Origin of the sequence: Kitasatospora sp. NBC_01560, assembly GCF_045208415.1 — a bacterium.
Taxonomy (GTDB): Bacteria; Actinomycetota; Actinomycetes; order Streptomycetales; family Streptomycetaceae; genus Kitasatospora.
Genome location: NZ_CP109364.1, coordinates 2,292,870 through 2,405,289, shown reverse-complemented (window position 1 = coordinate 2,405,289; position 112,420 = coordinate 2,292,870). Strand labels below are relative to the sequence as shown.

Here is a 112,420-nt window from a genome sequence, read left to right as displayed (position 1 = left end):
GGCCGGAGATGGCCTCGACCAGGCTCTCCCGGGCGGGGCCGGTGTCCGGCAGCGGGTCGGCCTGTCCGTAGGTGTGGCCGGTGAGCAGGTCGACGCTGCCGTCGGGCCGGCCGTCGTGGCGGACGGGGAGGTAGAGCGGGCGCAGGGTGTCCGGGCCCAGGCCGAAGGCGTCGTGGCAGGCGGCGAGGATGTCGTCGAAGCTGCTGCGGGCGATGTCGAGCTTGGCGACGGCGACGGCGCGCGGGATGCCCTCGGCGGCGCACGCGCGCCAGAGTGCGCGGGTGGGGAGGGTGACCGGGTCGGTGGCGGAGACGACGAAGACGGCGGCGTCGGCGGCGTGCAGCGCGGCCCGGAGGTCGGCGGTGAAGTCGGGGTGGCCCGGCGGGTCGAGCAGGTTGATCTTGACGCCGTTCCATTCGAGGGGCAGCAGCGAGAGCTGGACGGAGCGCTGCTGGTGCTGCTCGATCTCCTCGTGGTCGGAGACGGTGTTGCCGTCGGTGACCCGGCCGGGGCGCCCGATGGCGCCGGCGGCGAGGGCGAGGGATTCGGCGAGGGTGGTCTTGCCCACGCCGCTGCAGCCGATGAGGACGACGTTGCGCAGGTGGCCCGGGCCGGTGACGGCGGGCGCCTGGCCGGCTCGTGCGGTGCTGCGGTCGGGCATCGGGGTCTCCTCCCGTAGCGCCGAGGCTGTCGGGAAAAGTCTAGGGGCGGAGTTCGGAAGGGCGCGTGTCGTGGCGGTGGGCGGTGACCGTGCGTATGCGTCCGCGTGCCGGTGGTGCCGGGCGGGCGGGCCGTGGGGGCCGGCGGGCGGTGCGGTGCGTCCGAGCGTGTCGTCGGCGTGGCTACGATGGGTGCGCCGGATGGGCTGATCCAGCCGGTCGTCTGCCGCGCACTCCGCGGCAGGCGGGTACCAGGGAGATCGGAGCGGTCGGGAAGGCCATGCTCAACAAATACGCGCGTGCCTTCTTCACACGTGTCCTGACCCCGTTTGCCGCGTTCCTGATCCGGCTGGGCGTGAGCCCGGACGCCGTGACGCTGATCGGTACCGCCGGTTCGGTGGCGGGCGCGCTGGTGTTCTTCCCGCGCGGGGAGTTCTTCTGGGGCACCATCACGATCACGCTGTTCATCTTCTCGGACCTGGTGGACGGGAACATGGCCCGGCAGCTGGGCCGGACGAGCAAGTGGGGGGCCTTCCTGGACTCCACGCTGGACCGGGTGGCCGACGCGGCGATCTTCGGCGGTCTGGCCATGTGGTACGCGGGCCAGGGGGACAACAACCTGCTCTGCGCGGTGGCGATCGTCTGCCTGGCGAGCGGTCTGGTGGTGTCGTACACCAAGGCGCGGGCGGAGAGCCAGGGTCTGCCCTGCGACGTGTCCGGGCTGGTGGAGCGGGCCGAGCGGCTGGTGATCAGCCTGGTCGCGGCCGGGGTGGCCGGTCTGCACACGTTCGGCGTGCCGTACGTGGAGTGGCTGCTGCCGGTGGCCCTGTGGCTGGTGGCGGCGGGCAGTCTGGTGACGGTGGTCCAGCGGATGGTGACGGTCCGCCGGGAGGCGTTCGAGGCCGACCGACTGGCGGCCGGAAGCTGAAGGGGGCGGGCCTGCGGTGAAGGACCGACTGGTGTACTCGGCGTACGCGCTGGGCTGGGCGGCGTTGAAGCACCTGCCCGAGCCGGCCGCGCGCGGCCTGTTCGACGGGATCGCCGACTTCGCGTGGCGCAAGCGCGGCAAGCGGGTGCTGCAACTGGAGGCCAACCTCCGGCGGGTCCGCCCGGAGCTGGACGAGGCCGGCCTGCGGGAGCTGTCGCGGGCCGGGATGCGCTCGTACCTGCGGTACTGGATGGAGTCGTTCCGGCTGTCGGTGTGGAGCCGGGAGCGGGTGGCCCGGGACTGCCGGGTGGAGGGCTTCGAGCACCTGCGGGAGGCGATGGAGTCCGGGCGCGGCGCGGTGATAACGCTGCCGCACTCGGGCAACTGGGACCTCGCGGGCGCCTGGGTGGCGCTGGAGGGCTACCCGTTCACGACGGTCGCCGAGCGGTTGAAGCCGGAGCGGCTGTTCGACCGGTTCGTGGCGTTCCGGGAGAGCCTGGGCATGGAGGTGCTCGCGCTGACCGGCAGCAGTTCCAGTGTGGTCGCCACGCTGGCCCAGCGGCTCCGCGCGGGCCGGCTGGTCTGCCTGGTGGGCGACCGCGACCTCTCGGAGGCGGGGATCGAGGTCACCTTCTTCGGTGAGGCGACCCGGATGCCGGCCGGCCCCGCGGCGCTCTGCCAGCGGACCGGGGCGGCACTGCTGCCGGTCACGATGTGGTACGACGGCCCGGTGCTGCGGGCCCGGATCCACCCGGAGGTGCTCGTCCCGGCGGAGGGGGAGCGCAAGGAGAAGACCGGGGTGATGGTGCAGGCGATGGCGGACGTCTGGGAGCGGGGGATCCGCGAGCACCCCGAGGACTGGCACATGCTGCAGCGGTTCTGGCTGGCCGATCTGCCGGTCCGTGAACCGGCGGAACCGGCGGCGGCCGCGGCCTCCGCCGCCCGCCCCGACGCGGAGCGCGCCGGCGAGCCCGCCACCGAGGCCTCCGGGCCCTGACCCGCCCCTGCGTGAGGCCCGTTCCAGAGAAGACATGAGGAACCCGTGAAGATCGGCATCGTCTGCCCGTACGACTGGGACGTCCCCGGCGGGGTGCAGTTCCACATCCGGGACCTGGCCGAGCACCTGATCGGCCTCGGCCACGAGGTGTCGGTGCTGGCGCCCGCGGAGGACGACGAGGCGCTGCCGCCGTACGTGGTCTCGGCCGGGCGGGCGGTGGCCGTCCCGTACAACGGGTCGGTCGCGCGGCTGAGCTTCGGCATCCTGTCCGCGGCCCGGGTGCGCAGGTGGCTGAACGACGGCCGCTTCGACATCCTGCACGTCCACGAGCCGGCCTCGCCGAGCCTGTCGATGCTGGCCGCCTGGTCGGCCTCCGGGCCGATGGTCGGCACCTTCCACACCTCCAACCCGCGGTCGCGGGCGATGATCGCGGCCTCGCCGATCCTCCAGCCGGGGCTGGAGAAGATGCGCGCCCGGATCGCGGTGAGCGAGTACGCCCGGCGCACCCTGGTCGAGCACCTTGGCGGGGACGCGGTGGTGATCCCCAACGGGGTGGACGTCGGCTTCTTCGCCGAGGCCGAGCCGGATCCGCGCTGGACCGGCTCGGCGGCCTCGGGCGGGCCCGGCACGATCGGCTTCATCGGCCGGATCAACGAGCCGCGCAAGGGCCTGCCGACGCTGCTGGCGGCGCTGCCGCGGATCCTGGCCGAGCGGCCGGGCGTGCGGCTGCTGGTGGCCGGCAAGGGCGACGAGGAGGAGGCGGTCGCCGGGCTGGCGCCGGACGTCCGCCGGCAGGTGGAGTTCCTCGGCATGGTCAGCGACCGGGAGAAGGCCCGGCTGCTGCGCAGTGTCGACCTCTACGTGGCGCCCAACACCGGCGGCGAGAGCTTCGGGATCATCCTGGTCGAGGCGATGTCGGCGGGTGCGCCGGTGCTGGCCAGCGACCTGGACGCGTTCAAGCAGGTGCTGGACGGCGGTGACGCGGGCGAGCTGTTCCCGGTCGAGGACGCGGACGCGCTGGCCCGGACGGCGCTGCGCCTGCTGGGCGACCCGGACCGGCTGGAGGAGCTGCGCAAGGCGGCCTCCCGGCACGTCCGGCGGTTCGACTGGTCGACGGTCGGCGCGGACATCCTGGCGGTGTACGAGACGGTGACGGCGGGCGCCGTCGCGGTGGTCGGGGAGGACGAGCGGGGCGGCCGGCGCGGGCGGTTCGGCCTGGCCCGGGACTGACGGCCCGTCCCGGCGTCAGCCGTCCGGCGCCACCGGCCGTCCCCCGGATGCCGCGGGCTCCCCGCGGCGGGGGAAGCATCGGGCCGCCCGCGCGGTTGGGGGCTGTCGGACCGTACCGATCACCGACCCCTGGAGGCACCGGATGCCGCAGATCTCCGTCGACTACTCGCCCGAGCTGGCCGGCGCGTTCGACCGCCGTGAGCTGGGCCTGGCCATCAACCGGCTCACCGTGGAGACGATCAACGCCACCCCGGAGGCCTGCAAGACGGTCTTCCGCGAGGTGCAGGACTTCGTGGTGGGCGCCAGTGCCGGCCCGGACGTCCAGGTGTACGTGGAGTTCCAGATCTTCCCGGGGCGCACACCGGAGGCGAAGGCGGCGCTGAGCGACGCCGTGCAGGCGCTGCTGGCCGAGCGGGTGGTGCCGGCCCCCGGCACCCGGCTGTTCACGGCGGTGACCGTCACTGACGTCGACCGGGACAGCTACCGCAGCGCGACCATCGGCGGCTGAACCGCGGGCACCCGGTAGCGTAGCGCCCCGTGACTACCTGGATCTGGGCCGGCGTGGCCGTGGTGCTGTTCGGCATGTACCTGAGTTGGACGGCCGGCCGGCTGGACCGGTTGCACGCCCGGATCGACGCCGCCCGTGCGGCGCTGGACGCGCAGTTGGTCCGCCGGGCGTCGGTGGCCGTCGAGCTGGCCACCTCCTCGCTGCTCGACCCGGCGGCCTCCCTCCTGCTGCTGGACGCGGCGCACGCCGCCCGGCAGGCCGACGACGAGCAGCGCGAGGTGGCCGAGAGCCAGCTCAGCATGGCGCTGCGGGCGGTGCTGGCCGAGCCGGAGCAGGTCGCCGTGCTGGTGGCCGAGCCGGGCGGCGAGGAGGCGGTGAAGGACCTCACGGCGGCGGTGCGCCGGGTGCCGATGGCCCGGCGCTTCCACAACGACGCGGTGCGGGCGGCCCGGGCGGTCAGGGAGCACCGGCTGGTCCGTTACTTCCGGCTGGCGGGCAAGGCGCCGTTCCCGATGGCGTTCGAGATGGACGACGCGCCCCCGCCTGCGCTGACTCCCGAGGGCGCCCCCGCGTAGGCCCGGCGGGGGCCGTCCGGGCCGTCGGATCGGTCCGTCCGGATCCGGCCTGTTTGTCGTATCCCGTCCGGCCGCCTGGACTTGGTGGCGCATGGATCGGCCGTTTCTTCCGCCTACCATAGGGCGATAGCACTGGTTCATCTTCGAGTGAGGTCTCACGTGTCCACCACCCCCATCACCGCAGACCAGCCGCAGATCGGTACCGCCCGGGTCAAGCGCGGCATGGCCGAGCAGCTCAAGGGCGGTGTGATCATGGATGTGGTCAACGCCGAGCAGGCGAAGATCGCCGAGGACGCCGGCGCTGTGGCCGTCATGGCCCTGGAGCGGGTTCCGGCCGACATCCGCAAGGACGGCGGCGTCGCTCGCATGTCGGACCCGAACATGATCGAGGAGATCATCGCCGCGGTCTCGATCCCGGTCATGGCCAAGTCCCGGATCGGTCACTTCGTCGAGGCCCAGGTCCTGCAGTCGCTCGGCGTCGACTACATCGACGAGTCCGAGGTGCTGACCCCGGCCGACGAGGTCAACCACTCGGACAAGTTCGCCTTCACCACCCCGTTCGTCTGTGGTGCCACCAACCTGGGCGAGGCCCTGCGCCGCATCGCCGAGGGCGCGGCCATGATCCGCTCCAAGGGTGAGGCCGGCACCGGCAACGTGGTCGAGGCCGTCCGCCACCTGCGCCAGATCAAGAACGAGATCGCCAAGCTGCGCGGCTTCGACAACAACGAGCTGTACGCCGCCGCCAAGGAGCTTCGCGCCCCCTACGAGCTGGTCAAGGAGGTCGCCGAGCTCGGCAAGCTGCCGGTCGTGCTGTTCTCCGCCGGTGGTGTGGCCACCCCGGCCGACGCCGCGCTGATGCGCCAGCTGGGTGCCGAGGGCGTCTTCGTCGGCTCCGGCATCTTCAAGTCGGGCGACCCGGCCAAGCGTGCCGCCGCGATCGTCAAGGCCACCACCTTCTTCGACGACCCGAAGATCATCGCGGACGCGTCCCGCAACCTGGGCGAGGCCATGGTCGGCATCAACTGCGACACCCTGCCCGAGGCCGAGCGTTACGCCAACCGCGGCTGGTAGTCCCTGTCCGGCGGCCCGCTGCACGGTGTGATCATCGGCGCAGCGGGCCGCCGTGCGTCGTCCGTACGAGAGTCTGAAGAGGTAGTAAGAGTGTCCACTCCAGTCATCGGCGTCCTCGCCCTGCAGGGCGACGTCCGTGAGCACCTGGTCGCGCTGGCCGAGGCCGACGCGCTGGCCCGCCCGGTGCGCCGTGCCGAGGAGCTGGCGGAGATCGACGCCCTGGTGATCCCCGGCGGGGAGTCCACCACGATGTCCAAGCTGGCGCTGCTGTTCGGTGTGATGGACCCGCTGCGCGAGCGGGTCGCCGCCGGGATGCCGGTGTACGGGACCTGCGCGGGAATGATCATGCTGGCGGACAAGATCCTGGACGGCCGTGAGGACCAGGAGACGGTCGGCGGCATCGACATGACCGTGCGCCGCAACGCCTTCGGCCGCCAGAACGAGTCCTTCGAGTCGGGCATCGCCTTCGAGGGCCTCGGGGACGAGCCGGTGCACGGCGTGTTCATCCGCGCCCCCTGGGTCGAGGCCGTGGGCGCGGGCGTCCGGGTGCTGGCCGAGCTGCCCGCCGCCGACGGACCGGAGAGCCGGATCGTCGCCGTCCGCCAGGGCAACCTGCTGGCGACGTCGTTCCACCCCGAGCTGACCGGCGACCACCGGGTGCACGGTTACTTCGTCCGCATGGTCGAGGAGCACCTGGCCACGGCCGGTCGCTGACGTCGCCCGGCCGGCGCGAAGCGGCTCATCGCCGCCGCACGCTGACCGTGTGCGCTCCACCGGTGACGGCACCGGTAAGATCCCATCTGTTCATTTCCCTTTGGCGACGTAAAGGAGCTGGCGATGTCCGGCCACTCTAAGTGGGCTACCACCAAGCACAAGAAGGCCGTGATCGACGCCAAGCGCGGCAAGCTCTTCGCCAAGATGATCAAGAACATCGAGGTGGCGGCGCGCACCGGCGGACCCGACCCGGCCGGCAACCCGACGCTCTACGACGCCATCCAGAAGGCGAAGAAGAGCTCGGTCCCGATCGACAACATCAACCGCGCCGTCAAGCGCGGTGGCGGTCTGGAGGCCGGCGGCGCCGACTACCAGACCATCATGTACGAGGGCTACGGCCCGAACGGCGTCGCGGTCCTGATCGAGTGCCTCACCGACAACCGCAACCGCGCGGCCTCCGACGTGCGCGTCGCGATGACCCGCAACGGCGGCTCGATGGCCGACCCGGGCTCGGTCTCGTACCTGTTCACCCGCAAGGGCGTCGTGATCGTCCCCAAGGCCGACGGCGTGGACGAGGACAAGCTGTTCGAGGTCGTCCTCGACCAGGAGCCCGAGGAGATCAACGACCTCGGCGAGTCCTTCGAGATCGTCTCCGAGGCCTCCAGGATGGTCGCCGTCCGCACCGCGCTGGTGGACGCCGGTGTCGACTACGACTCGGCCGAGGCGAACTTCCTCCCGAGCATGCAGGTCGAGCTGGACGTCGACGGCGCCCGCAAGATCCTGAAGCTGATCGACGCCCTGGAGGACAGCGACGACGTGCAGAACGTCTTCGCCAACTTCGACATCAGCGACGAGGTCGGGGCGCAGCTCGACTCCGAGTGATCGTCGTCACTCCCCGGCCCGGTGGTCCCGCGACCGCCGGGCCGGTGTCGTCCGGGGCGTTGTCCGACCCGGGCGGTAGCCTTCGCTGGTCGCCCGCCAGGGGCCGAGGGCGCGCCGGCGGCGAGCGGCGGATCAACGAGAGGCGGGGCGTGACGTGCGGGTACTGGGTGTGGACCCGGGGCTGACCAGGTGCGGGATCGGCGTGGTGGACGGGGCGCCCGGCCGGCCGCTGCGGATGGCCGGCGTGGGCGTGGTGCGGACCCCCGCCGAGGCGGACATCGGGCCGCGGCTGCTCCTGGTCGAGCAGGGGATGGAGGCCTGGCTCGACGAGTACCGGCCGGACCTGGTCGCCGTCGAGCGGGTCTTCGCCCAGCACAATGTGCGGACCGTGATGGGGACGGCCCAGGCCAGCGCGGTCGCGATGCTCTGCGCGACCCGGCGCGGCATCCCCGTCACCCTGCACACCCCCAGCGAGGTCAAGGCCGCCGTCACCGGATCCGGCCGGGCCGACAAGGCCCAGGTCACCGCCATGGTGCAGCGGCTGCTGCGGCTGGACGCCCCGCCCAAGCCGGCCGACGCCGCCGACGCGCTGGCGCTGGCCATCTGCCACATCTGGCGCGGCGGGGCGAACGACCGGATCGCCGCCGCCCTGGCCAAGGCTCCCGCGCGAGCCCCGTACCCCGCCCGAGCCCCCCGAGGAGCAGCCCGATGATCGCCTTCGTCCAGGGCCCGGTGGCCGCCGTCGCCGCCGGCACCGTCGTGATCGAGGTCGGCGGGGTCGGGATGGCCGTCCAGTGCACGCCGAACACCGCGGCCGGCCTGCGGCTCGGCGAGCCGGCCCGGCTCGCCACCTCGCTGGTGGTCCGCGAGGACTCGCTGACGCTGTACGGCTTCGCGGACGACGACGAGCGGGCCGTCTTCGAGATCCTCCAGGCCGCGCCCGGTGTCGGACCGCGCCTGGCCCAGGCCATGCTCGGCGTGCACAGCCCCGACGAGCTGCGGGCCGCCGTCGCCGCGGGGAACGAGAAGGCGCTGATCGCCGTCCCCGGTATCGGCAAGGCCAAGGCGGCCAAGCTGCTCCTGGAGTACAAGGACAAGCTGGGCGCCCCGCACGGCAGTGTTCCGGCGCAGAAGCCCGTCGCCGCCGGGCCGGCGCCGTGGGGCGAGCAGCTGCACGCCGCGCTGGTCGGTCTCGGTTACGCGCCGCGCGAGGCGGACGAGGCGGTCACCGCCGTGACGCCGGAGGCCGAGGCGCAGACCACGACGGACGTCGGCGCGCTGCTCCGGGCGGCCCTGCGGACCCTGAACCGGGCCCGCTGAGCGTCACCCCGCCGATCTGACCACCTGTCACCCTGTCGACATTGGAGCCGGTACCACGTGAGCGAGCGAAGCGAGGAGGGGGCATGAGCCCGTACGACGCCGATCCGGGCGACCGGCTGGTGACGGCCGCCGCCGACGGCGAGGACCAGGCGGTCGAGGCGGCACTGCGCCCCAAGCAGCTGGACGAGTTCATCGGCCAGGAGCGGGTCCGCGAGCAGCTGTCGCTGGTGCTCCAGGCGGCCCGCCGGCGCGGCACCGCACCGGACCACGTCCTGCTCAGCGGCCCGCCCGGGCTCGGCAAGACCACCCTCTCCATGATCATCGCGGCCGAGCTGGGCGCCCCGATCCGGATCACCTCCGGCCCGGCCATCCAGCACGCGGGGGACCTCGCGGCGATCCTCTCCTCGCTCGCCGAGGGCGAGGTGCTCTTCCTCGACGAGATCCACCGGATGTCCCGGCCCGCCGAGGAGATGCTCTACATGGCGATGGAGGACTTCCGGGTCGACGTGATCGTCGGCAAGGGCCCGGGTGCGACCGCCATCCCGCTGGAGCTGCCGCCGTTCACCCTGGTCGGCGCGACCACCCGGGCCGGGCTGCTGCCGCCGCCGCTGCGCGACCGCTTCGGCTTCACCGGGCACATGGAGTTCTACGCGCCCGCCGAGCTCCAGCGCGTGGTGCACCGCTCGGCCGCGCTGCTGGACGTCGAGATCGACCCGGCCGGCGCCGCCGAGATCGCCGGCCGCTCCCGGGGTACGCCGCGCATCGCCAACCGGCTGCTGCGCCGCGTCCGGGACTTCGCGCAGGTCCGGCACGACGGTGTGATCACCCCCGCGATCGCCGCCCGGGCGCTGGAGGTCTACGAGGTGGACGCCCGCGGTCTCGACCGGCTGGACCGCGCGGTGCTGGACGCGCTGCTGCGGCTGTTCGGCGGCGGTCCGGTCGGCCTGTCGACCCTCGCGGTCGCGGTGGGGGAGGAGGCCGAGACGGTCGAGGAGGTGGCAGAGCCCTTCCTGGTCCGCGAGGGCCTGCTCGCCCGCACCCCGCGCGGCCGGATCGCCACCGCCGCCGCCTGGCAGCACCTCGGCCTCGTCCCACCGGTCCAGACCACTCGGGGCATGGTGCCGCCCCGACCGGAGCTTTTCCCGGCCGACGAGGGCTGAACGGGTGACACCGGGACGATCGGGGCGTACCCGGGCGGAGGCGGCCCGGCAGGGAGAAGCCGGGGGAGAAGTCCGGGGAAACTGTGCAGGCCGAGGCTCGCCACTTTTGGCGGCTGGATGCGATGCTTGGCGTTGTCCGATCAGTTCGGGGTCGCCTAGACTCCGCCGGACCGCCCCTCTCACCTGACGGGGCCGACCAATACCACACAGGCCGCCGGCCGGCGGCCCGTAAAGGACCCTGGCTGTATGAGCTTCATCATCCTTCTCCTCCCCGTCGTTGCGATCGTGCTGATGTTCCGGTCGCAGAAGAAGCGCCAGCAGCAGATGCAGCACATGCAGACGGCGCTGGAGCCCGGGGCCGGCGTGCGCACCATCGGCGGCCTGTACGCCCAGGTGAAGGCGGTCAACGACGAGACCGTCGAGCTGGAGATCGCGCCGGGCGTGGTCACCCACTTCACCAAGAGCGCGATCGCGGCCGTCCTGGACCCGGCGGAGTACGACGCGATCATCAACGGCCGCCCGGCCGAGGACGAGCTCGCCGAGGCGGACGACGCCGAGGCCGAGCCGGTCGACGAGAAGCCGTTGACGCTGACCAAGGACAGCGCCGACAAGGACGACGTCGAGGGCGGGGCTCCCGCGAGCAAGTAGTACGGTCGGGCACCAGCCCGGTCGCGCGGCCGCAGTGCCGCGAGCCCACAGGATCTCAGGGCCGCAGATCCGCCACGTCCCCCGTCCAGCCACGAGCCGGACGGGGGTCCGGTAGGGGAGGTGGCATGGACAGGGAGAAACGAGCAAGGTGGCAACACCCAAGTCGCGCCCGCGCGACGGTTACCCAGGGCGGGCGCTGGCCCTCATCCTGGTGGTCACCGTCGGACTGGTCGCCCTCATGTTCGGGACGGGCCACACCAAGCCCCGCCTCGGGATCGACCTCGCCGGCGGCACCAGCATCACGCTGAGCGCGAAGTCGACCGACCCCAAGGCGATCAACAAGTCCAACATGGACATCGCCACCGGGATCATCCAGCAGCGGGTCAACGGGATGGGTGTCTCCGAAGCGGAGGTCCAGACCCAGGGCGACCGCAACATCATCGTGAACATCCCCAAGGGCGGTGACAAGCAGAACGCGGCCGACCAGGTCGGCACCACCGCGCAGCTGTACTTCCGCCCCGTCCTCGCCCTCGCCCCGAGCGGCGTCTCCGCCGAGGCCCCGAGCACCGCCCCCTCGGCGAGCGGCACCGCCGCCCCGAGCGCGAGCCCCTCGGCGGGCGGCACGGCTGCCGCGCCCGGTGCGACCGGTACCCCGAGCGCCAGTGCCACCAAGCAGGGCCGCGCGGTCGGCGAGGCCCTCGCGGCCGACGCCACCCCGTCCGCGAGCGCCACCGGAAGTGCGAGCGCCGCCCCGAGCGCCGCCGCCACCGGTTCGGCCGCCGCCACGCCGCCGGCCGCCACGCCGCCGGCCGTGCCGGACGCCAGCACCGCGATGACCACGGGCACCGTGCCGCCGGAGCTGGCGACCGCGTTCGCCGGCCTGGACTGCTCCAAGCCCGAGCAGCGCAAGAACTACCAGCAGGCCGAGGGCCAGCCCTCCGTCGCCTGCACCCAGAAGGACGAGAACGGCCTGTACTACAAGCTGGCCCTCGGCCCGGTCGCGGTGAAGGGTGCCGACGTCACCAAGGCGCAGGCCACCATCGACACCCAGCAGGGTGGCGGCTGGCAGGTCTCGCTCCAGTTCAACGGCAGGGGCACCGACGCCTTCACCGACATCACGGGCAAGCTGGCCACCCAGCCCACGCCGAGCAACCAGTTCGCGATCGTGCTGGACGGCAAGGTCGTCTCGCACCCGTACGTGCGCGGAGCCATCCCCGGCGGCGCGGCCGTCATCTCGGGCGGCTTCACCCAGGCCCAGGCGCAGGACCTCTCCAACGTGCTGAGCTTCGGCGCCCTGCCGCTGGAGTTCACCACCGACGACGTGACCACCGTCTCGCCGCAGCTCGGCGGCGACCAGCTGCAGGCCGGCCTGATCGCCGGCGTCATCGGCATGCTGCTGGTGGTCCTGTACTCGCTGGTCTACTACCGCGGCCTCGGCCTGGTCTCGATCGCCGGTCTGATCGTCTCGGCGGTCCTGACCTACTCGATCATGAGCCTGCTCGGCGCCGGCATCGGCTTCGCGCTGAACCTGCCGGCCATCTGCGGCGCGATCGTGGCGATCGGTATCACCGCGGACTCCTTCATCGTGTACTTCGAGCGCATCCGCGACGAGGTCCGCGAGGGCGCCCTGCTGCGTCCGGCGGTCCAGCGGGCCTGGCCGCGCGCACGGCGCACCATCCTGGTGTCCGACTTCGTCTCCTTCCTCTGTGCCGCGGTGCTCTACCTGGTCTCGGTCGGCAAGGTGCAGGGCTTCGCGTTCACGCTGGGCCTGACCACCGCGCTCGACGTCGTGGTGATCTTCCTCTTCACCAAGCCGCTGATCACCCTGCTGGCCCGCCGGAAGTTCTTCTCCGACGGCCACCCGTGGTCCGGCCTGGACCCGAAGCGCCTGGGCGCCCGCCCGCCGCTGCGCAGCACCCGCCGCCGCACCCCCTCGTCCACCGCCGTGAAGGGGGCCTGACACCGTGTCACGCTTCTCCAATCTGGGCCACCGGCTCTACCAGGGCGAGGTCAGCTTCGACTTCGTCGGGCGCCGCAAGCTCTGGTACAGCATCTCCGGTGTGATCGTCCTGGTCGCCGCGATCGGCCTGGCCATGGGCCTGCACCTGGGCATCGAGTTCAAGGGCGGGTCGGTCTACACCGTCTCCAAGCCCGGGCTGTCGGTCTCGCAGGCGCAGGAGGCGGCCGACAAGATCGTCCACTCGCACCCGCTGGTGCAGACGACGGACAAGGGCGAGATCCGGATCCAGGTCTCGTCCGAGGAGAAGGTCACCTCCTCGGAGTTCACGGACAAGCTGTCGAAGGAGATCGGCGTCCCGATCGCCGACATCAACACCCAGGTGATCGGCCCCAGCTGGGGTGAGCAGATCTCCAGCAAGGCCCTCACCGGTCTGATCATCTTCATGGTCCTGGTGACGGTCTACCTGGCGATCGCCTTCGAGTGGCGGATGGCGGTGGCCGCCCTGGTCGCCCTCATCCACGACCTCCTGATCACCATCGGGGTCTACGCCCTGGTGGGCTTCGAGGTCACCCCCGGTACGGTGATCGGCTTCCTGACCATCCTCGGGTACTCGCTCTACGACACGGTCGTCGTCTTCGACACCGTGAAGGAGAACGCCAAGGGGCTCACCAAGCAGAACCGGATCACCTACAGCGAGGCGGCCAACGCGGGCCTCAACCAGACCCTGGTCCGCTCGCTCAACACCACGGTGGTCGCCCTGCTCCCGGTGGCGGCGCTGCTGTTCATCGGTGGCGGCATCCTCGGTGCCGGCACGCTGAACGACATCTCGCTCGCGCTGTTCATCGGCCTCGCCGCCGGTGCCTACTCCTCGATCTGCGTCGCCACCCCGCTGCTCGCGCAGCTCAAGGAGGAGCAGCCGGAGATGAAGGCGCTGGCCAAGCGGGTCGCCCAGCGGCGTGCCGCGGACGCCAAGGCCGCGGCCGAGGCCGGCCACGAGGGTGCTCCGGAGGGCGAGGAGTTCGCCGACGCGGACCTCCCGGCGGGTATGGTCGGTCAGCGCGGCAAGGCGGCCGGCACTCGTGCCAAGGGCCGTCCGTCCACCAAGCGCTGAACCCCGACCGACCGTAAGGATCCCCCGTGACCACCGCCGACACTCCGCTGGCCGAGCTGCTGAACAGCCGGATCAGGGACGTCCCGGACTACCCGAAGCCGGGCGTGCTGTTCAAGGACATCGCGCCGCTGCTCGCCGACGCCGAGGCCTTCGCGGCCCTCACCCGGGCGCTGGCGGAGCGGGCGACGGCCCTCGGGGCGACCAAGGTGGTGGGCCTGGAGGCGCGCGGCTTCGTGCTGGCGGCCCCGGCGGCCTTCGCGGCCGGGCTCGGCTTCGTGCCGATCCGCAAGCAGGGCAAGCTGCCCGGCGAGGTGTTCCGGCGCTCGTACGAGCTGGAGTACGGCCAGGCGACGCTGGAGGTGCAGTGCGACGCCTTCGCCCCCGGTGAGCGGGTGCTGGTGGTGGACGACGTGCTGGCCACCGGTGGCACCATCGGTGCCTCGCTGGACCTCGTGAAGGAGGCCGGCGCCGAGCTGGTGGGCGTCGTGGTGCTGATGGAGCTGGGCTTCCTGGACGGCCGCGAGCGGCTCTCCGGGCATCTGGGTGACGCGCCCCTGGAGACGCTGGTCACGGTCTGATCCCCGCGGGGAAGCACGGACGGAGGGCGGCGGCCGGATCATCGGCCGCCGCCCTCCGCGTGCCCGCGGAGCGTGTCCGGGCCCGGGCGGCTGAACACCGGAGCGCCCGGCTCGGTACCATGAAGGTTCATCCCCTCCCGGTTGTCCGTGACGACGCCGGCCGTACGAGGGGCCGGCCCGGTGCCCCGAGGAGTGTCCTTGCCCGACGAGGTTGTGCCCACGGCCGCAGCGGCCGCCCCCGAAGACCGTCCCACGCCCTCGGGGGCCACCCCGGCACGCCCGGCGCCGACCTCCTCGCGCCCGGTGGCTCCCGCGAGCCGCCCGTCCTCCTCCGGCGGCATGCGCGCCCGCCTGGCCAGGCTCGGCGGCCAGCGCTCCAGCGTGCTCAACCCGGTGCTGGAGCCGCTGTTCCGCTCCATCCGGGCCAACGACCCCAAGGCCGACCCGGTGCTGCTGCGCGACATCGAGCGGGCCTACGCCGTCGCCGAGAAGTGGCACCGCGGGCAGAAGCGCAAGAGCGGCGACCCGTACATCACCCACCCGCTCGCGGTGGCGACGATCCTGGCCGAGCTCGGCATGGACGCCGCGACGCTGATGGCCGGGCTGCTGCACGACACCGTCGAGGACACCGACTACGGCCTGGAGACCCTGCGCAAGGACTTCGGCGACTCGGTGGCCCTGCTGGTGGACGGCGTCACCAAGCTGGACCGGGTCAAGTTCGGCGAGGCCGCGCAGGCCGAGACGGTCCGCAAGATGGTCGTCGCGATGGCCAAGGACCCGCGGGTCCTGGTGATCAAGCTGGCCGACCGCCTGCACAACATGCGCACCATGCGCTACCTCAAGCGGGAGAAGCAGGAGAAGAAGGCCCGCGAGACGCTGGAGATCTACGCCCCGCTGGCGCACCGGCTGGGCATGAACACCATCAAGTGGGAGCTGGAGGACCTCGCCTTCGCGATCCTCTACCCCAAGATGTACGACGAGATCGTCCGGCTGGTCGCCGAGCGCGCCCCCAAGCGGGACGAGTACCTGGCGACCGTCATCGACCAGGTCCAGGGCGACCTGCGCGGCGCCCGGATCACCGCCTCCGTCACCGGCCGGCCGAAGCACTACTACTCGGTCTACCAGAAGATGATCGTCCGCGGCCGGGACTTCGCCGAGATCTACGACCTGGTGGGCATCCGGGTCCTGGTCGACACCGTCCGCGACTGCTACGCGGCGCTGGGCACCATCCACGCGCGGTGGAACCCGGTGCCGGGGCGGTTCAAGGACTACATCGCGATGCCCAAGTTCAACATGTACCAGTCGCTGCACACCACGGTGATCGGCCCCGGTGGCAAGCCGGTCGAACTGCAGATCCGCACCTTCGACATGCACCGCCGGGCCGAGTACGGCATCGCCGCGCACTGGAAGTACAAGCAGCGCGCGGTGGCCGGCGCCTCCAAGGTCCGCACCGACACGCCGACCCAGACCCGCAAGGACGACAAGGCCGGCGCGGTCAACGAGATGGCCTGGCTGCGGCAGCTGCTGGACTGGCAGAAGGAGACCGAGGACCCGAGCGAGTTCCTGGAGTCGCTGCGCTTCGACCTCTCCAACAACGAGGTCTTCGTCTTCACGCCCAAGGGCGACGTGATAGCGCTGCCGGCCGGCGCCACCCCGGTGGACTTCGCCTTCGCCGTCCACACCGAGGTCGGGTACCGCTGCATAGGAGCCCGGGTCAACGGACGGCTGGTGCCGCTGGAGTCGACCCTGGAGAACGGCGACAGCGTCGAGGTCTTCACCTCCAAGGCGGAGAACGCCGGCCCCTCCCGGGACTGGCTGGGCTTCGTCAAGTCCCCGCGCGCCCGCAACAAGATCCGCGCCTGGTTCTCCAAGGAGCGCCGCGAGGAGGCGATCGAGCACGGCAAGGACGCCATCGCCCGGGCGATGCGCAAGCAGGGCCTGCCGATCCAGCGGATCCTGACCGGCGACTCGCTGGTCACGCTGGCCCACGAGATGCGCTACCCCGACATCTCCTCGCTGTACGCGGCGATCGGCGAGGGCCACGTCGCCGCGCAGAACATCGTGCAGAAGCTGGTGCAGGCGCTCGGCGGCGAGGAGGGTGCCACCGAGGACCTCGCCGAGACGGCCACCCCGACCCACGACAACCGCCGGGCGGTGCGCCGCCGGGCCAAGGGTGACCCCGGGGTCATCGTCAAGGGCGTGGACGACGTCTGGGTCAAGCTCTCGCGCTGCTGCACCCCGGTGCCCGGCGACCCGATCGTCGGCTTCGTCACCCGTGGCAACGGCGTGTCGGTGCACCGCGCCGACTGCGTCAACGTGGAGGCGCTCAGCCAGCAACCCGAGCGGATGATCGACGTCGAGTGGGCGGCCACCCAGTCGTCCGTCTTCCTGGTGGCCATCCAGGTGGAGGCGCTGGACCGCTCGAGGCTGCTCTCGGACGTCACGAGGGTCCTCTCCGACCAGCACGTCAACATCCTGTCGGCGGCGGTGCAGACCTCCCGCGACCGGGTGGCGATGAGCCGCTTCACCTTCGAGATGGGTGACCCGAAGCACCTCGGGCACGTGCTCAAGGCGGTCCGCGGAGTCGAGGGCGTCTACGACGTCTACCGGGTCACCTCGGCCCGCAAGTAGCGGCCGGCCGGGTACGACGAGGAGCGGGTACGAGGAAGGGCCCCGGGTTCGCCCGGGGCCCTTCCTCGTGTCCTGCGGCGGGGAATCAGCCGCTGAACTCGTCCTGGCTGCGGTGCGCCTGCTCCAGCAGGGTCTGCACGCCCGCGAGCTCGGACTCCAGCTTGGCGACGCGGCTCGCGTTGCCGGCGGCGCGCGCCTTGTCCAGGTCGGTCCGGATCTTGTCGGCCTTGGCCTCGAAGAGGCCGACCATGCCGGCGGCCCGGGCCTTGGCCTCAGGGTTGGAGCGCTTCCACTCGGAGTCCTCGGCCTCGCGGATCGCCCGCTCGACCGTGTTCAGCCGGCCGTCCAGCTTCGGCCGGGCGTCGCGCGGCACGTGCCCGATCGCCTCCCAGCGCTCGTTGATCTCGCGCAGCGCGGCCTTGGCGGCCTTCAGGTCGGTGATCGGCAGGATCGCCTCGGCCTCGGTCGCCAGCACCTCCTTGAGCTTCTGGTTCTCGACCTGCTCGGCGTCCCGCTCGCTGAACACCGCGGAGCGGGCCTGGAAGAAGACGTCCTGCGCGCCGCGGAACCGCGCCCACAGCTCGTCCTCGATGTCCCGCTGGGCGCGCCCGGCGGCCTTCCAGCGGCCCATCAGGTCGCGGTAGCGGGCCGCGGTCTCGCCCCACTCGGTGGACGAGGAGAGCGCCTCCGCCTCGCCGACCAGCTGCTCCTTGACGGCGCGGGCCTGGTCGCGCTCGGCGTCCAGGGTCGCGAAGTGCGCCTTGCGGTGCTTGGAGAAGACCGAGCGGGCGTGCGAGAAGCGGTGCCACAGCTCGTCGTCGCTCTTGCGGTCCAGCCGGGGCAGGCCCTTCCAGGTGTCCACCAGCGCGCGCAGCCGGTCGCCGGCCTCCCGCCACTGGGTCGACTCGGCCAGCCGCTCGGCCTCGGAGACCAGCGCCTCCTTGGACGCCCGGGTCTCGTCCTGGGCCTTGGCGCGGGCCGCCTTGCGCTCCTCGCGGCGGCTCTCGATCTCACCGGTGAGCGTGTCCAGCCGCTTGGCCAGCGCGGCCAGGTCGCCGACCGCGTGCCCCTCGGCCACCTGGGCGCGCAGGTGCTCCAGCGCGGCCTGGGCGTCCTTGGCGGCCAGATCGGTGGTGCGCACCCGCTTCTCCAGCAGGCCGATCTCCACCTCGATGCCCTGGTACTTGCGCTCGAAGTAGGCGAGGGCCTCCTCGGGCGAGCCGGCCTGCCAGGAACCCACGACGCGTTCGCCGTCGGCCGTCCTGACGTAGACCGTGCCCTGCTCGTCGACACGGCCCCACGGGTCGCTGCTCATAGCGCGTCCTCCACATGACGTCGCGCCCGCGCCGGGGCGGTACGCGTCCGTCGTCCACAGTTGATGTGCGGCGGACCGATGGGTCCGCCGTCCCCGTCCGCCGAGCTTTCCTGCCGAGGGTGACGGCCAGGCGGATCCGGGCACCCTACACAACGCCAACATAGGCGACCAGGCCCGGTGCTGTCCGCATCCGGGCCGGGCGATTTCGGTCCGGGGCCGCTCCGGGGCGCCGCCAGGGCGTCCGCGGCGCGGCCCCGGTGCTGGTCAACCCTTGACGGTCGTAGCCGAGTTGATGGTGACGTCGGCCATCGGGTGGCCGTCCGGGCCGCCCTCCAGGGTGCCCGCGGCGGCGATCTTCTGGAGCACGTCCAGACCGCCGGTGATCTTCCCGAACGGGATGTAGTCCGGGGAGAGCTTGGTGTCCTTGTAGACCAGGAAGAACTGGCTGCCGTTGGTGCCCGGGCCCGAGTTGGCCATCGCCACGGTGCCGGCCGGGTAGGTGGCGCCGGTCAGGTTCTCGTCGGCGAACTTGTAGCCGGGGCCGCCGGTGCCGCCCGGGTTGGTGGCGCTGGCGGTCGGGTCCCCGCACTGCAGGACGAAGATGCCGTCCGTGGTCAGCCGGTGGCACTTGGTGTGGTCGAAGAACTGCTCGCCGGAGAGGAAGGCGAAGGAGTTCACCGCGTGCGGAGCCTTGGCCGCGTCCAGGGCGAGCGTCACCTTGCCGCAGTTGGTGTCCAGCGTCGTGGTGTAGCCCGCGGTGGCGGTGATGCTCATCGCCGGCTCGGCCGGCCACTGCTTGCCGTTCGGCGCGCCCGCGGCCGGCTCGCCGCAGCCCTCGACCGGCTTGCGGGTCGGGGTGGTGGGCTCGTCGGTGGCGGTCGGCGCGGCCTGGGCGGTGTTCCGGGAGTCCTTCTTGTCGGACGAGTCGAATGCGCCCGTCCCCACCAGCGCACCGCCGCCCGCCAGCACCACCACGGCGAGCGAGGCGCCGAGGATGGTGTTGCGGCGCCGGCGTGCGGCGTGGGCCTCGGCCCGGCGCTGCGCCTGGCGCTCGTACTTCTCGCGGGCGAGCTGCCGCCGCCGCTGTTCGCTGGTGACCACGGCCGTGTCTCCTACATATGTGCTGGACTCGTGTACGGATGCTGAAGCGGATCATCGCACCCATCGGCGGCCAAGTGTAGGTACCTGGGCTGTAAGAACGCGGTGAACCTGTCAGAACGAAGTGGACCTGTCACCCCGATCTGGTTCGCAACCGGACCCGGAGCGCCGGTAGGCTGCGCTTACACCACGTCGTACGACCGCAACACCGCGGCCGCCACCGCCCACCGAATCACGAAGGACGCGCGTGTTCATCGCCGGATTCCCCGCTGGAGCCTGGGGCACCAACTGCTACCTGGTCGCGCCGGCGGCGGGCGAGGAGTGCGTCATCGTCGACCCCGGCCACCAGGCCGCCGACGGCGTCGACGAGCTGATCCGTGAGCACCGGCTGAAGCCCGTCGCGGTCGTGCTCACCCACGGCCACATCGACCACATCGCCTCGGTCGTCCCGGTCTGCGGCGCCAAGGGCGTGCCCGCCTGGATCCACCCCGAGGACCGCTACATGATGGCGGACCCGGAGAAGGCGCTCGGCCGCTCGCTCGGCACCCAGCTGATGGGCGAGCTCACCGTCGGCGAGCCCGACGACGTGCGCGAACTCACCGACGGCAGCGTGCTGGAGCTGGCCGGCCTGAAGCTCACCGTCGACCACGCCCCCGGCCATACCAAGGGGTCGGTGACGTTCCGGACGCCCGGTGCCGAAGATCTCCCTCCGGTGCTCTTCTCGGGCGACCTGCTCTTCGCCGGCTCCATCGGGCGTACGGACCTCCCGGGCGGGGACAGCGCGGCGATCATGCGGTCGCTGGCCCGGGTGTGCCTGCCCCTCGACGACGCGACCGTGGTCCTCTCCGGCCACGGCGGACAGACCACCATCGGCCGTGAGCGCGCCGCCAACCCCTACCTCCGCGAGGCAGCGGCGGGCGCCGGCTCCGCCGGGAGCACAGCCTTCCCGCGACGAGGAATGTGACGGAAGAGAAGTTGAGCACCTTCACCGCCCCCAAGGGCACCTACGACCTGCTGCCCCCCAGCTCCGCGACCTTCCTGGCGATCCGCGAGGCGATCTCCGCACCCGCCCGCCGGGCCGGCTACGGCTACGTCGAGACCCCGGTCTTCGAGGACGTGAAGCTCTTCTCCCGCGGTGTCGGCGAGTCCACCGACATCGTCACCAAGGAGATGTACAACCTCACCACCAAGGGCGGTGACGAGCTCGCGCTGCGCCCCGAGGGCACCGCCTCGGTGCTGCGCGCCACGCTCCAGGCCAATCTGCACAAGCAGGGCAACCTGCCGGTCAAGCTCTGGTACTCCGGCTCCTACTACCGCTACGAGCGGGCGCAGAAGGGCCGCTACCGCCAGTTCTCCCAGGTCGGCGCCGAGGCGATCGGCGCCGAGGACCCGGCCCTGGACGCCGAGCTGATCATCCTGGCCGACGACGCCTTCCGCTCGCTGGGCCTGAGCGACTACACGCTGCTGCTCAACAGCCTCGGCGACAAGCAGTGCCGCCCGGTCTACCGCGCCGCCCTGATCGAGTTCCTGGCCGGCCTGGACCTCGACGAGGACACCCGCCGCCGTGCCGGGATCAACCCGCTGCGCGTCCTGGACGACAAGCGCGAGTCGGTGCAGGCCCAGCTCGGCGGCGCCCCGATGCTGCGCGACTACCTCTGCGAGGACTGCAAGGCCTACGACGAGAAGGTGCGCGAACTGCTCACCGCCAACGGCGTGGCCTTCACCGACGACCCGAAGCTGGTCCGCGGCCTGGACTACTACACCCGCACCACCTTCGAGTTCGTGCACAACGGCCTCGGCGCCCAGTCCGCGATCGGCGGCGGCGGCCGCTACGACGGCCTCTCCGAGATGATCGGCGGCCCCGCGCTGCCGTCCGTCGGCTGGGCCCTCGGCGTGGACCGCACCTTCCTGGCGCTGGAGGCCGAGGGCGTCGCCCTCGACCTGCCCGCCGCCACCTCCGTCTACGCCGTCGCGCTCGGCGAGGAGGCCAAGAACGTGCTGTTCGCCAAGGTCGTCGAGCTGCGCCGGGCCGGCGTCGCCACCGACCTCGCCTTCGGCGTCAAGAGCATCAAGAACGCCATGAAGTCCGCCGACCGGTCCGGAGCGCGCTTCGCCCTCGTCGCCGGCGACCGGGACCTCGCCGAAGGCGTCGTCCAGCTCAAGGACCTGACCACCGGCGAGCAGAAGCCCGTCGCCCTCGACGCGCTCGTCACCACCCTGAAGGAGAAGCAGCTGTGATCCGCACGCACGACGCGGGCACGCTCCGCCCGGAGCACGCAGGCACCACCGTCACCCTGGCCGGCTGGGTCGCCCGCCGCCGCGACCACGGCGGCGTGGCCTTCATCGACCTGCGCGACGCCTCGGGCACCGTGCAGATCGTGGTCCGCGACCTCGACTCCGTGCACGGCCTGCGCGCCGAGTACTGCGTCAAGGTGGTCGGCGACGTCCGCGTGCGGCCCGAGGGCAACGAGAACCCGGACATCCCGACCGGCGCCGTCGAGGTCGTGGTCAGCGAGATCGAGGTCCTCTCCGAGGCCGCGCCGCTGCCCTTCCCGGTCGCCGAGTACGAGCCCGGCACGGTCAACGAGGAGGTCCGGCTGCGCTACCGCTACCTGGACCTCCGCCGCGAGGGCCCGGCCAAGGGCCTGCGCCTGCGCTCCAAGGTGAACAACATCATCCGCCGGGTGATGGAGGAGAACGACTACCTCGACATCGAGACGCCGTACCTCACCCGCTCCACCCCCGAGGGCGCCCGCGACTTCCTCGTCCCGGTCCGCCTCCAGCCCGGCCACTGGTACGCCCTGCCGCAGTCGCCCCAGCTGTTCAAGCAGCTGCTGATGGTGGCCGGCATGGAGCGCTACTACCAGATCGCGCGCTGCTTCCGCGACGAGGACTTCCGCGCCGACCGCCAGCCGGAGTTCACCCAGCTCGACATCGAGGCCTCGTTCGTCGACCAGGAGGACATCCTGGCCCTCGGCGAGAAGATCGTCGGCTCGATCTGGCGCGACGTGCACGGGTACGAGATCCCGAACCCGCTGCCGCGGATGAGCTACGCGGACGCCATGGGCCGCTACGGCTCGGACAAGCCGGACGTCCGCTTCGGCCAGGAACTCACCGACCTCACCGAGTACTTCAAGGGCACCGCGTTCCGCGTGTTCCAGGCCCCGTACGTCGGTGCCGTGGTCATGCCGGGCGGCGCCTCGCAGCCGCGCAAGCAGCTCGACGCCTGGCAGGACTGGGCCAAGGCGCGCGGCGCCAAGGGCCTGGCCTACGTCCTGATCGACGCCGAGACCGGTGAGCTGCGCGGCCCCGTCGCCAAGAACCTCTCCGAGGAGCACCTGGCCGGCCTGGCCGCCGCCGCCGGCGCCAAGAACGGCGACGCCGTCTTCTTCGCCGCCGGCAAGGAGCGACCCTCGCAGGAGCTGCTCGGCGCCGCCCGCCTGGAGATCGGCCGTCGCTGCGAGCTCATCGACGAGTCGCAGTGGGCCTTCCTCTGGGTCGTCGACTTCCCGATGTTCGAGCCGATCGAGGACGACAAGGGCGCGTTCCAGGGCTGGCACGCGGTGCACCACCCGTTCACCGCGCCGACCGCCGAGTCCCTGGCGACCTTCGACACCGACCCGGGCGCGGCGCTCTCCAACGCGTACGACCTGGTGCTCAACGGCTCGGAGCTGGGCGGCGGTTCGATCCGTATCCACCAGCGGGACGTGCAGAAGCGGGCGTTCGACGCGATCGGCCTCTCCGAGGAGGAGGCGGCCTCGCAGTTCGGCTTCCTGCTGGACGCCTTCAACTACGGCCCGCCGCCGCACGGCGGCGTCGCCTTCGGCCTCGACCGGATCGTCACGCTGCTCGGTGGGTACGACACCATCCGGGACGTCATCGCGTTCCCGAAGACGTCCACCGGCGGCGACCCGCTGACCGGCGCGCCCACGCCGATCACCCCGGTGCAGCGCCGCGAGGCGGGCGTCGACGCCCAGCCGAAGGTCCGCGAGGACGCCAACTCCGAGGCTAAGTCCGAGGGCCGGCCCAAGGCCTGACGTTCCATCGGCTAACCTTTCACGGCCCCGGACGGCGCACCTGCCGTCCGGGGCCGGTCCACAACGGTGTGCGACAGAGAGAGGCTCCCCCCATGACAGTCAGCACCAGAGTCGAGTGTCCGGACGACGCACCCGCCACCAGACGCGTCCACATGGCCGCCTTCCCCGGTCCCGACGAGGCCGACCTGGTGGACGCGCTGCGCCGCGACCCCGCCTGGGTGCCCGGGCTCTCGGTGGTGGCGGTGGACGAGTCCGGCCTGGTGGTCGGGCACGCGCTGCTCAGCCGGCTGCGGGTCGGCGAGGGCCGGGGGCTGGCACTCGCGCCGGTCGCGGTCGCGCCCGAGTGGCAGCGCAAGGGGGTCGGCGAGCTGGTCGTCCGCGCGGCGCTGCTCGCCGCCGAGGAGGCCGGCGAGAAGCTCGTCGTCGTCCTCGGGGACCCGGACTACTACGGCCGCTTCGGCTTCGTCCCGGCGCAACGCCATGACGTCACCGGCCCGTTCGAGGTGCCGGAGGCGTACTTCCAGACGCTCGCCCTGACCGCGTACGACGGCGGCCCGCGCGGGCTCTGCCGCTACCCCGAGCCGTTCGCCGACGCCTGAGCCGGCCGGAGACCGTTCCTACGGGCGGGCCTCCCGCCCGGCCGGAAAGCCGACCGTCGCCCGGCAGCTGCGGACGAACGCGGCCATCGCCGGCGTCAGCTCCCGCTCCTTCGGCCAGTACAGCCCGACCTGGCTCGGGCTCAGCCCCCGGACCGGCCGGTAGGCGACGTCCTCCCGTGCCGCCAGCCTGCTCATCGTCATCGGGGCGAAGCCGACGCCCTGGCCGCACACCACCGCGGCCAGCCACTCGTCGGTGTTGTGCGCCACCGCGCCGATCCGCACCGGCCGCCCGCCCCGCTCCGGCACCGCCAGCCAGTAGTCGCGCCAGTGCCCCGCCTCGTGCGGTATCGCCACGAAGGGCTCGTCCAGCAGCTCGCAGAGGTCGATCACCGTACGCCCGGCCAGCCGGTGCCCGGACGGCAGTGCCGCGCAGCGCGGCTCCTCGCCCAGCACCGCGACGTTGTACTGCTCGGACATCCACGGCGGCGCGTGCCAGAGCGTGAGGTCGATCTCGCCGGTGGCCAGGCCCGAGGTCGGGTCGAACCAGTTGTTCTGCCGCAGCTCCACCTGCCAGCCGGGCATCCGCCGGGTGAAGTCCGCCACCGTGCGGTGGGTCATCACGTTGATCGTGCCGCCCTCGAAGCCCACCCGCAGCGTCGAACCCTGCTCGGCGGCCGCCGCCCGGGTGGCGCGCAGCGCGTCCTCCCAGCCGGCCAGCACCGGGCCGGCGTACGCGGCCAGCGCGCGGCCGGCCAGGGTGGGCGCCATGCCCCGGCGCGAGCGCTCGAAGAGTTCCACCCCGAGCAGCGCCTCCAGCTGGCGGATCTGCTTGGTCAGCGTCGGCTGGGAGACGAACAGCCGGGCCGCGGCGGCGGTCAGCTGGCCCTCCTCGCAGACGGCGGCGAAGCTGCGCAGCAGTCGGGTGTCCACATCCATGCCCCAAGGTTATGGAACGGGATATTGGACCGGCCGGGCAGGTCTGCGACAAGGTTGATCACTCGGCCTCCGGGCCGGCCGACGGGGGAGTCCGGCAGCGGCGGTTCAGGGGGCCGCCGCTGCCCGGCCGAGGGCCACGACCTGCGGGGGCGGCGCGCAGCGCCTACGGTGAGGGGTCATCAGCACTCTCGGACGGAGGCACCAGGTGGCAGCCCAGGCCAAGCGTGAGCAGGCCCGCCCGCCGGACCGGCTGGCGAGGAAGCCGTACGAGCGGGAGCTGCTGCGGCTCCAGAACGAACTGGTGAAACTCCAGGAGTGGGTGCGCGCCGAGGGCACCCGGCTGGTGGTCGTCTTCGAGGGGCGCGACGCGGCCGGCAAGGGCGGCGCGATCAAGCGGGTGACGGAGTATCTGAACCCGCGCATCGCCCGCGTCGCGGCCCTGCCCACCCCGACCGAGCGCCAGCGCACCCAGTGGTACTTCCAGCGTTACGTCGAGCAGTTGCCGGCCGCCGGGGAGATCGTGCTGTTCGACCGCAGCTGGTACAACCGGGCCGGCGTCGAGCGGGTGATGGGCTTCTGCACCGACGAGGAGTACTGGCAGTTCCTGCACCAGTGCCCGATGTTCGAGCGGATGCTCACCGAGGCGGGCATCCTGCTGCGCAAGTACTGGTTCTCGGTCAGCGACACCGAGCAGCAACGGCGCTTCCGGGACCGGCTGGAGGACCCGATGAAGCGCTGGAAGCTCTCGCCGATGGACATTGAGTCGATCACCCGCTGGGAGGACTACTCACGGGCCAAGGACGAGATGTTCGTCCACACCGACATCCCGGACTCGCCGTGGAACGTGGTGGAGAGCGACGACAAGCGCCGGGCCCGGATCAACATGATCGCGCACCTGCTCGACGGCCTGCCCTACCACGAGGTGGCGCCGCCCCGGATCGAGCTGCCGGCCCGGCCGGCGTCGCGCGGTTACCGGCGGCCGCCGCGCGACCTGCAGAAGTACGTGCCGGACCACGCGGCCGGGATCGGGTAGCCGGTCCTCCGAACGGCTCCGCGGCGTTGCCCCGGCCCGGGCCGGGGCGTCCGATGGACGTGCTCGGCCAGGCCACCGGCGCCGCGCGCCGGGACGACGTCAGGAGGATCCGCCCATGTTCGTCCGCACCGGCTACTTCACCGGGGACCCGGCCCTGATCGGCGGGGCACTGGAGGCGCTCGACACCGAAGCCGTCCCGCTGCTCTCCGCCCAGCCCGGCTACCGGGGCTTCGGGCTCTTCGCCAACCGCGAGCTCGGCGTCGTCCTGATGGGCTCCTGGTGGGCGACCGCGCAGGCCGAGAGCGACAGTGCCGGGCGGCTGCGGGCGCGCCGCGACGAGCTGCTGGCGCCGTTCGCCGGCACCGCGGCCGTCGAGGTGACGGAGGCGGCGGTGCTCTCCCCGCCCGTCCCGGCCGGGCCGGGCGCCGGGTTCCGGCTGGCCCGCTTCGACTTCGATCCCGCGCAGGGCGACCGGCTCGCCGGGGCCTTCCGTGAGCACGCGCTGCCCGCCCTTCAGCGGGTCGACGGGTTCGTGAGCGCCGCCATGCTGCTCAACCGCGCGGTGGGCCACGGCTCGGTCGGGGTGGTCTTCGCCGACCGGGCGGCGCTGGCCGCCTCGCGCGGCCCGCAGGCCGAGGCCCGGGCGCGGAGCGCGGCCGCGTCCGGCGCGGTCATCCGCTCGCTGGAGGAGTTCGACGTGATCCGGCTGAACCGGGCGGCGCAGCCCTGAGCCGGCCGGGCGGGGCTGTCGGCGGGCTCGCATAGGCTTCCGGTGTGGACGAACCGGACCTCTTCACCGCCGCCGCCGAGGAACGCCAGGCCAAGGAGCCCGGCCGGGCCCCGCTGGCCGTGCGGATGCGCCCGCGCACCCTGGACGAGGTGGCCGGGCAGCGGCAGCTGCTGAAGCCGGGCTCGCCGCTGCGGCGCCTGGTCGGCGGCTCGCACGGGCCGGCGGCGACCAGCTCGGTGATCCTCTGGGGCCCGCCCGGCACCGGCAAGACCACCCTGGCCCATGTGATCAGCCAGGCCGTCGAGGGCCGCTTCGTCGAGCTTTCGGCGATCACCGCGGGCGTCAAGGAGGTCCGCGCGGTCATCGACGGCGCCCGCCGGGCGGTCGGCATGAGCGGCCGGGAGACGGTGCTCTTCCTGGACGAGATCCACCGCTTCTCCAAGGCCCAGCAGGACTCGCTGCTGCCGGCGGTGGAGAACCGCTGGGTCACCCTGATCGCGGCCACCACCGAGAACCCGTACTTCTCGGTGATCTCCCCGCTGCTCTCCCGGTCCCTGCTGCTCACCCTGGAGTCGCTGACCGACGAGGACGTCCGCGCCCTGCTGCGCCGCGCGGTGGCCGACGAGCGCGGCCTGGAGGGCGTGCTGGAGCTGTCGGCGGAGGCCGAGGAGCACCTCGTCCGGCTGGCCGGCGGGGACGCCCGGCGGGCGCTGACCACGCTGGAGGCGGCGGCCGGGGCGGCGCTGGAGAAGGACGAGGCGGTCATCACGCTGGCCACCACCGAGACGGCGGTGAACCAGGCGGCCGTCCGCTACGACAAGGACGGCGACCAGCACTACGACGTGGCCAGTGCGCTGATCAAGTCGATCCGCGGCAGCGACGTCGACGCGACCCTGCACTACCTGGCGCGGATGATCGAGGCGGGGGAGGACCCGCGCTTCATCGCCCGGCGGCTGATGATCTCCGCCAGCGAGGACGTCGGCCTGGCCGACCCGACGGCGCTGCAGACGGCCGTGGCCGCGGCCCAGGCGGTGGCGCTGATCGGCTTCCCCGAGGCGCGGATCATCCTCTCCCAGGCGGCCATCGCGCTGGCCCTCGCGCCCAAGTCCAACGCCGCCTACCTGGCGATCGACGCGGCCCTGGCGGACGTCCGGCAGGGGCTGGCGGGTGCGGTGCCGCCGCACCTGCGGGACGCGCACTACGGCGGCGCGGGCAAGCTCGGGCACGGCCAGGGCTACCAGTACCCGCACGACCTCCCGGAGGGCATCGCGGCCCAGCAGTACGCGCCGGACGCGGTGCACGGCAAGGCGTACTACCGGCCGACCCGGCGCGGCGGGGAGGCCCGGTACGCGGACACCGTGGAGTGGACCAGGAGCCGGCTCCGGGGCGAGTGACGGCCGTTGCGGCCCGGTGCGGGGCGGGAGCGGGCGGGAGCGGGCGAACCGCAGCGTATACTCGTGCGGAGTGCCATGTCCCGGGACGGCGGCAGGGGAGACCCCGCCGACCGGCCGCACCAGCGGGACACCGGCCGCGGGCCCCTCTCGGGGGAGCCCTGAGGAGCGTCGCGCACCGTTTCGGTGTCGCGTGCAGCCCACCAACCCCGGTTCGGTGGGCCACTCGTGTGCAAGCACATCCGTGCCCGGCCTCGGAGAGCGGCTGATCGTACTGCCCGTGGGCGGTGCGGTTTTTCTCCGGACCGCGACGAGCGACCTCCGTCAACACCTGGTGAAGCCGTATTCGTAAGCAAGGAAGGTTTGGTTCATGGCGAACCAGAAGCGTCCCAAGGTCAAGATCGCGCGTGCGCTCGGCGTGCCGCTGACCCCGAAGTCCGTCAAGTACTTCGAGGCCCGCCCGTACCCGCCCGGCCAGCACGGCCGTGGCCGCAAGCAGAACTCGGACTACAAGGTCCGTCTGCTCGAGAAGCAGCGTCTGCGCGCCCAGTACGACCTGAGCGAGAAGCAGATGGCCCGCGCGTTCGACCGCGCGAAGAAGGCCGAGGGCAAGACCGGTGAGGCGCTCGTCGCCGAGCTGGAGACCCGTCTGGACTCCCTGGTGCTGCGTTCGGGCATTGCCCGCACCATCTACCAGGCCCGCCAGATGGTCGTCCACGGTCACATCGAGGTCAACGGCGGCAAGGTCAACAAGCCGTCGTACCAGATGAAGCCGGGCTTCGTGGTGACTGTGCGCGAGCGCAGCAAGGAGAAGGTCCCGTTCCAGGTCGCCCGTGAGGGTGGCTACGCGGGTGAGGGCCAGACCCCGAAGTACCTCGAGGTCAACCTGAAGGCCCTGGCCTTCCGCCTGGACCGCGCGCCGCAGCGCAAGGAGGTCCCGGTGATCTGCGACGAGCAGCTCGTCGTCGAGTACTACTCGCGCTGACCCGCGAGCGGTACGCCTGCCGTACCCAGCGAGCCCCCGCCGCCCTTCCGGGCAGCGGGGGCTCGCCCCTTTTCCGGCCGCTTCCGCGCCGCTCGCGCGGGGCCGGCCCGGCGGCCCGGGTGCCGGCTCAGAGGTCCTCGCCGGTCATCGCGGCGGCCAGCCGCAAGTGCGGGCGGGCCTCGTCGGCGCGGCCCAGGCGCTCCAGGGTCCGGCCCAGCATCAGCCGGGCGTAGTCCTCGGCGGGCGCGGCGTCCAGGATCCGGCGCAGCTCCACCTCGGCCCGGGAGAGCTGGGCGGAGTGGTAGTAGCTGCGGGCCAGCAGCAGCCGGACCGACAGGTTGGCCGGCTCCTCGGCGAGGACGCCCTCCAGCATGCGGGCGGCGTCGGAGTAGGCCTTGGACTCGAAGTAGAACGTCGCGAGGCGGTACTCGTCGGCTGCGGTGTGGATGGCCACGGCTGCTCCTTCCGGTTCGCTCGGCGGCGGGGCGGTGCCGCGGTGCCGAGTGGTGCTGCCCCCTCCAGCAATGGACAAGATTCAACTATTCCTGACGGGTGCCGGCTGCGGCGCCGGCGGCACCGAGCGGGGCCCGGGCAGCGGGCCGGGGCCGTCCGCCCGGCCGTCGCCGCCGAGGGCGCGCCGGACGGCGGCCGTGAGGTCCAGCCGGGCACCGCAGTCGAACCAGTCGGTGAACTCCTGCGCGGTCAGCCCGGTCCGCGCCCGCTCCTCGCAGGCCAGGTGCGGCCCGTTGAAGCTGCGCGAGCCGAAGAACGGCTTGCCCACCGTCTGCCAGATCCGGTGCGCGGCGCCCTGCAGCACCCGGGCCTCGCGCAGGTCGCCCGGCTCGCCCGGGCCGGCCGGCTCGGTCTCCAGCAGCGCCAGCAGGTCGATCGCCAGCACGATGCCGAGCAGGTCGTGGAAGAGGTGGTTCAGCCGGACGCTCTCCCGCGCGTGCGCCCGGGCCAGCCGGAAGTCGCCGTCCAGCCAGTGCGAGTACGCCAGCGCGTACAGCCCGTACGCGTACGCCCACTGCTCGCCGTGCTCCTCGCAGACCTCGCGGACCTCGCCGAGCCAGCGCTCGCCGCCCTCCTGGTCGCCCTGGAACAGGTGGGCGATGCCCAGCTCGAACATCGCCATCAGGACGTTGCTGTTGAGTTCGCCGATCGTCCGGTAGTGCCAGAGCGCCTCGTCGAACAGCTCGGCGGCGCGGGCCGGTTCGTCGCCGATCAGGGCTGCGCAGCCCTGGCGGTGGACGGCGTAGGCGAGCGCGCGGTCGTCGCCGGTGTCCAGTGCCTGGCGGCGGCACTCCTCCAGCGCGGGGCGGGCGGCGACCAGGTCGCCCTGGAGGGTGGCCATGTAGCCGGTGACCCAGAGCGCCTTGGCCCGGGCCTCGGTCGGCTGCGGGGCGAGGGCGAGCGCGCGGTCCAGCCAGTGCCGGCCCTCGCCGAGGTGCCCGCAGCCCACCCAGTAGAACCAGAGGGTGCCGGCCAGCCGCAGGGCCAGCTGCTCCTCGCCCGGCTCGGCCAGGCAGAACTCCAGGGCCGCCCGGAGGTTGGAGTGGGCCAGCCCGGTCCGCTCGGCGGTCTCGAACTGCCGGGGGCCGAACCACTCGACCTCGCCCCAGGTGGCCACACCCAGGTACCAGTCGCGGTGGCGGCGCAGCAGCCGCTGCTCCTCCCCGGCCGCGCGCAGCCAGTGCAGGCCGTACTCGCGCAACGTGTCGAGGAGCCGGAAGCGGACGCCCGGGGCGCTCTCACCGGCGGCCCGGCGGCCCGGCGGTTCCTCCGCGCGCAGCACCACCGACTTGCCGACCAGCTCGGCGAGCAGGTCGAGCAGCTCGTCCGGTTCGAGGCCGTCCCCGGCGCAGACGTACTCGGCGGCCTCCAGGTCGAAGGTGCCGGCGAAGACCGAGAGGCGGGCCCAGAGCAATCGTTCCTGCGCCGTGCAGAGCTCGTGACTCCAGCCGATCGTCGTGCGCAGGGTCTGATGGCGCGGCAGCGCCGTCCGGTCCCCTCCGGTGAGCAGCCGGAAGCGGTCGTCCAGCCGGGCGGTGATCTGCTCCACCGACAGCGCCCGCAGCCGCCCGGCCGCCAGCTCCACCGCCAGCGGGATGCCGTCCAGCCGGCGGCAGAGCTGCCCGATCCCGTCGGCTGTCGCCGCCGTCACCTCGAAGGACGGCAGTACCGCCCGGGCCCGGTCGGCGAAGAGCCGCACCGCATCCGGCAGCACGTCCGCGAGGGCGGGGCCGGCCGGGCCCACCGGCAGCGGGGCCAGGGTGAACAGGTGCTCCCCGCCGGCCCGCAGCGACGCCCGGCTGGTGGCCAGCACCCGCAGGCCCGGCGCGGCCCGCAGCAGCGCGCCGGCCAGCTCCGCGCAGGCCTCGACCAGGTGCTCGCAGCCGTCCAGCACGATCAGCAGCCGGCGGTCGGCGAGCTCCTCGGTCAGCACGTCCAGCGGCGCGCGGGCCGTGCCGTCGGTCAGCCGCAACGCCTCCAGCACGGCATGGCCGAGCAGCAGCGGATCCTGCACCGGGGCCAGCTCCACCAGCCAGGTGCCGTCCGGGAAGGCACCGGCCGCCCGGGCGGCCGCGCGCAGGGCCAGCCGGCTCTTGCCCACCCCGCCCGGCCCGGTCACCGTCACCAGCCGGGCCGAGGCCAGCAGCGCGGCCAGGGCGGCCAGCTCCTCCTGCCGCCCGACGAAGCTGGTCACCTCCGCGGGCAGCCGGCCGGGCGCCCGCGCGGTCCGTTCCGCCGCCCCCCGCGGCTCTGCTGTCGAGTCGCCGGCCAAGCGCTGCTCCCCGCTCCGGGCCCGGACCCTCGCGGCCCGGGCGTGGCCTGGGCCGCCCCGCCGACGGCCCGCCCGGTGGAACGAGGTGACCGGCCGGTGGGTTACGCGCGCGGATCGCACACCCGACCGATCCGCGCCGCGGACGGCGGCACGCCCCGGCGGGACAATCCCGGTCCGGAAACCGGCCATGGTCGCGATAGGGTTCCCTCCGGGGCAGGCCCGTAGAGGAACAGCAAGGCGAGGGAGCACGCAAGGTGTCCGTGGGAGAGCTGGCCGGGCTGCTCGTCGCCGTGTTCTGGGCGGTCCTGGTCACCCTGCTCGCCGTCGTGCTGGTCCGGCTCTCGCGGGTGCTCAAGGAAGCCACCGTCCTGGTCACCGCCGTCACCGAACAGGCCGTGCCGCTGCTGGTCGACGCCGGCGCCGCCGTGCGCAGCGCCAACGAGCAGCTGGAGCGGGTGGACGAGATCACCGCCAACGTGCAGGACGCCGCGGCCAACGCCAACGCACTGTCCTCCACCGTCGCCGCCACCCTCGGCGGGCCGCTGGTCAAGGTCGCGGCCTTCAGCTACGGCGTCCGCAAGGCCGTCGCCAAGCAGAACGGCACCCTGGCCCTGCCCACCCAGCCCGGCGAGCGCGAGGAGCTGGCCCGGCTGATCCGGGCCGAGGTGCGCGCGGCGACCGCCGCGAAGAGCGGTCTGCTGGCGCGGATCCGGCGTTCGGTGAGGGGCTGACGGCATGGTGCGACGCATCTTCTGGATGGCGGTCGGCGCCGGCGCCACCGTCTGGGCCATGAACAAGGCCAACGAGGCCGTCCACCGGCTCACCCCGGACAGCCTCTCCGGCACCGCCACGCGTGGTGCCCTGCAGCTGGGTGACGCCGCCAAGCGGTTCGCGCAGGACGTGAAGGCCGGCATGGCCGAGCGCGAGGAGCAGTTGCGCGAGGACCTCGGACTGGACGGCACCGCCGTCGTCGAGCCCCGCCGAAGCGCCCGCCCGTCGCGCGCCGCCACCCTTCCGGGGAGGCGCTCCGCGCTGCCCCTCCCGGGCGAGCCGCAGTACCGAGCTATCTCGGCGGCGCCCGGGAGCCCGGCCGCCGCCCTGCCTCCGTCCAGCAGCGCCCGCACCACCCCAGCCATCGAAAAGACGCCCCGCCGCGCACTGCCGCAGCCGGGCGGTACCCCGAACCGGAAGGACCACTAATGGAGTCGGCAGAGATCCGCCGCCGCTGGCTGCGCTTCTTCGAGGAGCGCGGCCACACCGTCGTTCCGTCGGCGTCCCTGGTCGCCGACGACCCCACCCTGCTGCTCGTCAACGCCGGCATGGTGCCTTTCAAGCCGTACTTCCTGGGCGAGGTCAAGCCGCAGTTCTCGCGCGCCACCAGCGTCCAGAAGTGCGTGCGCACCCTGGACATCGAGGAGGTCGGGAAGACCACCCGGCACGGCTCCTTCTTCCAGATGTGCGGCAACTTCTCCTTCGGTGACTACTTCAAGGAAGGAGCCATCAAGTTCGCGTGGGAGCTGCTCACCACGCCCGTCGCGGACGGCGGCTACGGCCTGGAGAAGGAGAAGCTCTGGATCACCGTCTACAAGGACGACGACGAGGCCGAGCAGATCTGGCGCGACGTCATCGGCGTGCCCTCCGAGCGCATCCAGCGCCTCGGCATGAAGGACAACTTCTGGTCGATGGGCGTCCCCGGCCCGTGCGGCCCGTGTTCGGAGATCAACTACGACCGCGGCCCCGCGTACGGCGAGGAGGGCGGCCCGGCCGTCAACGGCGAGCGCTACCTGGAGATCTGGAACCTGGTCTTCATGCAGTACGAGCGCGGCCACGGTGACGGCAAGGACGGTTTCGAGATCCTCGGCGACCTGCCGAGCAAGAACATCGACACCGGCCTCGGCCTGGAGCGCCTCGCCGCCATCCTGCAGGACGTCGACAACCTCTTCGAGATCGACACCAGCCGGATGATCCTCGACCGCGCCGCCGAGCTGACCGGCCACACCTACGGCGCCGACCACAAGTCGGACGTCTCGCTGCGCGTGGTCACCGACCACATCCGCACCGCGCTGATGCTGATCGGCGACGGCGTCACCCCCGGCAACGAGGGCCGCGGCTACGTGCTGCGCCGCATCCTGCGCCGCGCCATCCGCAACATGCGCCTGCTGGGCGCCACCGGCACGGTCGCCAAGGACCTCACCGACGTCGCGATCAAGGCGATGGCCCCGCAGTACCCGGAGCTGGAGTCCGACCGCAAGCGCATCGAGACGGTCGTCACCGGCGAGGAGGCGGCCTTCCTGCAGACCCTGAAGTCCGGCACCAGCCTGCTGGACACCGCCGTCACCGAGACCAAGCAGTCCGGCGGCGCGGTGCTCTCCGGCGAGCAGGCGTTCAAGCTGCACGACACCTACGGCTTCCCGATCGACCTGACCCTGGAGATGGCCGAGGAGCAGGGCCTCCAGGTGGACGAGGCCGGCTTCCGCCGCCTCATGCAGGAGCAGCGGGACCGTGCCAAGGCGGACGCCAAGGCCAAGAAGATGGGCCACGCCGACGTCGCCGCGTACCGCGCGGTGGCCGACAAGTCCGGCGCGAGCGTCTTCACCGGCTACACCCTGACCGAGGGCGAGGCCACCGTGGTCGGCCTGCTCGTGGACGGCGTCCCGGCGCCGGCCGCGAGCGAGGGCGACGAGGTCGAGCTCATCCTCGACCGCACCCCGTTCTACGCCGAGGGCGGCGGCCAGCTCGCCGACCACGGCCGGATCCGGCTGGACTCCGGCGCGGTCGTCGAGATCCGCGACGTGCAGCAGCCCGTCCCGGGCGTGGTCGTGCACTCCGGTGGCGTGCTGTTCGGCGAGGTCGTGCTCGGCGCGTCCGCCTACGCCACCATCGACATCGAGCGCCGCCGGGCGATCGCCCGCGCCCACTCGGCCACCCACCTGACCCACCAGGCGCTGCGCGACGCGCTCGGCCCGACGGCCGCCCAGGCCGGCTCCGAGAACGCCCCCGGCCGCTTCCGCTTCGACTTCGGCTCGCCCGCCGCCGTGCCCGGCAGCGTGCTGGTCGACGTCGAGCAGAAGATCAACGACGTGCTGACCCGCGAGCTGGACGTCACCGCCGAGGTCATGACGATGGACCAGGCCCGCAAGGCCGGCGCCATCGCCATGTTCGGCGAGAAGTACGGCGACGAGGTCCGCGTCGTCACCATCGGCGACTTCTCCAAGGAGCTCTGCGGCGGCACGCACGTCGGCAACACCGCCCAGCTGGGCCTGGTGAAGCTGCTCGGCGAAGCCTCGATCGGCTCCGGCGTGCGCCGGGTCGAGGCGCTGGTCGGCGTGGACGCGTACAAGTTCCTGGCCCGTGAGCACACCGTGGTCGCCCAGCTGACCGAGCTGGTCAAGGGCCGCCCGGAGGAGCTGCCGGAGAAGATCTCGGGCATGCTCGCCAAGCTCAAGGACGCCGAGAAGGAGATCGAGCGGTTCCGCGCCGAGAAGGTGCTGGCCGCCGCTGCGGGCCTGGCCGACTCGGCCGAGGACGTGCAGGGCATCGCGGTCGTCGCCGCCCAGGTCGCCGACGGCACCGGCGCGGACGAGCTGCGCAAGCTCGTCCTCGACGTGCGCGGCCGCCTGGGCTCGCGCCCGGCCGTGGTCGCCGCCTTCACCGTGGCCAATGACCGCCCGCTGACCGTGATCGCCACCAACGAGGACGCCCGCGGGCGTGGCATCAAGGCCGGCGAGCTGGTCCGCGTGGCCGCCAAGACCCTCGGTGGCGGCGGTGGCGGCAAGGACGACGTCGCCCAGGGCGGCGGCTCCAACGCGGCCGCGGTCGGCGAGGCCATCGCCGCGGTGCGCGGCCTGATCGCGGAGCGCGCCAGCTGATGGAGGAGTCCGAGGCCGTGGAACGGCCCTTCCGGCGGGGGCGGCGGATCGCCGTCGACGTCGGTGACGCCCGGATCGGGGTCGCCTCCTGCGACCCCGACGGGGTGCTCGCCACGCCGGTGGAGACCGTCCCCGCCGGGGTGAAGTCGCAGGCCAGGATCGCCGCGATCGCGGAGGAGTACGAAGCGATCGAGGTGATCGTCGGCCTGCCGCGCTCGCTCAGCGGCAAGGAGGGGCCGGCGGCGGAGAAGGTCCGCGGCTACGCCTCGCGACTGGCCGTCCGGCTCTACCCGGTGCCCGTCCGGTTGGTGGACGAGCGGATGTCGACCGTCACCGCGACCCACGGCCTGCGGGCCTCCGGGGTCAAGGCGAAGAAGGGCCGTTCGGTGGTCGACCAGGCCGCCGCGGTGGTGATCCTGCAGACCGCCCTTGAGTCCGAACGGGTGAGCGGACGGCCGCCCGGTGAGAGCGTCGGGGCCGACGGCTGACCCGCCTGCTCTAACGTCCCGGCAGGGGGCCCGTGCGGACGCGTCCGTACGGGCCCCCTGCCGTTTTCCGGGACCGCAGAGGGGGCGCAGTGACCGACCAGGACTTCACTCCGGGGCTCACGCCCGGCCACCTCGGTGCGCCGGTCATGGAGCCGGAGGGCCGCCCGCCCGGCGCGCCCCGGCCACGCCCCGATGCGCCCGACCCGCACCACCGGCGCAACAGCCTGGCGTGCGGGCTGACGGCCCTCGCGCTGATCGCCGTCTTCGGCGGGATCGGCCTGACCGGCTACAGCTGGCTGCAGGGCCAGCAGAAGCCACCGGCCGCCGCCGACTACGCCGGGGCGGGCAGCGGTGCCGTCCAGGTCTCGGTGCCCGAGGGGGCCGGGCTCACCCAGATCGCCTCCGCCCTGGTGCGCAACGGGGTGGTGGCCAGCTCGCTCGCCTTCACCCGGGCGGCCAAGGGCAGCGCGGCCGCCGCCGGGCGGATCCAGCCCGGCACCTACACGCTGAAGCAGAAGATGTCGGCGGCGGCGGCCCTGGCGATCCTGGTCGACCCGGCCAACGCCAACGGCCTGACCATCCCCGAGGGCTGGCGCGGCAGCCAGATCTACGCGGCGATCGACAAGAAGCTCGACCTGCCGGCCGGCACCGCGCAGAAGGCCGCTCAGGAGCAGGCCGGTGAGCTCGGCCTGCCGGAGTTCGCGAAGGGCAGCCCGGAGGGGTACCTCTTCCCCGCGACGTACAGCGTCACCGAGGGCACCACCGCGGTCGACCTGCTGAAGCAGATGGTCGAGCGGGCCGGCAAGGAGTTCGCCCGGGACGACGCGGACGTGGTCGCGCAGAACCTCGGGCAGAGCCTGTACGGGCTGGTCACCATCGCCAGCATGGTCCAGGGCGAGGCCGACAACACCGAGGACATGGCCAAGGTGGCCCGGGTGATCTACAACCGGCTGGCCAAGAACATGCCGTTGCAGCTGGACTCCACGATCAACTACGCGCTCGGGCGTTCGACCCTCAACACCACCGTCGGCGAGACCAAGCTGGACTCGCCCTACAACACCTACCTGCACCAGGGGCTGCCGCCGACGCCGATCGGCAACCCCGGGCGCCAGGCGGTCATGGCGGCCGTCGACCCGGCGGCGGGGGACTGGCTCTACTTCGTCACCGTGAAGCCGGGGGACACCCGGTTCACCGACAGCTTCGAGGTGCAGCAGCGCAACGTGGCCGAGTTCAACGCCACCAAGGGGACGCAGTCGAGCGGGTCGGCCAGTGCGTCGTCCGGTGCGCCCGGCGGTTCCCCGGGCGGGGCGCCGGCGACTCCCTGAGGGGGCCCGCCGGAGGGCGCACCGGCGGGACCGTGCGGGCACCGACCGGTCGTCGGCCCTGCCGGGGGCTTCTCTGCGGTACGGTAACGTCTCCCTCCAGGCGATGCAGTAGCACGCCGGTTCGAGAATCAACCGGGACGCCGTCCCGGGACGGCCGGTCCGATCCTCCGGCCGTCTCCGTCGGTGTAAGGGGATCAATGACCGATCTGGGTCGGGGCTACGGCCCCCAGGGCTCCGAGCCGTGGCACCCCGGTGACCCCGGGTACGGCGGCCAGCAGCCGGTCCCCGGCCAGCAGGACGGCCAGTGGCAGCAGCAGCCCCAGCAGCAGCCGCAGCAGATGCAGCAGCAGCAGTACGGTGGCGGCCAGCAGGGCTACCCGCAGCAGCAGGGGCAGCAGTTCCCCCAGGCGCAGCAGGGCTACCCGCAGCAGCAGGGCTACCCGGGCGGATTCCCGCAGGATCAGCAGCCCCAGCAGCCCCAGCAGTACGGCGGGCAGCAGTACCAGCAGGGGCAGCAGCAGTACGGCGCCGGCCAGCAGGGCTACCCGCAGCAGGGCGGCCAGGGCTTCCCCGGCCAGCAGGGGTACCCGGATCAGCAGCAGGGCTACCAGCAGCAGAGCCAGCAGCAGGGCGGCGGCCAGGGCTTCCCCGGGCAGCAGCAGGCCTACCCGGGCCAGCAGCAGAACGGCCAGGGTTTCCAGGGGCAGCAGCAGAGCCAGCAGGGTTTCCCGGGCCAGCAGCAGAATCTCCAGGGCTTCCCCGGGCAGCAGCAGCCGCAGGCGCAGCCGGGGATGCCCCAGCAGGGCGTGCCGCAGCCGGGTATGCAGCAGCCAGGCGTGCAGCAGCAGGGCGTGCCGCAGCCGGGGATGTCGCCGGCCGGTCCGGCGCAGCCCGGCGGGCCGCAGGCGGCGCAGGCTCAGCCGGGCGGGCGGGCCGCGCGACGGCAGCAGCAGGCCGCGGCTCCGGCCGGCCCCGGGGCCGACGGCATCGACTGGGAGGCCGAGGCGGCCGCGCTGGAGGCCGGCGGCCCGGCGCAGGCGGAGCCCGAGCAGGCCGAGGACGACTGGGACGGCCGTCAGGACGACTACGCCGACGGCGGCGAGGACGGTCAGGACGGCTTCCTCGGCGAGGAGGACGACTCCCGCGAGGGCAAGAAGAAGCGCAAGGAGAAGGGCAAGAAGTCCGGTCGCCGCAACGGCGGTGCCTGCCTGCTGGTCGCGCTGGTGCTGATGGGCGCGGTGAGCGGCGCCGGCTGGTGGGGCTACGGCTTCTACCAGGACCACTTCGGCCCGCCCCCGGACTTCCAGGGCGAGGGCACCAGCAGCGTGCAGATCGAGATCAAGAAGGGCTCGACCGGCGGTCAGATGGGCATGACCCTGAAGGCCGCGGGCGTGGTCAAGAGCGTCGAGGCGTACACCCAGGCCTGTGACAAAGAGCCCAAGTGCACCAACATCCAGTACGGGTTCTACACGCTGAAGAAGGAGATGTCGGCCTCGGCCGCCCTCCAGGCCCTGGTCGAGCAGGCCGGTGGCGCCGCGCTGGTGCTGCCGGAGGGCCTGACCGCCGCCGCCACCTACGTCAAGATCGACGACAAGCTGAAGCTCCCGAAGGGCACCGCGGAGAGCACGGCCAAGGCCCAGATCGCCAACCTCGGACTGCCGGCGTACGCGAACGGCAACCTGGAGGGCTTCCTCTGGCCGACCCGGTACAACATCGCCGACGGCATGAAGCCCGAGGACCTGCTCAAGCAGATGGTCAAGAACGCCACCGACCGCTACGCGAGCCTGGACGGCGAGGCGTCCAAGGCCGGTCTGAAGAACGGCTACGAGGTGGTCATCGAGGCCAGCATCCTGCAGGCCGAGGGCAACAACCGGGCGGACTTCGCCAAGATGGCCCGGACCATCCAGAACCGTCTCGTCGACGACACCGAAGTCCACCGCACGCTCGGCATGGACACCACGCTGCAGTACTCGCTGGGCCGCAAGGAACTCACCCAGAAGGACATGGACGACGCGAGCAACAAGTTCAACACCAACCGGAACCCGGGCCTCCCGCCGACGCCGATCTCCAACCCCGGCGACGACGCGATCAAGGCAGTGCTGAACCCGGCGGACGGCAAGTGGCTGTACTTCATCGCGATGTCCCCGGAGACGACCCTGTTCTCCAACACGTACAAGGAGCATCTGGCCAACGTCGAGGCGTACTGCACGGCGGCCGGCCAGAAGATCGACAAGGCGCGTGGCCACTGCACCACCAAGTAGCCCTGACCGCACCGCCGTTCACGGAGAAGCAGCGTTGACCAGCAAGCACCGGGCCGCCGTTCTCGGCTCGCCGATCGCCCACTCGCTCTCACCCGACCTGCACCGGGCCGCCTTCGCGGCGCTCGGGCTGGACGGCTGGCGCTACGACCGCTTCGAGGTGGACGAGGCCGGGCTGCCCGGCTTCCTCGGCGGGCTGGACGAGGCCGAGTGGGCCGGGCTCTCGCTCACCATGCCGCTGAAGCGGGCGGTCATCCCGCTGCTCGACGAGGTGAGTGCCACCGCGCGTTCGGTGGCGGCGGTCAACACCGTGGTGTTCACCGCCGACGGGCGCCGGGTGGGCGCCAACACCGACGTCCCGGGGCTGGTCAACGCGCTGCGCGAGCGGGGCGTCGGCGAAGTCCCGTCCGCGGCGGTGCTCGGCGCCGGGGCCACCGCCTCCTCGGCGCTGGCGGCGCTGGCCCAGATCTGCACCGGCGAGGTGACGGTGTACGTGCGCAGCCCCGAGCGGGCGCGCGAGATGGCCGAGCTGGGCGAGCGGCTGGGCGTCGCCGTCCGGACGGCCGACTGGGAGCGGGGCGCCGAGGCGCTGGCGCAGCCGCTCACCGTCTCCACCACCCCGGCGGGGGCGACGGACGCCTTCGCGGCCGGGCTGCCGGCCGGGCCGGGCGTGCTGTTCGACGTGCTCTACCACCCGTGGCCGACCGCGCTGGCCGCCGCCTGTGCCGCGCGCGGCGCGACCGTGCTGGGCGGGTTGGACCTGCTGGTGCACCAGGCGGTGCTGCAGAGCGAGCTGTTCACCGGCCGGACGCCGGGCCCGCTGGCCGCCGTCCGCGCGGCGGGCGAAGCGGCGCTCGCGGGGCGCTGACGCGGCGGCGCGTACTGCGGGGGTGGCGCGTGCTGACGTCGTGGCACGTACTGCGGGGGTGGCGCGTGCTGCCGCCGTGGCACGTGCTGTCGTCGTGGCACGTCATGCCACGGCGAGTCCGGACGACGGCGTCCGCCCGTCGACCGGTTGCTGTCCGTCACCCGGACCGTGCTCCCGGGTACGCCCGGGGCATGAAAGGATTCAAGGACATAGGCACGTCCGGGCGGGCCGCGGCTGCACCGTGGTCGGTCCGCTGATGAAGGAGCTCCGTTGGGTACGTTGCGCTGGCTGACGGCGGGGGAGTCGCACGGCCCCGCACTCGTCGCGACGCTGGAGGGCCTGCCCGCCGGTGTACCGGTCACCACCGCCGTGGTGGCCGACGCGCTGGCGCGCCGCCGGCTCGGCTACGGTCGCGGCGCACGGATGAAGTTCGAGCAGGACGAGGTCACCTTCCTCGGCGGCGTCCGGCACGGCGAGACCATGGGTAGCCCGGTGGCGGTCATGGTCGGCAACACCGAGTGGCCGAAGTGGGAGCAGGTCATGTCGGCCGACCCGGTCGACCCGGAGGTGCTGGCCGGCCTGGGCCGCAACGAGGCGCTGACCCGCCCGCGCCCCGGCCACGCCGACCTGGCCGGCATGCAGAAGTACTCGATCGACGAGGCCCGCCCGATCCTGGAGCGCGCCAGCGCCCGTGAGACGGCCGCCCGGGTCGCGCTCGGTGCCGTCGCCCGCGCGTACCTCAAGGAGACCTGCGGCATCGAGATCGTCAGCCACGTGGTCGAGCTGGCCGCGGCCAAGGCCCCGGCCGGCGTGCTGCCGCTGCCGTCGGACGAGGCCCGGCTGGACGCCGACCCGGTGCGCTGCCTGGACGCCGACGCGTCGAAGGCGATGGTCGCCGAGATCGACCAGGCCCACAAGGACGGCGACACGCTCGGCGGCGTCGTCGAGGTGCTGGCCTACGGCGTCCCGGTCGGCCTCGGCTCGCACGTGCACTGGGACCGCCGCCTCGACGCGCGGCTGGCCGCGGCGCTGATGGGCATCCAGGCGATCAAGGGCGTCGAGGTCGGCGACGGCTTCGACCTGGCCCGCGTCCCCGGCTCGCAGGCGCACGACGAGATCGTGCCGACCGCCGACGGCATCAAGCGCACCTCCGGCCGCTCCGGCGGCACCGAGGGCGGCCTGTCCACCGGCGAGCTGCTGCGGGTGCGCGCCGCGATGAAGCCGATCGCGACCGTGCCGCGCGCCCTGCAGACGCTGGACGTGCGCACCGGTGAGCCGGCCAAGGCCCACCACCAGCGCTCCGACGTCTGCGCCGTGCCAGCCGCGGGCATCGTCGCCGAGGCGATGGTGGCCCTGGTGCTGGCCGACGCGGTGAACGAGAAGTTCGGTGGCGACCACGTCTCCGAGACCCGCCGCAACGTCCAGGGCTACCTGGACAACCTGATCGTCCGGTGACCGCCCCCCTGGTGGTGCTGGTCGGCCCGCCCGGCAGTGGCAAGTCCACCGTCGGGCGGGCCCTCGCCGAGCGCCTGGACGTGGCGTTCCGGGACACCGACGCGGACATCGAGCAGCTGGCCGGCAAGCCCATCCCGGAGATCTTCATCGACGAGGGCGAGCCGCACTTCCGCGAGCTGGAGTCGGCCGCCGTGCGCACCGCCGTCGGCGGCCACGACGGTGTGCTCGCGCTCGGCGGTGGCGCGGTGATGGCCGAGGCCACCCGCGCGCTGCTGCACGACCTGCGGGTGGTCTTCCTGGAGGTCCCGTTGGCCGACGCGGTCAAGCGGGTCGGCCTGGACGCCCCCCGCCCGCTGCTGGCCGTCAACCCCCGGGCCCGCTGGCGCGAGCTGATGGAGGCCCGCCGCCCGCTCTACCTGGAGGTGGCGACCGCTGTCGTCGACACCGCCGGCCGCACGCCGGAGCAGGTCGCGGACGTCGTACTGGAAGCTTTGGAGCTGAAGACAACCCATGAGTGACACCGTCACGATCCACGTCGGTGGCAGTGCCGGCCACGACCCGTACGACGTGCTGGTCGGGCACCAGCTGCTGGGCGAGCTGGCGCCGCTGATCGGCACCCGCGCCAAGCGGGTCGCGCTCATCCACCCGGAGGCGCTGGCGGCCACCGCCGACGCGATCCGCGAGGACCTGCTCGGCGAGGGCTACGAGGCGATCGTCCTCCAGGTGCCGAACGCCGAGGACGCGAAGAGCGCCGAGGTCGCCGCGTACTGCTGGTCGGTGCTCGGCCAGACCGGCTTCACCCGCAGCGATGTCGTCGTCGGCCTCGGCGGCGGCGCCACCACCGACCTGGCCGGCTTCGTGGCCGCCACCTGGCTGCGCGGGGTCCGCTGGATCTCGATGCCCACCACGCTGCTCGGCATGGTCGACGCGGCCGTCGGCGGCAAGACCGGCATCAACATCGCCGAGGGCAAGAACATGGTCGGCGCCTTCCACCCGCCGGTGGGCGTGCTGGCCGACCTCGACACCCTGGCGACGGTGCCCACGCACGACTACGTCTCCGGCCTCGCCGAGGTCATCAAGTGCGGCTTCATCGCCGACCCGGCCATCCTCGACCTGATCGAGGCGGACCCGGAGGGCGCCCGGAGCCCCGCCGGGCAGCACACCGTGGAGCTGATCCGCCGGGCCATCCAGGTCAAGGCCGACGTGGTCTCGGGGGACCTGAAGGAATCCGGCCGGCGCGAGATCCTCAACTACGGCCACACCCTCGGCCACGCCATCGAGCGCAACGAGCGGTACAAGTGGCGGCACGGCGCGGCGATCTCGATCGGCATGGTCTTCGCCGCCGAACTCGGCCGGCTGGCCGGCCGGCTGGACGACGGGACGGCCGACCGGCACCGCTCCGTGCTGGCCTCGGTCGGCCTGCCGCTGACGTACCGCGCGGACGCCTGGCCGAAGCTGCTGGACGCCATGAAGATCGACAAGAAGTCGCGCGGCGACCTGATCCGCTTCATCGTGCTGGACGGCCTCGGCAAGACCTCGGTGCTGGAGGGCCCGGACCCGTCGCTGCTGGTCGCCGCCTACGCGGAGGTCTCCGCGTGACGCGGGTGATGGTGCTCAACGGCCCCAACCTCGGCCGGCTGGGCAGCCGCGAGCCGGACGTCTACGGCGCCACCTCGTACGCCGGGCTGGTCGAGCGCTGCACGGCGCTCGGCAAGGAGTTCGGCTTCGAGGTCGAGGTGCACGAGACCAACTCCGAGCAGCAGATGGTCGAGTGGCTGCACGAGGCGGCCGACGGCCAGGTGCCGGTGGTGATCAACCCGGGCGCCTTCACGCACTACTCGTACGCGATGCGCGACGCCGCCGCCCAGCGGACCGCCCCGCTGATCGAGGTGCACATCTCCAACCCGTACGCCCGGGAGACCTTCCGGCACACCTCGGTGATCGCCGCGGTCGCCTCCGGCACGATCGCCGGCTTCGGCCTCGGCTCGTACGAGCTCGCGCTGCGCGCGCTCGCCGAGCAGCTCACCGCCCGCTGAGGCGGGCGCGGCCGCCCCGTCGGCGGCCCGGCGGCGGACTGTGCCCGCCGCCGGGCCGCCGTGTAGTGTCCCCGCTGAAAGAAGTCGGGAGGTGACCGTGACGCAGTACGCCGGGGGTGGACACGTCCCCCCGCATCCCGTCGCTCCGCCCGTTCCGCCGTACCCCGGCCCCACGACCGCGGGGGCGCCGCCGCAGGCCCCGCCGTCCCCCGCCGGGCAGCCGGGCGCACCGCACGCGGCCGCCCGCCCGCCGTACGGGACCCCGGCCGGACCGGCCCCGCTCCCGCCGGTGCCCGCGCCGGCCGCGCACCCCGCGCCTGCCGGACACCCCGCTCCCGCCGCCCCGGTGCCCGCCGGGGCCACCGGGCACTTCCTGCTGCCCTCCGGCGCGCCCGTCCAGCTCCCGGCCCACCCGCCGCAGCAGCGGATGCCGGCCGGGCCGCTCGCCGTCCTGCTGATCGGACCGGCCGGGGCCGGCAAGACCACCGTCGCCCGGCACTGGGCGGAGCGCCGGCCCACGCCGACCGCGCACATCAGCCTGGACGACGTCCGCGAGTGGGTGCAGTCCGGATTCGCCAATCCGCAGTCCGGCTGGAACAACGCCTCCGAGGCGCAGTACCGGCTGGCCCGCCGCACCTGCGGCTTCGCCTGCCGCAACTACCTGGCCAACGGCATCTCCTGCATCATCGACGACGCCGTCTTCCCCGACCGCCCGGCGATCGGCCTCGGCGGCTGGAAGCGCCACATCGGCCCCGGGATGATCCCGGTCGTGCTGCTGCCCAGCCTCGACTCGGTGCTCGACCGCAACGCCCGCCGCAACGGCAACCGGCGGCTCAGCGACGAGGAGGTGGCCCGGATCCACGGGCGGATGGCCGGCTGGTACAACTCCGGGCTGCCGATCATCGACAACTCGAACCTCGACGTCGCCGCCACCGCGGCCGAGCTGGACCGGGTGATCCTGGCCCGGCTGATGGGCATCCCGGTCCGCTGAGCCGCCCGGAGCCGTGCCGGAGCGGTTCCCGGGGGCACCCGGTGCTGGGCGGCCCCGGGAGGCATCGCGGCGGTCGTCCGCCCGGCGGGGCCCGTCGGTGCCGGCTGCGATGATGGGGGCATCCTGTCGCACACCCCGGGGGAGCTGACGCCCGTGCCGGAAGGCCACATCATCCACCGCCTCGCCGCGGAGAACGCCGGCGCCTTCGGCGGCCGCCCGGTCCGCGCCAGCAGCCCGCAGGGCCGGTTCGCCGACGGTGCGAAGCTCGTCGACGGGCAGGTGCTGACCGGGGCGGAGGCCACCGGCAAGCACCTCTTCCTCGGCTTCGAGAGCGACACCTGGGTGCACATCCACCTCGGCCTCTACGGCGGGTTCACCTTCGGCGAGGGCCCCGCGCCCGAGCCGGTCGGGCTGGTCCGGCTGCGCCTGGCGAACGACGACGCCTACGCCGACCTGCGTGGCCCCAACACCTGCGCGCTGATCACCGACGCCGAGAAGGCCGCGGTCGCGGCGCGCCTCGGCCCCGACCCGCTGCGGGCCGGCGCCGACCCGGAGCCGGCCTGGCGGCGGATATCCGGCAGCCGGACGACGATCGCGGCACTGCTGATGGACCAGAAGGTGCTGGCCGGGGTGGGCAACGTCTACCGTGCCGAGGTGCTGTTCCGGCACGGCATCAACCCGCACCGGGCCGGGCGCGACCTCGGCCGGGCCGAGTGGGACGCCGTCTGGGCCGACCTGGTCGCCCTGATGCGCGAGGGGGTCGGCGCGGGCCGGATCGACACCGTCCGCCCCGAGCACACCCCCGAGGCGATGGGGCGGCCCCCGCGGGTGGACGACCACGGCGGCGAGGTCTACGTCTACCGCCGGGCCGCCATGCCCTGCCTGGTCTGCGGCACCGAAGTCCGGACGGAGGCGCACGCCGCGCGGAACCTCTTCTGGTGCCCGCGCTGCCAGCAGGCCTGACGAGGCGTCGGGCTCCCGGACGCGTCCGCGGACGCCGGGGGAGGGGCGGCGTCAGCCGTCCGCCCCGGTGCGGGCGACCGCCAGGGCGGCGGCCGCGGCGGCCAGGCAGAGCGGGGTGTAGCAGACGAGGTTGAGCCGGTAGAAGGCCGAGCCGGGCTCGACGCCGACCCCGGCGGCCCAGACCAGCCCGGCCACCCCGCGGGCGAGCAGCCCGGCGGCCACCGCGCGCGGCCCCCAGCGCAGCGCCACCCCCGGCAGCCGGCGGGCCGCGTCGCCCAGCAGGCCGCCACGGGCGAGCACCAGGGCCGAGCCGGAGAACAGCAGGGCCGCGAGGGGCAGCACCACCGGCGGCGTGAACGGCACCTCGGCATTGAGCACCGCCCGGGAGAGTGATGCCGGGCCGGCCGCCGGCCAAGTGCGGCCGGTGGCCCAGTAGACGTGCAGCAGGGCGTCGGCGGCGAGCAGGCCGGCAACGGCGAGGGCGGCGGTACGGCGACGGTTCACGGTGGTCCTCCGGGCATCCGACGATGAGTCACCCCGCAGGAGCCGCCCGCCCGGCCGGGCGTTCCCGTGACGAGCGTCACAGCGGAAAGTCGGGGGAGGGAGGGAACATCCGGCCGGTCCGGCGCCTCTGATGCGGTGTGGATGGCCCTGAAACCCGAACCGCCGACCGGCTCGCCGGCCTGGTCCGCGCCGCCCAGCGCGGCGACCAGCTGGCCGTCGGCGAGCTGCTGGAGCTGGTCGAGCCCTATGTCCGCCGGCTCTGCGGCCCGATCGCGCTGGACGACGGCCCCGACGCGACCCAGGAGGCGCTGATCGCCGTCTTCCGCAAGCTGGGCCAGCTCCAGGACCCGGCCGCGCTGTTCGGCTGGGTCCGCTCGATCGCCGTCCGGGAGGCCGTCCGGTATGTCCGGCGGGTCGCCCGCTGCGTCCCCGCCGACCTTTCCGAACTGCCCCGACCCGGCGACCCGCAGCTGGCCACCGACATCCAGGACGTGCTGGCCCGGCTGACTCCCGAGCACCGCGCCGTCCTGGTGCTGCGGGACGTGGAGGGCCTGGACGAGAGGTCCACCGCAGAACTGCTGGGTGTGGCACCCGGCACCGTGAAGTCCCGGCTCTCCCGGGCCCGGCTCGGCTTTCGAAGGGCGTGGCAGCAGTGAGCGCACGGATCCCCTGGCCGACTGCGGCCTTCGACCCGGTGCGCCGGCTGCACGTGATCGCCGCCGTGACCCCCGGCGCCGCCGTCCGGGAGGCGCTGATCGAGGCGCCCTTCGAGCAGGTCTGGGCGGCCGCGGCCGACCTGGAGGAAGGGCTCCCGCGCTGGCTGCCGGACATTCGGTCGGTCCGCGTCACCGAGGGACCGGCGGACGGCCGCGCCGAGGCGCTGGTGACCGGCCACACCCGGCTGCGGGCCCGTTTCGACGTCGAGCTGGCACCCGGCTGGTGCCTGATGCGCAGCCGCTTCCTGCTCGGCGGGATGGCGGCCCGCCCCGAGGCGGCCGGCACCCGCTTCGCCTTCCTCGGCGCGTTCCGGCTCCCCGGCGCGGGCCCGCTCGGGCTGCTCCTGCGGCCCGCGACCGACCCCCTGGCCCGGCGCTCGCTGGACCGCTTCGAACGGCTGGTACGGGAGGGGCGAGGGCGGGAGCGGTGAGGCGGACTCCGGGCCCGGGGCGGTGTCCCGTGGGCGGAGCCGGTCAGCCGGTCAGCCGGTCAGGTCGGCCGGCCGCGGTGGTGCGGGGAGCGGGGGCTCGCCGTGCTCGTCGTGCTCGGCGGCGGCGCACTCGTCGAGGAGGGGGCGCAGAGCCTCGTCCACGAGCCGGTAGCGCACCACACGGCCGTCCTTGTCACCGGTCACCACACCGGCGGTGCGGAGCAGTCGCAGCGCCTGCGAGACGGCCGGGTCGCGCATCCCGGTGGCGACCGCCAGGTCGGAGACGGCGAGCGGCCCGGCCCGGTGCAGGGCGAGCAGCAGGGCGAGCCGCCCCGGGTCGGCGAGCAGTGAGAACCGCTCGGCCCAGGACCGGACGTGACCGGTGTCGCCGATGGCGGCGATGGCCTCGCAGACCCGGTGTCCGTCGATGGTGCGGTGGCCCGCGCGGTCGGCCGGTACGAGATGCATGCGGACATTCTTGCAGCCCACGGCCTGTGATCCTGGACACCTGCGCAGGTGCGCAGCCTTGCAAGGGTGGCGCGCGGCCCCCTACGGTGTTCCCCGCCGTGGTGTTCGGGAAGACCGGTGACGGACCCTCAGGGGTCCGGAGTCCGGAGCGGCCCTCGCCACTGTGATCGGGGGGATTCGTCCGTATCCACGAAGCCACTGGGCGCCTTGCGCGCCTGGGAAGGCGGATGCGGAAGCCCCGTCAGCCAGGAGACCGGCCACGGCATCTCACGAACGTCTATCCACGAGGTGCTGGAGCGTGATCCGAAGATGACCCTGCCCGAAACCGCCGCTGTTCCAGCGGTGTCCACCGCCCTGCCGACCTTCCGCTGGCGGCGCGAGGACACCCTCCGCACGGCCGGGTTGATGGGGGTGATCCTGGCCATGCACGTGGTGGCGTTCGGGACGCTGATCTTCCTGGTGGCTCCGGAGGAGTACAAGGTCGGCACCCAGGTCTTCGGGGTGGGCCTGGGCATCACGGCGTACACCCTCGGCATGCGGCACGCCTTCGACGCCGACCACATCGCGGTGATCGACAACACCACCCGCAAGCTGATGGCCGACGGCAAGCGGCCCGTCTCGGTGGGCTTCTGGTTCGCCCTCGGCCACTCCTCGATGGTGGTCCTGATGGCCGCCCTGGTGGCGGGCGGCGCGCAGCTGGCCAACACGCTGATGGACGACGAGTCCACCACGCACCAGTGGCTCGGCGTGGTCGGCACCTCCGCGTCCGGCGTCTTCCTCTACCTGATCGGCGCGCTCAACCTGGCGGCGCTGTTCGGCATCCTCAGGGTGTTCCGGTCGATGCGCGCCGGTCGGTTCGACGAGGCGGAGCTGGAGGAGCACCTCAACTCGCGCGGCCTGATGGCCCGGGTGCTGAACCGGGCGACCCGCTCGATCACCCGGCCCGGCCAGATGTTCCCGGTCGGCATGGTGCTCGGCCTCGGCTTCGACACCGCGACCGAGGTGACGCTGATGGTGATGGCCGGCTCCGGCGCGGCCGCCGGGCTGCCCTGGTACGCGATCGTCTGCCTGCCGCTGCTGTTCGCGTCGGGGATGAGCCTGTTCGACACGCTGGACGGGACGTTCATGAACTTCGCGTACCAGTGGGCGTTCTCCAACCCGGTGCGCAAGGTGTACTACAACCTGACCATCACCGGGCTGTCGATCGCGGTGGCGTTCATCATCGGCACCATCGAGCTGGTCGCGGTGCTGCACGAGAAGCTGGACCTCACCGACCCGGTCAGCGGCTGGATCGCGGACATCTCGCTGGACAACGTCGGCTACGCGATCGTCGGCCTGTTCGTGGTGGTCTGGGGAGCGGCGATCGCCTACTGGCGGCTCGCCGGTGTCGAGAAGCGCTGGAGCCCCCGGCCGGTGGGCACAGGGGCCGGCTCCGGCGCCGCCGTCCCCGGTCCGGCCGCCCCGGACGCTGCCGCCGTGCGGACCGCCGGGGAGAGCACGGAGTAGCACCCCGCCCGACGTGCCGCGGCGCCCGTCCGACCCTCGCAGGGGCCGGACGGGCGCCGCGTCCGCGTTCCGGGGCTCAGCGCTCTTCGCGGAAGTCCACGTGCTGCCCGGCGGCCGGGTCGTACTTGCGCAGCACCAGCCGGTCCGGGTCGTTGCGCCGGTTCTTGCGGGTCACGTACGTGAAGCCCGTCCCGGCCGTGGACCTGAGCTTGACGACGGGGCGCAGTTCACTGCGGGCCATGGGTGTCCTCCTGGTACCTGCACGGGGCCCGCTCCGGCAGCCGGCCGGAGCCGTACGCCGAAACGGATGTCGTTTTCACCCTGTCCAACACGACCGCCTCCCCGCCCATTCCCGGGCCGTGGTGCGAGGTGGGGGATGCCCGGGTGGGGGTGCTCGGCGGGCGGATCGGGGTGGGGGTTCGTACGCTCGACGCATGTCTGATGCGTACGCGGGCCGGCGGGAGCGGTTGCGGGAGCACTGCAGTGCGTCCGGGGCCGATGCGGCGCTCATCACCAGGGCGGCGAACGTGCGGTACCTGACCGGGTGCCCGCCGTGCGGGGCGACGCTGCTGCTCACCCGGGAACGGGTGCTGCTGGCGCTGCCCGACGATCTGCCGCCGGACGACACCGGGGAGCACCTGATCGCCGCGGACGTCACCCAGGTGCCGGTGGCCGCGGGGGCGGACACCGCGCTGGCGGCCGCCGCCGCGGCGACGCGGCTGCGCGTGGCGGACCTGGTGGTCGAGGAGCACGACCTGACCGTCAGCCGGCACCGTGCGGTGGCCGGCCTGGCCGAGGGGGTCCGGCTGGCGGATCTGGGGCAGGCGGTCGAGCGGCTGCGGGTGGTCAAGGACGAGCACGAGATCGCGGACCTGCGGATCGCGGCCGAGATCGCCGACCAGGCGCTCGGCGAGCTGCTGGAGTCGATCCTGGTCGGCCGTACCGAGCGGCACCTGGCGATGGAGCTGGAGCGCCGGATGATCGACCACGGTGCGGACAAGGCGGCCTTCCCGGTCTCGGTCGGCACCGGAAGCCACTCCGGCCAGCAGTCCCACCAGCCCACCGACCGGCGGGTCGAGGAGGGTGACTTCCTGACCGTGGTGCTCGGTGCGCAGTACCGCGGGTACGGGGTCTCCACCGCCCGGACCTTCGTGATCGGGGCCGCCCCCGCTCCCTGGCAGGTGGAGCTGCATCGGCTGGTCTTCCGGGCCCAGCGGGCCGGCCGGGAGGCGCTCGGGCCGGGCGTCGAGCAGTACGTACCCGACCAGGCGGCGCGGGAGATCCTCCAGGCCGCCGGGCACACCGAGAGCTCCCCGCACCCGCTCGGGCACGGCATCGGGCTGGAGATCCGGGAGGCGCCGCGCCTCGGTCCGTCGGACATGGGTAAACTGGACAGCCGCGTGCCGGTCACCGTCGGTCCGGGGGTTCACCTCCCGGGCAAGGGCGGTGTCCGGATCGAGGACACCCTCGTGGTGCGCCCCCTCGAAGAGGGCGGGCCCGAGCTGCTCACCATCACCACCAAGGAGCTCCTCGCCCTGTAGACCCGCGGCCGGCCGGGAGGCTGTCGCAGGCGGCAGGACGCACCCCTTGGTTCCTTGACAGCTATATCCAGGAGTAAGTGCGCCCGTGGCTTCCACGAACGATCTCAAGAACGGCATGGTCCTCAAGCTGGACGGCGGGAAGCTCTGGTCCGTCGTCGAGTTCCAGCACGTCAAGCCCGGCAAGGGCCCGGCCTTCGTTCGGACCAAGCTCAAGGAGGTCCTGACGGGCAAGGTCGTCGACAAGACCTTCAACGCCGGCACCAAGGTCGAGACGGCCAACGTCGACAAGCGCGGCATGCAGTTCTCGTACAAGGACGGCGAGAACTTCGTGTTCATGGACACGGACACCTACGACCAGACCACGGTCGAGCCGGCCGTCGTCGGCGATGCCTCCAAGTACCTGCTGGAGGGCTTCGAGGCCCTGGTCGCGATGTACGAGGGCGCTCCGCTGTACATCGAGCTCCCGGCCTCGGTCGAGCTGACGATCTCCCACACCGAGCCGGGCGTCCAGGGCGACCGCTCCACCGGTGGCTCCAAGCCGGCCACCCTGGAGACCGGTGCCGAGATCGCCGTCCCGCTGTTCATCGTGACCGGCGAGAAGATCAAGGTCGACACCCGCGACGGCAGCTACCTCGGCCGGGTGAAGTAAGTCCGTGTCGGCCGCACGCACAAAGGCCCGTACCCGGGCCTTCCAGATCCTCTTCGAGGCCGACCACCGCAACGTCGACCCGCTGACCGTCCTCGCCGACTGGGTGGCCCGTGCCCGGGACCCCAAGCCGGACGAGGGCACCCCGCAGGTCGGCGAGTACACGATGGAGCTGGTCGAGGGTTACGTCCAGCACGCCCGCCGGATCGACGACCTGATCTCGGAGTACGCGGTGGGCTGGACGCTCGACCGGATGCCGATCGTGGACCGCAACGTCCTGCGGCTCGGCGCCTACGAGCTGATCTGGGAGGACGGCGTCCCGGACGCGGTCGTCCTGGACGAGTCCGTCGAGATCGCCAAGGAGTTCTCCACGGACGACTCCCCGGCCTTCGTGAACGGCCTGCTCGCCCGCTTCCTCGAACTGAAGCCGAGCATTCGCCGGTAAGCAGTACCCGACGTACGGCCGCCGGATCCCGAGAGGGGTCCGGCGGCCGTCGTGCGTTCGCGCCGGGTGGCGTATGTTGGGGCCCTACTCGCCAGTAACCTGGTGCGCCGGTGACCCCGCTCCCGGCGACCCGCAGCGAAGGGCAGGCCACCCCCCCATGACCACGGTGATCCGCAGCGAGTTCGACCAGGGCATCGCCCTGACCCGCCACCCGGACGAGCCCGGCCGGTACGACGGCGAACTGGGCGCCGGCTGGCAGATCGGCGGCGGCGTCAACGGCGGGCTGCTGCTCGCGATGGCCGGCCACGCGCTCTCCCTGGAGCACGGCGCGACGGACGCGGGCGGCCACGCCGACCCGGTCTCGATCAGCGGCTACTACCTCTCCGCGTCCACCCCCGGCCCGGCCACCGTCCGCACCGAGGTGCTGCGCGCCGGCCGCTCGCTCTCCACCGGCACCGCCTCGCTCAGCCAGGGCGGCGTCGAGCGGCTGCGGGTGGTCGCCAGCCACGGCGACCTCGCCACCGCCGACGGCGAGGTGCGCACCACGGCGCAGCCGCCGCAGCTGCCGCCGCCGGACCAGTGCATCGGTGTCGAGCACGCTCCCAAGGCGCTGATCGCCGAGGCCGCCCTGCTGGAGCGGTTCGACCTGCGACTGGACCCGGCCACCATCGGCTGGGCGCTCGGGCAGCCCTCGGGCAACGGGCGGATCCAGGGCTGGTTCCGGCTCGCCGACGGCCGGGACCCGGACCCGCTGCTGCTCCTGCTGGTCGCCGACGCGCTGCCGCCGGTCACCTTCGACCTCGGGCTGCCCGGCTGGGCGCCGACCATCGAGCTGACCGTCCACCTGCGGGCCCGGCCGGTGCCCGGGTGGCTGCGGGTCACCCATGCCACCCGCAACGTGGCCGGCGGCTACTTCGAGGAGGACGCCGAGGTCTGGGACGAGGCGGGGCGGCTCGTCGCGCAGTCCCGGCAGCTGGCCCGGGTGCCGCGCCCGGCGTGACGGCGGGGCGGCGCGACGGCAGGGTGTGACGGCAGGGTGTGACGGTGGGCGGTGGCGGGGCGCGCCGGGGGGCGTGCGGGCGTGCCCGGGGGAGCGGGACGGAGCATCTGCCTCACTTTCGGTTACAGTCCTGTGACACGCCGTGCGTGTGCGCCGTGCGGGGGTGGGGAGGACAACGGTCAGTGGCGTCCCCCGCCGCTGCCCGCCACCCGCCCGTCCGCCCCAGGAGCCACCGATGAGCCGTAACGGCCGCGCCCGCCGCACCCCCGACTGCACCGCCGCCGGCCCGCGCCCCCGCACCCGGTCCCGGTACGAGCGGCACGAGCGGCGCGCGGCCGGCGCGGACCAGGCCTTCGTCATCGGCGTGCTGACCAGCGCGGCGGACTTCGAGCGCGCCCGTGCCTGGCACCTCTCCGACGCCCCCGACTACCCGGCCTACCTGCGGGACACCGCCGAGCTGCTGGCCGAGGCGCAGCGCGGCTTCGACACCGTCCGGGCCCGGATGTTCCACCCGCAGGACTTCGAGGAGTTCTGCCTGCTGAACGGTCTCGACCCGGCCGAGCCGGGCGCCCGCGACCGCTACCTGGTCAACCCGCCGCTGCAGACCCAGCTGCTCGCCTACCAGGGCGAGGAGCTGGCCGGGGACTTCGTGCCCCGGCTGGTCCGGGCCCGGGAGAGCGGCCTGACGCTGCGCCACGCCGACCTGCTGCTGGACGGCGGGCTGTACGAGGAGCGCGGCCGCGCGGTGCGGGAGGCCTACCGGAGCGGGGCCGAGGTGTTCCGCCGGATGCTGGTCGGGGCCGGTGCCGGCGTCTACGAGCTGCGGCTCGCGGTGGACGCTCCCGGCGGCCGGCTGGTGGCGGTGGCCCGGGTGCTGCAGTGGGAGGACGGCGTGGTCCGGATCAACGACGAGGACCTGGAGCTCCTCTGCGCGGTGCTCTGCGCCGGGCTGGTCCGGGAGCTGCCGGGGCTGGCGGTGCTGCACGGCGCGCAGGGCCGCGGGGCCTCCGCCGGGGCGGGCGGGGACGGCGCGGGCGGGGAGGGCGCGGGCGGGGAGGGCCGGCAGGTGGCCTGGGCCTGGGCCGGCGGCGGGCAGGACTGGGCGCCGACGGCCGGTCCGGTCCGGCTGGACGGTGTGGCGGCGGAGCCGGGCTACGCGCTGGGCCAGGTCTGCTGAGCGCGGCGGCGGGCCGGGCGGGCCGCACGCGCGACGGCGCGGCCCCCGGACCGGGGCGCCGCGCCGTGACGTTTCTGCTGGGCTCCGCCCGTTTCTGCAGGTGGGGGCAGGGCGGAGCCGACAGGGCGAGCGGTCAGCTCGCCTCCTCCTCGCGCACCGCACGGCGCGCGTCGGGGTTCAGCACACCCCAGGAGATGAGCTGCTCGGTGAGGATCGACGGCGACTGGTCGTAGATCACGGCCAGCGTGCGCAGATCGTCCTGGCGGATCGAGAGCACCTTGCCGTTGTAGTCGCCGCGCTGGCTCTGGATGGTGGCCGCGTAGCGCTGCAGCGGACCGGCCTTCTCGGAGGGGACCTGGGTCAGTCTCTCCAGGTCCAGCACCAGGCGCGGCGGCGGCTCGGCCGCACCGCCCGGCGTGCCGCCGGGCAGCAGCTCCTGGACGGGCACGCCGTAGAACTCCGCCAGCTCGGCCAGCCGCTGTACGGTGACCGCACGGTCGCCGCGCTCGTACGAGCCGACGACGACTGCCTTCCAGCGCCCCTGGGACTTCTCCTCGACACCGTGCAGGGACAGCCCCTGCTGAGTGCGGATCGCTCGGAGCTTGCCTCCGAGTTGCTTCGCGTAGTCGCTGGACATTGATCTCCCCGGACGAGATTGCTTCGCGTTCAGTGGTGGGTCACGGGCGATTGCCGGCGTCGTTACCGGTGGGTTCGACGCCAGTCTCGTAACTCACTGTGAGGTTACGTAGAGTGAGGTAGTTGCGTCAAGCCGAATGGGGCAGTCGTGCGAATGGCCCGCATCGGCGGTGCGTCCGGGGCGTTAACCCGATGAAGCGGAATGATGGAGGTCCGTTTGCCGGTGATCGCGCTGGTAGGATGGCCGGAGCCCGCGCCACGTCGGCGGGGGCCATTCCAGACATCCTTTAAGGCCCGTCCAGTGAGGCGGGGAAGGAGGTCCGCTTCGGCATGACCACAGACCACGAAACGACGCCGCGGCCGCCGCACCAGGTGCTGGACGGCACGGACATCGCCCGGGTGATCACCCGGATCGCACACGAGATCGTCGAGCGCGCCAAGGGCGCGGAGGACGTCGTGCTGCTCGGCATCCACACCAGGGGCGTCCACCTGGCCCGCCGCCTGCACACCAGGCTGGCCCAGATCACCGGCCGCGAGATCCCGCTCGGCACCCTGGACATCACCATGTACCGGGACGACCTGCGGCTGAAGCCGGCCCGGGCGCTGGAGCACACCGAGATCCCGGCCGACGGCATCGACGGCCGGCTGGTCATCCTCGTCGACGACGTGCTCTTCTCCGGGCGCACCATCCGCGCCGCGCTCGACGCGCTCAGCGACATCGGCCGCCCGCGGGCCGTCCAGCTCGCCGTCCTGGTCGACCGCGGCCACCGCGAGCTGCCGATCCGCGCCGACTACGTGGGCAAGAACCTCCCCACCTCGCTGCGCGAGGCCGTGCAGGTCCGCCTCGCCGACACCGACGGCGTGGACGCCGTCCTGGTCGGCGACCGCGACTACGCGGCCCGATCGTCGCAGGCCCTGGCCGCCCGGCCGTCCGAACCGCACCTCCCGGAGTAACCCGCGTGAAGCGCCATCTCGTCTCCGCCGCCGACCTGACCCGCGACGACGCGCTGCTGATCCTGGACACCGCCGAGGAGCTCGCCCAGCTCTCCGGACGCGCCGTCAAGAAGCTGCCCACGCTCCGTGGCCGAACCGTCGTCAACCTCTTCTTCGAGGACTCCACCCGCACCAAGACCTCCTTCGAGGTTGCCGAGAAGCGGCTCTCCGCCGACGTCATCAACTTCTCCGCCAAGGGCTCCTCGGTCTCCAAGGGCGAGAGCCTCAAGGACACCGCGCTGACCCTCCAGGCGATGGGCGCCGACGCGGTCGTCATCCGGCACCACGCCTCCGGCGCGCCGGCCCGGCTCGCCCAGTCGGACTGGCTGCACGGCAGCGTCATCAACGCCGGTGACGGCACCCACGAGCACCCCACCCAGGCGCTGCTCGACGCCTTCACCATGCGCCGCCACCTCAACCCGGGCCTCGGGCACGACCTCGCGGGCCGCCGGGTGACCATCGTCGGCGACGTCCTGCACAGCCGGGTCGCCCGCTCCAACGTGCACCTGCTGACCACCCTCGGCGCCCAGGTCACCTTCGTCGCCCCGCCGACCCTGGTGCCGATCGGCATCGAGAACTGGCCCTGCGAGGTCAGCTACGACCTGGAGAGCGTGCTCCCCAAGACGGACGCGCTGATGATGCTCCGGGTGCAGCGCGAGCGGATGAACGCCGCGTTCTTCCCGACCGAGCGCGAGTACAGCCGCCGCTACGGGATGGACGGCGCCCGGATGGCCCAGCTCCCCGACCACGCCATCGTGATGCACCCCGGCCCGATGGTCCGCGGTATGGAGATCACCGCCGAGGTCGCCGACTCGCCGCGCTGCACCGCGGTCGAGCAGGTCGCCAACGGCGTCTCCGTCCGGATGGCCGTGCTGTACCTGCTGCTCGGCGGCGCCACCCTCTCCGACTCCCCCCGTAACGACTCCAGCGAGGCCGCCCAGTGACGACGTACCTGATCCGCAACGCCCAGATCCTCGGCGGCGCCCCGCAGGACCTCCACCTCGCCGACGGCGTCGTCAAGGAGATCGGCACCGACCTCGCGGTCGAGGCGGACATCGAGATCGACGCCCGCGGCCTGGTCGTGCTGCCCGGCCTCGTCGACCTGCACACCCACCTGCGCGAGCCCGGCCGCGAGGACGCCGAGACCGTGCTCACCGGCACCCGGGCCGCCGCCATGGGCGGCTTCACCGCCGTGCACGCGATGGCCAACACCTTCCCGGTGGCCGACACCGCCGGCGTGGTCGAGCAGGTCTGGCGGCTCGGCCAGGAGTCCGGCTACTGCGACGTGCAGCCGGTCGGCGCCGTCACCGTCGGCCTGGAGGGCAAGAAGCTCGCCGAGCTCGGCGCGATGCACGACTCCGCGGCCGGCGTCCGGGTCTTCTCCGACGACGGCAAGTGCGTGGACGACGCGGTGATCATGCGCCGCGCCCTGGAGTACGTGAAGGCCTTCGACGGGGTCGTCGCCCAGCACGCCCAGGAGCCGCGGCTCACCGAGGGCGCCCAGATGAACGAGGGCCAGGTCTCCGGCGAGCTCGGGCTCGGCGGCTGGCCGGCCGTCGCCGAGGAGGCGATCATCGCCCGCGACGTGCTGCTCGCCGCGCACGTCGGCTCGCGCCTGCACGTCTGCCACGTCTCCACGGCCGGCTCGGTCGAGATCATCCGCTGGGCCAAGGCCAAGGGCTGGGACGTCACCGCCGAGGTCACCCCGCACCACCTGCTGCTCACCGACGAGCTGGTCCGCTCCTACGACCCGGTGTACAAGGTGAACCCGCCGCTGCGCACCGCCGAGGACGTCCAGGCGCTGCGCAAGGCGCTCGCCGACGGCACCATCGACGCCGTCGCCACCGACCACGCGCCGCACCCGTCCGAGGACAAGGACTGCGAGTGGGCCGTCGCCGCGATGGGCATGGTCGGCCTGGAGACCGCGCTCTCGGTGGTCCAGCAGACCATGGTCGACACCGGCCTGCTGAACTGGGAGGGCGTCGCCGACCGGATGTCGCACCGACCGGCCCGGATCGGCCGTCTCGGCGGCCACGGACGGCCGATCTCGGTGGGTGAGCCGGCCAACCTGGTGCTCTTCGATCCCGCGTACCGTGGTGCCGTGAATCCCGACAGCTTCGCCACGCGCTCCCGCAACACCCCCTACCGGGGCCTCGACCTGCCGGGGCGGGTGCACGCCACCTTCCTGCGCGGCACCGCCACCGTGCTGGCCGGCGAGCTGGCCGAGCAGGGCGGGCTGGTATGAGCGCGGCGCTCCTCGCCCAGGAGCAGGCCAGGGTCACCAACTGGCCCGGTTACATCGGCTGGGCGGTCGGCCTGCTGATCGTGATCGGCCTGGTGTACTGGCTGATGCGGCAGGGCTGGAACTGGCGGCGCACCCTGCAGTCCGGCATCCCGGCGCTCCCCGCCGTGCCGGAGCGGGCCGGCCGGACCATCCTGGAGACCAGCGGCCGGTACCACGGCACCACCACGGCCGGGAACTGGCTGGACCGGGTCGTCGCGCACGGCCTGGGCACCCGCAGCCGCGCCGACCTCACCCTCGGGGAGGACGGCCTGCTGGTGCGGCGCCCCGGTGACGTCGACTTCTGGATCCCCGCCGAGCACCTGACCGGCGCCCGGACGGACTCCGGGATCGCCGGCAAGGTCGTCCCCTCCGGGCTGCTCGTTGTCAGCTGGACCCACGAGGGCACCGCCCTGGACTCCGGTTTCCGGGCCGACCACCCCGACGAGCACACCGCCTGGGTCGAGGCGGTCGCTCACCTCGCAACACGTACGAAGACGAAGACGGAAGAGGCCACTCGATGACCGCACCTGCCCCCACCACGCAGCGCCAACGGCGGGAGCGCGTGCCTGCCGTGCTCGTCCTGGAGGACGGCCGGACCTTCCGCGGCCAGGCGTACGGCGCGACCGGCGAGACCTTCGGCGAGGCCGTCTTCAACACCGGCATGTCCGGCTACCAGGAGACCCTGACCGACCCGTCGTACCACCGCCAGGTGGTCGTGATGACCGCCCCGCAGATCGGCAACACCGGCTGGAACGACGAGGACGACGAGTCGAAGCAGATCTGGGTCGCCGGCTACGTCGTCCGTGACCCCGCCCGGGTCGCCTCGAACTGGCGCTCGCGCCGCTCGCTGGACGAGGAGCTGGTCAACCAGGGCGTCGTCGGGATCAGCGGCATCGACACCCGGGCGCTGACCCGCCACCTGCGCGACCGCGGCGCGATGCGCTGCGGCATCTTCTCCGGCCCGGCGCTGGCCGACGAGGCCGCGCTGCTGGCCAAGGTGCAGCAGGCGCCCGAGATGAAGGGCGCCGACCTCTGCGCCGAGGTCGCGACCACCGAGCCGTACGTGGTGCCCGCGATCGGCGAGAAGCGGTTCACCGTCGCCGCGCTGGACCTCGGCATCAAGGCGATGACCCCGCAGCGGATGGCCGAGCGCGGCATCGAGGTGCACGTGCTGCCGGCCAACGCCACGCTGGAGGACGTCTACGCGGTCGAGCCCGACGGCGTCTTCTTCTCCAACGGCCCGGGCGACCCGGCCACCGCCGACCACCAGGTGGCCGTGGCGCAGGGCGTGCTGGAGCGCAAGACCCCGTTCTTCGGGATCTGCTTCGGCAACCAGATCCTCGGCCGCGCGCTGGGCTTCGGCACCTACAAGCTCAAGTACGGCCACCGCGGCATCAACCAGCCGGTGCAGGACCGCACCACCGGCAAGGTCGAGGTCACCGCGCACAACCACGGCTTCGCCGTGAACGCACCGCTGGACAAGGTGAGCGACACGCCCTACGGCCGGGTCGAGGTCTCCCACGTCTGTCTGAACGACGATGTGGTCGAGGGCCTCCAGGCACTGGACGTGCCCGCCTTCAGCGTGCAGTACCACCCCGAAGCGGCAGCCGGCCCGCACGACGCGGCCTACCTCTTCGACCGGTTCGTCGAGCTCATGCGAGGCGACGACAAGCAGAGTGTTGAGCACATGGAGGGCCAGCGTGCCTAAGCGCACCGACATCAAGTCCGTCCTGGTGATCGGGTCCGGCCCGATCGTGATCGGCCAGGCCGCCGAGTTCGACTACTCGGGCACGCAGGCCTGCCGGGTGCTCAAGGCCGAGGGCCTGCGGGTCATCCTGGTCAACTCCAACCCGGCCACGATCATGACCGACCCGGAGATCGCCGACGCCACCTACGTCGAGCCGATCACCCCGGAGTTCGTTGAGAAGATCATCGCCAAGGAGCGCCCCGACGCGCTGCTCCCGACCCTCGGCGGGCAGACCGCGCTCAACACCGCGATCGCGCTGGACGCCAACGGCGTGCTCGCCAAGTACAACGTCGAGCTGATCGGCGCCAAGGTCGACTCGATCCACAAGGGCGAGGACCGCGAGCTCTTCAAGGGCGTCGTCGAGGCCGTCCACGCCAAGATCGGGCACGGCGAGTCCGCCCGCTCCGTCATCTGCCACACCATGGACGAGGTCATCGCCGGGGTCGAGACCCTCGGTGGCGGCTACCCGGTCGTCGTCCGCCCCTCCTTCACCATGGGCGGCGCCGGCTCCGGCTTCGCGCACAACGAGGAGGAGCTGCGCCGGATCGCCGGCCAGGGCCTGACCCTCTCGCCGACCACCGAGGTGCTCCTGGAGGAGTCCATCCTCGGCTGGAAGGAGTACGAGCTGGAGCTGATGCGCGACAAGCACGACAACGTCGTGGTCGTCTGCTCCATCGAGAACTTCGACCCGATGGGCGTGCACACCGGTGACTCGATCACCGTCGCGCCGGCGATGACGCTGACCGACCGCGAGTACCAGATCCTGCGCGACGTCGGCATCGCCGTCATCCGCGAGGTCGGCGTGGACACCGGCGGCTGCAACATCCAGTTCGCCGTCAACCCGGAGGACGGCCGGGTCATCGTCATCGAGATGAACCCGCGCGTCTCCCGCTCCTCCGCGCTGGCCTCGAAGGCGACCGGCTTCCCGATCGCCAAGATCGCCGCCAAGCTCGCCGTCGGCTACACGCTCGACGAGATCCCCAACGACATCACCGAGCAGACCCCGGCCTCCTTCGAGCCGACCCTCGACTACGTCGTGGTGAAGGTCCCGCGGTTCGCGTTCGAGAAGTTCCCGAGCGCCGACGCCACGCTGACCACCACCATGAAGTCGGTCGGCGAGGCCATGGCCATGGGCCGCAACTTCCCCGAGGCGCTGCAGAAGGCGCTGCGCTCGCTGGAGAAGAAGGGCTCCCAGTTCAGCTGGGTCGAGCCGGTGGGCGACAAGGCCGAGCTGCTGGCCAAGGCCGTCGTGCCGACCGACGGCCGGATCAACACCGTCATGCAGGCGATCCGGGCCGGCGCCACCCCGGAGGAGGTGTTCGAGTACACCAAGATCGACCCGTGGTTCGTCGACCAGCTCTTCCTGCTGGACGAGATCGCCGCCGAGCTGGTCGAGGCCGCCGAGCTCACCCCCGACCTGCTCCGCCACGCCAAGCGGCACGGCTTCTCCGACGAGCAGATCGGCGAGATCCGGGGCCTGCGCCCCGACGTGGTCCGCGAGGTGCGGCACGCGCTCGGCATCCGCCCGGTGTTCAAGACCGTCGACACCTGCGCCGCGGAGTTCGCCGCCCGGACGCCGTACTTCTACTCGTCCTACGACGAGGAGAGCGAGGTCGCCCCGCGCACCAAGCCCGCGGTGATCATCCTCGGCTCCGGTCCGAACCGCATCGGCCAGGGCATCGAGTTCGACTACTCCTGCGTGCACGCCTCCTTCGCGCTGGCCGAGGCCGGGTACGAGACCGTCATGGTCAACTGCAACCCGGAGACCGTCTCCACCGACTACGACACCTCCGACCGGCTCTACTTCGAGCCGCTCACCCTGGAGGACGTCCTGGAGATCGTCCACGCCGAGAAGCAGGCCGGTCCGCTGGCGGGCGTCATCGTCCAGCTCGGCGGCCAGACCCCGCTCGGCCTGGCCCAGGCGCTCAAGGACAACGGCGTGCCGATCGTGGGCACCCAGCCCGAGGCGATCGACCTCGCCGAGGAGCGCGGCGCCTTCGGCCGCGTGCTGCGCGACGCGGGCCTGCCCGCCCCCAAGCACGGCACCGCCTTCTCCTTCGAGGAGGCCAAGGCGATCGCCGACGAGATCGGCTACCCCGTACTGGCCCGCCCGTCCTACGTGCTCGGCGGCCGCGGCATGGAGATCGTCTACGACGAGGCCTCGCTCGCCTCCTACCTGGAGCGGCACGCCGGTCTGATCTCCGAGCACCCGGTGCTGATCGACCGCTTCCTCGACGACGCGGTGGAGATCGACGTCGACGCCCTCTACGACGGCACCGAGCTCTACCTCGGCGGCGTCATGGAGCACATCGAGGAGGCCGGCATCCACTCCGGCGACTCCGCCTGCGCGCTGCCCCCGATCACCCTCGGCGGCTACGACATCAAGCGGCTGCGCACCTCCACCGAGGCGATCGCCCGCGGCGTCGGCGTCCGCGGCCTGATCAACATCCAGTTCGCGCTCTCCGGGGACATCCTCTACGTCCTGGAGGCCAACCCGCGCGCCTCGCGCACCGTGCCGTTCACCTCCAAGGCGACGGCGGTGCCGCTGGCCAAGGCTGCCGCACGGGTCTCGCTCGGCGCCACCATCGCCGAGCTGCGCGCCGAGGGCCTGCTCCCGGCCGAGGGCGACGGCGGCACGCTGCCCGCCGACTGCCCGATCTCCGTCAAGGAGGCCGTGATGCCGTGGAGCCGCTTCCGCGACGTGCACGGCCGCGGCGTGGACACCGTCCTCGGCCCGGAGATGCGCTCCACCGGCGAGGTCATGGGCATCGACAAGGTCTTCGGTACGGCGTACGCCAAGGCCCAGGCCGGCGCGTACGGCGCGCTCCCGACCAAGGGCAAGGTCTTCGTCTCGGTGGCCAACCGGGACAAGCGCAACCTCGTCTTCCCGGCCCGGGCGCTGGTCAGCCTCGGCTTCGAGGTGCTCGCCACCGCCGGCACGGCCGAGGTGCTCCAGCGCGGCGGCATCCCGTCCACGCTGGTGCGCAAGCACAGCGAGGGCGAGGGCCCGAACGGCGAGCAGACCATCGTCCAGCTGATCCACGCCGGCGAGGTCGACCTGATCATCAACACGCCGTACGGCACCGGCGGCCGCCTCGACGGCTACGAGATCCGCACCGCCGCCGTCGCCCGCGGTGTTCCGTGCCTGACCACCGTCCAGGCCATGGGCGCCGCCGTCCAGGGCGTCGACGCGCTGCTGCGCGACGAGGTCGGGGTCATGTCGCTCCAGGAGCACGCCGAGCTGATCAACGCCGGCCGCAAGTAGGTCCGCCGCAGTGGGGGGCACCCAGCCGCCGGGTGCCCCCCACTGCCATGCCCACCCAGCCCCGGCCACCGGCCGGAGCCGCCCCAGGCCCCTGCTCCCGACGGGCCGCGCCCGCCGCCGATGGGAATTCGCTGTGTACAAACTGCTGTTCGACCTCGTCTTCAAGAAGATGGACCCGGAGAAGGCCCACCACCTGGCCTTCTTCTGGATCCGGCTGGCCTCCTCGGTGCCCGGTCTGCGCGCCCTCGTCCGGCTGGTGCTCGCCCCGCGCGACCGGGCGCTGCGCACCACCGCCCTGGGTCTCGACCTGCCCGGCCCGTTCGGCCTCGCGGCCGGCTTCGACAAGGACGGCATCGGCATCGACGGCCTGTCGATGATCGGCTTCGACTACGTCGAGATCGGCACCATCACCGGCGAGCCGCAGCCCGGCAACCCGCAGCCGCGGCTCTTCCGCCTGGTCGAGGACCGCGCGCTGGTCAACCGGATGGGCTTCAACAACCAGGGCTCGGCCCGGGTCGCCGCCCGCCTCGCGGCCCGCCCGCACACCAGCTCCACCCCGGTCGTCGGCATCAACATCGGCAAGACCAAGGTGGTCGAGGAGGCCGACGCGATCGGCGACTACGTGAAGTCGACCGAGCGGCTCGCCAAGTACGCCGACTACCTGGTGGTCAACGTCAGCTCGCCGAACACCCCCGGGCTGCGCAACCTGCAGGCCGTCTCGCACCTCGGGCCGCTGCTCAGTGCCGTCCGCGAGGCCGCCGACCGCTCGACCCCGCACCACGTGCCGCTGCTGGTCAAGATCGCCCCCGACCTGGCCGACGAGGACGTCGACGCCGTCGCCGACCTCGCCCTGGAGCTGGGCCTGGACGGCATCATCGCCACCAACACCACCATCGGCCGCGACGGGCTGCGCGAGCCGGCCGCCCGGATCGAGGAGATCGGCATGGGTGGCCTCTCCGGCGCCCCGCTGAAGGCCCGCGCGCTGGAGGTGCTCCAGCGCCTGCGCGCCCGCACCGGGGGCCGGCTCACCCTGGTCTCCGTCGGCGGGATCGAGACCGCCGAGGACGCCTGGCAGCGCATCGTCCACGGCGCCGACCTCGTCCAGGGCTACAGCGCCTTCATCTACCAGGGCCCGTTCTGGTGCCGCCGCATCCACCGGGGCCTGTCGGCCAAGGTCCGGGCCGGCGGCTTCCGCAGCCTGGCCGCCGCCGTCGGCAGCGCCGTGCCCGCGCCCAAGGCCTCCTGAACCCCCACGACCGTTCCGGAAAGGACGACATGACCCTCGCCCCCTTCGGCGCCCGCCTGCGCGGGGCCCTCGACGCCCGCGGCCAGCTCTGCGTCGGCATCGACCCGCACGCCTCCCTGCTCGCCGCCTGGGGGCTGGAGGACTCCGTGGCCGGCCTGGAGACCTTCAGTCGGACCGTGGTCGAGGCGCTGGCCGACCGGGTCGCCGTGCTCAAGCCGCAGGCCGCCTTCTTCGAGCGGTTCGGCTCCCGGGGCGTCGCGGTGCTGGAGAAGTCGGTCGAGGAGGCCCGTGCGGCCGGTGCGCTCGTCCTGATGGACGCCAAGCGCGGCGACATCGGCTCCACCATGGCCGCCTATGCCGAGGCCTTCCTCAGCCCCGGCAGCCCGCTCTTCTCCGACGCCGTCACGGTCAGCCCGTACCTGGGCTTCGGCTCGCTGCGCCCGGCGCTCGACCTGGCCGCGCACAACGGCGCGGGCGTCTTCGCGCTGGCGCTCACCTCCAACCCCGAGGGCGCCGAGGTGCAGCGCGCGGTCGGCGCGGACGGCGAGTCGGTGGCCGCCACCGTGCTGCGCCGGCTGGCGGCCGAGAACGCCGGTGCCGAGCCGCTCGGCTCCTTCGGAGCGGTGGTCGGCGCGACCCTGGCGGACGCCGGCGTGGACCTGGCGATCAACGGCCCGCTGCTCGCCCCCGGGGTCGGCGCCCAGGGCGCGACCATGGCGGACCTGCCGCGGGTGTTCGGCGCCTCGGTGCGCAACGTCGTCCCGAGCGTCAGCCGCGACGTGCTCAAGCACGGCCCGTCGGTACCGGCCCTGCGGGAGGCCGCGGACCGCTTCGTACAGGAGTTCGCCGACGCGGTGAAGTGAGCCGCTGACGCTGTGCAGTGGCGCGCCGGGGTGGCGCGGCGCCGCGGGGTCTGACGTGAGCGCGGTCACATCGGCGCCGCCAAAGGTCCGCAATCGCGGTCATTTTGCCCGGGAAAGTCCTGGTCGGCCTTGGCTGACCAGGACTTTTCGTGTTCTTTTCCTGACGTGGCGCCGCAATCCGGGTAGTGTCCGGCGATAGGTCATCGAAGAGCCGCGATTCCCGCTGCTCTCGCAGGTCAGAGCCGTGAGGTTCCCCTGCTGTCGGTGCCCTGGGAACCAAACCAGTCATAGCTCAATCCCTTCCTTCCACACCCTGAGGTGAACGGCGTGGCTCTTCCGCCCCTTACCCCTGAACAGCGCACCGCCGCGCTCGCCAAGGCCGCCGAGGCTCGCCGGGAGCGCGCCGAGGTCAAGAACCGGCTCAAGCACTCCGGCGCCTCCCTGCACGAGGTGATCAAGGCCGGCAAGGCCGACAACGACGTGATCGGCAAGATGAAGGTCTCCGCCCTGCTGGAGTCCCTTCCGGGCGTCGGAAAGGTCCGCGCCAAGCAGATCATGGAGCGTCTCGGCATCAGCGAAAGCCGCCGGGTCCGTGGCCTCGGCACGAACCAGATCGCCTCCCTGGAGCGGGAGTTCGGCGGCGGTGCCGCCTGACCGTGCCCCCGTGGTCCCGGGATCGTCCGCGATCCGGGATAATCGGTGCATGAGTGAGCGTCCGCGGCTGACCGTGCTCTCCGGCCCTTCGGGCGTCGGCAAGAGCACGGTCGTCGCTCATATGAGGAAGCAGCACCCCGAAGTCTGGCTCTCGGTGTCGGCGACGACCCGCCACCCGAGGCCGGGCGAGCAGAACGGGGTCCAGTACCACTTCGTCGACAACGACGAGTTCGACAAGCTGATCGCCAACGGCGAACTGCTGGAGTGGGCCGTCTTCGCCGGCAACCGCTACGGCACCCCCCGGTCCGCGGTGCTGGAGAAGCTGGAGCGCGGCGAGCCCGTCCTGCTGGAGATCGACCTGCAGGGCGCCCGCCAGGTGCGCGAGTCGATGCCCGAGGCACAGCTGGTGTTCCTGGCTCCGCCGAGCTGGGACGAGCTGGTCCGCCGGCTCACCGGCCGGGGCACCGAGTCGCAGGACGTGATCGAGAAGCGGCTGGAGGCGGCCACCGTCGAGCTGGCCGCCGAGCCGGAGTTCGACACCACTCTGGTCAACACCTCCGTCGAGCAGGTCGCGACCGAACTGCTAGCCTTGCTCGGTGTATCCTGACCTGTCTGTCTTTTCCACCTTTCGGAAGGTTCTAGCGTGTCCTCTTCGATGACCGCGCCCGAGGGCATCATCAACCCGCCGATCGACGAGCTGCTTGAGGCCACCGACTCCAAGTACAGCCTCGTGATCTACGCCGCCAAGCGCGCGCGTCAGATCAACGCCTACTACTCGCAGCTCGGTGAGGGCCTGCTGGAGTACGTCGGCCCGCTGGTCGACACCCACGTGCACGAGAAGCCGCTGTCGATCGCGCTGCGCGAGATCAACGCCGGCATGCTCACCGCCGAGGCGATCGAGGCGGCCTGAGCCGTTGCCTTCTCCCGAAGGGCCCGCCGGACTCGTTCCGGCGGGCCCTTCGGCGTGTCCCGGCCGGTGCCGGTCGGTGCCGGTGCCGTGGCCGGTGTCCCGGTCGGTGTCGTGGCCGGTGGGGGGGGCTCGCGGGGCCTCGCGGGGCTGTGCGGGGCTGTGTGGGGCGCCACAGTGCAGGCGCTCGCCGAGGGGTCGTAGGGTGAGTGCCCGGCCCGAGCGAGGAGAGACGGTAAGCATGAGCGCGAGCACGGACGCGAGCACCGGGCGGGCGGACGCCCCGCGGGTGGTCCTCGGCGTCAGCGGGGGCATCGCCGCGTACAAGGCGTGCGAGCTGCTGCGGCGGTTCACCGAATCCGGCCACCAGGTCACCGTCGTCCCGACCGAGGCCGCGCTGCACTTCGTCGGCGAGGCCACCTGGGCCGCGCTCTCCGGCCGGCCGGCCGCCACCGAGACCTGGGAGCGGGTCCACGAGGTGCCGCACGTGCGGATCGGGCAGCAGGCCGACCTGGTCGTGGTCGCCCCGGCCACCGCCGACCTGATGGCGCGGGCCGCGCACGGGCTCGCCGACGACCTGCTCACCAACACCCTGCTCACCGCGCGCTGCCCGGTCGTGCTGGCGCCCGCGATGCACACCGAGATGTGGGAGCACCCGGCCACCCGGGAGAACGTCGCCACGCTGCGCCGCCGGGGCGTCATCGTGCTGGAGCCCGCCGTCGGCCGGCTGACCGGCAAGGACACCGGCAAGGGCCGGCTGCCCGAGCCGTCCGCGATCTTCGACGCCTGCCGGGCCGTGCTGCGGCACGGCGGGGCCCGCGCCGACCTGGCCGGCCGGCACGTGGTGGTCTCGGCGGGCGGCACCCGGGAGCCGCTCGACCCGGTGCGCTTCCTCGGCAACCGCTCCTCCGGCAAGCAGGGCTACGCGCTCGCGGTGACCGCCGCCGCCCGCGGCGCCCGGGTGACGCTGCTCTCGGCCAACGCCGAGCTGCCCGACCCGGCCGGCGTCGACGTGGTGCACGTCTCGACCGCACTGGAACTGCGGGACGCCGCCCTGAAGGCCGCGGTGGACGCGGACGCGGTGGTGATGGCCGCCGCGGTGGCCGACTTCCGGCCCGCCGAGTACGCCACCGGCAAGATCAAGAAGGTCGAAGGGACCGAGCCGGCGCCGGTCGCCCTCGTCCGCAACCCGGACATCCTGGCCGAGCTCTCCGGCGCGCGTGCCCGTTCGGGTCAACTGGTCGTGGGTTTCGCGGCGGAGACCGACAACGTGCTCGCCAACGGCCGCGCCAAGCTCGCCCGGAAGGGCTGCGACCTGCTGGTGGTGAACGAGGTCGGCAACGGCAAGGCGTTCGGCCAGGACGTCAACGAGGCCGTGGTACTGGGCTCGGACGGCAGTGAGACGCCCGTCCCGGTGGGCCCGAAGGAGGCCCTCGCCGACGTGGTCTGGGACCTGGTCGGAAACCGGTGGCAATCGGTCACGGAATGACCGCCTCCGGTGATTGTCCGGTCTCCAATTGCGGAATGCAGTGACCGTTGCCGGAACTCGACCGTTACACTCCAGGAATCAAGTCTTTCCGGATGTCCCCGGTCCGCCGGGGGCCTTCAGTCAGCAGCCGCTGCAACCCCAGGGAGCGCTGTGTCTCGCCGCCTGTTCACCTCGGAGTCCGTCACCGAGGGACACCCCGACAAGATCGCTGACCAGATCAGTGACACCATCCTCGACGCTCTGCTGCGGGAGGACCCGACTTCGCGGGTCGCCGTGGAGACGCTGATCACCACCGGCCAGGTGCACGTGGCCGGCGAGGTGACCACCAAGGCGTACGCGCCGATCGCCCAGCTCGTCCGGGACAAGATCCTGGAGATCGGCTACGACAGCTCGAAGAAGGGCTTCGACGGCGCCTCCTGCGGCGTGTCGGTGTCCATCGGCGCGCAGTCGCCCGACATCGCGCAGGGTGTGGACACGGCGTACGAGGCCCGCGTCGAGGGCGACGAGGACGACCTGGACAAGCAGGGTGCCGGCGACCAGGGCCTGATGTTCGGCTACGCGTCGGACGAGACGCCCGAGCTGATGCCGCTGCCGATCACCCTGGCGCACCGCCTGTCGAAGCGGCTCTCCGAGGTCCGCAAGAACGGGACCATCCCGTACCTGCGCCCCGACGGCAAGACCCAGGTCACCATCGAGTACGACGGCGACAAGGCCGTCCGCCTCGACACCGTGGTCGTCTCCTCGCAGCACGCCAGTGACATCGACCTGGACTCGCTGCTGACCCCGGACATCCGCGAGTTCGTCGTCGAGCCGGAGCTCAAGGCCCTCGCCGACCAGGGCATCAAGCTCGTCACCGAGGGCTACCGCCTCCTCGTCAACCCGACCGGCCGCTTCGAGATCGGCGGCCCGATGGGCGACGCCGGCCTCACCGGCCGCAAGATCATCATCGACACCTACGGCGGCATGGCCCGCCACGGCGGCGGCGCCTTCTCCGGCAAGGACCCGTCCAAGGTCGACCGCTCCGCCGCCTACGCCATGCGCTGGGTCGCCAAGAACATCGTCGCCGCAGGCCTCGCCCGCCGCGCCGAGGTCCAGGTCGCCTACGCCATCGGCAAGGCCGAGCCCGTCGGCCTCTTCGTCGAGACCTTCGGCACCGAGACCGTCCCCGTCCTCACCATCCAGAAGGCCGTCACCGAGGTCTTCGACCTCCGCCCGGCCGCCATCATCCGCGACCTCGACCTGCTGCGCCCGATCTACGCCCAGACCGCGGCGTACGGGCACTTCGGCCGTGAGCTGGCGGACTTCACCTGGGAGCGGACCGACCGGGTCGACCAGCTGAAGAAGGCCGTGCAGGACTGATCGGGTGAACCGTCCCGGGCCGCGTGCCCGGGCGGGTCGTCCGACCGCAGGCGGTGGCCTCCCGGAATCCCGGGAGCCGCCGCCTGCGGCGTTGTCCGGCCCCTGGGCCCACTCCTGCGAATCTCGCCGCGCTGTCGGACAAGATCCGGAGGAGCGGGCCTGAGCGGGGTGATGTCGGTGTGACCTGGTAGTACTGGGAGCGATGAGCAGCACGCAGGGGAGTGAGGACGAGGGCGGAGGCCCGGAGCAGCTGGCGTTCATCCGGGACACCGTCCGCCGGGCCAAGCCCCGGACGTGGCGCGGCGCCAAACGGGCCGAGCACCTGCCGGTCGCCCGCGTGGTGGTCGACAAGGGCGTGCTGACCATCGACAAGTTCTTCGACTACGCGGTGCCCGAAGCGATGGCCGAGGAGGCCCAGCCCGGTGTGCGGGTCCGGGTGCGGTTCGGCGCGCGGGTGGTCAAGGGCCAGCGCGAGGGCGGCGAACTGCACGACGGGTTCATCGTCGCGCGCCTGGAGAAGAGCGACTTCGCCGGCCCGCTGGCACCGCTCGCCCAGGTGCTCTCGCCCGAGCCGGTGCTCACCCCGCACCTGCTGCGGCTCTGCCGGACCGTCGCCGACCGGTACGCCGGCACCCTGGCGGACGTCCTCCAGCTGGCCGTCCCGCCCCGGCACGCCAAGGCCGAGGCCGAGGCCTCGCCGCCGCCCCGCGCGCGGCCGGCGGCGCCCGCCCCCGGCAGCTGGTCGCGCTACCCCGCCGGGGCCGACTTCCTGGCCTCCCTGGCCGCCGGCGGCTCGCCGCGCGCGGTCTGGACGGCACTGCCCGGCCCCGGCTGGCCCCACGAGATCGCCCGGGCCGTGGCCGCCACCCTGGCGAGCGGGCGCGGCGCCCTCGTCGTCCTGCCCGAGGGCCGTTCGGTGGCCCGGGTGGACCAGGCCCTCACCGAACTGCTCGGCGAGGGCATGCACGCCACCCTGGCGGCCGACCTCGGCCCCCGCGAGCGGTACCGCCGCTGGCTGACGGTGAGCCGCGGCTCGGTGCACGCCGCCGTCGGCACCCGCGCCGCGATGTTCGCCCCGGTCCGCGACCTCGGACTGGTGGTCGTCTGGTCCGACGGCGACGGCAGCCACAGCGACCCGCGCGCCCCGCACCCGCACGTGCGCGAGGTGGCGCTGCTGCGCGCCGCCGACGAGGGGGCCGGCGTCCTGCTCGGCGGGCACGCGGTGACCGTCGAGGGTGCGCAACTCGTCCGCACCGGGTGGGCCCGGCCCCTCACGGCCGACCGGGAGACCGTCCGGCAGGTGGCGCCGCGAGTCCGCACCGTCACCGACCAGGACCAGCACCGGGACGCCGCCGCGCAGGCCGCCCGGCTGCCCTCGGTCGCCTGGGAGGCCGCCCGGGAGGCGCTGGCGGCCGGCGGCCCGGTGCTGATCCAGGTGCCGCGGCGCGGCTACGTCCCCCGGCTGTCCTGCGCCCGCTGCCGGACGCCCGCCCGCTGCCGGCGCTGCGAGGGCCCGCTGGAGGCCGCCTCCGCCGAGGCGCCGCTGCACTGCGGGTGGTGCGGCGAGGCCGAGCACGACTGGCACTGCCCGGAGTGCGGATCGTTCCGGCTGCGTGCCCAGGTGATCGGCGCCCGGCGGACGGCGGAGGAGCTGGGCAAGGCGTTCCCGCGCGTCCCGGTGCGGACCTCCGGACGGGACGCCGTCCTGGCCACCGTCCCGGACGAACCCGCGCTGGTGATCTCGACACCGGGCGCCGAGCCGGTGGTCGAGGGCGGCGGCGGGTACGCGGCCGCCCTGCTGCTCGACGGCTGGGCGCTCCTCGGCCGGCCCGACCTGCGGGCCGGCGAGGAGACCCTGCGGCTCTGGCTGGCCGCCGCCGCCCTCGTCCGGCCCTCGACGGAGGGCGGCACGGTGGTGGTGGTCGCCGAGCCCACCGCGCGGCCGGTGCAGGCGCTGGTCCGCTGGGACCCGCTCGGCCACGCCGGACTGGAGCTGGACGAACGGGCCCAGCTGCACTTCCCGCCGGTGTCGCGGATGGCCTCCGTCTCCGGCAGCCCGGCCGCGGTCGCCGATCTGCTCGGGCTGATCCGGCTGCCGTCCGAGGCGGACGTGCTCGGCCCGGTGCCGGCGCCGGCGCTGCGGGGGGAGGAGCAGGAGCGGGCGCTGCTGCGGGTGCCGCCCGGTCAGGGCGCGGCGCTGGCGGCGGCGCTCAAGGCGGCGCAGATCGCCCGGATCGCGCTGCGGACGCCGGAGGCGGTGAAGGTGCGGATCGATCCGACGGACATCGGGTGAGCGGGCGGGGCCGCCGGGGGGCGGTCGGTGCGGCGGGGCGGCCGTGGAGGTCGGGGCGGCTGTGGCGGTCGGGTGGCCGGTGGGGCCGGCGGCCGCCCGGTGAGGAGCGGCGGGTTGCCCCGCTCCTCACCCGGGTCGTCCGCTGTTCAGCCGCGCAGCGGGACGCCGGAGCGGTCGACCGGGCTCCGGTCGACCGCACCCCGGTCCAGGGCGGCGCGGTCCATGCTGCCCCGGTCCAGGGCGGCCCGTTCCATGGCCGCCCGGTCCAGGGCGCTGCGGTCCAGGCCGCCCTGGCGGGCCGCCGGGACGGTCGCGGCCAGCCCGGTCGGCGCGGGGGCGGCGGGCAGCTCCTCGGAGCGGTCCGGCCGGCTCGGCGCCGGTACGCCCGGCACCCCGGACGCGGGCACCCCGCCGGCCGCCAGCAGCTCGCTGGTCGGCCGGCGCATCCCGTACCGCCGGTGCACCGCCTGCTTGGTGACCCCGAGGGCCGAGCCCACCGAGTCCCAGGAGAACCCGAGCGCCCGGTCGAACTCGACCGCCGCCGCCACCAGGGTCTCCACGCTCTCCCGCAGCTCCTGCGCCAGGCGCACCGTCGGAGCCGGCGCCCGCCCGTACACCACGAAGCCCGCCGAGGTGCTCGGGCGGCGCGGACGGTAGACGTTGCCCAGTTGGGCGGTGAGCGTCCGCAGCGCGTCGACCTGCCGCCTCACCCGCTCGATGTCCCGCACCAGCAGGTGCAGGCTCGCCCGCGCCCGGGCGTCGTGGTTGATCTGCTCGGCCATGGCTTACGCGCCACCTTCCGTACGGTTCAGCTCGGCCGGAACGCGGTGTCCCGTACGTTCCGGCCCCGGTCAATCTCACTTGACCAACGCCCGACCGGGGGCCGGGGTCACGCAGCCGGGCTACTCGGGATATGCCAGATGCCCGGGCGCGACCGGAGCGGGACCGGTGGGATTGCATAGACTGGCCGGTGGCCGCCGGGCGTTCGGCGGCCCGGTCGGTCGGGCTGCGCCCGCCGACGAACCGGGCCTGGAGCCCGAATCCTTACCGGTACGCCGTAGTTCGTAGTTCGTTGTCCGCAGTTCCGTTGTTCGCAGCAAGCCCCAGCAGTTCGCAGTCAGAGTCCGACGTCAGAGTCCGGAAGCTCGAAGTCGGCTGCCGAGGTCGGAATTCCGGCCCCGGCGGCCCGGTGTTCGGCCTTCGGCGCCCGAAAATCCCAGGGACAGGAGCCCGTAGCCCGTGGCGATCCAGCCGATCCGCATTTTCGGGGACCCGGTCCTCCGGGCCACCGCGAAGCCGGTGACCACCTTCGACAAGGAACTGCGCACCCTCGTCCGGGATCTCACCGACACCATGCTCGAAGCCCCGGGTGCCGGGCTGGCCGCGCCCCAAGTCGGCATCTCCCTGAGGGTGTTCACGTACCACGTGGACGGCGTCACCGGCCACCTGATCAACCCCGACCTGTCGCTGACCGAGGAGGAGCAGGACGGCCCCGAGGGCTGCCTCTCGCTCCCCGGGCTGCGCTTCGACACCAAACGCGCCTACGGCGTGGTCGCCAGGGGCGTCAACATGTACGGCGACCCGGTCACCGTCGAGGGCACCCAGCTGCTGGCCCGCTGCATCCAGCACGAGACCGACCACCTCGACGGCATCATCTTCATCGACCGCCTCGACCGCGAGCGGCGCAAGGCCGCGATGAAGGAGATCCGCGAGACCGACTGGGGCGGCGGACCGGCGCCCGTCGTCAGGATCTCGCCGCACAGCACCTTCGGCTCGGCGCGCTGACCGCGCCCGCCCACCCTGCCAAGCCCCGCCACCAGAAAGGCACTTGATGCGCCTCGTGTTCGCCGGCACCCCCGAGGTCGCCGTTCCCGCCCTGGACGCCCTGCTCGCCTCGGACCAGCACGAGGTCGTCGCGGTGGTCACCCGCCCCGACGCCCCCGCCGGCCGCGGCCGCAAGCTGGTCGCCAGCCCCGTCGCCCAGCGCGCCGAGGAGGCCGGGATCGAGGTCCTCAAGCCGGCGAAGCCCAGCGACCCGGACTTCGTCGCCCGGCTCACCGAACTCGCCCCCGACTGCTGCCCGGTGGTCGCCTACGGTGCGCTGCTGCGGCCCGGCACGCTGGAGATCCCGAAGCACGGCTGGGTGAACCTGCACTTCTCGCTGCTCCCCGCCTGGCGCGGCGCGGCCCCCGTCCAGCACGCGGTGCTGGGCGGTGACGAGGTGACCGGCGCCTCCACCTTCCTGATCGAGCAGGGCCTCGACTCCGGTCCGGTCTACGGCGTGATCACCGAGGAGATCCGCCCCACCGACACCAGCGGCGAACTGCTCGGCCGGCTGGCCCACTCCGGAGCCCGGCTGCTCGCCGCCACCATGGACGGCATCGCCGCCGGCAGCCTGCACGCCGTGCCGCAGCCGGCCGAGGGCATCACCCTCGCACCGAAGATCACCGTCGAGGACGCCCGGATCGACTGGACCCACCCGGCCCTGCGGGTCGACCGCGTGGTGCGCGGCTGCGCCCCCGCCCCCGGCGCCTGGACGACCTTCCGCGGCGAGCGGCTCAAGGTCACCGGGCCGGTCGCGCTGGTGACGGACTCCTCGGCCCTCGCGCCCGGGGAGCTGGCCGTCGGCAAGAACAGTGTCCGGGTCGGTACCGGCAGCCACGAGGTCGAGCTCGGCGAGGTCCGTCCGCAGGGCAAGAAGGCGATGCGGGCCGCGGACTGGGCCCGGGGCGCGCGGATCGAGTCCGGCGAACGGTTCGAGGGCTGAGCGGCCGGGAGGGCCCGGGCCCGCGTTCGGCGCTACTGTTCGTCTGACAAGCACCGACCCGTCCGACAAGCACCGACCCGTCCGACCGGCATCGGCCGTGGTCACCAAGAGCCAAGAGCCGACACCGGCGGCCGACACAAAAAGGCCGACACCGGCCACCGGCGCTGCCGGGGCCACCGGCCGCCGTCGGCAACCCACTGATTCCCCGATAACCACCGCAGCACCTTGAGGCACACAGGTATGAGCACGCCCAGCAGCACCCCCGGCGCCAATCGCGCGCCCCGCCCGCACCGCCGTCCCAAGAAGGACCCGGCCCGGATCGTCGCGTTCCGCGCCCTGCGCGCCGTCGACGAGCGCGACGCCTACGCCAACCTGATCCTGCCTTCTCTGCTCCGCGAGGCCGAGCAGAAGGGCATGGACCGGCGCGACGCCGCCCTCGCCACCGAACTGGTCTACGGCACCCTGCGCCTGCAGGGCACCTACGACGCGATCATCGCCGCCTGCATCGACCGCCCGCTCAGCAAGGTCGACCCGCCGGTGCTCGACGTGCTCTCGCTCGGCGCCCACCAGCTGCTCGCCACCCGCGTGCCCAGCCACGCCGCCGTCTCGGCCACCGTGGAGCTCGCCCGGGTGGTGCTCGGCGACGGCAAGGCCAAGTTCGTCAACGCCGTGCTCCGCCGGATCAGCGCCCACGACCTGGACGCCTGGATCGCGAAGGTCGCCCCGCCCTACGAGAAGGACGCCGAGGACCACCTCGCCGTCGTCCACTCCCACCCGCGCTGGGTGGTCGGCGCGCTCTGGGACTCGCTCGGCCGCTGGCAGCCCGACGCCTCCGGACGCACTGCCGTCGAGGAGCTGCTCCGCGCCGACAACGAGCGCCCGGAGGTCACCCTCGTGGCCCGCCCGGGCCGGGTCACCGTCCAGGAACTCGCCGAAACGCTCCCCGAGGCCGAGCCCGGCCGCTGGTCCCCGTACGCCCTCCGGCTGGCCGAGGGCGGCGACCCCGGCACCCTGCCGGCCGTCCAGGAGAACCGCGCCGGCGTCCAGGACGAGGGCAGTCAGCTCGTCGCCCTCGCCCTCGCCGCCGCACCGCTCGACGGTGCCGACCGGCTCTGGCTGGACGGCTGCGCCGGTCCCGGCGGCAAGGCCGCCCTGCTGGCCGCGCTGGCGGCCGAGCGGGGCGCGGCGCTGGTCGCGAGCGAGAAGCAGCCGCACCGGGCACGACTCGTCGCCCGGACGCTGGAGGGCAACCCCGGTCCGTACACCGTGATCGCCGCCGACGGCACCCGCCCCGCGTGGCGGCCCGACGCCTTCGACCGGGTGCTGGTCGACGTCCCCTGCTCCGGCCTCGGCGCGTTGCGCCGCCGCCCGGAGGCCCGCTGGCGCCGCCGCCCGGCGGACGTCGCCGCGTTCGGCCCGCTCCAGCGCGACCTGCTGCGCTCGGCCATCGACGCCACCCGCCCCGGCGGCGTCGTCGGCTACGCGACCTGCTCGCCGCACCTGGCGGAGACCCGGGCCGTGGTCGACGACGTGCTGCGCGAGCAGGGCGGCCGGGTCGAGTGGATCGACGCGCGCCCGCTGCTGCCGGGCCTGCCGGGGCTGGGCGAGGGCCCGGACGTGCAGCTCTGGCCGCACCTGCACGGGACGGACGCGATGTACCTGGCGCTGCTGCGCCGCACCGCGTAGCCGCCGGCCGGGACATGAGGCGGGGCATCGGGGGCCGGTCGCGTGCGCGGCCGGCCCCCGGCGTCCGTGCGGTGGACGGCGAGCGGGGCGGGCCCCGCGGCGGAGGCCCGGGGGCGGAGCAGCGGCGCGGCCGGTCAGGTCCGTCGGGGGCCTCCGATCCCTGGCGGGGCGGCTCGGTCGGCGTCCGCCGAGGGCCACCGTGCTTGTAGAGGGCGGTAGTCGATGACGGTGACGCCGTGTGCGTCGAGCAGGTCGCGGGCGTGCGGCGAGGTGAGGAAGTCGTAGTCGCTCCGGCGGACGCGCCGGTCCTCCGCGGTGGCACCGGCGCTCCGGTCGCCCCGGCCGGGGTGGACGGCCCATTCACTGAGGCCGGGCGGGAGTTCGGCGAGCAGCCGGGCGTAGTGGGCGGGCTTGTCGTCCACGGGCAGGGCGAAGCTGTCGAGGAACGGGTGGTCGACCACCGGCAGGCCACGGCGGCGTGCCGTGCGGAGCCCGGGGGCCAGCCAGACCCGGACGGCCAGGCCGTACTCGGCGCCGAGGGCGAGGGTGAGCTCGAACAGGTCGCCCCGGCCGGCGTCGGCGAGACAGTGGAAGTCGAGGTGGGTCGGGTGCAGTCCGGCGCCGGCCACGGCGTCGATCTGGGCGCGGAACTCGCGCTCCACCTCCTCCGTGCGGGCCCGGGCGAGCAGCCTGGCGCGGCCCTCGGGCGTGGGGGCGAACAGCTCCCCGGCCTCGTCCAGCAGTGAGGGCACCAGCTCGCGCGCGGTCAGCGGGCCCCAGGGGTGCCGGGGGGCCTCGCAGACCATCGTGAGGTGCACGCCGAACGGCAGCTCCGGCCGCTCGCGCAGGAGTTGCAGGGCGCCGGCGGCCGCCGGGGCGGAGGGCATCACGCTGCACGAGCCCGCGATGCCGCGTTCGACGGCCTCGACGACCGCGGCGTTGACGCCGTCGTCCAGCCCGAAGTCGTCGCAGTTGACGATCAGGACCTTGGCGTCGGCGGCGAAGCCGAGCAGTTCGCTCGACCGGCGTGGGGTGGTGGCGGGGTGGTCCATGGCCGAAGTCTTGCTGCGGGTGCGCGGTGGCGCACGGGATTTTCGTCGGCGGGGTTCTCGTCGGCGGGGCGTCCGCCGGTGGGAGGGGTCTGTGGTCGCGGGCCGCGTCTGCCGGGGGACGGGCCGGTGGTCAGCCGGGCCGGCCGGGGCGGGTCATGACCGGGTGGGCTCGGCCCGGGCGCGGAGGCGGCGGAGCATGCGGGCGTCCTGGAAACCGACGGTGCGGGCGGCGGATTCGGCGGTGGCGCCGTGTGCGACGAGGTGCTCGGCACGCTCCAGCCGCAGCTCCTGCTGGTAGCGGAGCGGGGTGAGCCCGGTGGCCTCGGTGAAGTGCCGGGTGAGGGTGCGTTCGCTGACGCCGACGGCTGCGGCGAGGGCGGTGAGGCCGAGGCGGCTGTCGAAGCGGGCCTCGATGAGGTCCTGCGCCCGGTGGACGGCGTCGATCAGATGGGCGCGGTGCCGGAGCATGGCGCCGGCCTGCTGCTCGTCCCCGTTGCGGCGGGCGTAGACGACCATCTCGCGGGCGATCCGGGCGGCGGCCGCGGGGCCGTGCCGGCCGGCCACCAGGTGCAGGGCGAGATCGATGCCGCTGGCGATGCCCGCGGAGGTGACCACGCGGTCGTCCACCACGTACAGCACGTCGCGGACCACCGTCGCGTGCGGGTGGCGGGCGGCCAGCTCCTCCTGGACGTCGTGGTGGGTGGTGCAGCGCCGGCCGTCCAGCAGCCCGGCGCGGCCGAGGGCGTCGGCGCCCGCGCAGATGCTCGCGACGGTGCCGCCGGCCGCGTGGTGGGCGGCGAGCCGGGCCAGGGCGGCCGGCGACACCTCGCCGTGGCCCCGCAGCACGGGGGAACGCCAGCCGGGGACGACGAGGAGGTCCTCCGGGGTCAGCTCCGGCCAGGTGGTGGTGGCTCGGAGGGTGAGGCCCTGCGCGGTGGGGACGTCCTCCTGCTCGGCGACGTGGGCGATCTCGTAGCCGAGGCCCTGGTCGGCCGCCGTGGAGAAGACCTGGGCGGGCCCGGCGAGGTCGAGCAGGTGCAGTTGCGGCACGAGCAGGAAGACGACGCGCATCACGATCCGGTCAGCTCCTCCACGGTGGTGATCCGGGCGAACCGCCCGGCCAGAGCGTACTCGGTGCGGGCGATCACCTCGTCGGCGGAGAGGGTGCGCGGGTCGGCGAGGATCTCGTCCAGGCTGCGCCCGGGCGGGGCGTCGCGGTGCTCGATGGGGTGGGTCGCGGTGGCGTCGGTGACGAAGGTGACGCGGTAGCCGAGGTCGGCGCCGATCCGGGCGGTGGTCTCGCAGCACTGCTCCGTCCGGATGCCGCTGACGATCAGCTCGCGGATGCCGCGCTCGGTGAGCAGCTGCTGGAGGTTGGTGGTGGTGAACGCGTTGTGCGAGGTCTTGGTGAGGACGGGCTCGCCGGCGGCGGGGGTCAGGCCCTCGATCGGGCGGACGTGCCCGAGGGCGGGGTCGAAGACGTCGCCGGTGCCCGGCTCGGCGTGCAGGACCCAGACGACGAGGTCGCCCTCGGCACGGGCGTGCTCGACCAGCCGGTTCACCCGGTCGACGATGGCGGGGTTGGAGACGGCGGCCCAGTTGGCCCGCTGCCGGAAGGACTCCTGGACGTCGATGACGACGAGTGCGCTGTTCATGCCTCGATCATGGCCGCTGCGGGCGCCCGGCCGAAGGCACCATCGGGGCCGGTAGCGGAACGATCCGGTCAGCACGGGACGGCGGGGTGCTGCGCGGCGCGGTGGCGGCTGCGGCGGGCGGCGGTGGCTACGGGCGGCGGGTGCCGGCCGGTGGGGTGCCGTCCAGGCCGGTGCCGCCGAGCCGGGTGGTCAGCTCGGAGAGCAGGCCGACGTCCTGCGGGCTCCACCGCGGGGCGGCGAACACGTCGTCGGCGACCTGGCGGGCGGTGGCGAGCATCTCGGTGAGCCGCTCGCGGCCGGTGTCGGTGAGCGAGGCGTAGGCGACCCGGGCGTCCCGGGCGTCCGGCTCGCGCGTCACCAGGCCGATGCGCTCCAGTGGGGCCAGCCCGCGGGTGACGCCGGAGGCGGTCAGGCCGAGGGCCTCGGCGAGATCCACCCGGCGCAGCCGGCCGCCGGGGGCCTGGCCGAGGCGGAGCAGCAGGGTGAAGTCTGCGAGGCTCACGCCGTGCAGACCGCTCAGGCTCGCGTCGAACCGCCTCACCAGCGTCGCCTGCGCCCGCAGCAGACGCAGGGACGCGTCCAGGGTCTCACTCATTGCCGCCTCCTTGACTGCTCAACCATATCAGCGGGCTGAGCAGTCAAGGACCGGCGGAGGGGGAGGGGGAGGGGGCGGGTCAGTCGGCGGTGCGGCCGGCGGCGGCGCGGCGCTGCCGCTTGCCGAGGGCGGCCTGCGAGAGGTCCTCGGCCTGGGAGCGGAGGTTCCTGCAGCCGTAGCCGCGCTCGGCCAGCCAGGACTTCGCGGCCTCCTCGGCGCGCTCGGTCGCGTCCAGGATGTCCTCCTCGGCCTCGCCGGAGTCGAGGAAACGGAAGGTGAAGGCGGCGCGGGCGGTGAGGTCGTAGCTGAGGTGGCCCTCGGGGGTGAAGGCCGCGTGCAGGATGCTGTGCTCGTCGGCGCGGGCGGTGAGCTCGGCACGCTGGTCGGCGGTGAGTCCGTCGAAGACGCCGCGGACCATGATGCGGAAGGTACGAGTGGTCATCCCCCGACCCTAACCAGCGGGGCTGGGGCGGTTCCACCGCCTTTCCGCGCCCCGGGGACGCCGCCGGGCCCCACCCGGTCGGCGGGCGGGGCCCGGTGGCGGGCGGTCCGGGTGGGGCGGCGGGGAGGTCGGGGTGGCGGGGAGGTCGGGGCCCGGCCCACCCGGGTGGGATCAGGCTTCGGTGAGGGCCGTGGTGCCCGGGGCCGGGTCGCCGGCCGGGGGCTCCTGCGCTGCACTGTCCTGCGCCAAGGGCTCCTGCGCCAAGGGCTCCTGCGCTGCGGTGTCCTGCGTCGCCGGGCCCTGCACGGCGGGCCAGCGGATCTGCGTCGCGCAGAGCGAGACGACCGCCGCCGAGGCGGCGACCGCGCCCATGCCCCAGGTCAGGCTGCCGGCACTGGCGATGAAGCCGATCACGGCCGGACCGGCCAGCAGGCCGGTGGTGCCCATGGCGGCCACCAGGGAGAGCGCGTCGGACCCCTGCCGGGCCGCGGCCACGTACACGCACGGGGTCACGGCGGCGACGCCCGCGCCGACGCAGGCGAAGCCGACGAGCGTCGGCACCAGGCCGCCGACCAGCAGGGCGAGGGCCAGCCCGGCCCCGGCCAGCACGCTGCCGACGCGGACGATCAGGCCGTCGCCGAGGCGGCTGCGCCAGCCGTCGGCGAAGATCCGGGCGAGCACCATCATGACCGAGACGACCGCGATGCCCATCGGTGCCAGCGACGGCGCCGCGTGCACGACGTCCTTGATGTAGAGCGCCGACCAGTCGTTCATCGCGCCCTCGGTGACGGTGCCGAACACCATGGCGAGGCCCATCCAGAGCGTCACCCGGGAGGGGAGCGAGAACCGGCGGCGCTTCTCCTCCGCCGCCGCCCCGGCCGGGGCGGGCTCCTCGGCGGGTCGCTCCTCCCGCAGCAGCCCCGGCCGGGCGAGCCCGAGCACCAGGAGGAGCAGCGCGGTCGCCACGCCGAAGTGCACGGCGAGCGTGGTGGTGAACGCGTTGACGCCGGAGGCGAGCAGGGCGGCCAGCAGCGAGCCGCCGCTGAACGTCGCGTGCAGTCTGGACATCGCCGTCCGCGCGAACTTCACCTCCAGCGCCGCGCCCTGGGCGTTCATCGCCACGTTCAGGCAGCCGACGGCGACACCGTCGCAGAACACCACCAGCAACGTGACCGGGTAGTTCGGCACCACCGCGAGCGCGAGCAGGACGGCGCCCAGCGCGAGCGCCGAGACGGACGCCAGCACCCGGGAGCCCAGCCGCCTCATCAGGACCGCGACGAGCGGGAAGGACGCGGCGGCGCCGATGCCGCAGACCATCAGCAGCAGGCCGATCTCCGCCTCGCTCAGATCGAGCCGGGTGCGGAGCGCGGGGAGGCGCGAGACCCAGGTCGCGTACTGGAAGCCGAGGAAGAGGAACAGTGCCGCGATGGCCAGTTGTGCCCGGCGGTAGTCATCGCGAACGCGGAACATGTGCATCAGCCCACTTCGACTTTCGGTGGTGACCCGGCCAGCGGGTCGTCGGGGTGCCCGCCGGCTCGGGCCGCGGGGGTGGGGGCGGCACCGGCCGGGACGGGCTCCGGAGGCGGCAGGGTCATCGACATGTAGACCGCGCGGTCGCCGTAGCTCGCCGGGAGCGCCACCGCCGGATCGGCCCGGTAGCCGAGCGGGGCCCAGAGCACGTCGCTGCCGCGGACGGCCACCAGCGAGACGGTCCGGTACCCGCGGGCCCGCGCCGCCCTGGCCAGGTGGTCCAGCAGCAGCGGTGCCAGGCCGCGCCCGCGCAGCTCCTCGGCTATGACGAGGTCGTGCGCGTGCATGTTGGCGGGCCGGCCCGGACGGGCGCCGCCGGCCTCCTCGGCCCCGTCGGCGCCCCGGGCCGCCTCCGTCAGGCTGAGGTCCGGGCAGCGGAACAGCGGGTAGGGCAGGGCGAGCAGGTAGCCGCCGAACCGCCCGCGGTGCTCCAGGGCGAAGCAGGTGTCGGGCGAGGCCCGGCCGCGCGACTCCAGGGCGGCCCGGCCCTCCGACAGGCCGCTCGCGGCGTACGCGCGCTCCTCCAGGGCGACCACGCCGTCCCAGTCGCCGGCGGCCAGCCGGCGGATCCGGATCTCGTCGGACATCTACGCGGAACCTCCTGTGGCGAAGCCGCCACCGCGGATGCAGGTGTACGGAAGCGGCTGGAACCCGTTGAAGCCCTGGGTCATGTAGGCGGTGGCGTACGCGCCGCAGGAGAAGATCCAGACCGGCTCCCCCGAGGCGGCCGCGGCCGGCACCCGGACCAGGCCGCCCTCGTGGGCGTAGGCGTCGTCGCTGTCGCAGGTCGGGCCCGCGACGACGGCCGGCACGGACGGCGCGTCCGGGTGGGTGGGGAACTCCATCCGGTACTGCAGCTCGTCCATCTCGTACAGGCCGTTGAACTTGCCGCAGCTCAGGTAGAGCCAGTGCTCGCGCCCGCCGGAGAGCTGCTGCCGCTCGGTCAGCCGGGAGACGTGGGCCCGGATCGCGCCGTGGTCCGCGACCAGGTGGCGGCCCGGCTCCAGCACGAAGTCCAGCGGCGAGGCAGAGACCTCCCGCAGGCGCTGCATGCCCTCCCGGATCACGGCGAACATCTTGTCCACCGGCGGGTCGAGCGGCCGGCCCCGCTTGTCGAGGACGCCGAGGGCGGGCAGGCCGCCGCCGAGGTTGACGTGGTCCAGCAGGATGCCCCGCTCGTTCAACGCCTCGATCAGCGCGGCCAGTTCGTCCAGCGCCTGCTGCCAGGCCTCCGAGGTCATCTGCTGCGAGCCGACGTGGACGGAGAGACCGGCCGGGGTCAGCCCCGCCGCCCGCGCCGCCTCCATGACCGCGACGGCGTCCTCCGGGGAGCAGCCGAACTTCCGGCTCAGGCCCCAGAGTGCCCCCTCGCCGGTGGTCGCGAGCCGGCAGAACACCCGGGCGCCGGGCGCGTGGACGGCCAGCGCCGCGACGTCCGCGAGGCTGTCCGTCGCGAAGTCGCGGACGCCCAGCCGGTACGCGTCGGCGATGTTCCGGTCGGACTTGATGGTGTTGCCGAAGTGGATCCGCCCGACCGGGACGCCGGCCCGCAGGGCCTGGGTGATCTCGTACGGGCTCGCCGCGTCGCAGCCGGCGCCGAGCTGCGCCAGGGCGGCGAGCACCTCGTCCACCGGGCACGCCTTCATGGCGAACCGGACGGCGATGCCGGGCAGTTCGCGCAGCAGTGCGGCGTACTGGCCCTCGATCCCGTCGAGGTCGAAGACGATCCGGTCGTCGGCGGACGCCGCCAGGGCGGCCCGCAGTGCGGTGGTGTGCTGCATCGTCGGCAAGGCCGGGCCCGCCCGACTACCGGGCCGGCCGGGCGAGCCCGACCGCCCGGCTCGCGCGGACCAGTGGGCTCCAGGCCTCGATCAGCCGGGCGAAGGCCTCGGCGTCCGCCTGCGCCTCGTCCAGCAGGCGCCCGCGCCTGGGGGCCAGGTGATCGGCGAAGTCACGGTACTTGCCGCCCAGTTGGCGGTAGCAGTGATCGAGGACGGCAAGCCTCCGGAGGTTCTCGGCGCGGTCGGCGCCGATGCTGCGCCGCACCGAGTCGAGGATCGCGTCGGCACGGACGTGGTGCTGCTCGTCCAGCAGGGCGCCGAGTGCCTCCTCCAGGTCGGAGTAGACCGGGTAGAGGTAGAGCATCGACAGCAGGAACTTGGTGAACCGAAGCTGGTAGGCGGTGAACCCGGGGCCGGTCCGCCGTTCGGGGGTGTAGTAGTTGACGATGTTGCGGTTGTGCACGACGCCGGGGAGCGTGGCGTCACGGACCACGTGCAGCAGGAAGTAGTCGCTGCCGATGGTGTCGGTCGCGGGCGGCAGCGGGACGCGCTCGTACACGTCGTGGTCGAGGGCGATGTTGCACATGTCCACCCGCCAGATGTCGGGCAGGTCCAGCACCGAACGGTCGGCGGTGAACGGCTCGGTGCCGGCGCCGACGAAGGAGTCGTCCACCAGCTCCCGTCGCTCCTCCTCGGATGCCCCGGCCCGGGCCCAGAGACCCACCACCCGGTAGTAGAGCTCCTCGTCCAGTGCGCGGATCTCACCGATGTCGACGGAGAGTTCACCGACGAAGGAACTGCCGACCATCGACACCGGCTTCTCCGCGTGCACCGGGTCGAGCGGTGCGTCGGTCACCGCGCCCGCGGCGTCGGCGGCGCGCCTGCCGAGGGTGCGGAGTTCGTGGTGGACGGGGAAGACCGGTTTGCCGTCGAGGAGTTGGTAGGCGCTGTCGGAGTCGCGGCGGTGCACGGAGGTGCAGCCGAGGGCGGCGGCGAGGAGGAAGGCGCGATTGGTGCAGGCCCCGTACGAGACGGCGTCGGGGAGCATGAGGTCGAGCAGGGTGTCGGGGTCGGCGGCGCCGGAGCGGTCGACGACCTCGCGGAGGAAGCCGCGCTGGGCGGTCTCGTCCAGGTGGTGCACGGTGACGCCGGGCGTCGGCGGGAGGGCGGCGGCGGCCTTGGCGTGCACGGCGAAGGTCGCGGCGTCGGAGGAGTCCAGGACCAGGAGGTGGACGTCGGCGCCGAAGTGCTCGGCGGCGTGGGCCGCCTCCGCGCCGACCGCCGAAATCGTGTCGGCGCAGGGGCGGTTGGTGGGCAGGGTCAGGCAGATTCTGTGCATGCCGGTACTCCGGTTCACCCTTCGGCGTCCTGCTGCGGGAGGTGCTGTGCGGTGTCGTGCCGGGCGGCGTCGGTGGGCGCGGCGTCCGTCCGGGCGGCGTCGGGGTGCTCGGTGTCGGGGTGCTCGGCGCGGCCGCCGTGCCAGGACGCGAGGCCCAGCAGCTTGGCGCCGAGTCCGGTCAGCTCCGCGCGGCCGTACCGGAGCGACTCGTGCCGGCGGGCGTCGCCGACCAGCGTCCGGTTCCAGGTCGGCGTGGAGAGGTCGCGCCAGGACGCGACCCGCGAGCTCCGCAGCTCCGCGTGCTCCTCCAGGGCCGGCATCATCGACAGGTACTGAACGGCGCGGACGCCGCGTTCGGAGACGTTGCGGGCCACTCCGTGGGCCAGCATGCCGTTCCAGATCAGCAGGTCGCCGGCCTCCAGGTCGGGCCGGACCACCGGGAACTCGGCGCGGTCGACGGCGGGCCGGATCGGGTCCCGGTCGGCGGGCTGGGCGGCCTGCCACTGGTTGAACCGCCGGAACAGCTCGGGATTGCACTGGAAGCCGCCGTGGTCCGGCCGGGTGTCGTTGAGCGCGATGATGCCCTGGACGCGCTGCGGCAGCATGCCGAGGGTGGTGTCGACGTCCCAGTGCAGCTCGATGTCGAAGCCCTTGTCGGTCGGCTCGATCAGCGCACGGTCACGCGTCCCGACGTTCGGCGGGTTCAGGTTGAGCCGGTCGAGCGTGACCCACAGCTCCTCGCAGTCCCACACGTCGACGAACGCGTCGTAGACCCGTTGGGCTTGCCGGCTCTCCCAGAGCAGCTGGTGCTGGTACGCCTCGACGAAGCCGTAGACGTGCAGGTGCTGGTCCAGCTCGTCGCGGTGCTCGCGCTCCTCGTACCAGGTCTCCGGCCGCTCGGGGTCGAGCCCCTGGAACTCCCACGCGAAGTCGAGCAGGCGCCGGGCCGCCTCGGCGGGGATCGCCTGCTTCACGACGACGTAGCCGTAGGTCTGCCAGAAGGTGAAGTCCTGCTCGGACAGCACGCGCAGCGGCCGCGACTTCTCGATGTCCTTCAGCGGGGTCTGCGCGAGGTAGGCCTCGCCGTCGTTGCTGAAGTAGGGACGGTCCGACGCGGCCCGGTAGAGGTGTCCGTCAGGGGTCGGCATGCAATCACTCCAAGGATCGGAAGACTTCGTGCGGCCGGGAGGGAACAGCGCTCCGGCGGTCGGTGCGTAAGGCGGCGTAGGGCGGCGTAGGGCGGCGTCAGGGGACGTGAGGTGGCGTGGGACGGCGCTGCGGGCAGGTGACATGAGGGTGTGTGAGGTCCGGGCGCGCGCTGCTCGGGCGCGTGCGTGCGGCGCCCGGTGCGCGCGGCTGCGCCCGGGGTGCACGCCGCGCGCGCGGGGGTGCGGGCAGACCGGCGCCGCGGCGGGCGCCGTCGGCCGGCGCGGCGTGTCGGGGGTCCGGAGCTCGGGTGGGGGCGTTCGGCCAGGAGGGTGCCGACCGGCTCGGGGGCGGTCGGCGGTTCGAACGGCCCGCCGATCAGGGGCGGTCGGGACGGCTCGGGTGCCGGTGTGCGGCTGCGCCGGGCCGACCGTCCGGAGGTGGAAGGTGCTGAAGGGCGGCGGGGGCTGCCGGGTGATGGAGGAGGTTGCGGTACTCGCCGTTCCCGGCGGCTCCCGCGGTCAGGCGCTCGCCGCGGCCGGTACGGTCGCTGCGGTCGTCCGCGGGGACAGGGCCGGGATTCCGTCCTCCTTCTGCTGCTGGCGCCCCTCGTGGCTCGTTGACGTTCTTGGCGGACATGCGGATCCGGTAGCCAACTCGCATGCCCGGCAGGGTGTCCGGCCAGGGCTTTCCGTCTCTTCGAACTTGCTTTCTCCTACGGTGGACTAGACCAACTTGTGGTGTCAACCCTTCTCCTGGGGAGGCCGGATGATGATCCGGTGGCAGCTCCGGGCGGCGGTGACCTGCGCCGGAGCGGCCGCATCGGTTTCGGTCGCGACGTCGGCCGGAAACCCTTGCCCGAAAGGGCAGTTCGCGCTGCCCGATCGGTCGGAGCCCTTTTCGTAGGGGAGTTCCCCCGGTCGGGAGCGGGGCCGGCCCCATGGTTCGGGGCCGATGCGGTTCGTGGCGCCGGAATCGCGGGGCGGCCGCCGCGAATCGGCGCGGCGACGCCACCGATTCGATCGGCAGGCCGTCCATCGGCGGGGGAACGGTTGCGGCAGCCGGCAGCCGGCAGCCGGCAGCCGGCAGCCGGCGGCGGGGCCGGTGAGCGGACGGCGGGCGGTCCGGGGGAGGGCGGCGACCTGAGGGCCCTTCGGGCGCCTCTCCGGGTGTGGAGGGATGGCGTGGGTGGCGCGCAAAGGTTCCACGCCGCGGGCCGTCCGACCGCTGGGGCGGGCAGGGCCTCCGATCCTATGATCCCCGGTGAGGGTGCCGCCGAGGGCGCCCCGGGAGAGGGTGGGGCCGTGCTGCTTCTGTTGGTCGTCCTGGCCGCTCCGTGCCTCGTCCTCGTACTCCTCCGGTACGGCTGCGTGGCCCTGGTGCGCCACCGCGGCGACACCGGCCGGCTGGTGCGCGGCCTCTCCGCGCTCGCCGCTGCCGGGGCCGTCGCGCTGTACCTGTGGGGCGCGCTGCACGTCGGCCTCCAGGTGATCGACGCGGAGGACGGCGGGACGGATTCGACTCCGCTCCGGCCGTGCCGGGCGGCCGGGATGGAGAAGGCGCTGCTGGTCGACGACTACGAGGTGGAGTACCTGCCGCTCGGCTTCGTCTGCCACGTGCCCGGCGGCCGGAGCTACGCCGTCGATGCCGTGCCCGGCTACGTCACCCCGGCCGTGCTCGCGCTGGCGGCGGCGGCCGTGCTGCCGCCGCTGGCGGTCGCGTACGGGGCCGAGTACCGCAGGCGCCGGGGCGGCGCCGCACCCGGGCTTGCGGGCGCGGTGCCGGCGCCGGTGGCGGGGTCGCGGGAGGAGCCGGCGGGGGAGCCGGCGGGGGAGCCGCGCCGAGAGGAGCGCTGAGGCGGCGGCTCGGGACTACCGGTCGGTGACCTGCAGGACGATCTTGCCCTGGAGGTGGCCCTGTTCGGCGCGGCGGTGGGCGGCCGCGGCCTCCTGGAGGGGGTGGACGCTGTCGATGCCGACCCGTACCCGGCCGGAGTCCAGCAGGGCGGCCAGTTCGGTGAGGTCGCTGCCGCTCGAACGGACCTGCCACATCTGCTCGTTGAGCGTGATGCCGAGCGCTGCGGCACGCTCCGGGCGGTAGTCCCCGAGGAAGACGGGGGCGATCCGGCCGCCGCGCCGGACGGTGGGCAGCAGGCGGTGCGCGTCCGGCCCGCCGACGGTGTCGAGCAGCAGGTCGGCGTCACGGACGACCTCCTCGGCGGGCGTCCGGGTGTAGTCGACGAAGCGGTCCACGCCGAGGCCGAGCAGGAACTCCTCGTGCCGTCCGGAGGCGACCCCGATCACCTGCTCCGCACCGGCCACCCGGAGGAGCTGGACGGCGAAGTGGCCGACCCCGCCGGCGGCGCCGTTGACGAGTACGGTGCCGCCCGGGCCGTACCGGAGGTGCTTGACGACGAATTGATAGGCCGTCAGCCCGGCCATCGGGACGGCCGCGGCCTCCACATGTCCGAGGCCGGCGGGCTTGCGGGCCAGGTGGTCGGCGGGGGCGACCGCGTACTCGGCGTAACCGGCGGCGCGGCCGGGGAAGTTGACCAGGCCGAAGACCTCGTCGCCGACCTGCCAGGTGGCGACCTCGCTGCCGACTGCCGCGACCGTGCCGGAGATGTCGCTGCCGAGGATGAGCGGCGGCGTCCAGGCCGGGCGGAGCTCGACCGGGAAGTTCTCGAACGCGCGCCGGGCGTACCAGTCGGGCGGGTTGACGCCCGCCGCGTGGACGCGCACCAGGACCTCGCCCGGCCCGGGGGCCGGGCGGGCCACCTCCTCGTGGACCAGTACCTCGGGCTCGCCGAAGCTGTGCAGGCGGACGGCGTACATCGATTCCGTGCCCATGTCTCTCCCCGATCGCATGGCGGAGCGCCCCGGGTACAATTCGGAGCACTGCTCCGGAACAGCTAACCGGAGCGCCGCTCCGCTTGTCAACGACGGGATGCCGCATGCCGATCGAGTCATCGAAAGCCGACGATCCGCCGGAGGGGGCGGCGGCCCGCGCCCCGCGTGCGGACGCCCGGCGCAACCGCGATCGCGTCCTGGAGGCGGCCGCGGAGGTCGTCGCGGAACAGGGCACCCAGGCCTCGCTCCGGGACGTCGCCCGCCGTGCCGAGGTCGGCCTCGGCACGCTCTACCGGCACTTCCCGACCCGGGAGGCACTGCTGGAGGCCCTGCTGCGCCGGCGCTTCGAGCGGCTCGCCGAGCGCGCCGACACCCTCGCCGCCACCGCCCCGCCGGAGCGCGCGCTGACCGACTGGCTCGCCGAGTTCGCCCTCGGCACCGCCGTCTACCGGGGCCTGCCCGCCACGTTGATGGCCACCCTGGCCGACGCCGCCTCCCCCCTGCACGCCGCCTGTCTGGAGATGCGGCAGGCCGGGGGCCGGCTGCTGGCGGCGGCGCAGCAGGCCGGCCTCGTCCGCCCGGACGTGGCCGCCGTCGACCTGTACGCCCTGGTCAACGCCCTCAGCTGGATCGCCGACCAGGCGCCCGGTCTGGCCGAACGCCGGGACCACCTGTTCCGGCTGGTGATGGACGGGTTGAAGCCGCAGGGGTAGGCGGGGCCGGCCGGCAGCCGGCCCGGGCGGCTGCTCCGGACGGCCGGTGCCGCCCGCCGCCCCTGGTCGTCACGCCGGGGCAGCGGGCGGACTGCGCGCAGTTCGAGCCGGTACCGGAGAAGATCCGTGTCCCGCGGACGGGGCCGGGCGGGCCCCGGAAGACGGCCGGCAGCGTGGCCGCCGACCAGGTCTACGGCAACGGCCCGTGCCGCCCCCACCTGCGCGGGCGCGGCATCCGGCTCCGCACATGATCGGCCGGACGGCTCCGCCCGGTACTCCGGCGGGAGTTCTCCGGTCGGGCCCCGCTCACCAGCTCACGGGCAGTGACCGCATCCCGTAGATGAACGAATCGGTACGGAACTCGCGCTCGCCGGACAGCCGCAGCCCCGGCAGCCGGCGGAACAGCGTCTCCAGGGCGATCTGGAGTTCGGCGCGGGCCAGCGGCTGGCCCAGGCACTGGTGCACGCCGAAGCCGAACGCCAGGTGCCGCCGGGCGTCCCGGTCCAGGTCCAGCTCGTCCGTCGCCCGATGGCCGGCGCCGCCGAACACCGTCTCGTCCCGGTTGGCGGTGGAGAGCATCGCCATCACGCCCTCCCCGGCCCGGACGGTGACGCCGCCCAGCTCCACGTCCTCCAGTGCCACCCGGGGCAGGCCGGTGTGCACGATGGTCAGCAGCCGCAACAGCTCCTCCACCGCGCCCGGCAGGGTGGCCGGGTCGGCCAGGCCGGGGATCTGCTCGGGGTGCTCCAGCAGCAGCGCGGTCGACAGCGCGATCATGTTCGCGGTCGTCTCGTGCCCGGCGATCAGCAGCAGCACGGCTGTGCCGGCCACGTCGTCCGGGGTCAGGTCGTCCCGCGCCGCGAGCCGGCTGAGGACGTCGTCCTCCGGCTGTGCGCGCTTACGGGTCGTCAGGTCGCGCAGGTAGTCCCGGACCCCCTCCTGGGCCTCCCGGAGCTGCTCCACGGTGCTCTCCCGGCTGAGCATCGTGCGGCTCAGGCTCTGGAAGCGGTCGTGGTCCTCGTACGGCACGCCGAGCAGCAGGCAGATCACCAGCGAGGGCACCGGCAGCGCGAAGTCGGTGACCAGGTCGGCGGTGGTCCGGCCCGCGGTCATCCGGTCCAGTTCCTCGTCCACGATCCGCTGGATCTCCGGGCGCATCGCCTCCACCCGCTTGACCAGGAACTCCCCGGTGATCATGCGGCGTTGGCGGGCGTGCTCGGGGTCGTCGAGCCGCAGGAAGTCCGGATTGTCGCCGATCAGCCCGCGAGCGCCAGCGACCAGCAGCGGGAAGGTCGGGTGGCGGATGTCGGCACTGAACCGGCGGTCGGACAGCACGGTGCGGACCTCGGCGAAGCCGGTGACCAGCCAGCAGAGGTCGCCGTCGGGCAGCTCGGCCCTCGTCACCGGCCCGGTGGCGGCGGCCTCGGAGTACGCGGGCGGCGGGCCGAACGGGCAGCCGCCGGAGTGCCGGGCGGGCAGTGGGAGGACGGGAGTGGTGGGTGCGGTGGTCAAGGCGGGGGTCTCCTCACGTCGCGGGTGTTCTCGTGGGGTTCCGGGGCCGGGAAGGTTCCCGGCGGCCTGCGGGGCCGGCGGCGGGGGTCCGTCAGGCCCCGGTCCGCGCGGGCTCGTCCCCGGTGACGGTGATCGCCCGGCCCGGGCAGAGCTCGGCGGCGAGTCTGACCTCGTCGAACTGCGCGGGCAGCAGCACGATCTGACGAACCATCACAAGACTGTCCCGGTCGTCCTGGTCGAAGACCGCGGGGGCGTTCATCACGCACAAGCCGGAGCTGCAGCAACGGTCCCGGTCGACGCTCACCTGCATGTCGGGCACCTTTCGCCAGGGCGGCGCCGGCTGCCCGGTGGCCGCCTCTCGTTGTCACGGTCAACCTAGCCGTCGCTGGTCCGTCTACGGAGGGGTACCGGGGCCGGATCGAGAATGGCTGATTCGGCCCCTGTGGGTGAACCGCCCTTGCGGTGCAATGCGTTTCAGCCGCCGACCCTTCGCCGGACGGGTCGGCGGGCCCGGTCGCGCGGACGGCCTCACAGCCTTCGGTGGTGGCCAACTCCCTTACGGAGGGCATCGTGCCGGCCTCGGCGGCGCTCCTGTCCGGCCGGTGGCGCACCACCCGGGCCAACCCAGGACCTGGGGTCGTTGCCCGACAGCATCACTGTGCATCCGGACGCCGGCTACGACTCGGCCAGGACCCGCGCCGAACTCGGGACGATCGCCCGCACCGTCGCCCGTGAGCGCACGCCTATCCGACTGCTGCCGGGTCGCCGGAAACGGTGCTGTGGTGCTCCTGGGCGGCAAGGATCTGATCGGCGTGATCGATCGCCCACTGGCCGAGGGCGGCCAGCGGCCCGTCGGAGAGGCTGGCGCCCAACTCCGACAGCTCGTACGCCACGGAGCGATCACCGGGCTTGGTGATCCGTACGATCAGGCCGTTGGTGTGCAGGCGGCGCAGCGTCTGGGCGAGGACCTTGTCGCTGATGCCCGCGATTGCACCCAGAAGGTCGATCCGGCGGCGCCTGCCCGCCCGTAGCGCCATCAGTACCACCGGGTCCCAGGTGTGGGCTATCAGCTCGGTGGCCAGGCGCACCGCACAGTCGGCGGCGAAGGGCTCGCAGTGGTCGTTCACGCGTCTCTTCCTACCGGATTCGGGCCTACCGATCGGTAGGCCCGAGGTCCCTACCGTAACGAGGTATCAGGCCTTCGAGGAATGGAGAGCAGCGTGCGAATCGGAATTCTGGGCACCGGCGTGATGGCCTCGGCACTGGCAGAGGCGTGGACGCGACGTGGACACCACGTCCTCGTCGCAGGCCGTTCACAGGAACGGGCCCAGGCGATCGCCGAGCGGCTGGGCGAGGCCGTCGAGGCGGTCGACCCCGCGCAGGCGGCCAGGGCGAGCGATGCCGTGGTCGTCGCCGTGGCGTGGGAGGGGATCGACCAGGTGCTTGAACTCGCCGGAGCCGGCGAAGGGTCGCTGGCCGGCAAGGCCGTGATCGACTGCACCAACGCGGTGGACTACGCCGATGGCCTGCTCAAGCTGCCCACCGGGTCGGCGGTGGAGCACATCGCCGAGCGAGCCGTGGGCAGCCACGTGGTCAAGGCGCTGCATCTCTTCGCGGGGGCGAGCTGGTTGGCGCCGACGCCGACGGGGCAGCCGAAGCGCACCGTGGCGATGTGCGGCGACAACGAGGCGGCGCTCGACATCGCCGCAGAACTGATCCGCGACCTCGGTGGCGTGCCCGCCGTGATTGGCGGACTGGAGCACGCTCGGCAGCTCGAAGACGTGGCGGGGTTCGTCATGCGGCTGGTCGCCGCGGGCCACAACCCCGTCACCGCTGTTCCTGTCGTCGACCGGTCACAGGACTAGACGACAACGCCCATCGCCTGTGCTGCGCGAGGCGCTCGCATCCGGCTGACTCGGTGATCACGGAGCGTCGCACCTCTGTGGTCACCGGGGCTCGCGCCCACCTTGCCGTCGGGCTCCCCGCGCCGCCTGTCTGCGCGAGCTCCGAGCACTACCGGGCGGCGGGCCGGCCCTGACCCGGGGTGCGAACGGCGTCCAGGGCGAGGGTGAGCAGCCGCTCCGCGCGGCTGTCGTCCTCCTGGTCGGGGCGGGTGGTCGTGAGGGCGATGCCGAGCACGAGTTGCAGCAGATCGGCCGCTGTGAGGTCCGGGCGGGCCGTGCCGTCGCGCTGGGCGCGGGTGAGGAGGGCGGTGGCGGCGTCCCGGATCAGCCGGTGGCAGTCGGCGGCGAGGTCGTCCGAGACCCCCAGCAGCAGGGTGCCGCCGAGGCCCTGGTGGGTGCGGGTGTGGGCGAGGAACGCGCCCAGCCACTCGGCGAGCGCCCGGTCGGCCGTCCTGGCGGCCGCGAGCTCGTCGGCGCGGGCGCAGAGCCGTTCGACGCGCTCCTGGAGGACGGCCGCGAGCAGGGCGTCCCGGGTGGGGAAGTGCCGGTAGAGGGTGCCCGGGCCGACGCCGGCCCGCCGGGCGATGTCGTTGAGCGACGCCTCGGCGCCGGCCTCGGCGAACGCCTGCTGGGCGGCGGCGAGCAGGCGCTCGCGGTTGCGCCGGGCGTCCGTGCGCTGGGCCGGGGTCATGGGCGGATTCCTTGCGATCGGTGGTCAAGCGGAGAGCTTCTCCGTATTGTAGGCCGCGGCGAACCGGAGAGCCTCTCCGGAAGGCTGCGAGCCGCAGCGTGCCCGGCTGCGCGCTGCCCGCGGCCCGACGATCACCTTCACCAACTCCGAGGAGTCGCAATGACGGACACCGCGTGGAGCCGGCTCGGCCGGGTCGGGATCCGGACATTCGCCTTCGATGTCCGTCCGGCCGACCGGGTCCGGGACGCCGCCGCGGAGATGGAGAGGGCGGGCTACGGCGCGATCCGCTTCGGTGGGGCGTTCGGCCGGGACACGGCCGACCACGCCTGCCGGGAGGCCCTGACGGCGGACCGGCCGTCCTGCCCGACCGTGAGCGGCGCGAACCGGCCCCGGTCGTGCCGGCGGCCTGAGTCGGCGGCCTGGGCCGGGGGCCTGTGCCCGGGGGATCGGAACCGGGCGATCTGAACTCGGGGGGCCGCGGCGTACAGGGGTCGCAGCGGCCCCCCGGTGCCGGTCGGCTCGGCGCGGCGCGCCGGTGGCGCCCCGGCCCGGGGCGGCCGGGCTCAGCCGGCGGGCGGGAAGGGCAGGGCGGGGGTGACGGGCCGGGCCGGCGGGACGGGCCGGGGGGCGAAAGCGGGGCGGGAGCGGAAGGTGCGGCGGTAGGTGTCGGGCGGGACGCCGACGGTGCGGTGGAAGTGGCGGCGCAGGGTGGTGGCGGTGCCCATGCCGGTGGCGGCGGCGACGGCGTCGATGCTGTCGTCGGTGTTCTCCAGCAACTCCTGGGCGCGGCGGATTCGTTGGGTGAGCAGCCACTGCAGGGGCGTGGTGCCGGTGGCGGCGCGGAACTGGCGGCTCAGGGTGCGCGAGCTCATCAGGGCCCGGCGGGCGAGGTCGTCCACGGTGAGCGGGCGGTCGAGGCGTTCGAGCACCCAGGGGAGCAGCGCGGTGAGCGGGTGGTCCTCCCGGGCAGGCACCGGGGTGGTGACGAACTGTGCCTGGCCGCCCGCCCGCAGCGGGGGGACGACGAGGTTCCGGGCGACGGCGTTGGCCGTAGACGGGCCGTGGTCGAGCCGGACGAGGTGCAGGCACAGATCGAGCGCGGCGGCCTTGCCGGCGGAGGTCAGCACGCTGCCGTTGTCCACGTAGAGCACGTCCGGGTCGACCTGCACCCGGGGGTGGCGGGCGGCGAGGGTCTCGGTGTGCGCCCAGTGCGTCGTCGCCCGTCTGCCGTCGAGCAGGCCGGCCGCGGCGAGCACGAAGGCGCCGGTGCAGAGCGAGGCGATGCGCGCGCCGGCCCGGTGGGCCTCGCGCACCGCGTCGACCAGCTCGGCGGGCGGGGGCCGGTCGACGTCGGCCCAGCCCGGGACGATCACGGTGTCGGCATCCCGGAGCCGGTCGAGCCCGTGGTCGGGCTCCAGCCGGAACCGGCCCACCTGCACGGCGCCCGGTCCGCAGAGCGAGATGTCGTACCAGGGGACGGTGACGGCGTCCGGGGCCGGGCCGAACACCTCGTACGCCACGCCCAGTTCGAAGTGCAGCATGCCTTCGGTGACAGCCAGCGCGAGAGTGCCCATGTCCGGAAGTGTACGGGTGGTGGCGTTGCGGACACTCACGGCGGGGCGCCCGCCCCCGCCAGGATGGTCGTAGCGGGTCGGACGGGCCCGCGAGGACGACGAAGCAGTTCGAGTGCGGGGGAGAGACTCCATGGGAGCGGGACAGCAGGTAGCGGTGTACGGCGCGTACGGCCACACCGGACGGTTCGTGGTGGCGCAGTTGCGGGCCCGCGGGTTCGTCCCCGTGCTGTCCGGCCGCGACGCCGGCAGGCTCGCGGCCCTGGCCCGGCCCGGGGACGATGTCCGGCCGGCGGCGGTCGACGACCCGGCGGCCCTGGACGCCGCTCTGGCCGGCGTCGCGGCCGTGATCAACTGCGCGGGGCCCTTCGCCACCACGGCCGCCCCCCTGATCGAGGCCGCCCTGCGCGCCGGGATCCCCTACGTGGACGTGGCCGCCGAGATCGAGGCCAACGTCGACACCTTCGCGCAGTTCGCGGACCGGGCCCGCGCCGCCGGTACCGCGGTCGTCCCGGCGATGGCCTTCTACGGCGGCCTCGGGGACCTCCTCGCCACCGCGGCGATGGGCGACTGGACCGCCGCCGACGAGGCGCACGTCGCCTACGGGCTCAACAGCTGGCACCCCACGGAGGGCACGCGCATCGCCGGCGTGGTCTCCCGGGAGCGGCGGGGCGGCCGCCGCGTCCGCTTCGCGAACGGGCGGCTGGAGTACCGCGACGACGCGGCGCCCACCCTGGAGTGGGACTTCCCCGAGCCGGTCGGCACCCGGGCCGTCATCGGCGAGTTCACCATGGCCGACGTCGTCACCATCCCCAGCCACCTGCCCATCCCCGAGGTGCGCACCTACATGACGGTCGAGGCGGCCGGGGACATCGCCTCACCGGACACCCCGACGCCGGCCGCCGTCGACGCCGACGGCCGCTCCGACCAGACCTTCCTGGTCGAGGTCGTGATCCGCTCCGGTGGTGCGGAACGGCGGGCCGTGGCACGGGGCCAGGACATCTACGCCGTCACCGCGCCGCTCGCGGTGGAGGCCGTCGCCCGCATCCTCACGGGGCGGACCAGGACCGTCGGCGTCGCCTCCGCCGGCGAGATCTTCGACGCCCCCGACTTCCTGCGCGCGCTGTCCGCGCACGTCTCGGTCGAGCTGACCCGGTAGCGGCTGCGCCCGGTCCGGGACGGCCGGTGGAACGGCGGACGAAGGCCCTGCCCGGGTTCGGGCAGGGCCTTCGGTCATGCGGTGAAGTGGGGGGAGTCGGCCTGGATGGCCTGGGCGAAGGCGGCCCACTCGGCGCTGTCGAACGCGAGGTGGGGGCGGGAGGGGTCCTTGTCGTCGCCGAGCCAGACGTCACCGTTGGGGAAGCGGGCGATGATCACACAGTCGCCGTTACCTTCGGCAGAGAACGGAGACTTGACCCAGTTCGCGTCGGTGGGGTGGTGGTCGTACGGGTCGTGTTTCACGCTCACGTCAGCTCTTCCAACTTGAGTTCAAGGGCGGAGACGGTTTCCTCCGGGGACAGTGCGAACCGCTCGACGCGGGCGAACGTCCTCTCGGCCCGCCGCACATCGCGGCCTGTTCTCCGGGGGAGCATACCGCCGATGGCTTCGACGAAGACGAAGCCATCGTCAGGATTGTCGGGAAAGCGCATGAGGGTGATTCCAGAGGCAAGAATGCCCGGTCGTCCAGCGCTCAACGGGACCATTCGCAGCGTGACATGGGCGTACTTGGAGACTGCGATGGCATGGCGAATCTGGCAGGTCAGAGTCTTCCGATCGCCTGCAACCAGCAAGGCGACCTCGCCGAAGTAGCCCGTGAAGTCGAGCACGGGATCGTCGGTCAGGCGGCGCTGGCGGAGGATTCGAACCTCAGCCCCGGCTTCCACCAACTCCTCGTTCGGAGCGTCGACGCCTGCGGCGATCATCTCCTTCGCGTAGGCCTCGGTCTGGATCAGCCCAGGGAAGGCCGAGGGGAAGTAGTTGAGTATGTGTGAGGCATCGGCTTCGAGTGCCAGGTACTCCGCGAAGGCCGGGGTGATCGTTTCGGCGTAGTCGAGTTCACGCCACCACTGTTTTGGTGGCCCCGCCCCGAGAAGACTCTCGAAGTCCTCTCGCTCCTGGCCTGTGACGCCGGCGTGGTCGAGCAGTGCGGCCAGGTCTGCCGCGTTGATCTGCTGCTGCGCCCGTTCGATCCTGCTGAGTCGACCGGGGCTCCAGCCTTTCAGGCCGGCCGTCATGTCGATCAGCGTCCTGTTGTTGTCCAGTCGCCAGGCGCGTAGCTCATCGCCGAGGCGGATCTGCCTGATCGCTGACAGGTCCTTGCTCAAGTGGCGTCCCTCCCTCCGGGTGTGGACGACCAGTCTCACCAGTCGGGGGAGTCGGACTCAAGTCCATTTCAAGATCAAATAAATGCTTCAAGCATTGCGGTTGCGGTTTCGATTTCCCGTGCCCCACACTCAACGTGACCGCACGGACACGCTCCTGACGGGGTGTCCTGCATGTGCCGAAGGGGATCGCCATGTCCTTTTTGATCAGGCCTGTGCTCCAGACCTGGGAAGCCACCCTCACCGACCACTCCGCCTCGGTCCGCACGGCCCGCCATCAGGTCCGCCGCCAACTCGCCGGCTGGGGCTGGGAGGGGGAGCGGGTCGACGACCTGGTCCTCATCGTCTCCGAGCTCGTCACCAACGCCGTTGTCCATGCCTGCCAGGGGCACGGTGAAGTCCGGCTCTACCTCCAGGAGTTCGGCGGCGACTGCCGGCTGGAGGTCTGGGACTCGCGCTTCGACCTGCCGCTCCGGGAGCGCCGGCCGCGCCGCTTCAACGAGGGCGGGCGGGGGATCGAGCTGGTCCGTCGGCTGTCGTTCGACTTCGGGGTGATCACCCGCCGTGGTGCGGGCAAGCGGGTCTGGGTGCGGGTCCTGCTCGACCCGGCCGCGCAGCCGCCCCCGCTCGCCTCCTGAGGTGCGCCCGCACCTCGTCACCGGACGTGATCACGCCTCGCGCGAAGGTCATCCGGTTCTTCCCTCCCGCCTTCTGAGCAAGGAAGCGCCATGCACCCTGCCGCCATCGCATTCCGTGATCCGGCCGCCCTGCACGCCCGGGCCGAGATCGCGGGTGTCCGCCGGCTCACCCTCGCACCCGGTTACGAGACGACCGTCGTCGTCCCGGACGGCGCCTGGGCACGGCTTCCGGACGGCCACCCGGAGCGGTTCGCGCCGACCGCCTTCACCCGCGACAGCGGCCTGGTCGAGCTGTTCCGGGTGCCCCGGACGGTCGCCGACCTCGACAGCCTCGCCGCGTTCGTGCCCACGCTCGGCGACCCGACGCCGGTGACCCTCGGCGGGGCCGACGACCCGGGCGGCCTGGCGGTCACCCACGTCAGTGCGGAGTCCGGGCTGCGCCCCGGCCTGCACGTCGACAACCACCAGAACCTCCCCTACGCCGCCCGGGAGAAGGCCCGGCGGCGGCTCTGCGTCAACCTCGGCCCCGGCAGCCGGTACCTGCTGCTCGCCGACACCGACATCAAGTCGGTCTGCCGCACGGTCCACGAGCGCTACGAGAGCCACCACCCCCGCACCGCGGACCTCCGCCTCTACGTCACGCTCCGGCGTCCGGTGCACGTCCTGCGTCTGCGGATCGACCCCGGGGAGGGCTGGTTGGCGCCGACGGCCGTGCTGCCGTACGACGAGTCCACCGAGGGGCAGGAGTTGCCCTCCGTCACCGGTTCCTGGCTGGGGCACTGGGGGCGCGGCGTGTGCGGTGCGCTGATCTGATCGGTCCCGATCCGGTTGTGTCAGGCTGGTGGGGTAGGGGCTGGAGCACGACCGAGGTCGGGAGGCTCACGATGGCCGAGATCAGGGTGAACGGAGTGTCGCTGTACTACGAGGCCCGGGGTGCCGGGCCCGGCGTGGTGCTGGTGCACGGGTCCTGGAGCGACGCCGACAGCTGGGCGCGGGTGGTACCCGGGCTGGCCGAGCAGGCCACCGTCGTCACCTACGACCGGCGCGGGCACAGCCGCAGCGAGGATCTGCTCACCCAGGGGTCGGTGCACGAGGACGCGGCCGACCTGGCCGGCCTGATCGAGGGGCTCGGACTCGCGCCGGTCTTCGTCTGCGGGGAGTCGTACGGCTCGCTGGTCACGCTCCGCCTCGCCGCGGCCCGGCCGGACCTGTTCCGCGGCCTGGCCGTGCACGAGCCGCCGGGCACCGCGATGCTGCTCGCCGATCCGGACCTCCGGCCGATCGGGACGGCCTTCGCCGATCGGATCTCCGCGGTGCGGGAGCTGCTGGAACAGGCGGAGTCGGCGGCCGCCGCGGAGCTGTTCGTGGAGTCGCTCGCGTTCGGCCCGGGGGCGTGGGAGCAGTTGCCCGCGCCGATCCGGCACACCTACGTCCGCAACGCGCCGACCTACCTGGACGAGCTGCGGGACCCAGACGCACTGGACCTCGACCTGACCGCCCTGACCGGCTTCGCCGAGCCCGCGCTGCTCACCCAGAGCGACGACAGTGCGCCGATGTACGGCGAGGTGCTGGACATGATCGATCTCGCGCTGCCGAAGGCGGAGCGGTACCTGTACGCGGGTGCCGGTCACGCTCCGCATCTGTCGCAGCCGGAGGAATGGGTGCGGGTGACGCTGCCGCGCGCCTTGGGGTGAGGCGCTCACGCGGGGCGTGCGCAGGCAGGCACGCGCCCCACGGTTGCACGGCCGGGCCGGCTTCCCACTCCGGTCAGCCGGCTCGCCGGGTCAGATGGCCATCGACATGTAGACCGCGCGCTCGCCGTAGCACTCCGGGACGGCGACCTCGCGGTGCCTCCGGTAGCCGAGCATGCCGAGCAGGATGTCGCTGCGGCGGACGGCCACCATCGAGATGCGCTCGAAGCCCTCCATCTGCGCGTACGCCTTGAAGTGCCGTATGAGCGCCAGGGCGACGTCCTTGCTGCGCCACTCCTCGGCGATCACGAGGTCGTGGACGTGGAGGTTGCGGGGCGAGGAGGCGGTGGGCGTGGCGTCCGCCGGCAGGGGCTCCGCCGGCTCGGCGGCAGGCTCGACCGCGCCCAGGTCCGGGCAGGCGTACAGCGGGTACGGCAGGCTCAGCAGATAGCCGATGACCTTCCCCCGGAGCTCCACCACGAAGCAGGTGCCGGGGGAGGACCGGCCCCGGGCCCGGAGGGACTCCCCGCCCTCGGAGAGGTTGTCCGCGGCGTAGGCCGCGAACTCCAGCTCCACCACGGCGTCCCAGTCGGCCTCGGCCAGCTGCCGGATGTCGATGTCGATGTCCTCGGCCATCTACTCGGTACCTCCGGTGGCCGGGGCGTCCGGCGTGGAGCCCTCGGCGGCGTGGGCCGCCTCCGTGCCGATCGCCGAAATCGTGGCAGTACAGGCCCGGTTGGCGGGCAGGGCCAGGCAGATTCTGCGCATGCCGGTTCTCCGTTCGGTGGTCGGTGGTCGTTGTCCCTGGTGGGGCCTCGTCGCCGGGGTGCCCGCCGTTGTCGGTCGCGCCGGGGCGTGACGGAGGTGCGGCCGGCCCGGGAGAGCGGTCGCGGGGGGTGGAGCCGGTGCGGCGAAGGGTGGCCGGCGGTCGGGTCCGGCCCGGGAGTCGTGCGGGGCGAGGTGGCCGGCCGAGGGGAGCCGGTCGTGGCGCCCGTCTCGGTGGCCTTGCTCTCTCCTACGGTGGACTAGACCAACTTTAGGTGTCAACGACAATGCCGGTGAGTGCCGGAGGGGGCCAAGGAGGGTGCCCGATCGGGCAGTTGGGGTCGCTGTGCGACGGTCTCGGAAACGGCGAAGGGCGGTGGCCGCGAGGTGCGGCCACCGCCCTGGGGGCTGTCCGGGGGTCTCGGGGACTGTCCGCCGGGTTACGCGGTGCCCGGGGTCTTGCGGGTGGCGACGTTCATCCGGTTCCACGCGTTGACCGTGAAGATCAGTGCGATCAGCTGGGCGAGCTCCGCCTCCTCGAAGTGCTCCGCGGCCTCCGCGTACACCGCGTCGGACACCCCCTGCGGGAGCAGGGTCACGGCCTCGGTCAGCGCGAGGGCCGCACGCTCCTTGGCGGTGTAGAGGCTGGACTCCGCCCAGGCGGCCAGCTGGTGCATCCGCTCCTCGGTCTCGCCGGCCTTCCGGGCGTCGCCCGTGTGGTAGTCGATGCAGTAGGCGCACTGGTTGAGCTGGGAGGCGCGGATCTGCACCAGCTCGACCACGACCGGGTCCAGGCCCGCGCGGGCGGCGGCGTCCAGGGCGAGGACGGCCCGGAAGACCTTGGGGGCGGCGGTGGAGAAGTTCATGCGCTGCGGGATCTGAACGGCTGTCATGGGAACGAGCCTAGGTGCGCAGGTGGCCCACCATCAGGTGCATTTCAGCAGGCATTTCCTGGGTCAATATGCACCGGGCATGCGGTTGGGCACGCCGCCCCGACCGAGGGTCCGGCTCGTCCCCGGCCCGGCCCGTTCCCCGGCCCGGCCCGTTCCCCGGCCCGTTCCCCGGCCCGTTCCCCGGCCCGTTCCCCGCCCCGTTCCCCGGCCCCTGACCTCGCCCCGGCGCCGTCAGCCGCCGAGGCAGCCGCGGACGGCGTCGACCAGGCGGTTGGCGCGGGCGTCGCCGTGGCCGATCATGCGGTTGGCGACGTACCCGAAGCTGACGCCGAACTCGTCGTCCCCGAAGGCGAACTGGCCGCCCGCGCCGTCATTGCCGAAGCTGCGGGAGCCGAGCATCGGGCGGAACGACGGCGAGTCCAGCACCACGCCGGACCCCCAGCGGGCGCCCAGGTCGAAGCCCAGGAAGCCCGGGCCGGAAGAGAGTTCGCGGACGGCGTCCGTCACGGTGGCGGGGGAGAGCAGGCGCTCGCCGCCGTCCAGGCCGGTCACGGCGGCCGCGTACAGGCCGGCCAGGCCGGTCGCCGAGGCGACTGCGCCCGCGCCCGGCAACTCGATCGCGTGCAGGTCCGGGTCGTTCCACCCGTGCGGCGCGTCCAGGCCGGGGAAGACCAGGGTGCCGTTCATCGTGACGATCCGGGTGAGCAGGTGCTCGGGCCCGGGCATCGGACGTCGCCCCTCCGCCTCCACCAGGCGGGCCGTCCGGCCGAGTTCGGAGGAGGGCAGGCCGATCCAGGCGTCCAGGCCGAGCGGCCCGCCGATCGCCTCGCGGAAGTACGCCCCCGGGGTGCGCCCGGTGATCCGCCGGATCACCTCGCCGAGCAGGAAACCGAAGACGTGGCCGTGGTACTCGTGGGTGGTCCCGGGCTCCCAGAGCGGCCGCTGCTCCTCGATCGCGCGGACGACCGGGGTCCAGGCCGCGATCTCCTCGAAGCCGAGGACGGCGTCCAGCACCGGGAGGCCGGCCCGGTGGCCGAGCACCGCGCGGCAGGTGATGGCCTCCTTGCCGTGCCGGGCGAACTCCGGCCAGTAGCGGCTCACCGGGGCGTCGAGGTCCAACCGGCCCTGCTGGGCGAGCAGATGGGCGGAGACGGCGACGAGCCCCTTGGCGCAGGAGAACACCGGCACGACGGTGTCGGCCTCCCAGGCCCGCCCGGTCCGCTCGTCCGCTACTCCGCCCCACAGCTCGGCGACCTTCCGGCCGGCGGCGAACACCGTGACGGCGGAGCCGAGTTCGGGGAAGTCCCGGTAGTTGCCGGCGAACGCGTCGGCGACCGCTCCGAAGCCCTCGTCGGTCCACCCCTGGTACTGCTGCATGGTTCTCGCGCCCCGTTCTCCACTGCTGCCGCGCACGGGCGGCCAAGATCATTCGACCGGGCCACGGTACGGGCCGACCCGCCGGTCGGCGAGCGAATATGACCCCGCGGACGCCGGGCCCGGCAGGCCTGTACCGCGGGCAGTCGGCGCGGTGGCGGAGTTCGCCACGAGGGCGGACGAGTTGACGAGGTGTCGCCGAGGACGCGCCGCCGTGACGCTAGGGTGAGGGCCGTGACAGGGGTGAACGGGGCACTGATCGGGGGCCGGTACCAGCTCCAGGAGCTGATCGGCCAGGGCGGCATGGGGCGGGTCTGGCGAGGCCTGGACACCACACTGGGGCGCGACGTCGCGGTGAAGGAGGTGCTGCTCCCGCAGGGCGTCACCGACGCCGAGCGCGAGCAGCTCGTCCAGCGGGTGCTGCGCGAGGCGCGGGCCGCCGCGCGGCTCAACCACCCCGGGATCGTCACCGTGCACGACGTGGTCGAGCACGCGGGTGCGCCGGTGATCGTGATGGAGCTGGTCACCGGGGCCTCGCTGGCCGCCGCCGTCGCCCGCGACGGCGCGCTCCCGGTGGCCCGGGTGGCGGAGATCGGCGTCGCCATGGTCAAGGCGCTCCAGCAGGCGCACGCATCGGGCATCGTGCACCGCGACCTCAAGCCGGACAACGTCCTGCTGATGGGCGACCGGGTGATCCTGACCGACTTCGGCATCGCCCACATGGCCGACGCGACCACGGCGCTGACCCGCACCGGCACCGTCATCGGCACGCCCGCGTACATGGCGCCCGAGCAGCTGGAGGGGAAGCCGGCGGCACCCGCCAACGACCTCTGGTCGCTCGGCGCGACGCTGTACGCGGCGGTCGAGGGCGAGATGCCGTTCAGCGGGGACACCTTCGGGGCGCTCTGCGTGGCCGTGGTGACCAAGGAGCCGCGCCCGCCCGTCCGGGCCGGTGCGCTCGCACCGCTGCTCGGCGCACTGCTGGCCAAGGACCCGGCGCTGCGGGCGACCGCCGGGCAGGCGCTGACGGCGCTGGAGGCGGTGGCGCGGGCGGGTGCGGCGGTCGCGGCGCCGACGGCCCCGGACGCCCCGGGCGGCGGGTGGTACGGGGCCCAGCCGTGGGTGTCCGCCCCGTCGGCGGCCACCACGCCGCTGCCGGCGACCGCCCCGCAGGCGGCGGCAGCGGCTGCGTGGCTGCCCGAGCAGACCGGGCCGACGGTGGCCACGGGAGCCCCGGCTCCGCACCTGACCTTCACCCCGCCCGCCGTGCCGCCTGCCGTCCCGACCGCCGCCCCGTCCGCGACCCCGAGTGCGGGCGTGACCGCCGTCGGGGCGGCGCTGGTGCGCTTCGTCGGCTGCATGGGGCTGATCTGGCTCATCGGCTGCGCCCTGCCCTGGAACTACCTGGGCACCATCCCGGACGCGTTCGTGCCCCACGCCCTCCTGGTGACCGGCGTGCTGGCGCTCCTGCACGCCCTGCCCCGCCCGCGGTGGCACCCGGCGGCGGTCTGGGGCGCCACCGTGGCCGCCGACGTGGCGCTGTTCTTCCTCACGAAGGCCGTGGTCTCCCAGTGGCTGGGCACGCGCCAGGTGGGCCTGGGCGAGGGGCCGTTGCACATCACTCTCAACATGCTCTTCCTGGGCACCGGCGCCTGGCTGCTCTGGTTGCTGGTGCCGGGCAGCCGCGGGCCGCTCGGCGTCGCGCGCCGTTGAGGCCGGTGGTCCGACGCGGCGTCGAGTGAAGAGGCCCGGGGGGCGCCGGTGCCCCCCGGACCGTCAGGCCCGGTCGACCGGTGCCAGCGCGGCGGTGATCACCCGGGTCAGTGACCGGTCGAAGGTGGCGTCCGGATCGGTCGACGGCGGCCCCGCTGTGGCGAACGCGACCGCCAGGTGCGGGAATTCGCCGCTGCCGGCGGCCCTGGTGAGGTAACCGACGAGGTCTGCCTGCCACTTGGCGCCGGCCACCGCCGTCTGCTCGTACTGCGCGTACTGGCAGACGAAGCCGTTGAGCAGCGCCAGGGCCTCCAGGCGCGTGCTGCCGTCCAGGCCGGTGGGCTCGGTGACGGCGAGGAAGTGGTCGGTGTAGCGCAGGGCGTTCGGGCCCATCCCCGGGCGGGCGACCACCAGGGCCGGCAGCCAGGGGTGCCGGCGCATCACCGCGAGCTGCGCGTGCGCGAGCCGCCGGAGGTCGGCGCGGCAGTCGCCGGTCGGGGCGAGACCGGTGAAGTCGTACTCGCCGACCACGGCGTCGAGCATCAGGTCGAGCAGGTGCTCCTTCTTCGGTACGTAGTTGTAGAGCGACATGGTGCCCGCGCCGAGCGCCGCCGCGACCCGGCGCATGGAGACGGCGTCCAGTCCTTCGGCGTCGGCGATCCCGATCGCGGCGTCGGCGATCGATGCCCGGCTGTGGGCGGGGCGGGGGCCGCGGCCGGTGCGCTCGGGGCGCAGCCAGATCAGCTCCGGCACCTCGGCGGGCGCGGGCGCGGTCGCCCCGCCCGCCCCGGCCGGGGGCGGGCCGGACGCGGGCGGAGTGGTGCTGCTCTGGGGCTTGCTGGACGGCACTGGGAGATCACCTCGGCACCCATCTTAGATACGTACGGCGTACGTAGTACGATGCGTGCGCGCGCACTTCTACGTACGCTGTACCTAGTGAAGGGAAGTGGCTGAGCCATGTCCGACACCGCTTGGTCGAACGCTGTCGAGATGACGGGCGTCGAGAAACGATTCGGAGCCACCCGGGCCCTGTGCGGCCTCGACCTGACCGTCCCGGCCGGCACGGTCTGCGGCCTGCTCGGCCCCAACGGCGCGGGCAAGACCACCGCCGTGCGGGTCCTCGCCACCCTCGCCGCCCCCGACCGCGGCAGCGCACGGGTGGCCGGGCACGACGTGGTCCGGGAGGCCGAGGCCGTCCGGCGCAGCATCGGGTTGGCCGGGCAGCACGCCGCCGTCGACGAGGGCATCACCGGCCGCGACAACCTCCACCTCCTCGGCCGTCTGCACCACCTCGGCGCCCGCGCCGCCCGGGCCCGGGCCGACGAGCTGCTGGAGCGCTTCGGCCTGGCCGAGGCGGGCGGCCGCCTCGTCCGCACCTACTCCGGCGGGATGCGCCGCCGCCTCGACCTGATCGCCAGCCTGGTCGTCAGCCCGCCGGTGCTCTTCCTGGACGAGCCGACCACCGGGCTCGACCCGCGCAGCCGGCAGGAGATCTGGTCCACGGTCAAGGAGTTGGCCGGCGGCGGTACCACCGTGCTGCTCACCACGCAGTACCTGGAGGAGGCCGACCGGCTCGCCGACGACATCGTGGTCGTCGACAACGGCGCCGCCATCGCCACCGGCCCGCCCCAGCGGCTGAAGGCGGCGATCGGCACCCGGATCGAGGCCACCCTCGCGGAGGCCGGGCAACTCGGCCGGGCCACCGTGGTGCTGGCCGCCCTGGCCGCGAGGGGCGACGTCCTGGTGGATCACGCGGAGCGCACCGTCAGCGTCGTCACCGCGCCGGGCACCGAGGTGCTCCTGCCCCGGCTGGTACGGGAGTTGGACGCGGCGGGGGTGGTCGCCCGGGACGTCGCGCTGCGGCCGCCGTCGCTGGACGACGTGTTCCTCGCGCTCACCGCCGACTCCGCACCGGGGAGGGCCGCCCGATGACCACCGGACACTCCGTACCGCCTGCGCCGTCCGCGCACCCGCCGCTCGCCGCGCTGCCCGGGTGGTCCGGGCAGTCCGGGCCGCCCGTGCTCGCCGCGCCGGCCCGGATGCTCGCCGACACCTGGTCCTCGATGCTCCGGGTGCTGCTCAACTACCGCCGCTCGCCGGGCCTGGTGGCCGCCTCGCTGGGCGTGCCGGTGGTGATGGTGGTGGTCTTCGGCTACGTCTTCGGCAGCGCCATGCAGGTGCCCGGTGGCGGCAACTACCGGGAGTACCTGATGCCCGGGCTCTTCGCGATGGTCGCCGTCAACGGCCTCATGCCCACCATGGTCGGCGCCGCCCGGGACGTCGGGCGCGGCGTCACCGACCGGCTCCGCTCGATGTCCGTCTCGCGCACCGGCCTGCTGCTCGGGCAGACCCTGGCCGACCTGCTGGTCAGCGTGCTGGTGCTGGCACTGCTGGCCGCCGTCGGACTGGCGGCCGGCTGGCGGATCCGGGGCGGCGCGGCCGATGCGGCCGCGGCGTTCGGGCTGTTGCTGCTCTTCCGCTTCGTCATGACCTGGGTCGGCACGCTGCTCGGGCTGGCCGTCGGCAGGGAGGACGTCGCCGGCCAACTCGCCGTCGCGATCTTTCCGTTGGGGATGGTGACCAATGCCTTCGTGCCCACCGGCGGGATGCCGGGCTGGCTGCGCGTGGTCGCCGACCTGAACCCGGTCAGCTCCGTGGTGCAGGCCTGCCGCGGGCTGTTCGGCAACCCGTCCGCCCCCGGCGCGACCTGGCCCCTCCAGCACGCCGTGCCGACGACGCTGCTCTGGTGCGCGGCCCTGCTGGCGGTCTGCGGGCCGCTCGCCGTCCGGAAGTTCGGCACGCACGGCCGCTGAGCCGCACGCCGCCGCCCCCGGCGGTTGCACCGGGCCGTTGCGCCGGTTTTCGGCCGGGCCCGGTGTGATCACGCCGTTTCGGACGATCTTCGACCCGGCGGGCGACCGGCCGACGGAATGTGCTGGACAGCGGCGACGGGGCGGCCGAAGGTGGGCGGCATGGAGTTCACCCACCTCGGCCGTACCGGCCTGACCGTCTCCCGACTCTGCCTCGGCACCATGAACTTCGGCCCGCACACCGAGGAGTCGGACGCCCACCTGATCATGGACAGCGCCCACGAGCGGGGCATCAACTTCTTCGACACCGCCAACGCCTACGGCCGCGACAGCGAGGGCAACCTGAAGGGCCGTACCGAGGAGATCATCGGCAGGTGGTTCGCCCAGGGCGGCGGCCGCCGCGAGCGCACCGTGCTCGCCACCAAGGCGTACGCCCCGATGGGCGACTGGCCCAACGAGGGCCGGCTCTCCGCGTTCGCGATCCGCCGGGCGGTCGAGGCGAGCCTGCGCCGGCTCGGCACCGACCACATCGACCTTCTCCAGATGCACCACATCGACCGGGACACGCCCTGGGAGGAGATCTGGCAGGCGATGGAGGTCCTCGTCGCCCAGGGCAAGGTGATCTACGTCGGCTCCAGCAACTTCGCCGGCTGGCACCTCGCCCAGGCCCAGGAGGCCGCCCGCGCCCGGCACTTCCTCGGGCTGGTCAGCGAGCAGTCGCTCTACAACCTGATCGACCGCACCGTCGAGCTGGAGGTCATCCCCGCGCTCCAGCACTACGGCCTGGGCCTGCTCCCCTGGGGACCGCTCCGCAGCGGTCTGCTCAGCGGCGTCCTGCGCAAGGAACGCGAGGGCCTCGCCGTCCGCGGCGTCTCGGGCCACGCCGGGGAGATCCTCGGCGTCAACCGCGAGCGCATCCAGGCCTACGAGGACCTCGCCGACGAACTCGGCCTCGACCCCGCCGTGCTCGGCCTCGCCTGGCTGCTCTCCCGGCCGGCCGTCACCGCCCCGATCGTGGGCCCGCGGACCCCGGCCCACCTCGACACGGCGGTCGCCGCGCTCGACGTCGAGCTCGACCGGAAGACCCTGGACCGCCTCGACGAGCTCTTCCCCGGCCACAAGCCGGCCCCGGAGGACTACGCCTGGTAGAGCGCGCCTCCGGACCCGGCCCCTGCCGGGTCCGGAGGGACCGGCCCCGCCCGTGCCGTGCGCTGCCGTGCGCCGGCACGGCAGCGCAGCGGGCCGCCGGCCCGGGCCGGCGGGGGCTATTCGATGGTGACGACGCGGGCCCAGTCGGGTGGGGTGTCGGGGCGGTAGTCGGGGTCGTCCTCGTCCCAGGAGCCCGGGCGGCGGCGGGGGAACAGGCCCACCACCGTCCGGCACGGCGGCCGGGAGCTCGGCCAGGGGGTCTGGCCGTCGGTCAGGACCACGACGACGTCGGGCCGCGGCTGCATCCGCAGGGCCCGGGCGAAGCCCGCCCGCAGGTCGGTGCCGCCGCCGCCCACCAGGGGGACGCCCTCGGCGCGGCACAGCGGGTGGACGACCCGGGCGGCCGCGTCGCAGGACAGCACGCTCACCACGTCCCGGCGCCCGCCCACGGCGCGGGAGATCGCGGTGACTTCGAGCAGGGCGCTGCCCAGTTCGGCGTCGCTGACCGAGCCGGAGGTGTCGATGATCACGGCGACCCGGGGCGGCCGGCGCCGCAGGCTCGGCAGCACGGCCCCGGGCAGCGCCGCGGAGCGCCGGGCGGGGCGGCCGTAGCTGTAGTCCTCGCCCGCGCCGGAGCCGGCGGCTGCCGAACGGACCGCGGCGCCCAGCAGCTCCCGCCACGGCTGCGGCGGGTGGAGCGCCTGCTCGGCCCAGCGCTGCCACCCCTGCGGGGCCGTCCCCGGGCGGCCGTTGATGCCCCGGGCCACCCGGAACCGGACGGCGTCGCGCTCCTGCGGGCTGAGCCCGTGGGCGCCGTCCGGTCCGAGGTCCCACGGCCGGTCGAGGCCGTCGGCGCCGCTGCCGCAGTCCAGCCAGGCCAGCGCATCGGTGTGCGGGCCGAGCCGGAACAGCCGCAGGTACTCCTCCATCAGCTCGCCGGTGGGCAGCGTCAGGGACTCCGGCGTCACGGCGCCCTCCGGCGTGACCAGGCCGTCGCCGAACGCGTCGTCGTTGATCTCGCAGTCGGCGGCGATGTTCATCCGCAGCCGCTCCGCCCGGCCGGTCAGGCCGTTCGCCCGGGCGAACCGGTCGCTGCGGCCGTGGTGGTCGCGCAGCAGGTGCGACACCTCGTGCACCCAGACGGCGGCGAGGTCCTCCACGGAGGTCCGGGCCACGAACGCCGGTGCGACGTAGCACCGCCAGTGCGGGTCGACGGCCATGGTCGGGACGCGCCGCGAGGCGACGGGGTGCAGGGCGAACAGCGCCGTCGCCAGGTAGGGCCGGGCCCGGGCGGCCTGCAGCCGGGCGGCGAAGAGCTTGTCGCGGTCCAGCTCCAGGGGCGTCGCCCCGACCGCCCCGGTCGCCCCGGCCGGGCTCACCGGCGCGCCCCGGCGGCCGTCGCGGCCGTCTCGGCGGCGGCGACCCGGCCTGCCGCCGCGTCCGCGCGGCGGGACAGGCCCACCGCCCCGGCGAGCCGCTCGATCGAGGCGGGCACCTCCCAGCCCTGCTGCCGCAGCGAGGCGAGCGTGGTGGCGGGGACGACCACGAGGTCCGGGGCGCCCGTCTCCAGGGCCCGGACCAGCACCGCCCAGGCCGCCTCCCAGCGGGGCTCGTCCGGGCGTTCCCGCACGGCCGCCACCACGCCGTCGAGCACGGCCTGCCGGAGGTCCCCCCGCGCGGGCAGGACGGCGCCCGCCGGGTCGGCGAGCAGGGTCTCGGGGTCGGGGAGGTCCATCCGGTCCAGGCTCGCCAGCAGCTCCAGCCCCGGGCCGTCCCCCACCGTGCCGCGCACCAGCAGCGAGAGGACCTCCCGGGAGGAGCCGGCCGCGGTCGCGAAGGCGATCAGTGACAGCGTCATGTCCCAGCTCCGGGGCGAGGGCCAGGGGCCGCCCCGGCGGGCCTCGGTGGTCGGCAGCCGGTGCACCAGCGCGGGCCGCGCCGCGAGCAGCCCGCACACCGCGCGGCGGGCGAAGGCCACGGCCTCCGGCAGCCGGGCCGGGTCGAGCCGGGGCAGGGTGGCCCGCGGCCAGGTGCCGCCGAGACCGCGCACCACGACGTCGTGCTCGTGGACCCACTGGAGGTGGACGAAGCGGTTGGCCAGCGGCGGGCTCAGCTCCCAGCCGTCCGCGGCCGAGGCGCGCGGGTTGGCGGCCGCCACGATCCTGACCCCGGGCGGGAGTTGCAGGGAGCCGATGCGCCGCTCCAGGACCAGCCGGAGCAGCGCGGCCTGCACGGCCGGCGGCGCGGTCGACAGCTCGTCCAGGAAGAGCAGCCCGCGGCCGGCCCGGACCAGCCGCACCGCCCAGTCCGGCGGGGCCATCGGAACGCCCTGGGTGGCGGGATCGTCGCCGAGGACGGGCAGGCCGGAGAAGTCGGACGGCTCGTGCACGCTGGCGATCACCGTGGTCAGCGGGAGCTCCAGGGAGGCGGCGAGCTGGGTGAGGGCCGCGGTCTTGCCGATCCCCGGCTCGCCCCAGAGCAGGACCGGGAGGTCGGCGGCGACGGCCAGGGTCAGCGCCTCCAACTGCTCGTCGGGGCGCGGTTCGGTGCCGGTGTCGCGCAGCAGGGCCAGCAGCGCACCGGCGACGTCGAGCTGGGCGGTGGTGCGGGTGGCGGCGTCCGGGACGGGGCCGGCAGGCGTCAAGGGCATGGCGGACAGGGTGGGCGTGGCGGACAGGGTGGGTGTGGGTGTGGGCGTGGGCATCTGTGATCACCTGGGATTCGTGGTGGTGGGCATGGCGGGGCCGCCGCGCGGGCGCCGGCGGGAGGGCTCGCGAGTCAGCGACGGGTGGCGTGCCGCTTGCGGGTGCGGTCGGTGCCGGGCCGTCGCGCGGGAGCCGGGCCGGGCGAGACCAGACCCGCCCGGAGCAGCCCGTGGGCGACCAGACGGTCCGCGGCCGCCTGCAGTTCGTCCTGGAGGGCGCCGCTGCGCAGCACCGCGTCGGGGCCCAGCAGGCCCTCGACGACCGCCAGCGCGCCGGCGGCGTCGCCGTGGTCCAGGCGTTCCCGGACACCGGTGAGGCACTCCGGCCGGCGGTGCGCCCGGTCGATCACCTGGAGGCAGGGCAGCGGCGTGCCGCCGAGGGCGACCAGCAGCTCCTCCCGGCGGATCTCCGCCGGGTCGTGGTCGAGCGGCACGAGCACCCCGTCGACCAGGCCGATCCGGTGCCGGGTGCCCCGGCAGTCCACGATGCCGGGCTGTCCCGCCGGGTCCGCGTCCGGGTGCGGATGCGGGGACGGGCCGCCGGCCGGCGGGTGGTCCGGTGCGAGGGCTGCGGCGACCAGGGGGTGCAGCCGTCGGGCGTCGACGGAGCCGGTGCGGACCAGCTCCAGATCGGGCAGCACCCAGGTCGCGGCGTCGGACAGTACGGGTGGCGGCGCGCCGCGGCCGCTGCCTGGCCCGTCGTGCCCGCGCCGGGTGGCGCGGTCGCCCCCGGCGGAGGCGGGGGCGAGCCGGAGCGCGGGCGGCCCGGCCCGCTCCGGGGCGAGGTCGAGGAGCAGCCGGCGCCGGCCACCCAGCCGCACGACG

Annotated in this window: 111 protein-coding genes and 1 riboswitch (2 of these 112 only partly in view); of the genes, 74 read left to right on the top strand and 37 right to left on the bottom strand. The window is 73.5% G+C overall.

Annotation, left to right across the window (positions count from 1 at the left end; all coding sequences use genetic code 11):
* On the bottom strand, positions 1 to 661 hold the 5' end (the start) of the coding sequence (locus OH807_RS10020; protein ID WP_406196566.1) for an elongation factor G-like protein EF-G2. Its footprint begins 1,400 nt before the window's first position; 661 of the gene's 2,061 nt are visible here — the first part of the coding sequence; it begins with the start codon at positions 659 to 661; its stop codon lies off the left edge, out of view.
* 278 nt (positions 662 to 939) lie between these two features.
* On the opposite strand from OH807_RS10020, the gene pgsA reads away from it, so the two are divergent.
* The 16 genes from pgsA to OH807_RS09940 all read left to right on the top strand — a co-directional run bounded on the left by pgsA (position 940) and on the right by OH807_RS09940 (position 16,972).
* Positions 940 to 1,587, top strand: a complete 648-nt coding sequence (gene pgsA, locus OH807_RS10015; RefSeq protein ID WP_406196563.1) for a phosphatidylinositol phosphate synthase — start codon at positions 940 to 942, stop codon at positions 1,585 to 1,587.
* Positions 1,588 to 1,603: 16 nt separating this feature from the next.
* Positions 1,604 to 2,584, top strand: coding sequence for a phosphatidylinositol mannoside acyltransferase (locus OH807_RS10010; RefSeq protein WP_406196561.1), 981 nt, complete (start codon positions 1,604 to 1,606; stop codon positions 2,582 to 2,584).
* 45 nt (positions 2,585 to 2,629) lie between these two features.
* Positions 2,630 to 3,814 carry a glycosyltransferase family 4 protein gene (locus OH807_RS10005; RefSeq protein ID WP_406196558.1) on the top strand — a complete coding sequence of 395 codons (1,185 nt, stop codon included), beginning with the start codon at positions 2,630 to 2,632 and terminating at the stop codon, positions 3,812 to 3,814.
* A 142-nt stretch (positions 3,815 to 3,956) separates the two neighbouring features.
* Positions 3,957 to 4,322 (top strand): 5-carboxymethyl-2-hydroxymuconate Delta-isomerase, encoded by a 366-nt coding sequence (locus OH807_RS10000; protein WP_406196555.1) that lies wholly within the window; start codon positions 3,957 to 3,959, stop codon positions 4,320 to 4,322.
* A 74-nt stretch (positions 4,323 to 4,396) separates the two neighbouring features.
* Complete coding sequence (locus tag OH807_RS09995; protein WP_406210859.1) at positions 4,397 to 4,897, top strand: hypothetical protein; 501 nt, start codon at positions 4,397 to 4,399, stop codon at positions 4,895 to 4,897.
* A 159-nt stretch (positions 4,898 to 5,056) separates the two neighbouring features.
* Positions 5,057 to 5,968 carry a pyridoxal 5'-phosphate synthase lyase subunit PdxS gene (gene pdxS, locus OH807_RS09990; protein WP_406196552.1) on the top strand — a complete coding sequence of 304 codons (912 nt, stop codon included), beginning with the start codon at positions 5,057 to 5,059 and terminating at the stop codon, positions 5,966 to 5,968.
* Positions 5,969 to 6,058: 90 nt separating this feature from the next.
* On the top strand, positions 6,059 to 6,682 hold the full coding sequence (gene pdxT / locus OH807_RS09985) for a pyridoxal 5'-phosphate synthase glutaminase subunit PdxT (RefSeq protein ID WP_406196550.1): 624 nt from the start codon (positions 6,059 to 6,061) through the stop codon (positions 6,680 to 6,682).
* A gap of 123 nt (positions 6,683 to 6,805) precedes the next feature.
* Entirely contained in the window at positions 6,806 to 7,564 is a 759-nt protein-coding gene (locus OH807_RS09980) for a YebC/PmpR family DNA-binding transcriptional regulator (protein WP_406196547.1), read from the top strand.
* Positions 7,565 to 7,718: 154 nt separating this feature from the next.
* On the top strand, positions 7,719 to 8,276 hold the full coding sequence (gene ruvC / locus OH807_RS09975) for a crossover junction endodeoxyribonuclease RuvC (RefSeq protein WP_406196544.1): 558 nt from the start codon (positions 7,719 to 7,721) through the stop codon (positions 8,274 to 8,276).
* A complete protein-coding gene (ruvA, locus tag OH807_RS09970; RefSeq protein ID WP_406196541.1) occupies positions 8,273 to 8,884 on the top strand; it encodes a Holliday junction branch migration protein RuvA in 612 nt (203 codons plus the stop codon). Before ruvC ends, ruvA begins: the two co-directional genes overlap by 4 nt.
* 83 nt (positions 8,885 to 8,967) lie before the next feature.
* Positions 8,968 to 10,044, top strand: coding sequence for a Holliday junction branch migration DNA helicase RuvB (ruvB, locus tag OH807_RS09965; protein WP_406196537.1), 1,077 nt, complete (start codon positions 8,968 to 8,970; stop codon positions 10,042 to 10,044).
* 246 nt (positions 10,045 to 10,290) lie between these two features.
* Entirely contained in the window at positions 10,291 to 10,692 is a 402-nt protein-coding gene (gene yajC / locus OH807_RS09960) for a preprotein translocase subunit YajC (RefSeq protein WP_406196535.1), read from the top strand.
* Positions 10,693 to 10,840: 148 nt separating this feature from the next.
* Positions 10,841 to 12,652 (top strand): protein translocase subunit SecD, encoded by a 1,812-nt coding sequence (gene secD / locus OH807_RS09955; RefSeq protein WP_406196533.1) that lies wholly within the window; start codon positions 10,841 to 10,843, stop codon positions 12,650 to 12,652.
* Between the two features lie 4 nt (positions 12,653 to 12,656).
* Positions 12,657 to 13,763, top strand: coding sequence for a protein translocase subunit SecF (secF, locus tag OH807_RS09950; RefSeq protein WP_406196530.1), 1,107 nt, complete (start codon positions 12,657 to 12,659; stop codon positions 13,761 to 13,763).
* A gap of 26 nt (positions 13,764 to 13,789) precedes the next feature.
* Complete coding sequence (locus OH807_RS09945; RefSeq protein ID WP_406196527.1) at positions 13,790 to 14,341, top strand: adenine phosphoribosyltransferase; 552 nt, start codon at positions 13,790 to 13,792, stop codon at positions 14,339 to 14,341.
* Positions 14,342 to 14,521: 180 nt separating this feature from the next.
* The gene (locus tag OH807_RS09940) at positions 14,522 to 16,972 is read left to right on the top strand and encodes a RelA/SpoT family protein (protein WP_406196525.1); all 2,451 of its coding nucleotides are present in this window, start codon (positions 14,522 to 14,524) and stop codon (positions 16,970 to 16,972) included.
* 85 nt (positions 16,973 to 17,057) lie between these two features.
* Here the strand turns inward: OH807_RS09940 and OH807_RS09935 are convergent, their stop codons facing one another.
* Both OH807_RS09935 and OH807_RS09930 read right to left on the bottom strand, forming a co-directional pair.
* Positions 17,058 to 18,287, bottom strand: a complete 1,230-nt coding sequence (locus OH807_RS09935) for a DUF349 domain-containing protein (RefSeq protein ID WP_406196523.1) — start codon at positions 18,285 to 18,287, stop codon at positions 17,058 to 17,060.
* 264 nt (positions 18,288 to 18,551) lie between these two features.
* Positions 18,552 to 19,388: a peptidylprolyl isomerase gene (locus OH807_RS09930; protein WP_406196520.1), complete on the bottom strand. Its 837-nt coding sequence runs from the start codon at positions 19,386 to 19,388 to the stop codon at positions 18,552 to 18,554.
* Positions 19,389 to 19,632: 244 nt separating this feature from the next.
* On the opposite strand from OH807_RS09930, the gene OH807_RS09925 reads away from it, so the two are divergent.
* The 4 genes from OH807_RS09925 (at position 19,633) to OH807_RS09910 (ending at position 24,021) form a co-directional block, all read left to right on the top strand.
* A complete protein-coding gene (locus OH807_RS09925; RefSeq protein ID WP_406196517.1) occupies positions 19,633 to 20,349 on the top strand; it encodes an MBL fold metallo-hydrolase in 717 nt (238 codons plus the stop codon).
* An 11-nt stretch (positions 20,350 to 20,360) separates the two neighbouring features.
* Positions 20,361 to 21,623, top strand: coding sequence for a histidine--tRNA ligase (gene hisS, locus OH807_RS09920; RefSeq protein WP_406196515.1), 1,263 nt, complete (start codon positions 20,361 to 20,363; stop codon positions 21,621 to 21,623).
* Positions 21,620 to 23,422 (top strand): aspartate--tRNA ligase, encoded by a 1,803-nt coding sequence (gene aspS, locus OH807_RS09915; RefSeq protein WP_406196512.1) that lies wholly within the window; start codon positions 21,620 to 21,622, stop codon positions 23,420 to 23,422. Before hisS ends, aspS begins: the two co-directional genes overlap by 4 nt.
* A 92-nt stretch (positions 23,423 to 23,514) precedes the next feature.
* The gene (locus OH807_RS09910) at positions 23,515 to 24,021 is read left to right on the top strand and encodes a GNAT family N-acetyltransferase (protein WP_406196510.1); all 507 of its coding nucleotides are present in this window, start codon (positions 23,515 to 23,517) and stop codon (positions 24,019 to 24,021) included.
* Between the two features lie 18 nt (positions 24,022 to 24,039).
* On the opposite strand, the gene OH807_RS09905 is transcribed toward OH807_RS09910, so the two are convergent.
* Entirely contained in the window at positions 24,040 to 24,957 is a 918-nt protein-coding gene (locus OH807_RS09905) for a LysR family transcriptional regulator (RefSeq protein WP_406196508.1), read from the bottom strand.
* A gap of 205 nt (positions 24,958 to 25,162) precedes the next feature.
* Between OH807_RS09905 and ppk2 the strand changes: the two genes are divergently transcribed.
* The 4 genes from ppk2 (at position 25,163) to rpsD (ending at position 29,096) form a co-directional block, all read left to right on the top strand.
* Entirely contained in the window at positions 25,163 to 25,990 is an 828-nt protein-coding gene (ppk2, locus tag OH807_RS09900; protein WP_406196505.1) for a polyphosphate kinase 2, read from the top strand.
* A gap of 115 nt (positions 25,991 to 26,105) precedes the next feature.
* Positions 26,106 to 26,720: a hypothetical protein gene (locus OH807_RS09895; protein WP_406196502.1), complete on the top strand. Its 615-nt coding sequence runs from the start codon at positions 26,106 to 26,108 to the stop codon at positions 26,718 to 26,720.
* 44 nt (positions 26,721 to 26,764) lie between these two features.
* A complete protein-coding gene (locus tag OH807_RS09890; protein ID WP_406196501.1) occupies positions 26,765 to 28,114 on the top strand; it encodes a replication-associated recombination protein A in 1,350 nt (449 codons plus the stop codon).
* 367 nt (positions 28,115 to 28,481) lie between these two features.
* Positions 28,482 to 29,096, top strand: coding sequence for a 30S ribosomal protein S4 (rpsD, locus tag OH807_RS09885; protein WP_063346792.1), 615 nt, complete (start codon positions 28,482 to 28,484; stop codon positions 29,094 to 29,096).
* Positions 29,097 to 29,223: 127 nt separating this feature from the next.
* Here the strand turns inward: rpsD and OH807_RS09880 are convergent, their stop codons facing one another.
* Positions 29,224 to 29,544, bottom strand: coding sequence for a tetratricopeptide repeat protein (locus tag OH807_RS09880; RefSeq protein WP_406210857.1), 321 nt, complete (start codon positions 29,542 to 29,544; stop codon positions 29,224 to 29,226).
* Between the two features lie 87 nt (positions 29,545 to 29,631).
* Positions 29,632 to 31,803, bottom strand: a complete 2,172-nt coding sequence (locus OH807_RS09875) for an ATP-binding protein (protein ID WP_406196498.1) — start codon at positions 31,801 to 31,803, stop codon at positions 29,632 to 29,634.
* Between the two features lie 332 nt (positions 31,804 to 32,135).
* Here OH807_RS09875 and OH807_RS09870 point away from each other — a divergent pair, with 332 nt between their 5' ends.
* The 13 genes from OH807_RS09870 to OH807_RS09810 all read left to right on the top strand — a co-directional run bounded on the left by OH807_RS09870 (position 32,136) and on the right by OH807_RS09810 (position 46,134).
* Positions 32,136 to 32,612: a DUF948 domain-containing protein gene (locus tag OH807_RS09870; RefSeq protein ID WP_406196495.1), complete on the top strand. Its 477-nt coding sequence runs from the start codon at positions 32,136 to 32,138 to the stop codon at positions 32,610 to 32,612.
* A gap of 4 nt (positions 32,613 to 32,616) precedes the next feature.
* Complete coding sequence (locus OH807_RS09865) at positions 32,617 to 33,081, top strand: DUF6167 family protein (protein WP_406196492.1); 465 nt, start codon at positions 32,617 to 32,619, stop codon at positions 33,079 to 33,081.
* Positions 33,081 to 35,750, top strand: coding sequence for an alanine--tRNA ligase (gene alaS, locus OH807_RS09860; RefSeq protein ID WP_406196490.1), 2,670 nt, complete (start codon positions 33,081 to 33,083; stop codon positions 35,748 to 35,750). The genes OH807_RS09865 and alaS overlap by 1 nt, the downstream gene beginning before the upstream one ends.
* A gap of 17 nt (positions 35,751 to 35,767) precedes the next feature.
* Positions 35,768 to 36,238, top strand: a complete 471-nt coding sequence (gene ruvX / locus OH807_RS09855; protein ID WP_406196487.1) for a Holliday junction resolvase RuvX — start codon at positions 35,768 to 35,770, stop codon at positions 36,236 to 36,238.
* 89 nt (positions 36,239 to 36,327) lie between these two features.
* On the top strand, positions 36,328 to 37,563 hold the full coding sequence (mltG, locus tag OH807_RS09850) for an endolytic transglycosylase MltG (protein ID WP_406196485.1): 1,236 nt from the start codon (positions 36,328 to 36,330) through the stop codon (positions 37,561 to 37,563).
* A 197-nt stretch (positions 37,564 to 37,760) separates the two neighbouring features.
* Positions 37,761 to 39,824 (top strand): endolytic transglycosylase MltG, encoded by a 2,064-nt coding sequence (gene mltG, locus OH807_RS09845; protein WP_406196482.1) that lies wholly within the window; start codon positions 37,761 to 37,763, stop codon positions 39,822 to 39,824.
* A gap of 34 nt (positions 39,825 to 39,858) precedes the next feature.
* Positions 39,859 to 40,689 (top strand): shikimate dehydrogenase, encoded by an 831-nt coding sequence (locus OH807_RS09840; RefSeq protein WP_406196480.1) that lies wholly within the window; start codon positions 39,859 to 39,861, stop codon positions 40,687 to 40,689.
* Between the two features lie 270 nt (positions 40,690 to 40,959).
* The gene (gene aroC / locus OH807_RS09835; protein WP_406196477.1) at positions 40,960 to 42,144 is read left to right on the top strand and encodes a chorismate synthase; all 1,185 of its coding nucleotides are present in this window, start codon (positions 40,960 to 40,962) and stop codon (positions 42,142 to 42,144) included.
* The gene (locus OH807_RS09830; protein ID WP_406196474.1) at positions 42,141 to 42,662 is read left to right on the top strand and encodes a shikimate kinase; all 522 of its coding nucleotides are present in this window, start codon (positions 42,141 to 42,143) and stop codon (positions 42,660 to 42,662) included. Before aroC ends, OH807_RS09830 begins: the two co-directional genes overlap by 4 nt.
* Complete coding sequence (gene aroB, locus OH807_RS09825) at positions 42,655 to 43,743, top strand: 3-dehydroquinate synthase (RefSeq protein ID WP_406196471.1); 1,089 nt, start codon at positions 42,655 to 42,657, stop codon at positions 43,741 to 43,743. Before OH807_RS09830 ends, aroB begins: the two co-directional genes overlap by 8 nt.
* 8 nt (positions 43,744 to 43,751) lie before the next feature.
* Positions 43,752 to 44,180, top strand: coding sequence for a type II 3-dehydroquinate dehydratase (aroQ, locus tag OH807_RS09820; RefSeq protein WP_406210854.1), 429 nt, complete (start codon positions 43,752 to 43,754; stop codon positions 44,178 to 44,180).
* Positions 44,181 to 44,271: 91 nt separating this feature from the next.
* A complete protein-coding gene (locus OH807_RS09815) occupies positions 44,272 to 45,171 on the top strand; it encodes an AAA family ATPase (RefSeq protein WP_406196469.1) in 900 nt (299 codons plus the stop codon).
* A gap of 153 nt (positions 45,172 to 45,324) precedes the next feature.
* Positions 45,325 to 46,134, top strand: coding sequence for an Fpg/Nei family DNA glycosylase (locus tag OH807_RS09810; protein ID WP_406196466.1), 810 nt, complete (start codon positions 45,325 to 45,327; stop codon positions 46,132 to 46,134).
* Between the two features lie 51 nt (positions 46,135 to 46,185).
* Here the strand turns inward: OH807_RS09810 and OH807_RS09805 are convergent, their stop codons facing one another.
* Positions 46,186 to 46,638 (bottom strand): DUF3995 domain-containing protein, encoded by a 453-nt coding sequence (locus OH807_RS09805; protein ID WP_406196464.1) that lies wholly within the window; start codon positions 46,636 to 46,638, stop codon positions 46,186 to 46,188.
* Positions 46,639 to 46,775: 137 nt separating this feature from the next.
* Here OH807_RS09805 and OH807_RS09800 point away from each other — a divergent pair, with 137 nt between their 5' ends.
* Both OH807_RS09800 and OH807_RS09795 read left to right on the top strand, forming a co-directional pair.
* Positions 46,776 to 47,294 carry an RNA polymerase sigma factor gene (locus OH807_RS09800; RefSeq protein ID WP_406196461.1) on the top strand — a complete coding sequence of 173 codons (519 nt, stop codon included), beginning with the start codon at positions 46,776 to 46,778 and terminating at the stop codon, positions 47,292 to 47,294.
* Complete coding sequence (locus tag OH807_RS09795; protein ID WP_406196459.1) at positions 47,291 to 47,785, top strand: SRPBCC family protein; 495 nt, start codon at positions 47,291 to 47,293, stop codon at positions 47,783 to 47,785. Before OH807_RS09800 ends, OH807_RS09795 begins: the two co-directional genes overlap by 4 nt.
* A 51-nt stretch (positions 47,786 to 47,836) precedes the next feature.
* Here OH807_RS09795 and OH807_RS09790 read toward each other — a convergent pair whose 3' ends face one another.
* Positions 47,837 to 48,253, bottom strand: a complete 417-nt coding sequence (locus tag OH807_RS09790) for an ArsR/SmtB family transcription factor (RefSeq protein ID WP_406196456.1) — start codon at positions 48,251 to 48,253, stop codon at positions 47,837 to 47,839.
* An 82-nt stretch (positions 48,254 to 48,335) separates the two neighbouring features.
* Positions 48,336 to 48,530, top strand: a riboswitch (cobalamin riboswitch).
* Between the two features lie 32 nt (positions 48,531 to 48,562).
* On the opposite strand from OH807_RS09790, the gene OH807_RS09785 reads away from it, so the two are divergent.
* Complete coding sequence (locus OH807_RS09785; protein ID WP_406196454.1) at positions 48,563 to 49,759, top strand: HoxN/HupN/NixA family nickel/cobalt transporter; 1,197 nt, start codon at positions 48,563 to 48,565, stop codon at positions 49,757 to 49,759.
* Positions 49,760 to 49,835: 76 nt separating this feature from the next.
* On the opposite strand, the gene rpmG is transcribed toward OH807_RS09785, so the two are convergent.
* A complete protein-coding gene (rpmG, locus tag OH807_RS09780; RefSeq protein ID WP_406196452.1) occupies positions 49,836 to 50,000 on the bottom strand; it encodes a 50S ribosomal protein L33 in 165 nt (54 codons plus the stop codon).
* A 193-nt stretch (positions 50,001 to 50,193) separates the two neighbouring features.
* Here rpmG and OH807_RS09775 point away from each other — a divergent pair, with 193 nt between their 5' ends.
* The 5 genes from OH807_RS09775 (at position 50,194) to OH807_RS09755 (ending at position 54,568) form a co-directional block, all read left to right on the top strand.
* Positions 50,194 to 51,300 carry a M24 family metallopeptidase gene (locus OH807_RS09775; protein ID WP_406196450.1) on the top strand — a complete coding sequence of 369 codons (1,107 nt, stop codon included), beginning with the start codon at positions 50,194 to 50,196 and terminating at the stop codon, positions 51,298 to 51,300.
* A gap of 85 nt (positions 51,301 to 51,385) precedes the next feature.
* The gene (gene efp / locus OH807_RS09770) at positions 51,386 to 51,949 is read left to right on the top strand and encodes an elongation factor P (protein ID WP_406196447.1); all 564 of its coding nucleotides are present in this window, start codon (positions 51,386 to 51,388) and stop codon (positions 51,947 to 51,949) included.
* 4 nt (positions 51,950 to 51,953) lie between these two features.
* Positions 51,954 to 52,391, top strand: a complete 438-nt coding sequence (gene nusB / locus OH807_RS09765; protein WP_406196445.1) for a transcription antitermination factor NusB — start codon at positions 51,954 to 51,956, stop codon at positions 52,389 to 52,391.
* A 157-nt stretch (positions 52,392 to 52,548) separates the two neighbouring features.
* On the top strand, positions 52,549 to 53,391 hold the full coding sequence (locus OH807_RS09760) for a thioesterase family protein (protein WP_406196442.1): 843 nt from the start codon (positions 52,549 to 52,551) through the stop codon (positions 53,389 to 53,391).
* A gap of 235 nt (positions 53,392 to 53,626) precedes the next feature.
* Positions 53,627 to 54,568: a hypothetical protein gene (locus OH807_RS09755; RefSeq protein WP_406196440.1), complete on the top strand. Its 942-nt coding sequence runs from the start codon at positions 53,627 to 53,629 to the stop codon at positions 54,566 to 54,568.
* Positions 54,569 to 54,701: 133 nt separating this feature from the next.
* Here the strand turns inward: OH807_RS09755 and OH807_RS09750 are convergent, their stop codons facing one another.
* A complete protein-coding gene (locus tag OH807_RS09750; RefSeq protein WP_031072501.1) occupies positions 54,702 to 55,205 on the bottom strand; it encodes a transcriptional regulator in 504 nt (167 codons plus the stop codon).
* A 329-nt stretch (positions 55,206 to 55,534) separates the two neighbouring features.
* On the opposite strand from OH807_RS09750, the gene pyrR reads away from it, so the two are divergent.
* From pyrR to OH807_RS09680, 14 genes are all read left to right on the top strand, one after another.
* On the top strand, positions 55,535 to 56,158 hold the full coding sequence (pyrR, locus tag OH807_RS09745; protein WP_406196438.1) for a bifunctional pyr operon transcriptional regulator/uracil phosphoribosyltransferase PyrR: 624 nt from the start codon (positions 55,535 to 55,537) through the stop codon (positions 56,156 to 56,158).
* Positions 56,159 to 56,163: 5 nt separating this feature from the next.
* Entirely contained in the window at positions 56,164 to 57,141 is a 978-nt protein-coding gene (locus tag OH807_RS09740) for an aspartate carbamoyltransferase catalytic subunit (RefSeq protein ID WP_406196435.1), read from the top strand.
* The gene (locus OH807_RS09735) at positions 57,138 to 58,442 is read left to right on the top strand and encodes a dihydroorotase (protein WP_406196433.1); all 1,305 of its coding nucleotides are present in this window, start codon (positions 57,138 to 57,140) and stop codon (positions 58,440 to 58,442) included. The genes OH807_RS09740 and OH807_RS09735 overlap by 4 nt, the downstream gene beginning before the upstream one ends.
* Positions 58,439 to 59,002, top strand: a complete 564-nt coding sequence (locus OH807_RS09730; RefSeq protein ID WP_406196431.1) for a hypothetical protein — start codon at positions 58,439 to 58,441, stop codon at positions 59,000 to 59,002. Before OH807_RS09735 ends, OH807_RS09730 begins: the two co-directional genes overlap by 4 nt.
* Positions 58,999 to 60,189 (top strand): glutamine-hydrolyzing carbamoyl-phosphate synthase small subunit, encoded by a 1,191-nt coding sequence (carA, locus tag OH807_RS09725; protein ID WP_406196429.1) that lies wholly within the window; start codon positions 58,999 to 59,001, stop codon positions 60,187 to 60,189. The genes OH807_RS09730 and carA overlap by 4 nt, the downstream gene beginning before the upstream one ends.
* Positions 60,182 to 63,493, top strand: coding sequence for a carbamoyl-phosphate synthase large subunit (gene carB, locus OH807_RS09720; RefSeq protein ID WP_406196427.1), 3,312 nt, complete (start codon positions 60,182 to 60,184; stop codon positions 63,491 to 63,493). The genes carA and carB overlap by 8 nt, the downstream gene beginning before the upstream one ends.
* A 133-nt stretch (positions 63,494 to 63,626) precedes the next feature.
* A complete protein-coding gene (locus OH807_RS09715; protein WP_406196425.1) occupies positions 63,627 to 64,739 on the top strand; it encodes a quinone-dependent dihydroorotate dehydrogenase in 1,113 nt (370 codons plus the stop codon).
* A gap of 29 nt (positions 64,740 to 64,768) precedes the next feature.
* On the top strand, positions 64,769 to 65,602 hold the full coding sequence (pyrF, locus tag OH807_RS09710) for an orotidine-5'-phosphate decarboxylase (RefSeq protein WP_406196422.1): 834 nt from the start codon (positions 64,769 to 64,771) through the stop codon (positions 65,600 to 65,602).
* Between the two features lie 327 nt (positions 65,603 to 65,929).
* Positions 65,930 to 66,256, top strand: coding sequence for an integration host factor, actinobacterial type (gene mihF, locus OH807_RS09705; RefSeq protein WP_030056187.1), 327 nt, complete (start codon positions 65,930 to 65,932; stop codon positions 66,254 to 66,256).
* Positions 66,257 to 66,305: 49 nt separating this feature from the next.
* On the top strand, positions 66,306 to 66,863 hold the full coding sequence (gene gmk / locus OH807_RS09700; RefSeq protein ID WP_406196419.1) for a guanylate kinase: 558 nt from the start codon (positions 66,306 to 66,308) through the stop codon (positions 66,861 to 66,863).
* Between the two features lie 36 nt (positions 66,864 to 66,899).
* Positions 66,900 to 67,166 carry a DNA-directed RNA polymerase subunit omega gene (gene rpoZ / locus OH807_RS09695; protein ID WP_030240625.1) on the top strand — a complete coding sequence of 89 codons (267 nt, stop codon included), beginning with the start codon at positions 66,900 to 66,902 and terminating at the stop codon, positions 67,164 to 67,166.
* Positions 67,167 to 67,404: 238 nt separating this feature from the next.
* Complete coding sequence (coaBC, locus tag OH807_RS09690; RefSeq protein ID WP_406196416.1) at positions 67,405 to 68,652, top strand: bifunctional phosphopantothenoylcysteine decarboxylase/phosphopantothenate--cysteine ligase CoaBC; 1,248 nt, start codon at positions 67,405 to 67,407, stop codon at positions 68,650 to 68,652.
* A 150-nt stretch (positions 68,653 to 68,802) separates the two neighbouring features.
* Positions 68,803 to 70,011 (top strand): methionine adenosyltransferase, encoded by a 1,209-nt coding sequence (gene metK / locus OH807_RS09685; RefSeq protein ID WP_406196413.1) that lies wholly within the window; start codon positions 68,803 to 68,805, stop codon positions 70,009 to 70,011.
* Between the two features lie 202 nt (positions 70,012 to 70,213).
* Complete coding sequence (locus OH807_RS09680) at positions 70,214 to 72,304, top strand: primosomal protein N' (RefSeq protein ID WP_406196410.1); 2,091 nt, start codon at positions 70,214 to 70,216, stop codon at positions 72,302 to 72,304.
* 146 nt (positions 72,305 to 72,450) lie between these two features.
* On the opposite strand, the gene OH807_RS09675 is transcribed toward OH807_RS09680, so the two are convergent.
* Positions 72,451 to 73,086, bottom strand: a complete 636-nt coding sequence (locus OH807_RS09675; protein ID WP_406196407.1) for a hypothetical protein — start codon at positions 73,084 to 73,086, stop codon at positions 72,451 to 72,453.
* Positions 73,087 to 73,543: 457 nt separating this feature from the next.
* Between OH807_RS09675 and def the strand changes: the two genes are divergently transcribed.
* From def to OH807_RS09660, 3 genes are all read left to right on the top strand, one after another.
* Positions 73,544 to 74,089, top strand: a complete 546-nt coding sequence (gene def, locus OH807_RS09670) for a peptide deformylase (RefSeq protein WP_406196404.1) — start codon at positions 73,544 to 73,546, stop codon at positions 74,087 to 74,089.
* Positions 74,090 to 74,135: 46 nt separating this feature from the next.
* The gene (gene fmt / locus OH807_RS09665; RefSeq protein WP_406196401.1) at positions 74,136 to 75,071 is read left to right on the top strand and encodes a methionyl-tRNA formyltransferase; all 936 of its coding nucleotides are present in this window, start codon (positions 74,136 to 74,138) and stop codon (positions 75,069 to 75,071) included.
* A gap of 240 nt (positions 75,072 to 75,311) precedes the next feature.
* Positions 75,312 to 76,757: an RsmB/NOP family class I SAM-dependent RNA methyltransferase gene (locus OH807_RS09660; RefSeq protein ID WP_406196398.1), complete on the top strand. Its 1,446-nt coding sequence runs from the start codon at positions 75,312 to 75,314 to the stop codon at positions 76,755 to 76,757.
* A gap of 134 nt (positions 76,758 to 76,891) precedes the next feature.
* On the opposite strand, the gene OH807_RS09655 is transcribed toward OH807_RS09660, so the two are convergent.
* From OH807_RS09655 to OH807_RS09610, 10 genes are all read right to left on the bottom strand, one after another.
* Positions 76,892 to 77,809, bottom strand: coding sequence for a polysaccharide deacetylase family protein (locus OH807_RS09655; RefSeq protein ID WP_406196395.1), 918 nt, complete (start codon positions 77,807 to 77,809; stop codon positions 76,892 to 76,894).
* Between the two features lie 153 nt (positions 77,810 to 77,962).
* Positions 77,963 to 78,883: a GlxA family transcriptional regulator gene (locus OH807_RS09650; protein ID WP_406196393.1), complete on the bottom strand. Its 921-nt coding sequence runs from the start codon at positions 78,881 to 78,883 to the stop codon at positions 77,963 to 77,965.
* Positions 78,880 to 79,464 (bottom strand): cysteine hydrolase family protein, encoded by a 585-nt coding sequence (locus OH807_RS09645; protein WP_406196391.1) that lies wholly within the window; start codon positions 79,462 to 79,464, stop codon positions 78,880 to 78,882. Before OH807_RS09645 ends, OH807_RS09650 begins: the two co-directional genes overlap by 4 nt.
* Before the next feature lie 127 nt (positions 79,465 to 79,591).
* Entirely contained in the window at positions 79,592 to 80,059 is a 468-nt protein-coding gene (locus OH807_RS09640; RefSeq protein WP_406196389.1) for a MarR family winged helix-turn-helix transcriptional regulator, read from the bottom strand.
* A gap of 79 nt (positions 80,060 to 80,138) precedes the next feature.
* On the bottom strand, positions 80,139 to 80,501 hold the full coding sequence (locus tag OH807_RS09635) for a DUF6204 family protein (protein WP_406196387.1): 363 nt from the start codon (positions 80,499 to 80,501) through the stop codon (positions 80,139 to 80,141).
* A 171-nt stretch (positions 80,502 to 80,672) separates the two neighbouring features.
* Positions 80,673 to 81,971 carry an MFS transporter gene (locus tag OH807_RS09630; RefSeq protein WP_406196385.1) on the bottom strand — a complete coding sequence of 433 codons (1,299 nt, stop codon included), beginning with the start codon at positions 81,969 to 81,971 and terminating at the stop codon, positions 80,673 to 80,675.
* Between the two features lie 5 nt (positions 81,972 to 81,976).
* The gene (locus OH807_RS09625) at positions 81,977 to 82,618 is read right to left on the bottom strand and encodes a GNAT family N-acetyltransferase (RefSeq protein WP_406196383.1); all 642 of its coding nucleotides are present in this window, start codon (positions 82,616 to 82,618) and stop codon (positions 81,977 to 81,979) included.
* A complete protein-coding gene (locus OH807_RS09620; RefSeq protein ID WP_406196381.1) occupies positions 82,619 to 83,812 on the bottom strand; it encodes a type III PLP-dependent enzyme in 1,194 nt (397 codons plus the stop codon). It lies immediately after the preceding gene.
* 25 nt (positions 83,813 to 83,837) lie between these two features.
* Positions 83,838 to 85,151: a DUF6271 family protein gene (locus tag OH807_RS09615; protein ID WP_406196380.1), complete on the bottom strand. Its 1,314-nt coding sequence runs from the start codon at positions 85,149 to 85,151 to the stop codon at positions 83,838 to 83,840.
* A 14-nt stretch (positions 85,152 to 85,165) separates the two neighbouring features.
* Positions 85,166 to 86,299, bottom strand: a complete 1,134-nt coding sequence (locus OH807_RS09610) for a phytanoyl-CoA dioxygenase family protein (RefSeq protein ID WP_406196378.1) — start codon at positions 86,297 to 86,299, stop codon at positions 85,166 to 85,168.
* Between the two features lie 1,302 nt (positions 86,300 to 87,601).
* Between OH807_RS09610 and OH807_RS09605 the strand changes: the two genes are divergently transcribed.
* Positions 87,602 to 88,153 (top strand): hypothetical protein, encoded by a 552-nt coding sequence (locus OH807_RS09605; RefSeq protein WP_406196375.1) that lies wholly within the window; start codon positions 87,602 to 87,604, stop codon positions 88,151 to 88,153.
* Positions 88,154 to 88,168: 15 nt separating this feature from the next.
* Here the strand turns inward: OH807_RS09605 and OH807_RS09600 are convergent, their stop codons facing one another.
* Positions 88,169 to 89,146: an NADP-dependent oxidoreductase gene (locus tag OH807_RS09600; protein ID WP_406196373.1), complete on the bottom strand. Its 978-nt coding sequence runs from the start codon at positions 89,144 to 89,146 to the stop codon at positions 88,169 to 88,171.
* Positions 89,147 to 89,250: 104 nt separating this feature from the next.
* Between OH807_RS09600 and OH807_RS09595 the strand changes: the two genes are divergently transcribed.
* On the top strand, positions 89,251 to 89,859 hold the full coding sequence (locus OH807_RS09595) for a TetR/AcrR family transcriptional regulator (protein WP_406196371.1): 609 nt from the start codon (positions 89,251 to 89,253) through the stop codon (positions 89,857 to 89,859).
* 306 nt (positions 89,860 to 90,165) lie between these two features.
* Here the strand turns inward: OH807_RS09595 and OH807_RS09590 are convergent, their stop codons facing one another.
* The 3 genes from OH807_RS09590 to OH807_RS09580 all read right to left on the bottom strand — a co-directional run bounded on the left by OH807_RS09590 (position 90,166) and on the right by OH807_RS09580 (position 92,498).
* Positions 90,166 to 91,371 (bottom strand): cytochrome P450, encoded by a 1,206-nt coding sequence (locus OH807_RS09590; protein ID WP_406196368.1) that lies wholly within the window; start codon positions 91,369 to 91,371, stop codon positions 90,166 to 90,168.
* A gap of 91 nt (positions 91,372 to 91,462) precedes the next feature.
* Complete coding sequence (locus tag OH807_RS09585; RefSeq protein WP_406196366.1) at positions 91,463 to 91,681, bottom strand: ferredoxin; 219 nt, start codon at positions 91,679 to 91,681, stop codon at positions 91,463 to 91,465.
* 433 nt (positions 91,682 to 92,114) lie between these two features.
* Entirely contained in the window at positions 92,115 to 92,498 is a 384-nt protein-coding gene (locus OH807_RS09580) for a winged helix-turn-helix transcriptional regulator (RefSeq protein ID WP_406196364.1), read from the bottom strand.
* A 93-nt stretch (positions 92,499 to 92,591) separates the two neighbouring features.
* On the opposite strand from OH807_RS09580, the gene OH807_RS09575 reads away from it, so the two are divergent.
* A complete protein-coding gene (locus tag OH807_RS09575; RefSeq protein WP_406196361.1) occupies positions 92,592 to 93,236 on the top strand; it encodes an NADPH-dependent F420 reductase in 645 nt (214 codons plus the stop codon).
* 148 nt (positions 93,237 to 93,384) lie between these two features.
* On the opposite strand, the gene OH807_RS09570 is transcribed toward OH807_RS09575, so the two are convergent.
* The gene (locus OH807_RS09570) at positions 93,385 to 93,966 is read right to left on the bottom strand and encodes a TetR/AcrR family transcriptional regulator (protein WP_406196359.1); all 582 of its coding nucleotides are present in this window, start codon (positions 93,964 to 93,966) and stop codon (positions 93,385 to 93,387) included.
* A 159-nt stretch (positions 93,967 to 94,125) separates the two neighbouring features.
* Between OH807_RS09570 and OH807_RS09565 the strand changes: the two genes are divergently transcribed.
* The gene (locus OH807_RS09565) at positions 94,126 to 94,431 is read left to right on the top strand and encodes a hypothetical protein (RefSeq protein WP_406196358.1); all 306 of its coding nucleotides are present in this window, start codon (positions 94,126 to 94,128) and stop codon (positions 94,429 to 94,431) included.
* Between the two features lie 98 nt (positions 94,432 to 94,529).
* On the opposite strand, the gene OH807_RS09560 is transcribed toward OH807_RS09565, so the two are convergent.
* Complete coding sequence (locus OH807_RS09560; RefSeq protein ID WP_406196356.1) at positions 94,530 to 95,540, bottom strand: helix-turn-helix domain-containing protein; 1,011 nt, start codon at positions 95,538 to 95,540, stop codon at positions 94,530 to 94,532.
* Between the two features lie 130 nt (positions 95,541 to 95,670).
* On the opposite strand from OH807_RS09560, the gene OH807_RS09555 reads away from it, so the two are divergent.
* Complete coding sequence (locus OH807_RS09555) at positions 95,671 to 96,696, top strand: saccharopine dehydrogenase NADP-binding domain-containing protein (protein WP_406196353.1); 1,026 nt, start codon at positions 95,671 to 95,673, stop codon at positions 96,694 to 96,696.
* 74 nt (positions 96,697 to 96,770) lie between these two features.
* Here OH807_RS09555 and OH807_RS09550 read toward each other — a convergent pair whose 3' ends face one another.
* Entirely contained in the window at positions 96,771 to 97,004 is a 234-nt protein-coding gene (locus OH807_RS09550) for a DUF397 domain-containing protein (RefSeq protein ID WP_406196350.1), read from the bottom strand.
* Positions 97,001 to 97,861 carry a helix-turn-helix domain-containing protein gene (locus OH807_RS09545; protein ID WP_406196348.1) on the bottom strand — a complete coding sequence of 287 codons (861 nt, stop codon included), beginning with the start codon at positions 97,859 to 97,861 and terminating at the stop codon, positions 97,001 to 97,003. Before OH807_RS09545 ends, OH807_RS09550 begins: the two co-directional genes overlap by 4 nt.
* A gap of 191 nt (positions 97,862 to 98,052) precedes the next feature.
* Between OH807_RS09545 and OH807_RS09540 the strand changes: the two genes are divergently transcribed.
* The 3 genes from OH807_RS09540 (at position 98,053) to OH807_RS09530 (ending at position 100,190) form a co-directional block, all read left to right on the top strand.
* Positions 98,053 to 98,496, top strand: a complete 444-nt coding sequence (locus OH807_RS09540; protein WP_406196346.1) for an ATP-binding protein — start codon at positions 98,053 to 98,055, stop codon at positions 98,494 to 98,496.
* A gap of 90 nt (positions 98,497 to 98,586) precedes the next feature.
* Complete coding sequence (locus OH807_RS09535; protein WP_406196344.1) at positions 98,587 to 99,309, top strand: hypothetical protein; 723 nt, start codon at positions 98,587 to 98,589, stop codon at positions 99,307 to 99,309.
* Positions 99,310 to 99,380: 71 nt separating this feature from the next.
* Positions 99,381 to 100,190: an alpha/beta fold hydrolase gene (locus tag OH807_RS09530; protein ID WP_406196342.1), complete on the top strand. Its 810-nt coding sequence runs from the start codon at positions 99,381 to 99,383 to the stop codon at positions 100,188 to 100,190.
* A gap of 90 nt (positions 100,191 to 100,280) precedes the next feature.
* On the opposite strand, the gene OH807_RS09525 is transcribed toward OH807_RS09530, so the two are convergent.
* The 4 genes from OH807_RS09525 to OH807_RS09510 all read right to left on the bottom strand — a co-directional run bounded on the left by OH807_RS09525 (position 100,281) and on the right by OH807_RS09510 (position 103,222).
* On the bottom strand, positions 100,281 to 100,823 hold the full coding sequence (locus OH807_RS09525) for a GNAT family N-acetyltransferase (RefSeq protein WP_406196339.1): 543 nt from the start codon (positions 100,821 to 100,823) through the stop codon (positions 100,281 to 100,283).
* Positions 100,824 to 100,955 carry a DUF6271 family protein gene (locus OH807_RS09520; RefSeq protein ID WP_406196336.1) on the bottom strand — a complete coding sequence of 44 codons (132 nt, stop codon included), beginning with the start codon at positions 100,953 to 100,955 and terminating at the stop codon, positions 100,824 to 100,826.
* A 437-nt stretch (positions 100,956 to 101,392) separates the two neighbouring features.
* Positions 101,393 to 101,845 carry a carboxymuconolactone decarboxylase family protein gene (locus OH807_RS09515; protein WP_406196333.1) on the bottom strand — a complete coding sequence of 151 codons (453 nt, stop codon included), beginning with the start codon at positions 101,843 to 101,845 and terminating at the stop codon, positions 101,393 to 101,395.
* Positions 101,846 to 102,076: 231 nt separating this feature from the next.
* Positions 102,077 to 103,222, bottom strand: a complete 1,146-nt coding sequence (locus OH807_RS09510; protein WP_406196331.1) for a serine hydrolase domain-containing protein — start codon at positions 103,220 to 103,222, stop codon at positions 102,077 to 102,079.
* A 231-nt stretch (positions 103,223 to 103,453) separates the two neighbouring features.
* Between OH807_RS09510 and OH807_RS09505 the strand changes: the two genes are divergently transcribed.
* Complete coding sequence (locus tag OH807_RS09505) at positions 103,454 to 104,932, top strand: serine/threonine-protein kinase (protein ID WP_406196329.1); 1,479 nt, start codon at positions 103,454 to 103,456, stop codon at positions 104,930 to 104,932.
* 63 nt (positions 104,933 to 104,995) lie between these two features.
* Here OH807_RS09505 and OH807_RS09500 read toward each other — a convergent pair whose 3' ends face one another.
* Positions 104,996 to 105,781, bottom strand: coding sequence for a TetR/AcrR family transcriptional regulator (locus OH807_RS09500; RefSeq protein ID WP_406196325.1), 786 nt, complete (start codon positions 105,779 to 105,781; stop codon positions 104,996 to 104,998).
* 108 nt (positions 105,782 to 105,889) lie between these two features.
* Here OH807_RS09500 and OH807_RS09495 point away from each other — a divergent pair, with 108 nt between their 5' ends.
* From OH807_RS09495 to OH807_RS09485, 3 genes are all read left to right on the top strand, one after another.
* On the top strand, positions 105,890 to 106,864 hold the full coding sequence (locus tag OH807_RS09495; RefSeq protein ID WP_406196322.1) for an ATP-binding cassette domain-containing protein: 975 nt from the start codon (positions 105,890 to 105,892) through the stop codon (positions 106,862 to 106,864).
* A complete protein-coding gene (locus OH807_RS09490; protein WP_406196319.1) occupies positions 106,861 to 107,745 on the top strand; it encodes an ABC transporter permease in 885 nt (294 codons plus the stop codon). The genes OH807_RS09495 and OH807_RS09490 overlap by 4 nt, the downstream gene beginning before the upstream one ends.
* A 159-nt stretch (positions 107,746 to 107,904) precedes the next feature.
* Entirely contained in the window at positions 107,905 to 108,891 is a 987-nt protein-coding gene (locus OH807_RS09485) for an aldo/keto reductase (protein WP_406196317.1), read from the top strand.
* A gap of 116 nt (positions 108,892 to 109,007) precedes the next feature.
* On the opposite strand, the gene OH807_RS09480 is transcribed toward OH807_RS09485, so the two are convergent.
* The 3 genes from OH807_RS09480 to OH807_RS09470 form a co-directional block, all read right to left on the bottom strand.
* Entirely contained in the window at positions 109,008 to 110,270 is a 1,263-nt protein-coding gene (locus tag OH807_RS09480; protein WP_406196315.1) for a DUF2201 family putative metallopeptidase, read from the bottom strand.
* Complete coding sequence (locus tag OH807_RS09475) at positions 110,267 to 111,541, bottom strand: AAA family ATPase (protein ID WP_406196312.1); 1,275 nt, start codon at positions 111,539 to 111,541, stop codon at positions 110,267 to 110,269. Before OH807_RS09475 ends, OH807_RS09480 begins: the two co-directional genes overlap by 4 nt.
* A gap of 128 nt (positions 111,542 to 111,669) precedes the next feature.
* Positions 111,670 to 112,420, bottom strand: the 3' portion of a protein-coding gene (locus tag OH807_RS09470; RefSeq protein ID WP_406196309.1) for a hypothetical protein. Its footprint extends 737 nt past the window's final position; the window shows 751 of its 1,488 coding nt (coding positions 738–1,488); its start codon lies beyond the right edge, outside the window; the stop codon is at positions 111,670 to 111,672.

Excerpts from the sequence above, each read along its gene's own strand:
- OH807_RS09995 (WP_406210859.1), top strand. The coding sequence starts at position 4,397 with ATGTACCTGAGTTGGACGGCCGGCCGGCTGGACCGGTTGCACGCCCGG.
- OH807_RS09510 (WP_406196331.1), bottom strand. The coding sequence starts at position 103,222 with ATGCAGCAGTACCAGGGGTGGACCGACGAGGGCTTCGGAGCGGTCGCC.
- OH807_RS09600 (WP_406196373.1), bottom strand. The coding sequence starts at position 89,146 with ATGGGCACGGAATCGATGTACGCCGTCCGCCTGCACAGCTTCGGCGAG.
- carA (WP_406196429.1), top strand. The coding sequence starts at position 58,999 with ATGACCGCACCTGCCCCCACCACGCAGCGCCAACGGCGGGAGCGCGTG.
- OH807_RS09675 (WP_406196407.1), bottom strand. The coding sequence starts at position 73,086 with ATGGCCGAGCAGATCAACCACGACGCCCGGGCGCGGGCGAGCCTGCAC.
- OH807_RS09680 (WP_406196410.1), top strand. The coding sequence starts at position 70,214 with ATGAGCAGCACGCAGGGGAGTGAGGACGAGGGCGGAGGCCCGGAGCAG.
- OH807_RS09490 (WP_406196319.1), top strand. The coding sequence starts at position 106,861 with ATGACCACCGGACACTCCGTACCGCCTGCGCCGTCCGCGCACCCGCCG.
- OH807_RS10000 (WP_406196555.1), top strand. The coding sequence starts at position 3,957 with ATGCCGCAGATCTCCGTCGACTACTCGCCCGAGCTGGCCGGCGCGTTC.
- pgsA (WP_406196563.1), top strand. The coding sequence starts at position 940 with ATGCTCAACAAATACGCGCGTGCCTTCTTCACACGTGTCCTGACCCCG.
- OH807_RS09635 (WP_406196387.1), bottom strand. The coding sequence starts at position 80,501 with ATGACCACTCGTACCTTCCGCATCATGGTCCGCGGCGTCTTCGACGGA.
- OH807_RS09750 (WP_031072501.1), bottom strand. The coding sequence starts at position 55,205 with ATGTCCAGCGACTACGCGAAGCAACTCGGAGGCAAGCTCCGAGCGATC.
- rpmG (WP_406196452.1), bottom strand. The coding sequence starts at position 50,000 with ATGGCCCGCAGTGAACTGCGCCCCGTCGTCAAGCTCAGGTCCACGGCC.
- OH807_RS09910 (WP_406196510.1), top strand. The coding sequence starts at position 23,515 with ATGACAGTCAGCACCAGAGTCGAGTGTCCGGACGACGCACCCGCCACC.
- OH807_RS09620 (WP_406196381.1), bottom strand. The coding sequence starts at position 83,812 with ATGCAGCACACCACCGCACTGCGGGCCGCCCTGGCGGCGTCCGCCGAC.
- OH807_RS09485 (WP_406196317.1), top strand. The coding sequence starts at position 107,905 with ATGGAGTTCACCCACCTCGGCCGTACCGGCCTGACCGTCTCCCGACTC.
- rpsD (WP_063346792.1), top strand. The coding sequence starts at position 28,482 with ATGGCGAACCAGAAGCGTCCCAAGGTCAAGATCGCGCGTGCGCTCGGC.
- OH807_RS09785 (WP_406196454.1), top strand. The coding sequence starts at position 48,563 with ATGACCCTGCCCGAAACCGCCGCTGTTCCAGCGGTGTCCACCGCCCTG.
- OH807_RS09625 (WP_406196383.1), bottom strand. The coding sequence starts at position 82,618 with ATGTCCGACGAGATCCGGATCCGCCGGCTGGCCGCCGGCGACTGGGAC.
- OH807_RS09630 (WP_406196385.1), bottom strand. The coding sequence starts at position 81,971 with ATGTTCCGCGTTCGCGATGACTACCGCCGGGCACAACTGGCCATCGCG.
- OH807_RS09980 (WP_406196547.1), top strand. The coding sequence starts at position 6,806 with ATGTCCGGCCACTCTAAGTGGGCTACCACCAAGCACAAGAAGGCCGTG.
- OH807_RS09595 (WP_406196371.1), top strand. The coding sequence starts at position 89,251 with ATGCCGATCGAGTCATCGAAAGCCGACGATCCGCCGGAGGGGGCGGCG.
- OH807_RS09565 (WP_406196358.1), top strand. The coding sequence starts at position 94,126 with ATGACGGACACCGCGTGGAGCCGGCTCGGCCGGGTCGGGATCCGGACA.
- fmt (WP_406196401.1), top strand. The coding sequence starts at position 74,136 with ATGCGCCTCGTGTTCGCCGGCACCCCCGAGGTCGCCGTTCCCGCCCTG.
- OH807_RS09525 (WP_406196339.1), bottom strand. The coding sequence starts at position 100,823 with ATGGCCGAGGACATCGACATCGACATCCGGCAGCTGGCCGAGGCCGAC.
- OH807_RS09905 (WP_406196508.1), bottom strand. The coding sequence starts at position 24,957 with ATGGATGTGGACACCCGACTGCTGCGCAGCTTCGCCGCCGTCTGCGAG.
- OH807_RS09515 (WP_406196333.1), bottom strand. The coding sequence starts at position 101,845 with ATGACAGCCGTTCAGATCCCGCAGCGCATGAACTTCTCCACCGCCGCC.
- alaS (WP_406196490.1), top strand. The coding sequence starts at position 33,081 with ATGGAGTCGGCAGAGATCCGCCGCCGCTGGCTGCGCTTCTTCGAGGAG.
- OH807_RS09475 (WP_406196312.1), bottom strand. The coding sequence starts at position 111,541 with ATGCCCTTGACGCCTGCCGGCCCCGTCCCGGACGCCGCCACCCGCACC.
- mltG (WP_406196482.1), top strand. The coding sequence starts at position 37,761 with ATGACCGATCTGGGTCGGGGCTACGGCCCCCAGGGCTCCGAGCCGTGG.
- OH807_RS09530 (WP_406196342.1), top strand. The coding sequence starts at position 99,381 with ATGGCCGAGATCAGGGTGAACGGAGTGTCGCTGTACTACGAGGCCCGG.
- OH807_RS09660 (WP_406196398.1), top strand. The coding sequence starts at position 75,312 with ATGAGCACGCCCAGCAGCACCCCCGGCGCCAATCGCGCGCCCCGCCCG.
- OH807_RS09935 (WP_406196523.1), bottom strand. The coding sequence starts at position 18,287 with ATGAGCAGCGACCCGTGGGGCCGTGTCGACGAGCAGGGCACGGTCTAC.
- OH807_RS09775 (WP_406196450.1), top strand. The coding sequence starts at position 50,194 with ATGTCTGATGCGTACGCGGGCCGGCGGGAGCGGTTGCGGGAGCACTGC.
- aroQ (WP_406210854.1), top strand. The coding sequence starts at position 43,752 with ATGGTGCTCAACGGCCCCAACCTCGGCCGGCTGGGCAGCCGCGAGCCG.
- OH807_RS09730 (WP_406196431.1), top strand. The coding sequence starts at position 58,439 with ATGAGCGCGGCGCTCCTCGCCCAGGAGCAGGCCAGGGTCACCAACTGG.
- pyrR (WP_406196438.1), top strand. The coding sequence starts at position 55,535 with ATGACCACAGACCACGAAACGACGCCGCGGCCGCCGCACCAGGTGCTG.
- yajC (WP_406196535.1), top strand. The coding sequence starts at position 10,291 with ATGAGCTTCATCATCCTTCTCCTCCCCGTCGTTGCGATCGTGCTGATG.
- OH807_RS09615 (WP_406196380.1), bottom strand. The coding sequence starts at position 85,151 with ATGCACAGAATCTGCCTGACCCTGCCCACCAACCGCCCCTGCGCCGAC.
- OH807_RS09755 (WP_406196440.1), top strand. The coding sequence starts at position 53,627 with ATGAGCCGTAACGGCCGCGCCCGCCGCACCCCCGACTGCACCGCCGCC.
- OH807_RS09560 (WP_406196356.1), bottom strand. The coding sequence starts at position 95,540 with ATGGGCACTCTCGCGCTGGCTGTCACCGAAGGCATGCTGCACTTCGAA.
- OH807_RS09790 (WP_406196456.1), bottom strand. The coding sequence starts at position 48,253 with ATGCATCTCGTACCGGCCGACCGCGCGGGCCACCGCACCATCGACGGA.
- OH807_RS09585 (WP_406196366.1), bottom strand. The coding sequence starts at position 91,681 with ATGCAGGTGAGCGTCGACCGGGACCGTTGCTGCAGCTCCGGCTTGTGC.
- OH807_RS09495 (WP_406196322.1), top strand. The coding sequence starts at position 105,890 with ATGTCCGACACCGCTTGGTCGAACGCTGTCGAGATGACGGGCGTCGAG.
- OH807_RS09570 (WP_406196359.1), bottom strand. The coding sequence starts at position 93,966 with ATGACCCCGGCCCAGCGCACGGACGCCCGGCGCAACCGCGAGCGCCTG.
- OH807_RS09540 (WP_406196346.1), top strand. The coding sequence starts at position 98,053 with ATGTCCTTTTTGATCAGGCCTGTGCTCCAGACCTGGGAAGCCACCCTC.
- OH807_RS09645 (WP_406196391.1), bottom strand. The coding sequence starts at position 79,464 with ATGAACAGCGCACTCGTCGTCATCGACGTCCAGGAGTCCTTCCGGCAG.
- OH807_RS09520 (WP_406196336.1), bottom strand. The coding sequence starts at position 100,955 with ATGCGCAGAATCTGCCTGGCCCTGCCCGCCAACCGGGCCTGTACTGCC.
- OH807_RS09555 (WP_406196353.1), top strand. The coding sequence starts at position 95,671 with ATGGGAGCGGGACAGCAGGTAGCGGTGTACGGCGCGTACGGCCACACC.
- ruvB (WP_406196537.1), top strand. The coding sequence starts at position 8,968 with ATGAGCCCGTACGACGCCGATCCGGGCGACCGGCTGGTGACGGCCGCC.
- aroB (WP_406196471.1), top strand. The coding sequence starts at position 42,655 with ATGAGTGACACCGTCACGATCCACGTCGGTGGCAGTGCCGGCCACGAC.
- OH807_RS09610 (WP_406196378.1), bottom strand. The coding sequence starts at position 86,299 with ATGCCGACCCCTGACGGACACCTCTACCGGGCCGCGTCGGACCGTCCC.
- OH807_RS09655 (WP_406196395.1), bottom strand. The coding sequence starts at position 77,809 with ATGGACCACCCCGCCACCACCCCACGCCGGTCGAGCGAACTGCTCGGC.
- ruvA (WP_406196541.1), top strand. The coding sequence starts at position 8,273 with ATGATCGCCTTCGTCCAGGGCCCGGTGGCCGCCGTCGCCGCCGGCACC.
- OH807_RS09865 (WP_406196492.1), top strand. The coding sequence starts at position 32,617 with ATGGTGCGACGCATCTTCTGGATGGCGGTCGGCGCCGGCGCCACCGTC.
- OH807_RS09895 (WP_406196502.1), top strand. The coding sequence starts at position 26,106 with ATGTTCGTCCGCACCGGCTACTTCACCGGGGACCCGGCCCTGATCGGC.
- OH807_RS09535 (WP_406196344.1), top strand. The coding sequence starts at position 98,587 with ATGCACCCTGCCGCCATCGCATTCCGTGATCCGGCCGCCCTGCACGCC.
- gmk (WP_406196419.1), top strand. The coding sequence starts at position 66,306 with ATGAGTGAGCGTCCGCGGCTGACCGTGCTCTCCGGCCCTTCGGGCGTC.
- OH807_RS09760 (WP_406196442.1), top strand. The coding sequence starts at position 52,549 with ATGACCACGGTGATCCGCAGCGAGTTCGACCAGGGCATCGCCCTGACC.
- OH807_RS09640 (WP_406196389.1), bottom strand. The coding sequence starts at position 80,059 with ATGAGTGAGACCCTGGACGCGTCCCTGCGTCTGCTGCGGGCGCAGGCG.
- pyrF (WP_406196422.1), top strand. The coding sequence starts at position 64,769 with ATGACCCTCGCCCCCTTCGGCGCCCGCCTGCGCGGGGCCCTCGACGCC.
- coaBC (WP_406196416.1), top strand. The coding sequence starts at position 67,405 with ATGAGCGCGAGCACGGACGCGAGCACCGGGCGGGCGGACGCCCCGCGG.